At 74.6% G+C, this 109398-nt stretch carries 81 protein-coding genes and 2 pseudogenes; 51 read left to right on the top strand and 32 right to left on the bottom strand.

Features of this window, described 5'->3' with window-relative positions:
• From ACFY15_RS19370 to ACFY15_RS19360, 3 genes are all read left to right on the top strand, one after another.
• A partial coding sequence (locus ACFY15_RS19370; RefSeq protein WP_390825815.1) for a potassium-transporting ATPase subunit C occupies positions 1-333 on the top strand: 333 nt, incomplete at its 5' end.
• Positions 334-455: 122 nt separating this feature from the next.
• Complete coding sequence (locus ACFY15_RS19365; protein WP_390825814.1) at positions 456-1139, top strand: response regulator; 684 nt, start codon at positions 456-458, stop codon at positions 1137-1139.
• 7 nt (positions 1140-1146) lie between these two features.
• On the top strand, positions 1147-3690 hold the full coding sequence (locus ACFY15_RS19360; protein ID WP_390686392.1) for an ATP-binding protein: 2544 nt from the start codon (positions 1147-1149) through the stop codon (positions 3688-3690).
• A gap of 16 nt (positions 3691-3706) precedes the next feature.
• Here ACFY15_RS19360 and ACFY15_RS19355 read toward each other — a convergent pair whose 3' ends face one another.
• Together ACFY15_RS19355 and ACFY15_RS19350 are read right to left on the bottom strand one after the other, a co-directional pair.
• On the bottom strand, positions 3707-5614 hold the full coding sequence (locus ACFY15_RS19355) for an NAD-binding protein (protein ID WP_390686393.1): 1908 nt from the start codon (positions 5612-5614) through the stop codon (positions 3707-3709).
• Between the two features lie 107 nt (positions 5615-5721).
• Positions 5722-8220: an ATP-binding protein gene (locus ACFY15_RS19350; protein ID WP_390686394.1), complete on the bottom strand. Its 2499-nt coding sequence runs from the start codon at positions 8218-8220 to the stop codon at positions 5722-5724.
• 249 nt (positions 8221-8469) lie between these two features.
• Between ACFY15_RS19350 and ACFY15_RS19345 the strand changes: the two genes are divergently transcribed.
• On the top strand, positions 8470-10035 hold the full coding sequence (locus tag ACFY15_RS19345; protein WP_390825813.1) for a Na+/H+ antiporter: 1566 nt from the start codon (positions 8470-8472) through the stop codon (positions 10033-10035).
• 294 nt (positions 10036-10329) lie between these two features.
• Here ACFY15_RS19345 and ACFY15_RS19340 read toward each other — a convergent pair whose 3' ends face one another.
• Positions 10330-10737, bottom strand: a complete 408-nt coding sequence (locus tag ACFY15_RS19340) for a hypothetical protein (RefSeq protein ID WP_390825812.1) — start codon at positions 10735-10737, stop codon at positions 10330-10332.
• A gap of 116 nt (positions 10738-10853) precedes the next feature.
• On the bottom strand, positions 10854-11528 hold the full coding sequence (locus tag ACFY15_RS19335; protein ID WP_390825811.1) for a hypothetical protein: 675 nt from the start codon (positions 11526-11528) through the stop codon (positions 10854-10856).
• 584 nt (positions 11529-12112) lie between these two features.
• Between ACFY15_RS19335 and ACFY15_RS19330 the strand changes: the two genes are divergently transcribed.
• The 5 genes from ACFY15_RS19330 to ACFY15_RS19310 all read left to right on the top strand — a co-directional run bounded on the left by ACFY15_RS19330 (position 12113) and on the right by ACFY15_RS19310 (position 17932).
• Entirely contained in the window at positions 12113-13480 is a 1368-nt protein-coding gene (locus tag ACFY15_RS19330) for an MFS transporter (RefSeq protein ID WP_390686714.1), read from the top strand.
• Between the two features lie 13 nt (positions 13481-13493).
• Entirely contained in the window at positions 13494-15398 is a 1905-nt protein-coding gene (locus ACFY15_RS19325) for a helix-turn-helix domain-containing protein (RefSeq protein WP_390686399.1), read from the top strand.
• Between the two features lie 103 nt (positions 15399-15501).
• The gene (locus tag ACFY15_RS19320; RefSeq protein WP_390686400.1) at positions 15502-16446 is read left to right on the top strand and encodes an ABC transporter ATP-binding protein; all 945 of its coding nucleotides are present in this window, start codon (positions 15502-15504) and stop codon (positions 16444-16446) included.
• On the top strand, positions 16443-17432 hold the full coding sequence (locus tag ACFY15_RS19315) for an ABC transporter permease (protein WP_390825810.1): 990 nt from the start codon (positions 16443-16445) through the stop codon (positions 17430-17432). Before ACFY15_RS19320 ends, ACFY15_RS19315 begins: the two co-directional genes overlap by 4 nt.
• A 77-nt stretch (positions 17433-17509) precedes the next feature.
• Positions 17510-17932 (top strand): GntR family transcriptional regulator, encoded by a 423-nt coding sequence (locus tag ACFY15_RS19310; protein ID WP_390686402.1) that lies wholly within the window; start codon positions 17510-17512, stop codon positions 17930-17932.
• 77 nt (positions 17933-18009) lie between these two features.
• On the opposite strand, the gene ACFY15_RS19305 is transcribed toward ACFY15_RS19310, so the two are convergent.
• Positions 18010-18387 carry a hypothetical protein gene (locus ACFY15_RS19305; RefSeq protein ID WP_390686403.1) on the bottom strand — a complete coding sequence of 126 codons (378 nt, stop codon included), beginning with the start codon at positions 18385-18387 and terminating at the stop codon, positions 18010-18012.
• Positions 18388-18486: 99 nt separating this feature from the next.
• Entirely contained in the window at positions 18487-19692 is a 1206-nt protein-coding gene (locus tag ACFY15_RS19300) for an MFS transporter (RefSeq protein WP_390686404.1), read from the bottom strand.
• Between the two features lie 72 nt (positions 19693-19764).
• On the opposite strand from ACFY15_RS19300, the gene ACFY15_RS19295 reads away from it, so the two are divergent.
• Together ACFY15_RS19295 and ACFY15_RS19290 are read left to right on the top strand one after the other, a co-directional pair.
• Entirely contained in the window at positions 19765-20520 is a 756-nt protein-coding gene (locus tag ACFY15_RS19295; RefSeq protein ID WP_390686405.1) for a DeoR/GlpR family DNA-binding transcription regulator, read from the top strand.
• 4 nt (positions 20521-20524) lie between these two features.
• Positions 20525-21142: an HAD family hydrolase gene (locus ACFY15_RS19290; protein WP_390686406.1), complete on the top strand. Its 618-nt coding sequence runs from the start codon at positions 20525-20527 to the stop codon at positions 21140-21142.
• 23 nt (positions 21143-21165) lie between these two features.
• Here the strand turns inward: ACFY15_RS19290 and ACFY15_RS19285 are convergent, their stop codons facing one another.
• Positions 21166-21912 (bottom strand): SOS response-associated peptidase, encoded by a 747-nt coding sequence (locus ACFY15_RS19285; RefSeq protein ID WP_390686407.1) that lies wholly within the window; start codon positions 21910-21912, stop codon positions 21166-21168.
• Positions 21913-21964: 52 nt separating this feature from the next.
• Positions 21965-22597, bottom strand: a complete 633-nt coding sequence (locus ACFY15_RS19280; RefSeq protein WP_390686408.1) for a pyridoxamine 5'-phosphate oxidase family protein — start codon at positions 22595-22597, stop codon at positions 21965-21967.
• Between the two features lie 225 nt (positions 22598-22822).
• On the opposite strand from ACFY15_RS19280, the gene ACFY15_RS19275 reads away from it, so the two are divergent.
• The 3 genes from ACFY15_RS19275 to ACFY15_RS19265 all read left to right on the top strand — a co-directional run bounded on the left by ACFY15_RS19275 (position 22823) and on the right by ACFY15_RS19265 (position 25982).
• Complete coding sequence (locus ACFY15_RS19275) at positions 22823-23074, top strand: hypothetical protein (protein ID WP_390686409.1); 252 nt, start codon at positions 22823-22825, stop codon at positions 23072-23074.
• Positions 23075-23236: 162 nt separating this feature from the next.
• Positions 23237-23737, top strand: coding sequence for a hypothetical protein (locus ACFY15_RS19270; protein ID WP_390686410.1), 501 nt, complete (start codon positions 23237-23239; stop codon positions 23735-23737).
• 136 nt (positions 23738-23873) lie between these two features.
• Positions 23874-25982 carry a SpoIIE family protein phosphatase gene (locus ACFY15_RS19265; protein ID WP_390686411.1) on the top strand — a complete coding sequence of 703 codons (2109 nt, stop codon included), beginning with the start codon at positions 23874-23876 and terminating at the stop codon, positions 25980-25982.
• 6 nt (positions 25983-25988) lie between these two features.
• Here the strand turns inward: ACFY15_RS19265 and ACFY15_RS19260 are convergent, their stop codons facing one another.
• From ACFY15_RS19260 to ACFY15_RS19235, 6 genes and pseudogenes are all read right to left on the bottom strand, one after another.
• Positions 25989-27188: a PP2C family protein-serine/threonine phosphatase gene (locus ACFY15_RS19260; RefSeq protein ID WP_390686412.1), complete on the bottom strand. Its 1200-nt coding sequence runs from the start codon at positions 27186-27188 to the stop codon at positions 25989-25991.
• 100 nt (positions 27189-27288) lie between these two features.
• Complete coding sequence (locus ACFY15_RS19255; RefSeq protein WP_390686413.1) at positions 27289-29346, bottom strand: prolyl oligopeptidase family protein; 2058 nt, start codon at positions 29344-29346, stop codon at positions 27289-27291.
• Positions 29347-29408: 62 nt separating this feature from the next.
• Positions 29409-30323 carry an aldo/keto reductase gene (locus tag ACFY15_RS19250; protein ID WP_390686414.1) on the bottom strand — a complete coding sequence of 305 codons (915 nt, stop codon included), beginning with the start codon at positions 30321-30323 and terminating at the stop codon, positions 29409-29411.
• A gap of 179 nt (positions 30324-30502) precedes the next feature.
• Positions 30503-33412 carry a TIM-barrel domain-containing protein gene (locus ACFY15_RS19245; protein ID WP_390686415.1) on the bottom strand — a complete coding sequence of 970 codons (2910 nt, stop codon included), beginning with the start codon at positions 33410-33412 and terminating at the stop codon, positions 30503-30505.
• A 202-nt stretch (positions 33413-33614) separates the two neighbouring features.
• A pseudogene (locus ACFY15_RS19240) lies at positions 33615-33713 on the bottom strand (methyltransferase); the annotation flags it as partial.
• Positions 33686-34126 (bottom strand): GntR family transcriptional regulator, encoded by a 441-nt coding sequence (locus ACFY15_RS19235; protein WP_390686416.1) that lies wholly within the window; start codon positions 34124-34126, stop codon positions 33686-33688. The pseudogene ACFY15_RS19240 and the gene ACFY15_RS19235, both read right to left, overlap by 28 nt.
• Before the next feature lie 252 nt (positions 34127-34378).
• On the opposite strand from ACFY15_RS19235, the gene ACFY15_RS19230 reads away from it, so the two are divergent.
• The gene (locus tag ACFY15_RS19230; RefSeq protein WP_390825809.1) at positions 34379-37465 is read left to right on the top strand and encodes a serine hydrolase; all 3087 of its coding nucleotides are present in this window, start codon (positions 34379-34381) and stop codon (positions 37463-37465) included.
• Between the two features lie 688 nt (positions 37466-38153).
• The gene (locus ACFY15_RS19225; protein WP_390686418.1) at positions 38154-39740 is read left to right on the top strand and encodes a phospholipase; all 1587 of its coding nucleotides are present in this window, start codon (positions 38154-38156) and stop codon (positions 39738-39740) included.
• A 24-nt stretch (positions 39741-39764) separates the two neighbouring features.
• Here ACFY15_RS19225 and ACFY15_RS19220 read toward each other — a convergent pair whose 3' ends face one another.
• The 6 genes from ACFY15_RS19220 to ACFY15_RS19195 form a co-directional block, all read right to left on the bottom strand.
• On the bottom strand, positions 39765-40157 hold the full coding sequence (locus ACFY15_RS19220; RefSeq protein WP_042810124.1) for a hypothetical protein: 393 nt from the start codon (positions 40155-40157) through the stop codon (positions 39765-39767).
• A 325-nt stretch (positions 40158-40482) separates the two neighbouring features.
• Positions 40483-41406 (bottom strand): MurR/RpiR family transcriptional regulator, encoded by a 924-nt coding sequence (locus ACFY15_RS19215; protein WP_390686419.1) that lies wholly within the window; start codon positions 41404-41406, stop codon positions 40483-40485.
• Positions 41407-41536: 130 nt separating this feature from the next.
• Positions 41537-42337 (bottom strand): hypothetical protein, encoded by an 801-nt coding sequence (locus ACFY15_RS19210; RefSeq protein WP_390686420.1) that lies wholly within the window; start codon positions 42335-42337, stop codon positions 41537-41539.
• The gene (locus ACFY15_RS19205) at positions 42337-43602 is read right to left on the bottom strand and encodes a VWA domain-containing protein (RefSeq protein ID WP_390686421.1); all 1266 of its coding nucleotides are present in this window, start codon (positions 43600-43602) and stop codon (positions 42337-42339) included. The genes ACFY15_RS19210 and ACFY15_RS19205 overlap by 1 nt, the downstream gene beginning before the upstream one ends.
• A gap of 110 nt (positions 43603-43712) precedes the next feature.
• Positions 43713-44909: a cytochrome P450 gene (locus ACFY15_RS19200; RefSeq protein WP_390686422.1), complete on the bottom strand. Its 1197-nt coding sequence runs from the start codon at positions 44907-44909 to the stop codon at positions 43713-43715.
• A gap of 82 nt (positions 44910-44991) precedes the next feature.
• Positions 44992-47229 carry a HelD family protein gene (locus tag ACFY15_RS19195; RefSeq protein ID WP_390686715.1) on the bottom strand — a complete coding sequence of 746 codons (2238 nt, stop codon included), beginning with the start codon at positions 47227-47229 and terminating at the stop codon, positions 44992-44994.
• Between the two features lie 339 nt (positions 47230-47568).
• On the opposite strand from ACFY15_RS19195, the gene ACFY15_RS19190 reads away from it, so the two are divergent.
• Both ACFY15_RS19190 and ACFY15_RS19185 read left to right on the top strand, forming a co-directional pair.
• Positions 47569-49401 (top strand): galactose oxidase-like domain-containing protein, encoded by a 1833-nt coding sequence (locus tag ACFY15_RS19190; RefSeq protein ID WP_390686423.1) that lies wholly within the window; start codon positions 47569-47571, stop codon positions 49399-49401.
• A 177-nt stretch (positions 49402-49578) separates the two neighbouring features.
• Positions 49579-49803, top strand: a complete 225-nt coding sequence (locus ACFY15_RS19185) for an acyl-CoA carboxylase subunit epsilon (protein WP_390686716.1) — start codon at positions 49579-49581, stop codon at positions 49801-49803.
• A gap of 21 nt (positions 49804-49824) precedes the next feature.
• On the opposite strand, the gene ACFY15_RS19180 is transcribed toward ACFY15_RS19185, so the two are convergent.
• Positions 49825-51456, bottom strand: coding sequence for an FAD-dependent oxidoreductase (locus ACFY15_RS19180; protein ID WP_390686424.1), 1632 nt, complete (start codon positions 51454-51456; stop codon positions 49825-49827).
• 292 nt (positions 51457-51748) lie between these two features.
• Here ACFY15_RS19180 and ACFY15_RS19175 point away from each other — a divergent pair, with 292 nt between their 5' ends.
• From ACFY15_RS19175 to ACFY15_RS19130, 10 genes are all read left to right on the top strand, one after another.
• Positions 51749-52834, top strand: a complete 1086-nt coding sequence (locus tag ACFY15_RS19175) for a SchA/CurD-like domain-containing protein (RefSeq protein ID WP_390686425.1) — start codon at positions 51749-51751, stop codon at positions 52832-52834.
• A 112-nt stretch (positions 52835-52946) separates the two neighbouring features.
• The gene (locus ACFY15_RS19170) at positions 52947-53393 is read left to right on the top strand and encodes a cupin domain-containing protein (RefSeq protein ID WP_390686426.1); all 447 of its coding nucleotides are present in this window, start codon (positions 52947-52949) and stop codon (positions 53391-53393) included.
• The gene (locus ACFY15_RS19165; protein ID WP_390686427.1) at positions 53390-54661 is read left to right on the top strand and encodes a beta-ketoacyl-[acyl-carrier-protein] synthase family protein; all 1272 of its coding nucleotides are present in this window, start codon (positions 53390-53392) and stop codon (positions 54659-54661) included. The genes ACFY15_RS19170 and ACFY15_RS19165 overlap by 4 nt, the downstream gene beginning before the upstream one ends.
• Positions 54658-55908, top strand: a complete 1251-nt coding sequence (locus ACFY15_RS19160) for a beta-ketoacyl synthase N-terminal-like domain-containing protein (protein ID WP_390686428.1) — start codon at positions 54658-54660, stop codon at positions 55906-55908. Before ACFY15_RS19165 ends, ACFY15_RS19160 begins: the two co-directional genes overlap by 4 nt.
• A gap of 74 nt (positions 55909-55982) precedes the next feature.
• Complete coding sequence (locus tag ACFY15_RS19155; protein ID WP_390686429.1) at positions 55983-56237, top strand: acyl carrier protein; 255 nt, start codon at positions 55983-55985, stop codon at positions 56235-56237.
• Between the two features lies 1 nt (position 56238).
• Positions 56239-56718, top strand: a complete 480-nt coding sequence (locus ACFY15_RS19150; protein WP_390686430.1) for an SRPBCC family protein — start codon at positions 56239-56241, stop codon at positions 56716-56718.
• 40 nt (positions 56719-56758) lie between these two features.
• The gene (locus tag ACFY15_RS19145; RefSeq protein WP_390686431.1) at positions 56759-57091 is read left to right on the top strand and encodes a TcmI family type II polyketide cyclase; all 333 of its coding nucleotides are present in this window, start codon (positions 56759-56761) and stop codon (positions 57089-57091) included.
• Positions 57092-57442: 351 nt separating this feature from the next.
• Complete coding sequence (locus ACFY15_RS19140; RefSeq protein ID WP_390686432.1) at positions 57443-59503, top strand: RICIN domain-containing protein; 2061 nt, start codon at positions 57443-57445, stop codon at positions 59501-59503.
• 91 nt (positions 59504-59594) lie between these two features.
• Positions 59595-60260, top strand: a complete 666-nt coding sequence (locus ACFY15_RS19135) for a hypothetical protein (RefSeq protein WP_390686433.1) — start codon at positions 59595-59597, stop codon at positions 60258-60260.
• Between the two features lie 96 nt (positions 60261-60356).
• Entirely contained in the window at positions 60357-60866 is a 510-nt protein-coding gene (locus ACFY15_RS19130) for a DUF664 domain-containing protein (RefSeq protein WP_390825808.1), read from the top strand.
• A gap of 58 nt (positions 60867-60924) precedes the next feature.
• On the opposite strand, the gene ACFY15_RS19125 is transcribed toward ACFY15_RS19130, so the two are convergent.
• Genes ACFY15_RS19125 through ACFY15_RS19115 form a run of 3 tightly spaced genes read right to left on the bottom strand, consistent with a single transcriptional unit; the run spans position 60925 to position 63649 of the window.
• Positions 60925-61743: a hypothetical protein gene (locus tag ACFY15_RS19125; RefSeq protein WP_390686435.1), complete on the bottom strand. Its 819-nt coding sequence runs from the start codon at positions 61741-61743 to the stop codon at positions 60925-60927.
• Positions 61740-62393, bottom strand: a complete 654-nt coding sequence (locus ACFY15_RS19120) for a response regulator (RefSeq protein WP_390686436.1) — start codon at positions 62391-62393, stop codon at positions 61740-61742. Before ACFY15_RS19120 ends, ACFY15_RS19125 begins: the two co-directional genes overlap by 4 nt.
• A complete protein-coding gene (locus ACFY15_RS19115; protein WP_390686437.1) occupies positions 62381-63649 on the bottom strand; it encodes a histidine kinase in 1269 nt (422 codons plus the stop codon). The genes ACFY15_RS19120 and ACFY15_RS19115 overlap by 13 nt, the downstream gene beginning before the upstream one ends.
• A gap of 177 nt (positions 63650-63826) precedes the next feature.
• On the opposite strand from ACFY15_RS19115, the gene ACFY15_RS19110 reads away from it, so the two are divergent.
• Positions 63827-64282, top strand: coding sequence for a hypothetical protein (locus ACFY15_RS19110; protein ID WP_390686438.1), 456 nt, complete (start codon positions 63827-63829; stop codon positions 64280-64282).
• 19 nt (positions 64283-64301) lie between these two features.
• Here ACFY15_RS19110 and ACFY15_RS19105 read toward each other — a convergent pair whose 3' ends face one another.
• A complete protein-coding gene (locus ACFY15_RS19105; RefSeq protein WP_042815907.1) occupies positions 64302-64712 on the bottom strand; it encodes an organic hydroperoxide resistance protein in 411 nt (136 codons plus the stop codon).
• A gap of 119 nt (positions 64713-64831) precedes the next feature.
• Here ACFY15_RS19105 and ACFY15_RS19100 point away from each other — a divergent pair, with 119 nt between their 5' ends.
• Positions 64832-65314 carry a MarR family winged helix-turn-helix transcriptional regulator gene (locus tag ACFY15_RS19100; protein ID WP_390686439.1) on the top strand — a complete coding sequence of 161 codons (483 nt, stop codon included), beginning with the start codon at positions 64832-64834 and terminating at the stop codon, positions 65312-65314.
• 21 nt (positions 65315-65335) lie between these two features.
• Here the strand turns inward: ACFY15_RS19100 and ACFY15_RS19095 are convergent, their stop codons facing one another.
• On the bottom strand, positions 65336-65782 hold the full coding sequence (locus ACFY15_RS19095) for a MarR family winged helix-turn-helix transcriptional regulator (RefSeq protein WP_390686440.1): 447 nt from the start codon (positions 65780-65782) through the stop codon (positions 65336-65338).
• A 160-nt stretch (positions 65783-65942) separates the two neighbouring features.
• On the opposite strand from ACFY15_RS19095, the gene ACFY15_RS19090 reads away from it, so the two are divergent.
• The 7 genes and pseudogenes from ACFY15_RS19090 to ACFY15_RS19060 all read left to right on the top strand — a co-directional run.
• The gene (locus ACFY15_RS19090) at positions 65943-67445 is read left to right on the top strand and encodes an MFS transporter (protein ID WP_390686441.1); all 1503 of its coding nucleotides are present in this window, start codon (positions 65943-65945) and stop codon (positions 67443-67445) included.
• A 203-nt stretch (positions 67446-67648) separates the two neighbouring features.
• The gene (locus tag ACFY15_RS19085; RefSeq protein ID WP_390686442.1) at positions 67649-68506 is read left to right on the top strand and encodes a DUF4132 domain-containing protein; all 858 of its coding nucleotides are present in this window, start codon (positions 67649-67651) and stop codon (positions 68504-68506) included.
• Complete coding sequence (locus ACFY15_RS19080; RefSeq protein WP_390686443.1) at positions 68503-73479, top strand: DNA-binding protein; 4977 nt, start codon at positions 68503-68505, stop codon at positions 73477-73479. The genes ACFY15_RS19085 and ACFY15_RS19080 overlap by 4 nt, the downstream gene beginning before the upstream one ends.
• Positions 73480-73609: 130 nt before the next feature.
• Entirely contained in the window at positions 73610-74764 is a 1155-nt protein-coding gene (locus ACFY15_RS19075) for an AAA family ATPase (RefSeq protein WP_390686444.1), read from the top strand.
• Positions 74761-79029 carry a DUF5682 family protein gene (locus tag ACFY15_RS19070; RefSeq protein ID WP_390825807.1) on the top strand — a complete coding sequence of 1423 codons (4269 nt, stop codon included), beginning with the start codon at positions 74761-74763 and terminating at the stop codon, positions 79027-79029. The genes ACFY15_RS19075 and ACFY15_RS19070 overlap by 4 nt, the downstream gene beginning before the upstream one ends.
• Positions 79029-81068 (top strand): hypothetical protein, encoded by a 2040-nt coding sequence (locus ACFY15_RS19065; RefSeq protein WP_390686446.1) that lies wholly within the window; start codon positions 79029-79031, stop codon positions 81066-81068. The genes ACFY15_RS19070 and ACFY15_RS19065 overlap by 1 nt, the downstream gene beginning before the upstream one ends.
• Positions 81069-81210: 142 nt before the next feature.
• Positions 81211-82470 (top strand): annotated as a pseudogene (locus ACFY15_RS19060) (DUF6777 domain-containing protein); the annotation flags it as partial.
• Between the two features lie 344 nt (positions 82471-82814).
• Here ACFY15_RS19060 and ACFY15_RS19055 read toward each other — a convergent pair.
• The gene (locus tag ACFY15_RS19055; RefSeq protein ID WP_390686447.1) at positions 82815-84038 is read right to left on the bottom strand and encodes an erythromycin esterase family protein; all 1224 of its coding nucleotides are present in this window, start codon (positions 84036-84038) and stop codon (positions 82815-82817) included.
• 69 nt (positions 84039-84107) lie between these two features.
• On the opposite strand from ACFY15_RS19055, the gene ACFY15_RS19050 reads away from it, so the two are divergent.
• The 6 genes from ACFY15_RS19050 (at position 84108) to ACFY15_RS19025 (ending at position 95282) form a co-directional block, all read left to right on the top strand.
• On the top strand, positions 84108-84875 hold the full coding sequence (locus ACFY15_RS19050) for a MerR family DNA-binding transcriptional regulator (protein ID WP_390686448.1): 768 nt from the start codon (positions 84108-84110) through the stop codon (positions 84873-84875).
• A gap of 127 nt (positions 84876-85002) precedes the next feature.
• Positions 85003-87306, top strand: a complete 2304-nt coding sequence (locus ACFY15_RS19045; RefSeq protein WP_390686449.1) for an MMPL family transporter — start codon at positions 85003-85005, stop codon at positions 87304-87306.
• A gap of 31 nt (positions 87307-87337) precedes the next feature.
• Entirely contained in the window at positions 87338-92134 is a 4797-nt protein-coding gene (locus ACFY15_RS19040) for a type I polyketide synthase (protein ID WP_390825805.1), read from the top strand.
• Positions 92135-92147: 13 nt separating this feature from the next.
• Entirely contained in the window at positions 92148-92795 is a 648-nt protein-coding gene (locus ACFY15_RS19035; RefSeq protein WP_390686451.1) for a 4'-phosphopantetheinyl transferase family protein, read from the top strand.
• 97 nt (positions 92796-92892) lie between these two features.
• Positions 92893-94851 (top strand): SpoIIE family protein phosphatase, encoded by a 1959-nt coding sequence (locus ACFY15_RS19030; protein ID WP_390686452.1) that lies wholly within the window; start codon positions 92893-92895, stop codon positions 94849-94851.
• Positions 94852-95045: 194 nt separating this feature from the next.
• Complete coding sequence (locus ACFY15_RS19025) at positions 95046-95282, top strand: response regulator transcription factor (RefSeq protein ID WP_390686453.1); 237 nt, start codon at positions 95046-95048, stop codon at positions 95280-95282.
• A gap of 43 nt (positions 95283-95325) precedes the next feature.
• On the opposite strand, the gene ACFY15_RS19020 is transcribed toward ACFY15_RS19025, so the two are convergent.
• The 5 genes from ACFY15_RS19020 to ACFY15_RS19000 all read right to left on the bottom strand — a co-directional run bounded on the left by ACFY15_RS19020 (position 95326) and on the right by ACFY15_RS19000 (position 99811).
• Positions 95326-96387: a serine/threonine-protein kinase gene (locus ACFY15_RS19020; RefSeq protein ID WP_390686454.1), complete on the bottom strand. Its 1062-nt coding sequence runs from the start codon at positions 96385-96387 to the stop codon at positions 95326-95328.
• A gap of 183 nt (positions 96388-96570) precedes the next feature.
• The gene (locus ACFY15_RS19015) at positions 96571-97152 is read right to left on the bottom strand and encodes a hypothetical protein (protein ID WP_390686455.1); all 582 of its coding nucleotides are present in this window, start codon (positions 97150-97152) and stop codon (positions 96571-96573) included.
• A 139-nt stretch (positions 97153-97291) separates the two neighbouring features.
• Positions 97292-97759: a hypothetical protein gene (locus ACFY15_RS19010; protein WP_390686456.1), complete on the bottom strand. Its 468-nt coding sequence runs from the start codon at positions 97757-97759 to the stop codon at positions 97292-97294.
• A gap of 105 nt (positions 97760-97864) precedes the next feature.
• The gene (locus tag ACFY15_RS19005; protein WP_390686457.1) at positions 97865-98455 is read right to left on the bottom strand and encodes a hypothetical protein; all 591 of its coding nucleotides are present in this window, start codon (positions 98453-98455) and stop codon (positions 97865-97867) included.
• A gap of 222 nt (positions 98456-98677) precedes the next feature.
• The gene (locus ACFY15_RS19000) at positions 98678-99811 is read right to left on the bottom strand and encodes a PP2C family protein-serine/threonine phosphatase (protein ID WP_390686458.1); all 1134 of its coding nucleotides are present in this window, start codon (positions 99809-99811) and stop codon (positions 98678-98680) included.
• A gap of 139 nt (positions 99812-99950) precedes the next feature.
• On the opposite strand from ACFY15_RS19000, the gene ACFY15_RS18995 reads away from it, so the two are divergent.
• The 8 genes from ACFY15_RS18995 (at position 99951) to ACFY15_RS18960 (ending at position 109281) form a co-directional block, all read left to right on the top strand.
• The gene (locus tag ACFY15_RS18995; protein WP_390686459.1) at positions 99951-100886 is read left to right on the top strand and encodes a cyclase family protein; all 936 of its coding nucleotides are present in this window, start codon (positions 99951-99953) and stop codon (positions 100884-100886) included.
• Between the two features lie 141 nt (positions 100887-101027).
• Entirely contained in the window at positions 101028-103709 is a 2682-nt protein-coding gene (locus ACFY15_RS18990) for a SpoIIE family protein phosphatase (protein WP_390686460.1), read from the top strand.
• A gap of 92 nt (positions 103710-103801) precedes the next feature.
• A complete protein-coding gene (locus tag ACFY15_RS18985; protein WP_390686461.1) occupies positions 103802-105388 on the top strand; it encodes a sugar ABC transporter ATP-binding protein in 1587 nt (528 codons plus the stop codon).
• Positions 105385-106437 (top strand): ABC transporter permease, encoded by a 1053-nt coding sequence (locus tag ACFY15_RS18980; protein ID WP_390686462.1) that lies wholly within the window; start codon positions 105385-105387, stop codon positions 106435-106437. The genes ACFY15_RS18985 and ACFY15_RS18980 overlap by 4 nt, the downstream gene beginning before the upstream one ends.
• A gap of 11 nt (positions 106438-106448) precedes the next feature.
• Positions 106449-107594 (top strand): substrate-binding domain-containing protein, encoded by a 1146-nt coding sequence (locus ACFY15_RS18975; protein WP_390686463.1) that lies wholly within the window; start codon positions 106449-106451, stop codon positions 107592-107594.
• Positions 107595-107720: 126 nt separating this feature from the next.
• The gene (locus ACFY15_RS18970) at positions 107721-108473 is read left to right on the top strand and encodes an HNH endonuclease family protein (RefSeq protein ID WP_390686464.1); all 753 of its coding nucleotides are present in this window, start codon (positions 107721-107723) and stop codon (positions 108471-108473) included.
• A complete protein-coding gene (locus tag ACFY15_RS18965) occupies positions 108470-108751 on the top strand; it encodes a hypothetical protein (protein WP_366450608.1) in 282 nt (93 codons plus the stop codon). The genes ACFY15_RS18970 and ACFY15_RS18965 overlap by 4 nt, the downstream gene beginning before the upstream one ends.
• A 119-nt stretch (positions 108752-108870) precedes the next feature.
• Entirely contained in the window at positions 108871-109281 is a 411-nt protein-coding gene (locus ACFY15_RS18960) for a rodlin (RefSeq protein WP_390686465.1), read from the top strand.
• The last annotated feature ends 117 nt before the right edge of the window (positions 109282-109398 follow it).

Genomic DNA, 109398 nt, shown 5'->3' with positions numbered 1-109398 from the left:
AAGGCCTCCGAGGAAGGCAGCCTCTGCGCCCAGGTCATCGCCGCCAAGGAAGCCGTCGTCGTCGACAACTCCACCGCCACCTACAAGGTCAAGCCCCAGGACGTGCCCGCCGACGCGGTCACCTCCTCCGGTTCCGGCCTGGACCCGAACATCTCCCCCGCCTACGCCGAACTCCAGGTCCACCGCGTCGCGGAGAAGAACGGCCTGACCGTCAAGCAGGTCAAGAAGCTCGTCGAGGACCACACCACCGGCCGGACCCTCGGCTTCATGGGCGAGCCCCGCGTCAACGTCCTCGAACTCAACACCGCCCTCAAGGCACTGACCAAGGGCTGACGGCCCACACAGCAAAGCTGTGGAGCCGACGGGACGCGACGCTCCCCCAGCCACGACTGGGAGGCACCCCGCGTCCCGCCGGCTCCGACCCGTATCCACCGAAAGAGGAAGGCTCCACACCGATGATCAAGGTGCTGGTGGTGGAAGACGACCCCCAGCTCGTCCGCGCGCTCAGGATCAACCTGGAGGCGCGCACGTTCGAGGTGGAGACGGCTTCCGACGGAAAGGCTGCTCTGAGGCTCACGTTCGCCAGCAAGCCCGACGTCATCGTGCTGGATCTCGGCCTGCCGGACATCGACGGTGTTGACGTGATCAAAGAGGTACGGAAGACCAGTGGCGTGCCGATCCTGGTGCTCTCCGCCCGACATACGTCCGAGGAGAAGATCCAGGCCCTGGACGCCGGCGCCGACGACTACGTGACGAAACCGTTCAGCATGGACGAGCTCCTCGCCCGCCTGCGGGCAGCCGCCCGCCGTGGTGAGGCATCGGCGCCCTCTCCGGACATCTCCGTGGTCACGACCGAAGACTTCACCGTGGACCTGATCGCGAAGAAGGTCAGGCGCGGCAGCCGCAGCGTGCGGCTGACGCCGACCGAGTGGCACCTTCTGGAGATCCTCATCACCAACCCAGGCCGGCTCGTCAGCCAGCGCAAGCTGCTGCTCGAAGTCTGGGGGCCGACGTATTCCGAGCACACCAACTACCTCCGGGTCTACATGGCCCAGCTGCGCCGCAAACTGGAAGCGGACCCCTCGCACCCGAGGTATCTGATCACCGAGCCCGGCATGGGCTACCGCTTCGAGGGATGACGTGCACATGGGCCGCGGCAAGTTTCGTATCTATCTGGGCTCCGCCCCCGGCGTCGGCAAGACGTACGCGATGCTCTCGGAGGGCCACCGCCGGGTGGAGCGCGGTACGGACGTCGTCGTCGCGTTCGTCGAGCACCACAGTCGGCCACGTACCGAGGTGATGCTGCACGGGCTGGAGCAGGTCACGCGGCGCAACCTGGAGTACCGGGGGTCCACCTTCACCGAAATGGACGTCGACGCGATCCTTTCCCGGCGCCCGGCGGTGGCGCTGGTGGACGAGCTCGCGCACACCAACGTCCCGGGCTCGCGAAACGCCAAGCGCTGGCAGGACGTCGAGGAACTGCTCCAGGCGGGGATCGACGTGGTTTCCACGGTCAACATCCAGCACCTGGAGTCGCTCGGGGACGTCGTGGAAACGATCACCGGCGTGCGGCAGCGCGAGACCGTGCCCGACGAGGTCGTGCGGCGCGCCGACCAGATCGAGCTCGTCGACATGTCCCCGCAGGCCCTGCGCCGGCGCATGGCCCACGGGAACATCTACAAGCCGGACAAGGTCGACGCCGCCCTCTCGAACTACTTCCGTCCCGGCAACCTCACCGCGCTGCGCGAACTCGCCCTGCTCTGGGTCGCCGACCGGGTCGACGAATACCTCCGGGAGTACCGGGGCGACCACGACATCCGCACCACCTGGCAGGCCCGTGAACGCATCGTCGTGGGCATCACGGGCGGTCCGGAGGGACGCACCCTCATCCGGCGCGCCGCCCGTCTCGCCGAGAAGGGCTCGGGCGGCGAGGTCCTCGCCGTCTACATCGCCCGCAGCGACGGGCTGACCGCCGCCTCGCCCAAGGAGCTCGCCGTCCAGCGCACCCTGGTCGAGGACCTGGGCGGCACCTTCCACCACGTCATCGGCGACGACATCCCCGAGGCGTTGCTGGAGTTCGCACGAGGGGTCAACGCCACGCAGATCGTGCTCGGCGTCAGCCGCCGCCGCTCGTGGCAGTCAGTCTTCAGCCCCGGCGTCAGCGCCACCGTCGCCCGCGAGTCGGGACCGGACCTCGACGTCCACATCGTCACCCACGACGAGGCCGCCAAGGGGCGTGGCCTGCCCATCCCTCGGGGCGCACGGCTCAGCCGGGCTCGGGTCATCTGGGGCTGGCTCGCCGGTATGGCCGGCCCCGCGTTCCTCGCCGTCCTGCTGAACCAGGTCCTCCCGGGCCTCGGGCTCGCCAACGACATGCTACTCTTCCTCACCTTCACCGTGGCCGCGGCGCTGCTCGGCGGCCTGCTCCCCGCGCTCGCCTCGGCGGCGTTCGGATCCCTGCTGCTGAACTACTACTTCACGCCGCCACTGCACGAGTTCACGATCTCCGACCCGAAGAACATCGTCGCCATCGCGATCTTCGTCGGTGTCGCCGTATCGGTGGCCTCCGTGGTCGACCAGGCCGCCCGGCGCACCCACCAGGCCGCCCGCCTGCGGGCGGAGTCCGAGATCCTCTCCTTCCTCGCCGGCAGCGTCCTGCGCGGCGAGACCGCTCTCGACGCACTCCTGGAACGGGTCCGCGAAACCTTCTCCATGGACTCCGTCTCCCTGCTGGAACGTGGTGCCGACGTCGAGCCCTGGACCATGGCCGGCAGCACCGGCCGCAACCCGGCCACCCGCCCCGAGGACGCCGACGTCGACATGCCCATCGGCGAGAACATGGCCCTGGCCCTCACAGGCCGGGTCCTGCCGGCCGAGGACCGGCGCGTGCTCGGCGCCTTCGCCGCCCAGGCCGCCGTCGTACTCGACCGCCAGCGCCTGGTCGGTGAGGCCGAGGAGGCCCGCCGCCTGATCGAGGACAACCGGATCCGCACCGCCCTGCTGGCAGCCGTCAGCCACGACCTGCGCACCCCACTCGCCGGAATCAAGGCCTCCGTCACCTCACTGCGCTCCGACGACATCGAGTGGTCCGAGGAGGACCGGGCCTGCCTCCTGGAAGGCATCGAGGACGGCGCCGACCGCCTCGACCACCTGATCGGCAACCTCCTCGACATGTCCCGCCTCCAGACCGGCACCGTCCTCCCGATCATCCGCGTGACCGACCTCGACGAGGTCGTCCCGGTGGCCCTGGCCGGAGTCCCGGACGACAGCGTCGAACTCGACATCCCCGAGACCCTGCCCATGGTCGCCGTCGACCGCGGCCTCCTGGAACGGGCCGTCGCCAACATCGTCGAGAACGCCGTGAAGTACAGCCCCGACGGGAGGCCCGTGCACGTCTCCGCCAGCGCCCTCGCCGACCGCCTCGAACTGCGCGTCGTCGACCAGGGACCGGGCGTGCCCGACGAGGCCAAGGACCGCATATTCGAACCCTTCCAGCGACACGGGGACGCCCCCGCAGGCGCCGGCGTGGGTCTCGGGCTGGCGGTCGCCCGGGGATTCCTGGAAGCGATGGAGGGCACCCTCACCGCCGAGGACACCCCCGGTGGCGGCCTGACCATGGTCCTCACCCTGCCCATCGCCGGAGGCGCCCCCCCGGCCCCCGCGGAAATCCCGGCCGACGCCACGACATGACTCCCGCCGGCCCCGCTCAGCGGCCACCACGGTCCGTGGCGGACGGAGGTGCCGGAGCCCGGGGCTCCCGGTGGGGCTGGACTCCTGTCATCAGGACGTCCAGGCCCCGCCGGGTCGTGGCGAGCACCACCCGGTCACCGGCCCGTAGGACGCGGCCATGGGGTGCGCGCCAGTCGAAGCCCGTCGCGCGCGGAAGGTAGAGGCCGCCCAGGGTGTCCGAGGTGGCCTGGTACGCCGCCGAATCACCCGAGGAACCGACCGCGAGGACGCGCCACTCGTTCTGCTTGAACGCCTCGTGAATCGAGAAACCCTCCAGTGCCGGGTGCCCGGCCACATCGACCACCGTGAACAGCAGCACCCCTCGCTCGACCGGCATCACGCCGAGGACGTGGCGGCCCATCATCGCCGCCGCGAACGAGGGCGCCGCGAGGGCCGACACGCTGCGGCTGCGCGTCGCCGCGTGCGGGTAGGAGGCGCGGAGCGTGTGCGAGACGGTGGCCGCGAAGTCGTCGTCGTAGAGGCGCATGACCACCCTGATGTCCGGGTTGGCTTCCCGGGCGGCCATCACGATGTCCAGATTGGCGCTGTCGTCCCTGCTGAGCACGAGAAGCGATCTCGCCCGGCCTATCCTCGCCAGATCGAGGACCCGCGCGTCCGTGGCGTCGTCCAGGAGCAGCGGCACGCCCAATTCGCGGGCGGCGGCGACGCCGCGTGCGTGCGGGTCCTTTTCGATGACGACCACCTTGTGACGGGTGGTGCGCAGGCGGCCGAGAACCCGGGTGCCGACCTTGCCCAGGCCCACGAGCACGATGTGGTCCCCGAGGTCCTCGGTGGGTGGGTGTGTCCCCGAGGCCGTCCTGAACGCCTCGCTGGCGTTCAGGGTCGCGGCCACGACGAGCGGTAGTACCGCCAGCCCGACGAATCCCGCGATGAGCTGGAGCACCCGGCGCGCCGGCCCCTCGTCGGTCGCGGGGTCGCCCATCGTGAAGATGTCCAGCATCGGCAGGTAGACCGCTTTCCACAGCGGTATCGCGTCGACGAGCAGGAGCGTGGCGATCGACAGCAGCACCACGACCGCGGCCAGCAGTCCGAAGACGGACATGACCTCCCGCGAGACGAAGACCTTCCAGGGCAGGTGCGCGAGGCGGCCGCGGATCCAGCTTCCCGGTGTCCGCGCCTCGGCCGGCGTCTCGGGGGCCTGGGCTTGGGTGACCTCCTCCAGCATCAGCCGGCCGTGCGTGAACTGGCGGTGGTACGAGGTGACCGTGTCCGGGAGGAGCTGGGTGCCGTCGGCACCGGGGGTCTCCGCGCTGTCCTGGCTGCGCGGGTCGTCGCGGTCGGCTCCGGAGAGGACTGCCAGCGTGGCGAGGTCGGAGGCGTGCGGGGCCTCCCCCGCCGGGCGCACCGCTCCGCGGAACACCTTGCCGTCGACCTGGAGGGTATGGCCCTGGCCGAGGGCGGCGGCGGCCACCAGCTCGGGTACCGCCGTGTCCGCATCGGACAGCACGGTGGTGGAGGCGTCGAGGAAGCCTTCCTCCGCATCCGTGGAACGCGCGGCCACCGCCCGGTCCAGGAGCTGTTCGAGGTGGCGCCCCCGCTCGCGGTGAAACATCCGGACGACCAGCCGGATCGACGGGTTGATGCTCCGGGCGAGGAGCGCGGCCATCATGTTGGTCTGGTCGTCGCCGTATGTGAGGGCGAGCGCGGCGGCTCGTTCCACTCCCGCCGCCCGCAGGGTCTGGTCGTCGGGGCGGGCCGAAATGATCAGCTCGACGGGTGAGTCCGGGTTGTGGTGGAGTGCGTCGATCTCCCCGCCGTGCTCGTCGCGCCGGGACGGCAGTACGACCGTGACGGTCTCACCGCAGACCGCGTCGAGCTCGACCGCGAGCCGACGGGCGAGACCGTCGTCCCCGCAGATCACCATGTGCTGGGAGCGTGGAGCAACATGCGGCATAGGGGGGAGGGTTGAAGTCACATCCGATCAGACAGCGACCGAGGCGACACCGTTGCACCCGAACGGGAGTTCGCCCGTCAATATTGCGTAGGGAAAACGGGGCGGACCTCGGGAGCGGCCGGGAGCGACAGGGTCATGGTCAGGCCGCCGCCCGGAGTGTCCTCGGGGGTCAGGGTGCCGCCCATCGCCTCGGCGAGGCCCCGGGAGAGCGCAAGTCCGAGGCCGACGCCCGTGGTGTTGTCGGTGTCGCCGAGGCGCTGGAACGGCACGAAGGCGTTCTCCCGGTCCGCTTCCGGGATGCCCGGCCCCCGGTCGGCGACCCGGATCTCGACGCGGTCGTCGAGCGCGCTCGCCGTCAGCAGGACCTGCCGTCCGGGCGGGGTGTGCCGGACCGCGTTGTTGAGCAGGTTGGCCACCACGCGTTCGAGCAGCGGCGGATCCGCCAGGACGGCCGGGGCCCGCTCAAGGCTCCGGGTGTCGACGGCGGGGGCGTCGGCGGGGAGTCCGTCCAGCGCGGCGGGCACCACCTCCATCAGGTCGGTGGGCCGCAGCTCCAGTTTGAGGGCTCCGGCCTGGAGCCGGCTCATGTCCAGGAGGTTCTCGACGAGGCGGTTGAGCCGGGCCATCGACTCGTCCGCGGTGGCGAGGAGGGCATCGCGGTCCTCCTCGCTGAACTCCACGTCGCTGGCGCGCAGCGATTCGATGGCGGCCCAGCCGGCGGCGAGCGGGGTCCGCAGATCGTGGCTGACGGCGGCGAGCAGCGCGGTGCGCATCCGGTCGGCCGCCTTCACGGGTTCGATCTCGGCGGCCGCCTCGGCAAGCCGGGCCCGCTCGACCGCGACGGCGACGTGCGCGGCGAAGGCGGACAGGACCCGTCGGTCGGAGCTGGGCAGCGGACGCCCCCGCAGGACCAGATGTGTGTCCTGTCCCACCGGGACCCGTACGGCGGAGGCGTCGTCCGCGACCGCTTCGCCGGTGAGCTCGACCGCGTCCATCCCGAAGGTCTCCCTCGCGCGTTCGAGGAGCGCGGGTACGGCCTGGTCCCCCCGCACGATGGAGCCGGCGAGCGAGGAGAGCGTCTCCGCCTCGGCCGTGGCCCGGGCCGCCCTGCGCGACAGTCGCAGCGACCGGTCGACGGCCGCGGCGACGGTCCCCGCGACCACCGCGAACACCACCAGCGCGAGGATGTTGTTGGGTTCGGCGATGGTGAACTCGCCGACCGGCGGGATGAACCAGTAGTTCAGCAGGAGGGAGGCCGTCAGGGAAGCGACCAGAGCCGACAGCACACCGCCCACGCACGCCACCCCGACCACCGTCACCAGGAACAGGAGGGCCTCACTGGTGAGGTTGAGGCTGCCCCTGGTGTGGTCGAGGAGGAAGGTGAGCGCGATCGGTAGGACGAGCCCGAGGACCGGTCCGGCGATGCGCCGGGAGGTCGGCAGGGTCCGCCGTCTCGACGGCAACAGCCTGCCGCTGCCGGCCCGTTCGTGCGTGACCATGTGGACGTCGATGTCCTCGGACAGCCCGACGATCGTCTCGCCCGTACCCCGGCCGGTGAGGAAGCGCTCCACGCGCCCGCGCCGGCTGGTACCAAGGACCAGCTGGGTGGCGTTCTGCGAGCGGGCGAACTCGATGAGCGCGGTGGCCACGTCGTCACCGACGAGCGAGTGGTAGCTGCCGCCGAGGCTTTCGACGAGCGCCCGCTGACGGACGAGTGCGGCGGCCGAGGCTCCTGCCGCCAGGCCGTTGCTGCGCGCTATGTGCACGGCGAGGAGGTCACCTCCCGCCGAACGGGCGGCGATCCTGGCCGCCCGCCGGATGAGTGTCTCGCCCTCGGGACCGCCCGTGATCGCGACGACCACCCGTTCCCGGGTCTCCCACACTCCCCCTATGCCGTGCTCGGCACGGTACTTCTGGAGTGCCTCGTCCACCCGTCCGGCCAGCCACAGCAGGGCCAGCTCGCGCAGTGCGGTGAGGTTGCCCACCCGGAAGTAGTTGGACAGCGCCGCGTCGACCTTCTCCGGGGTGTAGATGTTCCCGTGGGCCATGCGCCGTCGCAGTGCTTCCGGCGGCAGGTCGACCAGCTCGATCTCATGGGCGCGGCGTACGACCTCGTCCGGCACGGTCTCGTGCTGCGGCACCCTGGTGATCTTCTCGACGACGTCGTTGAGGGATTCCAGGTGCTGGATGTTGACGGCGGTCACGACGTCGATCCCGGCCGCGAGGAGCGTCTCCACCTCCTGCCAGCGCTTGGCGGGGCTGCCGCCGGGGACGACGGAGTGGGCCAGTTCGTCGACGAGAGCCACCTCGGGCCGCCGCTCCAGGACCGCCGCCAGGTCCATTTCGGGGAACCGGCTCCCCCGGTAGGTGCGCTCGGTGCGCGGCAGGACCTCCAGGCCGGCCAGCTTCTCCTCGGTGTGGCGCCGGCCGTGGCACTCCACGAAGGCGACGACGACGTCGGTCCCCCGGTCGGCCCGGCGCCGCCCCTCGTCGAGCATCCGGTACGTCTTGCCCACACCGGGGGCCGACCCGAGAAAGACCTTCAGCCTTCCGGGCCTGGCAACCGCCTCCGCCACGACACGCGCCTCCTCACGCCGGCACCGCCCCGATCCGCGCAGAGGGCTTCCCTGGCCGGCAGAGGCACACAAGTGCTGCTGACGATCATCATCGGGGGGAAATCGACCGGATCAGGGCAGAGTACGAAGACATTGACGCAGCCCTGACACGGTCCATGCGCGATAAGGTGAAGGCGGTGTGCCGGGAAGTCTGGTCGGCGTGACGGGTCGCACGACCCCGATCTCGAATCCTGGGGTCCAAGGGGCGGCATGCGCAGCGTCGGTACGGTCTTGTTTCTCGTTGTCCTCGCGACGCTCGTGGCGACCGGGGCGCGCCGCTGGCGCATCCCCGCGCCCTCGCTGCTTGTCGTCGCGGGCCTCGCCGTCGCCCTGCTGCCCGGCGCCCCGCAGATCCACGTCACCCCCGAACTCATCGGGCTCGTCGTGCTGCCTCCCCTGCTGTACGCCAGCGCGGAGGAGATGTCCTGGCGCGAGCTGCGCGCCGTGTGGAAGCCGGTGTCGGTCCTCGCGGTGGGACTCGTCCTGGCCTCGGCCGCCGTGGTCGGGTACGTGGCCTCCGTGCTGACCCCGCTGTCCTGGCAGATGGCGCTGGTGCTCGGGGCAGTCCTCGCGAGCACCGACCCGGTAGCGGTCACCGCCCTCGGCCGGCGCCTCGCGCTGCCGCCCAGGGTCCAGGTGATGGTCCAGGCCGAGAGCCTGTTCAACGACGCCACCTCCCTCGTCCTGTTCCGAGTGGCCGTGGGCGTCGCGGTCGCCTCCTCCGCTGTCTCCTGGGGCGGCGCAGGCGGCGAGTTCGGCCTGCTCGCCGGGGGTGGAACCCTGATCGGGGGATCCGTGGCGGGCGTGGTGGTGCTGATCCGGCGCCGCACACAGGACCCGGTCCTGGAGACCGTGATCGCGCTGGTCACCCCGTACGCCGCCTACGTGCTGGCCGAGACGGCCCACACCTCCGGCGTCACTTCCGTGGTCGTGGCGGGCGTCGTCATGGGCGGCAGCGGGGACCGTCTCAGCAGTGCGCGCATACGCCTCCAACTGCACGCCGTCTACGGCACGGTGGTCTTCCTCCTCGAAAGCGTCGTGTTCAGCCTGATCGGGCTGTCCCTGCCCGGCCTGATTCGCGAGCTGGGCGCCGACAACCGGCTCTGGCCCCTCTACGCGCTCGCCCTGGCCTGCACGCTCGTCGCCGTCCGCGTGCTGTGGGTCTTCCCGCTGTCCGCCCTGCTCCAGCGGAAGGGAGGACGGGAGAAGACCGACTGGCGGGTGCCGGCCGTCCTGTCCTGGGCGGGCACGCGGGGCGTGATGCCGCTGGCCGCCGCCCTGTCCATACCCGTCGCCGCCGCCGACGGCACTCCCCTGGCGCAGCGCCCCCTGGTCCTGGTGCTGACCTCCTCCGTCGTGGTCCTCACGCTCGTCGTCCAGGGCTTCACCCTCGCCCCGGTCGTACGCCGCTCGGGGATCGCCCTCGAACCTGACCACACCGAGCGCGAGGAGACCGGCGCACGGCTCTGCCTCGCCGCAGCGGGGCTACGCCGCCTGGACGAGCTGTCCGGACTCGAAGCCGCGCCCGAGGCGGTGCTCGAACGCCTCCGGCGCGCCCTGCAGGCCCGCCGCGACCACGCCCAGGACCGGCTCGGCGAGGACGACGCACCGCACGAGTCCGCCGACCAGGTCTACCGCCAGCTGCGCCGCGACCTGATCGGCAGGGAGACCGTCGAACTCCAGCGCCTCTACGACGACCACCTCATCAGCGACACCACCCGCCGCCGTCTCCAGCGGTCGCTGGACCTGGAGGAAGCCCGGCTGTCCGACCTCTGACGGCCAGAACACCGCCTTCCGCATGGACGGCGCCTGCGACCGGAATTGCATGCGACCGACACCCAGGGACACACCCCCCCCCCGCCCGAATACCTCCGTCATCGGTGGCGGCGGACAGCGCCGAGGCTCAAGCGTCTCACCGCCCCCTGACAACCCGGCGCCGCACAGCACACGTCAGCACTGCTTCCAGCGAGCCGGCACCATGCTGACACTTCCCCTGGCACACCTGTCGGTTGTCCTCAAGCGGTGAAGCCAGGGTCTCGATCGACCCCGAATATCGGATTTCACATCAAATCAGGCACTTTTGGCGGGGCCGGCTTCGGGATTTTGAAGGTGAAAGTCAGCACGAGGCAGTCCTCGGAGCAGGTTAGTTGACCCATGACGGACATTTCCGCATCCCCGGCAATAGGCCGTGATGAATCCGGCCTTCCCCTTCGCCCCAGGTGCTTCGTACCTGCCGTCGTCCGTGGTCTTGGCGTAGCGGACCTTGACCACGAAGTCGGCCTGGCGGCCGTTCTTGATGGCCGATCCCCAGTACTCAAGGTTGCGCTGCTGATCGGACAGCTTGTCGGGCTTGCCCTTGAGAGCGGCGTTGATCAGCCTGCAGCTCGTGATGCCGTGCGACCGGGAGAAGTGCTGCCACCCGAGCTCGGAGTTTCCCGTCCGCGTGGGGACGCGACGGCTGTCCCAATCCGTCTGCACGCACCTCTCCGTCGTGTCCCAGGACTCGAGCGGGGCGCCGGCCGGAGCGGCTCACAGCAGCGCCACGACAGCCACCAGCACGGCCACCCCGTAGTGATGCGGCGGACACGTAGCCGTCAGGCCCAGTTGGTCAGGTCGTAGACGGCTTCGCAGAAGGGGTCGAGGGCGTCGTGGGTTCGGTGAGCGGCCAGGGTCGCGGGTTCCTCCGGGTGCAGGAGGGCGATGAGCTTGGTCGAGGCCCACCACTGGACCGGTGGCAGGGTTCCGTGATCCGTCAGGGGAAGGTCGACGCCGATGGTGCGGCCCTCATGGTCGAGGTAGACACGGACGACGCCGGGGTGGTGGTGGTCGAAGCCTGCCAGGACATACAGCTCGGGGGCCGCGGAGGGCGTCGCGCCGTGCCAGAGCGGGTCGCCGGCGAGGTCGGCGACGAGGTAGTCGATGCCGTCGTCCAGGGTAATCTCGGCCGCTTCGGGAACGACCGAGCCGACCAACTCGGCCACGTCGACGTACGGAATCCCCTGCCGTTCGGCGGCAACAGACACCGTTCCCCCGGCGAGTCCCCCCGCCGTACGGCGCAAAGCGCCGACATACCACCAACTACCGCGCTCCCGGCCGAAGCTCGTCGGCAGGTCCACAAGGACGTTCCGCCCGGCGGTGTCGGCGAGACGGACGCGGATGCGCTCCCCGTCCGGCCGCACCAGCGCGCGGATGCGCCAGTCGGTGGCCGGAACGGGGACGCCGACGAACCGGCGCAGTACCAGAAGGACCTCGGTGAAGTGGTCATCCACGGGTGCGCCCTCCGCGATCTCGTCCAGTGGCCAGTGCGGGTCGTCACAGGTCGTTGACCCAGTCTGGGCAGACGGTCTGACCCACGCAGTACGCGGTCACCGTCCCCAGCGGGCGCCCGTCAGGGGTCCTCTCACCTCCGGGCCCCCGATCGCCACGCTCAGCACCGTCACCATCGGGGAGCGGGATCCGTGCCGGGATGAGCCGCCGAGCGGCAGCGGGCTACGGTTCCGGCCCGGCTTCCCATTTGCGCCCCTCTGCCGCCACACGCGCCTCGCTCAACGCTGCGTAACCAGCACCGAACCAGCACGGGTGCGGAGATGAGGGGTGATGACGTGGGGTTTAAGGTCAGCACCGAACCAGCACGGGAGTCAGCACCGGCCCTCCAAGACGGGCGGAATTCTGCAAATCCGACGCGATACGGAGGGTCTGGTTCCGGCGGGAATCGGCCATCGAGGGTTACGTGGGGGCGGCGCACACAAGACGGCGGCCGATTATGATGGTCCGCCACATATGCCGCTGACCTGGGGACTTCTACGTTGTGGCGACACCCGACGTCCCCGCAGACCCCCTGGAAGTGGTGCACATGGTCTCCCCCGCAGCGAGCAGAACGAGTCCGTCCGGCATACGCAGGATCGTCGCCGCGAGTCTCATCGGGACCACCATCGAGTGGTACGACTTCTTCCTCTACGGATCCGCCGCCGCCCTCGTCTTCAACACCCTGTTCTTCCCCGCCAGCGACCCCCTCGTCGGAACCCTGCTGGCGTTCCTGACCTACGCCGTCGGGTTCGCCGCGCGGCCGCTGGGCGGGGTCGTGTTCGGGCACTTCGGGGACCGGATCGGGCGCAAGAGGCTGCTGGTGGTGAGCCTGCTCATGATGGGCGGGGCCACCTTCGCCATAGGGCTGCTGCCCACCCATGCGAGCGTCGGCGGGGCCGCGCCCGTGCTGCTGACCGTGCTGCGGCTGGTGCAGGGGTTCGCGCTGGGCGGGGAGTGGGGCGGGGCCGTGCTGCTCGTCGCCGAACACGGGGACGACCGCAGCCGCGGGTTCTGGGCCTCGTGGCCGCAGGCCGGGGCGCCCGGCGGGAACCTGCTGGCCACCGGGGTGCTGGCGCTGCTGGCCGCCGTGCAGTCGGACGAGGCGTTCCTCGCCTGGGGGTGGCGGGTTCCGTTCCTGCTGTCCGGGGTGCTGGTGGTGGTGGGGCTGTGGATCCGAGTCTCGGTGTCCGAGTCACCGGCGTTCCTGGAGGCGCGGGCCCGGGCCGAGGCCGAGGAGGCGGCGGGGCGGCGGCAGCGGACGCCGGTGGTCGAGGTGTTCCGGTCCCATGGGCGCGACGTGGTCACCGCCATCGGGGTCCGGCTGGGGGAGAACGTCTCCTACTACGTCCTCACCGCGTTCCTGCTCGTGTACGTCACCGTCCACCTGCACCTGCCCAAGTCGGACGCCCTCAACGCCGTGCTGATCGGCTCGGCCGTGCACTTCGTGACCATCCCGCTGTGGGGGGCGCTGTCGGACCGGATCGGGCGGCGGGCGGTGACCCTGGTGGGGTCGGCCGGGATGGCCGTGTGGGCGTTCGCCTTCTTCGCCCTGCTCGACTCGCGGTCCTTCGCCGTGATCGCCGTCGCCGTGACGGCCGGGCTGCTGCTGCACGGGGCGATGTACGGGCCGCAGGCGGCGTTCATCTCGGAGATGTTCGACACCCGAGTGCGGTACTCCGGCGCCTCGATGGGCTCCCAGCTCGCCTCGCTCCTCGGCGGGGCTCTGGCGCCGATCGTCGCCGTCGAGCTGCTCAAGTCGTACGGGTCGTCCGTCCCGGTCTCCGTGTACCTGTGCGCGGCGGCGCTGGTCACGACGATCGCCGCGGTCGCCGCCCGTGAGACGAGGGGCCGCAGCCTCACCGGGTCCCGCGCGGCCGTTGCGGCGGCCACGGCGGGCTCCTCCGTCGGGCGTTGAGCGGCGGGCCCGTATGCTCGGCGGCGTGAGCGAGGCGGGGCTGCGGGAGCTGCTCGGGCTGCTGGCCCAGGGCGCGCCGGCCGAGGAGTTCTCCCGGCCGGCGGCGTCCGCGCGCGCGGCGGGCGCCTCCGCCGCCGAGCTGGCCGCCCTGGAGGAGGCCACCGGGGTGGCCCTGGAGGTCCACCGGACGCTGGCCCAGCACCGGACGCGCGAGGCCGAGCTGACCGCGCTGTTCGACACGGCGGGCGACCTCGCGGCGCTGCGGGACCTGGACGCGGTGCTGCGGGCCATCACCCACCGGGCCAAGCAGCTGCTGCACACCGACGTCACCTACCTCTCCCTCAACGACGAGGCCGCCGGCGACACCTTCATGCGGGTCACCGACGGCTCGGTCTCGGCGGCGTTCCAGCAGCTGCGGCTCGGCATGGGCGAGGGGCTCGGCGGGCTGGTCGCGCAGACCGCCCGCCCGTACGCCACGGGCGACTACCAGCGCGACCCCCGGTTCCGGCACACCGGTCCCATCGACAGCGCGGTCGGCGAGGAGGACCTGCACGCCATCCTGGGCGTGCCGCTGCGCCTGGGCGCGAAGGTGATCGGGGTGCTGTTCGCCGCCGACCGCAGCCCGCGCGAGTTCAGCCCGCGGGAGGTGGCACTGCTGTCCTCACTCGCCGATCACGCCGCCATCGCCATCGACGGGGCCCGGCTGCTGGAGGAGACCCGCCGGGCACTGGCCGAACTGGGCGTCGCCTCCCGCACCATCCAGGAGAGCAGCGACGCGCTGCGCCGGGCGGAGGAGGCGCACGACCGGCTCACGGGCCTGGTCCTGCGCGGCGGTGACCTCGGCGAGGTGGCCGCGGCCATCGGCGCGCTCCTCGACGGGGGCACCCTCGTCCACGACGCCGACGGGACGGAGCTGGCCCGCTCGCGGACCCGTCCCGCGGCGCCGCCGGCCCGCGCCGTGACCGCCTCCCGGACCAGCGGGCGGGCGGTCGCGGAGGACGGTGCCTGGGTGTGCGCCGTGCTGGCCGGTCCCGAGCTCCTGGGCAGCGTCACGCTGACCGGCCGGCCCGGGCTGGACGAGGCCGGGCGGCGGCTGTTCGAACGGGCCGCGATGGTCACCGCCCTGCTGCTGCTCCTGCGGCGTTCGGTCGCGCAGACCGAGGACCGGATCCGCGGGGAGCTGCTCGGAGACCTCCTCGGCCCGTCCGGGGATCCGGCCGGGCTGGCCGAACGCGCCCGCCGGCTGGGGGTCGACCTGGCCCGCCCGCACGCCCTGTTCGTCCTGCACAGCGACACCGCCCCGCGCCCCCGGCTGCTCGCGGCCGCCGCGCACCAGGCGCGGGAGCGCCGGGGGCTGGCGGGGGTGCACCACGACCACGCCGTACTGCTGGCCCCCTCGCAGGCCCCGGGCGCGGACGCCGCCGGGCTGGCGGCGGCGCTGGGCCGGGCCGTGGGGGCACCGGTGACGGTGGGCGCGGCGCAGGCGGAGGACGGACCCGCCGCACTGCCCGCCGCCCACGCGGAGGCCCTGCGCTGCCTGACGACGCTGTGCGCACTGGGCCGGACCGGAGACGGCAGCACCCTCTCCGAGCTCGGGTTCCTCGGCGTGCTCCTGGGCGACCGGCCGGACCTGTCCGGGTATGTGCGGGCGGCGCTCGGGCCCGTGCTGGACTACGACGCCCGGCGCGGCAGCGACCTGCTCCACACGCTGCGGGTCTACTTCGCCTCGGGCATGAGCCAGGCCCGGGCCAAGGAGGCGCTGCACGTCCACGTGAACACCGTGGTGCAGCGCCTGGAGCGGATCGGCCGCCTCCTCGGCCCCGACTGGCAGTCGCCCGACCGCGCCCTGGAGCTCCAGCTCGCCCTGCGCCTGCACCAGGTGTCCGTCCCGCAGCCCCCGGGGCCCGCGTCCTCCTGAGCTCCCGCCACAACACGCGGCGGCCCGGCCGCTGTTTGACAGGGCCGCACCATGAGTCCATGATTCCATTAGTTCCCTAGTGGATTCACGGAAAGGGGGAGCCGTGTGCGATACGACCGCATCCGCCGCGGCAGGAACCCGCTGGGCCCTCGAGGCCCGCGGGCTGGGCCGGAGGTACCGGCGCGACTGGGCTCTGAAGGACTGTTCCTTCCGGATCCCGGCGGGCCGGGTCGCCGCCCTGGTGGGGCCCAACGGAGCCGGCAAGAGCACTCTGCTGGCCCTGGCGGCCGGCCTTCTGGAGCCCTCGGCCGGTGAGGTGCGGGTCTTCGGGGCCCCCGTCACCGAGCCGGCGACCATGGCCCGGTGGGCCTACCTCGGGCAGGACAAACCGCTGTTCAAGCGGTTCACCGTCGCGGAGCACCTGCGGATGGGCCAGGAGCTCAACCCGGGCTGGGACCAGGAGGCGGCCGAGCGGATCGTCCTCTCCGGGCAGGTTCCGCTCCGGGCCCGCGCCGGGGACCTTTCGGGCGGCCAGCGGACCCGGGTGGCGTTCGCGCTGGCCTTCGGGAAGCGGCCGGAACTGCTCCTGCTGGACGAGCCGATGGCCGACCTCGACCCGGTCGCCCGGGAGGACCTGGGCGCGCTGCTGCTGTCGGAGGCCGCCCGGCACGGGACGACCGTGCTGATGTCCTCCCACCTGCTGACCGAGATCGAGGACATGTGCGACTACGTCCTCGTGCTCGACGGCGGCCGCATGCGGATGGCGGGCGAGACCGACGAACTGGTGCCGATGCACACCCTGGTCAGCGGGGTGGCGGCGGACGACGGCCCGCCCGCCGCCCTGGACGCGCACACCGTCGTCGAAGTACGCACCTCCGGGCGCCACTTCTCCGCCCTCGTGCGGCGCGAGGGGCCACTGGACCCCGCGTGGCAGCTGTCGGAGCCGAGCACGGAGGAGGTCCTGCTCGCCTATCTCCGCTCCCCGGACGCACCCGCGCTCCTCTCCCCCACCGCCGTCCCCTGCCACCGGAAGGATGCCTCCGCATGACCACGTCCTCCCCCGCCCCGGCCGCGACCCGGCCGGCCGCCGCGCCCGGCCGCCCGCGCCGGCTGCGCGGCCTCGCCTGGCTCCTGGCCCGTCGGCACCGCACCGCGCTGGTCCTCTGCGCCGCCGCGACCGTCCTCGGCTCGGCCTGGATGCTCTACCAGCGGGCCGTCATGCTGGACGTCCTGCACGCCGCCCACTGGCCCGCCGTGCCGGGCGACAGCATCGACCCGCTCGTCCGCAACCGGGCGGCCGAGGAGCTGAACTCCTTCGGCAACGCCCTGGCGTACCTGCCGCTGCTCTTCGGCGTCTTCCTCGGCGCCCCGCTCATCGCCGCCGACCGCGAGGAGGGGACCGCCCGGCTCGTCACCACGCAGTCCGTCCCCCGGGGCCGCTGGCTGCGGTGGAAGCTGGGCTTCGCGCTGGCGCTGGCGGCGGTGACGACGGGGGTCCTCGGCCTGGTGTACGGCTGGTGGTGGCGGTCGGCCGGACCGCTCGCTGCCGCCGACTGGCTGAACGGCGGACTCTTCGCCTCCAGCGGTCCCGTCCTGGTGGCGACGGCCCTGTTCACCACCTCGCTGGGCATCGCCGTCGGGGCGCTGCTGCGCCGGGCCGTGCCCGCCATGGCCCTCACCTTCCTCCTCTCGGGCATGGCCCTCTTCGCGTGCGACGTCCTCAAGGACGGGCTCGCCACGCCGCGCCGGCTGGTCACCCCGATCGGCGGGCCGCCGCCGAGGACGTGGGACGTGGTGCAGGTGGACCAGTGGGTCGGAACCGCCTCCGGACGGCTCTACGGATGGAGCACCTGCGTCCACGACGCCTCGCCCGACAGCTGCCGGGCGTCACTCGGGATCGTCAACCAGGTGGCGGAGTACTTCGGCCAGGACCAGATGGCGGGCATGCAGTGGACCGCCGCCGGGATCCTGCTGGGGCTCGCCGCGGTCCTCGTGGGGGCGTTCCTGGGGTGGAGCCGCAAGGGCGCCCTGTGAGCCGGAGCGGGCACTGAACACCGCCCGGACACCCCCTAGGCTGGACCGGAATCCCCGATGATCAAGGAGGCGGCACCGTGGTCGTGTTTCGCATCGAACGCCGCAGCGGCCTGCCCGCCTACCTCCAGATCGTCCGGCAGGTGGAACAGGCGCTGCGCATGGGGGCGCTGGCCGAGGGGGACAAGCTGCCCACCGCGGCGCAGGTCGCCGCCACCACGAAGGTCAACCCCAACACCACCCTCAAGGCCTACCGGGAGCTGGAGCGCTCCGGCCTGGTCGAGGTGCGCCAGGGATCGGGCACGTTCATCACCCGCTCCCTCGCCAGCCCGCAGACCGCTCCGGAGTCGCCGCTGCGGACCCGGCTCGGGGAGTGGATACGGGAGGCGCGCGAACAGGGTCTGACCGCCCGCGACGTGAGCACCCTGTTCGACACGGTGCTCGGCGAGAACTACCCGTCCGCCGAGCCGCCCCCCGCAGCCGCCGCCCCGCCTCCGGGGTGACCCGGACCCCGGCGCCGAACGGCAGGGCGGCGCCCCCTCCTCGGACAGGGGACGCCGCCGGCCTTGAGGCCCCCGCGTCAGTAGGTGTAGCTCAGGCCCGACTTGTACGGGGTCAGGGTGCGCTGGGACACCACGCCGCGGTAGGTGTACCAGCCCCACTTCTTGCACATCGTCTGGTAGCTCAGGGTGTTGAACGCGCCCGAACCCACGCGCACGCGCGGGTAGATGACGTTGTCGCCCCAGTCCCCGCCGGCCGGCCCGCTCGAATAGGTGTCGACGGCCCAGTAGACGCCGACGACCGACCCGCCGGCCGGGCAGTTCCAGCTGCCGAAGTTGACCCAGACGTTCCCGCCCGACCAGGCGCTGGCCGGGGCGGCACCGAGGCCGACGACCCCCAGTGCCATGAGCGAGCCCGCCAGCACGGAACGGGACTTACGCAGCAGTGATCCAGGCATGTGACCTCCCCAGTGACGGCCGCGCTCGATGGTGCGCCGCCGCGTGCAGCACCCTCCCATACCGGCCACATGATTGTCCGACTTTCGTCGAAACGACTCTCAAGTCAAACTATTGCGTGACACACAGGCGTTCGAGCCTGGGGTCGGGCGGAGTGCGGGCGCGGCCAGGGCTGCGAAGGCACAGCAGGCCACGGGGAGCAGGAGGGCCGGGCCGAGCGGGACGAGGCGGGTGAGCGGGCCGATGACGGCCGGGCCCGCGAGCATGCCCAGGTAGCCGAGTCCCGCGACGCGCGAGACGTTGGCGCCGGCGGCGTCCGGATCGGCGTGGCCGGCGGCGCTGAACAGCTGCGGGACGCAGCCGGAGAGGCCGGCGCCGAAGAGGGTCCAGCCGGCGAGGGCGACGGGGACGGCGGGCGCGGCGACGGCCAGGGCCAGCCCGCTCCCGGCGAGTGCGGCGCCGCGCCGCAGGACGGCGACCGGGCCGATCCGGGCGGCGACGCGGTCGGCGAGGAGGCGGCCGGCGGTCATGGCGGTGGCGAAGGCGCCATAGGCGAGCGCGGCGGTGGGGGGAGCCGCATCGAAGGAGTCCCGCAGGTGGAGCACGCTCCAGTCGTTGGCGACGCCCTCGCAGAGCATCAGGACGAAGGCCAGCACGGCGAGCGTCCGGATGCGCGGCGGCGTACGGCGACGGGTCCGGGCGGACGTCGGCGCGGGCGTGGCCGCGGGCTCCTTCGGCAGGAGGGCGGGGGCGAGGAGGAGCGCGAGGAGGACTCCGGCGAGCGCGGTGGCGCCCAGGGTGACGGCGGTGGGCAGGCCGGCGCCGAGCGCGAGGGCTCCGGCCAGGGCGGCGAGCACGCCGCCGACGGAGAACACGGCGTGGAAGGCGGACATGACGGGCCGCCCGTATCCGCGTTCGACCTGGACGGCGTGGGTGTTCATGGCGACGTCCAGGCAGCCGTTGCCGAAGCCGAGCAGCAGCAGGGCCCCGCCCAGGGCCGGGGCGCCGGCGGCCAGGGCGGGCAGGACCACCGCGGCGCTGCACAGCCCCGCGCCGGCGGGGACGACCAGGCGGGCACCGAGGCGGTCGGCGAGCGGGCCCGCGAGCCGCATCCCGGCGAAGGCCCCGGCGCCGAGGAGCAGCAGGAGCCAGCCCAGCAGGGCGTGTCCGACGCCGGTGCGCCGTTCCACCGCGGGGATGTGGACGATCCACATCCCCATGACGAATCCGTTGAGGGCGAAGCAGGCGGTGGTGGCCCCCCGCGCCCTCCTAAGTGCGGCCGTCGGTGCGGCTTTCCCGATCTTCATGGTTTCGAACATAACAAACACCTTGCATGTTCGAAACTTGCTTTTCAAACACTCTGAATGTTCAATCGGGGTATGAGTGCAGACCGCCTGAGGCAGATCACCGACGCCGTGCGCGCCAGTGGCAGCCGTAGCGTCGCCGAGCTCGCGGAGCTCACCGGCGCCTCCGAGATGACGATTCGGCGCGACCTGGAGGCCCTGGCCGAACAGGGGGTGCTGGAGCGCTACCGGGGCGGAGCCCGCAGCCTTCTGCTGCGCGGCGAGGAGGTCCCCTTCCCGCTGCGCGCCCGCGACGGCCTGGAGGTGAAACGGCGCCTCGCCGCCGAGGTCGCCGCCCTGCTGGCGGACGGGGAGTCGGTCGTCCTGGACAGCGGGACCACCTGCCTGGAGGTGGCCCGTGCGCTGCACCCGCGCAGAATGACGGTCATGCCGCTGTCGCTGCACGCCGCCAACGCCCTGGCCGACGCGCCCCGGCTGACGCTGCTGCTGCCGGGCGGGGCGCCGCGGCGCGGCGAGCTGGCTCTGACCGGTCCGCTGACGGAGGCCTCCCTGGCGGCGCTGCGCTTCGACACGGCCGTCATCGGCTGCTGCGGTCTGACTGCGGCCGACGGGCTCACCGCCTACGACCTGGCCGACGCCGCCGTCAAGCGGGCGGCGATCGCCTCGGCCCGCCGGGTCGTCGCGGTCGCCGAGTCGCAGAAGCTCTCGCGCACCGCCCTCGCCCATGTCCTGCCGGCCTCCGCGCTGCACGCCGTCGTCACCGACGAGGCGGCCCCTCGGGACGCGACCGACTCGCTGGCGGCGGCCGGCGTGACCGTACGGAAGGTGTGACGGGATGAGCGAGACGGACGGGACCCCCGGGACCCTGCTCTTCGACCTGTTCGGCGTCATCGCCCGGGTGCAGTCCCCGGCGGGGAAGACCCGGCTCGTCGAGACGGCCGCCGTGCCCGAGGCGCCGTTCTGGGAGGCCTACTGGTCCCTGCGGCCGCCCTACGACGCCGGCCGGGTGACCGGCCCCGGCTACTGGGGCCTGGTCGCCCATGCGCTCGGCACCCGCTTCGACGTGGCCCGGACGGCCGCGCTCGTCGAGGCCGACGTCGCGAGCTGGAGCGCGGTGGACGAGGAGATGGTGGCGCTGATCGGGGAACTGGCCGCGTCCGGGCGCACGGTCGCCCTGCTGTCGAACATCCCGGAGGAGCTGGCCAGGCACTACGAGCGCCACCACCCCTGGCTCGCGCACTTCCGGGTGCGCGCCCTGTCCTGCCGCATCGGCCGGGCCAAGCCCGACCCGGCCGCCTACGAGTGGTGCCTGCGCGAGCTCGACGTCGCGGGCGACGCAGTCCTGTTCGTCGACGACCGCGAGGAGAACGTCCGCGCCGCCCGCGCCCTCGGCCTGCACGGCCACGTCTTCACCTCGGCGTCCGCCCTGCGCGAGGCACTCGGCCTCTCCTGAAACCCGCCGGGCGCCCGGAACGGCTACGCGCCCGGCGGGGCGGGGGCGTCGGTGAGGAGGTGGGGGCCGTTGTTGCGGACGCTGTTGACGGCCGTGGTGACCGCGCGGGCCTCCAGGAGTCCGTCGGCCGGGGTGGTGAGGAGGGCGCGGAGAGAGGCCGGGTCCTCGTGGGCGGGGTCCAGCCAGGCGTCGTAGCGGGCCGGGGAGAGGGCCAGGGGCATGCGGGGGTGGACGCGGCCCGCGGCGTCGGTGGCCTCGGTGGTGATGACGGTGCAGGTCGCCCACCAGGCGGCCGGGTCGTCCGGGTCGGCGACGGAGGGGTCGCGCCAGAACTCGTACAGGCCCGCCATGGCCATCACCGCGCCGTCCTGCGGGCTGATGAAGTACGGCTGCTTGTAGGCCTTCGCAGTCGCGGTGGCCGGGACTGCCTCCCACTCGTAGAAGCCGTCGGCGGGCAGCAGGCAGCGGCGCTTGGCGAAGGCCCGGCGGTAGGCGGGCTTCTCCCCCACCGTCTCGACCCGGGCGTTGATCATCCTGGCGCCGCCGTCCGCGGTCTTCGACCAGGAGGGCACCAGCCCCCAGCGCAGGGGCCGCAGCCGCCGCTCCAGGAGCCCGCTCTCGCGGTCGGCGCGCTCCAGCACGGCCCAGACCGTGTCGGTGGGGGCGACGTTCCAGCTCGGCGGGAGGACCAGGTCCGGGCCGGGCGGGAGGGCGCCGAAGAGGCCCGTCAGGTCTTCGGGGCTGCGGGTGGAGACGTAACGGCCGCACATGGCTCCAGCCTGCCACGCGGCCCCGCCCCCGGGCACGGGCGCGGGGGCGGTGTCAGGCGTACAGGTCGTTCTGGGCGTACCGGGGGCCGTAGTAGGCCTCCAGTTCCTCCAGCGGCCGGTCGGTCTTCTCCAGGCTCTTGGAGATCCTCGCGCGGGAGGGCGCCGCATCGGGGTCCCAGGTCTCCGTCCGCCACAGCCCGGAGCGCAGGAAGGCCCGGGAGCAGTGGAAGTAGATCTCCTCGGTCTCCACGAGGAGAGCGATCGAGGGCCGGTGGCCCTTGACTGTCATCGTGTCGAAGAACGGCGCGTCGCGCAGCAGCCGGGCGCGGCCGTTGACGCGGAGGGTGTCGCCCCGGCCGGGGACCAGGAAGAGCAGGCCGACCCGCGGGTTGGCCAGGATGTTGCGGTAGCTGTCGGCGCGGCGGTTGCCGGGGCGGTCCGGGATCACGAGGGTGGTGTCGTCGAGGACCTGGGCGAAGCCGGGCGGGTCGCCCTTCGGGGAGACGTCGCAGCTGCCGTCGGCGGCCGAGGTGGCGAGCAGGCAGAGCGGAGACCGGGCGATCCACTGCCGGTGGTGCTCGTGCAGGGACGGCCGCGCCTTCGCGGCGGCCACCGGCTCCACCGGGCCGAGCAGGTCCCTCAGTTCGGCCTCGGAGGTGATCTCCACGGCTCCCGTCGTCCCCACTGTCTGTCTCCCCCTGGTCGGACCGCACGGCCGGATCTCCGCGCCGGACGGCCGGCGCGGCACTCCGACTATCCCATGATCTTTCCTCGGGGCGTCACACCGGACGGCGTCCGGGGAGCGGCCGGGCCGCCGCCCGGGACGGGCGGGCAGGCGGAGGGGCCGGCGGGCAGTCAGACGGCGGCGCGTCCGGATGCGGTCGCCCCTGGCCGGATCCAGGGTGGAGGGATGGAGCACGCGCCGATCGTCGTCCACCGCGTCTCCCCGTCGGGCGGCCGCCGGGTGAGCCTGCGCGCCGGAGGCCGCGAGACGGTCCTGGGCGTCGCGCACTCGGACCCCGACGTCATCGAGTTCCTGCGCCGCGCCGAGGTGCCGGACCCCGACGAGGTGGTCCTCGGCGGCACCCCGGCCCTGATCGAGTGGCAGGGCGACGCGCCGCACGCCTACGAGGCCGAACCGGCGGACACGGACATTCCCTGACCCACTCCGCGGCCCCGCATCATGGACCGCCGCATTCCGGCCATGCTTGACACGGGCATGACATCGCTCATGACTTCTCGAGGACCCTGTGGGACGCTCCCTGGCGCACTCGGTACCGCCCTCGCACCACACCCCCACAAGGACGTGTCACGGAGGAGCGACATGATGCACCGCGCGAAACTCGCCGTAGCGGCCCTGGCCCTCGCGGCCACCGTCGGCAGTGTGACGAGCGCCGCCGCCCTGGGCCCCGCCGCCGGTCAGCTGCTTGACGGCGTCATCGTGGTCTCGGGCAACACCTGCACCTGGACCAACGCCCGTACCAGCGCCAATCCCCCCACCGCCCTCACCGTCGACCGCACCAGCATCAACAAGCCCGGAGGGAACCTCGCCTGCAACGGCGGGATCACCGCCACCCTCAACAACAACCCGGCCTTCACGTTCGACGACGCGGCCGCCACCGCCCGGACGGACCTGATCGACATCACCGGGCAGCAGAGCTTCGTCTCCTGCCGCTACAAGGCCTCGAACCTCGTGTGGGACCGCGACGGGACCACCGGGAAGTACGTCAACCGCGCCTTCACCGCCACCAAGGTCTCGGGCAGCTTCCTGTGCCCGGGCTCCGTCACCACGGCGGCCGGGGGCGCCTCCATGCTCTTCCACTGACCGGCCGGCCGGGACACCGCACGGCGCGGCGGTGCCCCGGCCCCTCACCGGCGGCCCCGATGGCCCCCGCCGGGTCGCCGGGCCGGATGCGGGGGCTCAGCATGGAAGGAGCACCGTCCGGGTGAGGAGGCCGGTGATGGCCGATGCGAAGCCCGCTCCGCCGGCCGAAGGCCCCGGGGAGCAGCCCCCTGCCCCCCGGCCCGCTCCGTCCCCGCCGGCCGGGACCCCCTCGGCGGGCGGCCTGCTGGACGTCCTCGGGGTGGCCGCGGTGGTTCTGGACTCGGAGGGCCGCATCCGCCTGTGGAGCCCGCAGGCCGCCGCCCTGTTCGGCTATCCGGCCGAGGAGGCGCTGGGCCGGTTCGCGGCGACGCTGCTGGTGGAGGAGGAAAACCGCGACGAGGTCCTCGGACTGTTCGCCCGGGTGATGGCGGGCGAGGGCGCCTGGGCGGGGTCCTTCCCGATGCGGCACCGCGACGGGCACACGGTCGTCGTCGAGTTCCGCAACATGCGGCTCCAGGCCGACCACGGCGGGACGTACGCGCTCGGGCTCGCCTCCGAGCAGGCCACCCTGCGCCGGGTCGAGCGCGACCTGGCGCTCTCCCTCCGGATGGTCGACCAGTCCCCCATCGGGCTGGCCGTGTTCGACGTCGACCTGCGCTACGTCCTGGTCAACCCGGCCCTGGAACGGCTCAACGGAGTGCCGTCCGAACGGCACCTCGGGCAGCGTATCGGCGACATACTGCCCTTCCTGGACGGGCCCGCGGTCGAGGCCCGGATGCACGAGGTCATGGAGACGGGCGTGCCGGTCCTGGACGACTTCACCACCGGCCGGGTCTCCGGGGACACGCGCGAGCGCGCCTGGCTGGTGTCGATCTACCGGCTGGAGGACCAGGCCTCCCGGGTGATCGGCGTCGCCGTGTCGGTCGTGGACGTCACCGAGCAGCACCGGGCCGCCGTCTCGGCCGCCCACGCCCGGCGCCGCCTGTCGCTGATCGCGGACGCCTCGGTGCGCATCGGCACCACCCTCGACCTGGACATCACCGCCCGGGAGCTGGCCGACGTCGCCGTGCCGGAGATCGCCGACATCGCCGCCGTCGACGTCCTCGACACCGTGCTGACCGGCGGCCGGCCGGGCGACGGACCGGACGAGCGGGCCGTACGCTTCCGGGCTCTGGCGGTGAAGGCCGGCTACCGCACCCCCGCCGAGGACGCCGCCGACCCCGTCGGGGACGTGTCGTTGTACCGCACCGACCGGCTGGTGACCCGCTGCGCCCAGACCGCCCGGCCCGTCCTCGTACCGCACGTCACGCCGGAGGACCTGCCGCGGATCGCCCGCGACGAGGAGGCCGCCCGGCTGCTGGGTGAGGCGGGGGTCCACTCGTACCTCGCGGTCCCGCTGATCGCCCGCAGCCAGGTGCTGGGCACCCTCGACCTCAAGCGCGCCCGCAACCCCGCGCCGTTCGGCCAGGACGACGTCCTGCTCGCCTCCGAACTGGCCGCCCACGCCGCGGTGTCCATCGACAACGCCCGCTGGTACCAGCGCCAGCGCCACGCCGCCCTCGCCCTCCAGCGCCACCTGCTGCCGCAGCACCCGCCGGACGCCCCCGGACTGGACATCGCCTACCGCTACCAGCCGGCCCGGGCGGCCGACGAGACCGGCGGCGACTGGTTCGATGTCATCCCGCTCACCGGCGACCGGACCGCGCTGGTCGTCGGCGACGTGATGGGCAGCGGCATCAACGCCGCCGCCACCATGGGACAGCTGCGCGCCACGGCCCGGGCGCTGGGCCGCCTCGGCCTCGATCCGGCGACGGTCCTCACCCACCTCGACGCCGCGACCGCCGACCTCGGCGAGGCCATGGCCACCTGCGTCTACGCCGTGTACGACCCGCACTCGCGGCTGTGCCACATCGCCACAGCCGGCCACCTGCCGCCCGTGCACCTGCGCAACGGACGCCATCCGAGGCTGCTCCAGCTGACGACGGCCGTACCCCTGGGCGTCGGCGGGATCCCCTTCCACACCACCGCCTTCACCCTGGAGCAGGGCGACGAGCTGGTCCTCTACACCGACGGGCTGGTCGAGACCCGCGACCAGGACATCGACACCCGGCTGCTGACCCTGACCGACCTGCTGGCGGGCCCGCACCGCCCGATCGAGGAGACCTGCGACCTGCTGCTGTCCGCCCTGCGCCGCCCCGACACGCACGACGACGTCGCCCTGCTCATCGCCCGCGCCCGCGCGTAGGCCGCCTCACGGGTGCGCCGGCCGGGCGCGGATGCGGGCCGCGAGGACCGCGACGTCGTCCTCGGCGTGGCGGGCGTCGAGGCCCGCCACGACCGCGTCCGCCGCCTCCGCCGCTCCGGCGCAGGCCGGCAGGCGCAGGGCCGTCAGCCGGGCCAGGGAGGCGTCGATGTCCTCGCCGCGCCGCTCGACGAGCCCGTCGGTGTAGAGGACCAGCGTCTCCGGCTCCGTGAAGGGGTGCGCCACGGACTCGTACCCGCCCAGGCCCGTGCCCAGCGGCGGGCCGACCGGTACGTCCAGCAGCCGGCCGGTGCCGTCGGCGGCGAACACCGCGGGCGGCAGGTGGCCGGCACTCGCGAAGAGGGCGGTGCCACGCGCCGGGTCGACGCGCACGAGCAGGCAGGTCGCGGGGCGGCGGGCCGCGTCGTCGGCGACGAGGGTGTCGAGCTGGCGCAGCACCCGGTGCGGGGCGAGCTCGGTGGCGGCCACCTCGCGCAGCGTGGAGCGGTAGGCGTTCATGTCCACGGCGGCGTCCAGGCCGTGGCCCATCACGTCGCCGACCACCAGCAGGGTCCGTCCGAAGTGCAGCCGGACCGTCTCGAACCAGTCCCCGCCGACCAGGGCGCTGGTGCCGACCGGCAGGTAGCGGCCGGCGATCAGCAGGTTCGGGTGGGGCCGGCCCGGGTCGGCGACGAGGGCCCGCTGGAGGTCGAGCGCGACGCGCTCGGTGGCGGCGAGCCGGCGGGCGTGGCGCAGGTGCACGGCCGCGACGCGCGCCGCGAAGTGCACGGCGGCGGCCTCGCGGTCGGTGAAGGCGGCGCCGGTGCGCACCGCGATCAGGGTCCCGTACGAGGTGCCGTGCCGGGCCAGCGCCGTGGAGAGGCCGTGCACCGGGGCGCCGTGCGGGCCGAGGGTCCAGCTGCGCAGGGGGTGGCCCTCGTCGACCGCGCGGACGGCGGGCCGTCCGGACGGCCCCCGTACGGGGGCGCGGAGCAGGCGGAGGTCTCCCGCCGCGGCGACGCGCTCGGTGCGGCCCTCGGTGTTGAGGTCGACGGCCGCCGCGTCGCACAGGGTGCCCAGGAGGAGCGCGGCCAGCTCCCGGCAGGTGGCCGCCTCGTCGTCGCCCGTGCCGATCGCCTCCAGGGTCTCGGCCGGCGACGGCGCCCGGTACGGGGCCCGGCCGGCCGGGTGGCCGTCGCGTTCCGACACGTGTCCTCCGCTTCCGCGCCCGGCCGGCGGCCCGGTGCGTGCCGTCGGCCGGTCCATTCCACCAGGCCGGGCGCGGCGGACGGGGCAGCGCGCCGGGCGGTCACCTCGGCGGGGTCAGGTGCTCCCGGAGGAAGGTGTGCACGAGTGCCTCGTTGAAGGCGGTCTGCTGGTGGTCGGTGGCTCCGGAGTGGCCGCCGCCGAGGTGTTCGTGGAAGAGGACGGGGTGCCCCGCCTCCCGCAGCCGGGCGGCCATCTTGCGGGCGTGTCCGGGATGGACGCGGTCGTCGCGGGTGGAGGTGAGCAGGAGCAGCGGCGGGTACGGGGGGCCGTCGGTGCGGATCCGGTGGTAGGGGGAGAGGGCTTCGAGGTGGGGCCGGTCCGCGGGGTCGTCGGGATCGCCGTACTCGGCGGTCCAGCTGGCTCCGGCGAGGAGCTTGTGGAAGCGGAGCATGTCGAGCAGGGGGACGTGGGCGACGACCGCGCCGAAGAGCTCGGGCTCGCGGGTGAGCATCGCGCCCATGAGGAGGCCGCCGTTGCTGCCGCCCTCGATGCCGAGCTGGGCGGGGGTGGTGATGCCCCGGGCGGTGAGGTCGCGGGCGACGGCGGCGAAGTCCTCGTAGGCCCGGACCCGGTTCGCGCCGAGGGCGGCCTGGTGCCAGGCGGGCCCGTACTCGCGTCCGCCCCGGATCCCGGCGACGACGTACGTGCCGCCGCGCGCGAGCCAGGCGCGGCCGGTGACGGCGCTGTAGTGGGGGACCATCGAGATCTCGAAGCCGCCGTACCCGTAGAGCAGGGCGGGGCCAGGGCCGGGGCGGTCCTCGGGCCCGATGACGAAGTAGGGCACGCGGGTGCCGTCGGGCGAGGTGGCGAAGTACCGGCTCACGGTGAGTCCGGCGGTGTCGAAGAGGGCGGCGGCCTGCTTGAGGATCTCGCTGCCGTCGGTCCCGGCCTCGCCGCGGTAGAGGGTGGAGGGCTGGAGGTAGCCGGTGACGTCGAGGAGGTACTCGTCGCTCTCGTCCGGGTCGGTGCAGGTCACGGTGGCCGTCGACAGGGGCGGTACGCCGCCCAGGGGCGCCCGGGTCCAGCCGCCGGGTCCGGGGGTGAGGAGTTCCAGGCGGGAGGAGACGTCGGCGCGGGTGCGCAGGATGAGGTGGTTGCGCGTCCAGCTGTGGCCGGCGAGGGCGGTGCGCTCGTCCGGGGTGAACAGGACCTGCGGGCTCCTGTCCCCCGCCCGGTAGGCGTCGAAGCCGAAGGCGAGGAGGCTGCCGGCGGGGTGTCCGAGCCAGGGCGAGCGGGGGTTGACCAGGAGCCACTCGCGGTGGACGTCGGTGACGGCGTCGTCCGGTACGTCGATCTTCTCCGGCGGGGCGGCGGGGTCCTCGGGGAGGAGGAACAGCTCCTGGTTCCAGAAGTCGATGCTGCGGACGGCGAAGTCCCGTTCGAAGCCCGGGGTGTGGTCGCGCCAGCCGGTGGCGGAGAGGTCCGTGGGGCGGCCCTCGTGGACGAGCTCGGCCTCGTGCAGGGGGGTGCCGCGGCGCCAGCGGCGGACCTGGAGGGGGTAACCGGAGGCGGACAGGGTGCCGGGGCCGAAATCGGTGCCGATCCAGAGGTGGTCGCGGTCGATCCACCCGACCCGGGTCTTGGCCTCCTCGACGGTGAAGCCGTCCTCGACGAACTCCAGCGTCTCCAGGTCGAACTCGCGCACCACACAGGCGTCGGCGCCGTCCCGCGAGAGCATGACGAGGGCGTGGCGGTGGCCGGGGGCCAGGACGCTGCTGCCGGCCCAGGCCCATTTCTCGCCCTCGGCCCCGGCGAGCGCGTCCAGGTCGAGGACGGTCTCCCAGTCCGGGTGGTCGGTGCGGTACTCCTCCAGGCCGGTGCGGCGCCAGACGCCGCGCAGGTGGTCCGCGTCCTGCCAGAAGTTGTAGAGGTGGGGGCCGCGCCGGACGACGTAGGGGATCCGTCCGTCGTCGTCGAGGACCTCGCGCACCTCGCGCTCCAGGACCTTGAACGCGGGGTCGGCGGTCAGTGCGGCGACCGTCTCGGCGTTGCGCTCCCGCACCCAGGAGAGGGCGGCCTCGCCGGTCACGTCCTCCAGCCAGAGATAGGGGTCGTCGGGGGATCCGGGCACGGGGTCGCGGGGGGCTTCATCGCTCATCCGCCGATTGTGCCGGACGCCGCCGGGAGGACGGGCCGTCGCCCGCCCGCCCCGGCGAGCGTTCAGGCCTCCGCGTGGTGGAGGGCGTCCAGGCGGGCCAGGTCGTCCTCGGTCAGACGCAGGGCGCCCGCGGCCACGTTGGCGTCGAGGTGGCGGGGGTTGCCGGTGCCGGGAATGGCCAGGACGTGGGGGCCGCGGTGCAGGGTCCAGGCAAGGCGGACCTGTGCGGTGCTCGCCCCGTGGGCCCGGGCGACGGCCGCCAGCTCCTCGCTCTCCGCGGCGCCGGCGCCGTGCTCGCGTCCGGCGGCGGCGATCGAGTAGAAGGGCACGAAGGCGATGCCCTGCTCGCCGCAGAAGCGGACGAACTCGTCCTGCTCGGGGCGTACGCCGATGCCGTACATGTTCTGCACGCAGACGACCGGGGCGATCGCCCGGGCCTGGGCGAGTTGCTCGGGGGTGACGTTGGAGACGCCGAGGTGGCGGATCAGCCCGGCGTCACGGAGTTCGGCGAGCGCGCCGAAGCGGTCGGCGACGGAGTCGGTGCCGAGGACGCGCAGGTTCACCAGGTCGAGGTGGTCGCGGCCGAGCTGGCGGAGGTTCTCCTCGACCTGGCCGCGCAGCTCGCGCGGGGTGCGGGCGTGCTCGGCCCATTCCCCGGAGGAGTCGCGGCGGGGGCCGACCTTGGTGGCGATGACCAGGTCGTCGGGGTAGCGGCCGCCCAGGGCGCTGTTGATCAGCTCGTTGGCGGAGCGCAGCGGGGAGAAGTAGAAGGCGGCGGTGTCGATGTGGTTCACGCCGAGTTCGACGGCGCGGCGCAGCACGGCCGTCGCCCGCGCGCGGTCGCCCGGCACGGAGTCGGCCTGGAGGGCGGGGCCGTCCTGGGGTATGCGCATCGCCCCGAAGCCGATGCGGTTGACCGTCATGTCCCCCAGGGTCCAGGTGCCCGAGGCGGCCGCGGTGATCGTTTCTGTGGTCATCCGGGGATGATCTCCCGCTCGGCGCTCCGCGCACCAGCGATTTCGCGGACCGGAAGCGGAGTGGCACCGTCTGCTCCCGGCTGGTGGACGGTGCCCGCGGAATCGTCTGTGGGCGGGTGGGGCGCGGCTCCGGGCGGTGGTGGCCCGGCCCGGCGTCGGGCCGGGCCGGGGCGGTGGGGTCAGGGGGTGGGGGCCGCGCGGGCGGGGAGGGGTGCGGGGCGGCCGGTCAGGGTGATTTCCGCGGCGCTGGTCCAGGGGCCGCGGCCGCCCGCCTCGGTCAGGGCTCGTAGTCGCAGGTAGCGCCCCGTGCGGGGGGTGAGGGGGACGGTTTTTGCGGCTGCGGTGTCGGGGAAGGTGCCGGTGGCGGCCGGGGTGCCCCAGTCGGCGGTGGTGTCGGAGACGTAGACCTCGTAGCCGCCGATCCGGCCGTTGACGCCGCCGTCCTGGCGGGGCAGGTAGCCGAGGCCGTCGACGGTGTAGCGGGCGCCGAGGTCGATCCGGATCTCGTGCGGCAGGGCGGCCGGCTTGTTCGAGGACCAGGCGGTGTGCCAGAGGGTGGCGGGGTCGCCGTCGAAGGCGTTGACGGCGGCGCCGTTCTCGGCGGCCGTCTCCTGGCTGTCGGCGGAGACCAGGGTCCAGGCGGACTGGGAGATGGGGGACGAGGTGGCCGGGATCGGGCCGGCGGTGGGGATCGTGGTGCCGGTGGCTGTGACGGTGAAGGCGGTCGTCTTCTGGCCGGTCTTGATCCAGAGGACGCCGCCCCGGTCGGCCGGGTCGAAGAACCAGCCGGTGGCGGCGGAGTCGTAGGCGCTCTTGCTCGCGAGGCGCGTCAGGGCCGTGCCGTCCGCGGTGAGGGCCGCGGGGGCGGCGGCCACGTGAAGGGTGAGCTCGTAGCCGCGGGCGGCCTGCTGTCCGGCATAGCTGCCGGTGGGGGCGCCGACGGAGACGGTGACCGTGCCGGAGCCGCTCTCCGGGGCGGTGACGTCGACGCGCTGGCGGGCGTAGGCCCCGGAGGCGTAGGCACGGGTGCGGCCGTCGTCCTCGTAGAGGCTGAAGGAGGACGTGCCGCGCGGGTGGATGTCGTAGGTGAGGGTGGAGAGGGGCTTCTCCCCCGTGTGGTTCATCTGCGGCCACATCGGCACGACGGCACCGCCCTTGACGAAGAGCGGCAGGGTGTCGAGGGGGGCCTGGTAGCCGTTCAGCCAGCCGGGCCCGGCGTACGTCCTGCCCGTCCAGTAGTCCGTCCAGGTGCCGGCGGGCAGGTAGATGCCGTCGCGGACGGAGGTGTCGGAGACGACGGGCGCGACGAGGAAGGAGTCCCCGGCCATGAACTGGCCGCTGGTGAGGTTGCCGCGGGCCACCGGGTCGTCGGGGTACTCGAGGACCATGGCGCGCGTGCTGGGGACGCCGGTGTCGTGGGCGACGCGGCTCATCGTGTACAGGTACGGCATCAGCCGCATCTTCAGCTGGAGGTACTTGCGGTTGACGGAGAGGTACGGCTCGGCGAAGCGCCAGGGCTGCTTGTCCTGGTAGCCGGCCGACGGGTTGACGGCGCCCCAGCCCGACATGGTCATGAAGGCGGGGGTGAAGGCCTTCCACTGGAGGTCGCGGGCGTATGTCCTGGGGCTGCCGCCGAAGATGCCGTCGACGTCCCCGGAGGCGTAGTTGAGGCCGGAGAGGCCGGCTCCTGCGATGGCCGGGACGTGCCAGCGCATGTCGTCCCAGGTGCCGTAGGTGTCCCCGGTCCAGACGACGGCGTTGCGCTGGGTGCCGGCCCAGCCGTCGACGGTCCAGACGTAGCGGCGGGCGTCGGAGTTCTTCTCGATGCCGTCGACGGCCTGCTGGACGCCCTGGAAGGCGGACTTGTAGCCGCCGCCGATCCAGGCCACGTCGGTCTTGACCCCGCGCGTGCCGGCCGTGCCCACCTCGTCGGCGATGGAGCCGAGGCCGGTGGAGGTCCACAGGCCGGTCTGGAAGCCCTTCGCCCTGAGGGCGTCGACCGTGGACTTCAGGGGCGCGGTGTAACCGCAGCCGTAGCCGTCGTTGGGCAGGAACCAGCCCGAGGGCATGTCGGCGGCGCGGGCGTCGGCGGCGTAGCCGACCACGTCCGGGGTGGTCTGGTGACGCAGGCGGTCGTGGTCGCCCTGGTAGGCGGGGTTGGAGGCGTTGAAGCAGTCGGCGTTGCCGAGTTCCATGCCCCACATCGGCGCCAGGAAGGGTTTGCCGCTGACGTCGGTGTACGCGTCGAGGACGGACTTGAGGGAGTCGCCCGTGAAGTACCAGGCGTCGAAGCGGTTCTCGTCGTGGGTGAGGGTGGTGGGGGCGTTGAAGGCGTACGAGCCGGGGGCCCAGGTGTTGCGCATGACGCCGTAGTCGTTGGTGGACATGTAGAAGGGGGCGGGGCTCGCGTTGTTGTTCTCCCGCCACTTGTTGTCGACGGCCACGGGCACGGTCTTCCCGCGCAGCGCCCATTCGCCCAGGCGCAGGCCGGTGCCGTAGAACTGCTCGTCGGCGCCGCGGGCCAGGGTCTGGACGGTCTTGCCTCCGCCCCATTTCGTGGGCTGGGTCTCCTGCCAGACGGGGGTGGAGTCGTCCGCGCGGTAGACGGAGAACATCAGGGGCGACTTGTTGACCCGGATGGAGAGCGAGCCGGTGGTGATCCGGTAGTACGTGCCCGCGTCCGTGTAGCGCGCGGCCACCGGGCCGAAGTCGGTGGTGGGGGCGAGGTCGGATCCGGCCGGGTCGTCGGTGAAGGAGCCGTCCGGGGAGAGCCAGAGCCGGAAGATGTCGGCGCGGGCGACCGTCACCCGGGCCTTGGCGCCGCTGGTGGTGCTCACCGTGAAGGTGCCGCCCGACTGGGACAGGGCGGTGGCCGAGCCGGCGGTCGTGGACGGGGCGGCCGGGGCGGTGGCCGCCCGGGCGGTGGCCGGGCCGGCGGCCGCGAGGCCCGCGACGGCGAGGGTTCCGGCGAGGAGGGCCGCGAGGCGGCTGCGGGCCGGGGTCGGGGGGTGCGGGGGGTGGTGCCGGGTGCGGGGGCGCTCGTGCCTCGTGGTCGGTCTCGTCGTGCTCGGCGGAGGCGTCTGACTCATGGGGCAGCTCCTCGTGCGGTCCGGAGGGCGGACAACCGCTGTGGCATGCACCCGGAAAGATAGCGACCCCGGCGGAGTTGGTGAAGGAACTTGCTCGAAATGATGCGTGCTCACGCAGCTTCGAGCATTTTCCGTACCACGGGCACCCTGTCCGGGAATCGGCGTTTGCCTCTCCCCCGGACAGGGCAGCGTTCCGGGCCGGTCAGCGGGCGGTGACGCGGATCTTGGACTGGCCGTGGCCGAGGGTCTCCCAGTCGTCCATGAACCGGGCCTTCAGCCCGTGCCGGGCCGCGAGGTCGACGTGTCCTCTCTTGACGGTCCGGGCCCGGGCCCGGAGGGGGTGAAGCTTTCGTCCACGACGGCCGCGATGAGCGCCGTGACGTCCTCGCGGCCCAGGCCGGCCTCGCGGGCCCGGACCATCCAGTCGGCGAGCGCGGTGCGCAGCGGCGAGTCCGCCGCCGTCTGGGGGTGGGAGAGCGAGCGCCGTACGAACGTGCCGGCGCCCGGGCGGGGTTCGACGAGGCCCTCACGCTCCAGTTCCCGGTACGCCTTGAGGACGGTGTTGGGGTTGATCGCGGTGGCCGCGACCACCTCACGGGCCGTCGGCAGGCGGTCGCCCGGCTCCAGCACGCCCAGGCGCAGGGCCTGTTCGACCTGGTTGACGAGTTGCAGATAGGTGGCGACGCCGCTGCGCCGGTCCACGCGGAACTCCATACTCCCCTTCCTGCACTATTCCACTAACATGTTAGTGGAATAGTGCAGCGAATGTGAGTGATCGTCAAACCCGTTGCGGGGGGGGGCGGCGGTGGCGGACGGATTGCGGAGTATGACCGAACGGTCACAGCCGTCCGGGCGCGGAACGCGGCGGCCGGGTTGGACATCTAGGTGATCAGCGGGCCGGAAGCGCCCGCGCCGACATGACGGCGAGACCGGCGGAGCCGGGTGCGAACAGCAAGGTGGGCGTGGATGAAGGCGGAATCGGTGGCGGACGGCGGCGGAACGGGCGACACCCTCGCCCTGACCGGGCGCGAACGGGCCGCCGCCCTGGCCGGGCGCGGGCGGAGCGACACCGACGGGCGGGAGCCGGCGGGAGCGGAGGCGGGGTCGCACACCGCTTCCGGGGGAGAGCGGGCGGCCGGCGGCGACCGGAAGGCCACGACGTCGACCGCCGGCCCGGCCGAGGACACCGCCGCGGCACGGGAGTCCCAGGACGACCCGGACCCGGACACCACCTCCGGCAAGGACCGCACCACACGGGACGAGCCCGGCTCGGTGCGCACCGACGCCCATGACGGGAACGGGGCCGTGACGGAGGGCTCCCGGTCCCCCCGGGCCGACATGTCCGCCCCCGGAACCGCTCCGGAAGCCGCCGCCACCGGGCCGGTCGAGACCCGGCCCCGGACGGAGGAGCCCCGGCCCGGCGTCGCGGACGGGGACGGGGACGGGAACGAGGACGCCGCGAAGGGCTCCCCGGCCGCCGGGGCCGACACCGCCGGGGCCGGAACCCCGGCCGAGCCGGAGCAGGACGACGCGGACGACTCCGAGGAGGCGGACACCGCCGCGGAGGCGGACACTCTCGACGGTGAAGCCCCCGACACGCCTGAACCCGCTGACGCGGAGGCCGCGGCCGGGGCGCCCTCCCCCGCACCGGGGGACTCCGCCCGGTCCGGCACCCCCGGCCGGAACGCGGCCGGCGGGCGCGCGTCCGCGCAGGACCGCCTGCGTCACACGCAGGACGGCACCACCGGCGAGGGAACCCCTGGCGACCCCGGGCCCGGGGCTGCGGAGCGGCGCACCTCCGCGGCGCCGGAACCCCGGGCCGCCCGGTCCGGCACCCCCGGCCGGGAGAGCCCGGCGCGCCCCGTGCCCGGGGCAGCCGCCGCAGGCGCGGACTCCGCCGCAGAGGACGAGTCCTCCACCGCGCGGCCCCGCACCCGCGACGGGGAGAACCCGGCCGAGGCCGGTCAGCAGGGCACGGACCCCGGCGACCGCGTCGGGCGCGCCGGCGTCCCGGGCCCGCAGCGAACCGGCGGGGCCGACGCGGCGCAGCCGGCTGCGCCGGCCTCCCCCGCCGCCGGCCCGGGCACCGCACCCGCACGCCGTCCCTCCTGGGCGAAGCGGGACGACCGTACGCAGGCGGACGAGGCCCCGGCGCGTGCCGCCGCCGACCCCCGCACCTCGGCCTGGGGACGGCCCACGGACGACGACGCTGCGCGGAAACGTTCCGGCGGCGGTGGGTCAACCGCGGCCACGGGCAAGGGGGGCACGGAGCCGGCGACCGCCGACGAGGACGCGGCCGAGCGGCGCCCCTCCTGGGCGAAAGGCGGCGACGAGCCACAGAAGGACGACGGAACCCCGGCCGCCGGGCAGGCCCCGGACGACGCCGGTCCGTCCGGTGTACCCACCTCCCGGGAGGAGCCCGAGGACGACGGGACGGACACGGGATCCGGGGACCGGCCGACGGCCGAGGTCGCCGCCCCGGCTCCCGAGGCCGGGGCGGACGCACCGAAGGCGGCAGGCCGGCCGGGGACCGGTGCCGGCGGCCGGAAGCCGGCCGCCGGCGCGGCTCCCGCCCGGCGGGACCCGAAGGGCGGCGCGGAGACCACCCGCGCGGCAGCGGCGCCGCCTCACGACCCCGAGCGCACCAGCGAGTTCGTCGCGCTCAAGGACCCCGACGCCGTCGGGCCGAAGCCCACGCCCACCCCAGCCCGCACTCCCGCACCGCCGGCCCTCGAACCCACCCGTGAGACCCCGCGTCCGCCCCTCGATCTGCTCGCCGAGCTCACCAACACCGCTCCCCCGCCGGAGACCCCGCGCCGCACCCTCACGCGGCGCGTCAAGGTGTGGACCCCGATCGTGCTGCTGCTCGGCGCCGCCGTCGCCGGGGGCCAGATGCTGCGCCCGCTGCCCGCCCCTCGGCTCGTCGCCGCGCAGGACTCGCTCACCCTGGACGGCACGACCTCCATCCCCTGGCCGGCCAAGGGCCAGGCGGCCGTCCGCGTCCCGGGTTCGGGCGACATCGGCACGTTCGGCGAGCAGAAGCCGGTGCCGACCGCCAGCGTGGGCAAGGTGATGACGGCGTACGTCATCCTGAAGAACCACCCGCTGCGCAAGAACGACCCGGGCCCCCGTATCGAGGTCGACGCGCAGGCTGCCGCCGAGGGCAACTCGGAGAACGAGTCGCGGATCAAGAGCCTCACCGTCGGGCAGAAGTTCAGCGAGCAGGACATGCTGAAGATGATGATGATCCCGTCCGCCAACAACATAGCCCGCCTGCTGGCCCGTTGGGACAGCGGGAGCGAGGCGGCCTTCGTCGCGAAGATGAACGCCGCCGCGAAGGAACTCGGGATGCGGGACACCGCCTACACGGACCCGAGCGGCCTGCACTCCGGCACCGTCAGCACCGCCGTCGACCAGCTCAGGCTGGCGGAGGCGGTGATGCAGGAGGAGGCGTTCCGGGCGATCGTGGCGACACCCGACACCAGGATCGAGGGGCTGCCCGACCCGATCATCAACAACAACACCCTGCTCTCGGCCCGCGGTCTGAGCAACAAGGGCATCAAGACGGGGTCCAGCACCCCCGCCGGCGGCACCCTGATGTGGGCCGCGTACAAGACGGTGGACGGTGAGACCCCGCTGATCCTCGGCACGATGATGGACCAGCACGCGGGGGGCCCGGACCCCGACGCGCGTGACAGCCTCGCCCTGGTGCTGGAGAACAGCCGCAAGGTCATCGAGGCGGTACGGACGGCCCTCGCCACCGCCCCCGCGATCCGCAAGGGGCAGACGGTCGGCTACGTCTCCGACGGTCTCGGCGGCCGGACCCCGCTCGTCGCGGCCAGGGACCTCCCGGTGATCGGCGTCCCCGGCCAGCGGCTGCGGCTCGCGCTCGGTACGGCCGGCGGGAAGCCCGTCCCGCACGAGGCCAAGGCAGGCACGGAGGTGGGCGTGCTGACCGTGGGCGACGGTCCGGGCGCGAAGACCGTCCCGGTGGCGGTGGGCACGAAGCTCAGGGAGCCGTCGTTCGGCACCCGGGTCACCCGTCTCTCCTGACGCCCCGGGCGATCCAGCCCCGGTGCCCGCGTCCGTGCGGGCACCGGGGCCGACCCGGCAGCACCACCCGCACGAACTGCCGGGCGGTACCGTCCTCGTGGTCGACGACGGGACGCATCGGAACACGGCCTCGGTGCCGTACTCGCGGGTGCAGGAGCTGGATCCGGCCACCGGCAAGGAGGTCTGGCCGTACGAGGACAACCCGCCGCAGAACTTCTACAGCCCGTACACGCCCAGCGCGCAGCGACTGCCCGACGGGAACACCTTCCTCCCGGAGGGCTCCTTCGGACGACTCTTCGACGTGACGCCGGAAGATGGCGTGGTCTGGGAGTTCGTCGTCCCGGAGTCGGTTTCTCCAGTGAGGGCACGGGCCCGGAGTCCTCGCGCGGCGCGCGGAACTCGGGGTTTCACTCCTACCACCACTCCGCCGCGCAGATCCCCCGGCCCTGACGGCCCCGCAGCGGACGAGCACATTCCACCGGCGGGATCCAGCCACCCGGGTCCCGCCGGCCGGCGGCGGGCCGCCCTGCGGGGAGCGGGCGGCGGCCGGGGGACGTGGCCGGAAGCCGACCAGCCTGGATGAACAGCACCTTACGGGCTGGTAACTTGCGCGAGTTGATCAAGGCCGGAGCACGGCTCCCTCCCGGTGCCGCCCGGCCCGAGCCACCCCCATCTGCAAGGAACCACATTGGCACGCACCGTCCGCACGACGGCCCTCTCGCTCACGCTCTCCTTCGCCCTGCTCCCCGCCGCCCCGGCCTTCGCCGACTCCCCCACCCCGCACCTGGACTCCGTCGAGCAGGCCGTGCGCCAGGTCTCCCCCGGGCTGGAGGGCTCGGTCTGGGAGCGCACCTCGGGCAACCGCCTCGGCGCCTCCGCGCCGGGCGGCTCCGACTGGCTGCTCCAGACGCCCGGCTGCTGGGGCGACCCCTCCTGCACGGACCGCCCGGGCTCGCGCCGGCTGCTCGACAAGATGCGCGAGGACATCTCGAAGGCCAGGCAGAGCGTGGACATATCCACGCTGGCGCCGTTCCCCAACGGGGCCTTCCAGGACGCGATCGTGGCCGGCCTGAAGGAGTCGGTGCGCCAGGGCAACCGCCTCCAGGTGCGCGTCCTGGTCGGCGCCGCGCCGATCTACCACGCCAACGTGATCCCGTCCTCCTACCGCGACGAGCTGGTCTCCAAGCTGGGCCCGGCCGCGGCGAACGTCACCCTCAACGTGGCCTCGATGACGACCTCGAAGACCGGCTTCTCCTGGAACCACTCCAAGCTGGTGGTCGTCGACGGCGGCACGGTGATCACCGGCGGCATCAACAGCTGGAAGGACGACTACCTCGACACCGCGCACCCGGTGAACGACGTCGACCTGGCGCTGTCGGGTCCGGCGGCGGGCTCCGCCGGCCGCTACCTCGACACCCTGTGGGACTGGACCTGCCGCAACAAGAGCAGCTGGGCCAGCGTCTGGTTCGCCTCCACCGACAACACCGGCTGCCTGCCGACCCTGCCCCGGCCCGCCGCCCCGGCCGGCGGCGGCGACGTCCCCGCCCTCGCGGTCGGCGGCCTCGGCGTCGGCATCCGCCAGAGCGACCCGGCCTCGGCGTTCAACCCGGTCCTGCCGACGGCGTCCGACACCAAGTGCGGCGTCGGGGTGCACGACTACACCAACGCCGACCGGGACTACGACACGGTCAACCCGGAGGAGAGCGCCCTGCGCGCGCTGGCCGCCAGCGCCAGGGACCACGTCGAGATCTCCCAGCAGGACGTCCACGCGACCTGCCCGCCGCTGCCCCGCTACGACGTCCGCCTCTACGACACCCTCGCCGCGAAGCTGGCGGCCGGGGTCAAGGTGCGCATCGTCGTGAGCGACCCGGCCAACCGCGGCGCGGTCGGCAGCGGCGGCTACTCGCAGATCAAGTCGCTGAACGAGGTGAGCGACGCGCTGCGCGGCCGCCTGACGGTGCTGACCGGCGACGAGCGCAAGTCGAAGACGGCGATGTGCCAGAACCTCCAGCTGGCGACCGCCCGCGCCGCCGACGCGCCGACGTGGGCCGACGGCAAGCCGTACGCCCAGCACCACAAGCTGGTCTCGGTGGACGACGCGGCCTTCTACATCGGTTCGAAGAACCTGTACCCGTCCTGGCTCCAGGACTTCGGCTACGTCATCGAGAGCCCGTCCGCCGCGCGCCAGCTGGCCGACTCGCTGCTGGCGCCGCAGTGGAAGTACTCGCAGGCGACCGCGACGTACGACTACGCGCGCGGCCTCTGCCAGGCCTGACGGCCCGTCCCCCGTCGCCTCGGGTCAGCGCCTGCGCTGGCCCGGGGCGGCGGCCGCCCCCAGGAGCGCCTCGGAGACCAGCCGCGCACCCCGCGCCAGCCGGCTGAGCTGTTCGAGCTCGATGGCGTACATCCTGATCGTGTTCTCGATCACCGTCTCGGCGACGCCCATCGTCGGCAGCTCGGCCCGGCTGGTCTGCAGGGCCACGCGGACCGCGCGCATCTCGTGCTGGAGCTGGAGCTGGACGTGCCGGGCGAGGAGGGCGTGGTGACGGGTCAGCGTCAGGTAGCTGCCGTAGCGGGCCGGGAGGAGGTCCCGCAGCCACCGCGTGGCGGTGCGTTCCCAGTCGTGCGTGCCGGGGGCCTTGACCTGGAGGGGCCAGTCCGGGCTGCGCGTGAGGGTGGCCGTCTGGAGCATTCTCGTCACTTCCGAGGGGTGTGGAACTCTGATCGAGAGACTTCTTGAAGGGGGGCGGCCTCGGTCCAGGGGTTGACCGAGGCCGCCGGGGCGCTCCTCCGGGGGATCCGTTGGCCCTGACCCGACACCCGGTCCCGCCGTGAGGAGGATCGGCGTACTGGGTGTCCGTTCGAGGTGGACGTGGGGAACGTCCGCCTTGGCGTCTGAGGGATCCGGAGCGCCTGCGTCAGTAAACATATATACCGTCGAGTAAGCAAGGGTATGAAAAATTTCATGCATACCCCGGGCGTGAATATCTCCGGTTCACGCCAGGTGAAATCCACCCCTACAGGAAGAAACCGTGCTGGTCGGCGGCCTGCTCGTACTGTTCGAGCCGCGCCTGGGTCCGCTCGGGGTCCGCGTCCGCCATCGCCTGGAGCAGGGCCGCGGAGAGCATGCCGGGGGCCGCGTAGGAGTCGAAGACCAGCCGTGATCCGGTGCCGGCGGTCAGCACCACGTCGGCCTCCTCCACCAGCGGGCCCACCGTGGGGTCCGTGATCAGGACCACACTCAGCCCGGTACTGCGGGCCGCCCGCAGCGCGGCCAGGGTCTCGTTGGCGTGCCGGGGCATCGCGAAGGCCAGCACCCAGCTGCCGCCCGCCGCCCGCGACTGGAGCAGGGCGTCGTAGGCCACGCTGCCGCCCCGCGTCACCAGGCGCACGTCGGGGTGGATGCGGCGGGCCGCGTACGCGAAGTACTCGGCGAGGGAGACGGAGATCCGCAGGCCCAGCACGGTCAGCGGGACCGAGCGGGCCAGCTCGCGGCCGATGCCGAGCACCTGGTTGGTGTCGGCGAGCAGGCGCCGCACGCTCTCCAGGTTCTCGATCTCTGCGTCGACGGCGGCCTGGAGCTCGTTGTGGCGGATCTGCTCCCGGGTGTCGGGGGTGCCGCGGGCCACGGCGCTCAGCGCCAGCGGCTGGAGCACCTCGCGCAGGGCCGGATAGCCGCTGAACCCGAGGGAGGCGGCGAACCGGGTCACCGAGGGCTGGCTCACCCCGACCCGCTCCGCGAGTTCGGTGATGGACAGGAACGCGGCCTCGGTGAGGTGGTCGACCAGGTACTGGGCGATCCGCCGCTGGCCCGGGGAGAGCCGGCGGCCGTCGAAGAGCGCCAGGAGCCGGTCGGCCGGCGGCCTCTCCTGCTCCTGCGGCGGACTCTGGCTCGGCGTGATCGCGGCCGCCTGCGCGCGTGCCTGCTGCCCCGATGACACCGGCGGCCTCCTTCTCACGTCACTCTGCCTCCAACATAGCCCACGCTCCGTGGCCGGCTGATCGTCCGGCGCGGTACGGGGTCCCGCGCGGGTGCGCCGCACCGGTACCGCGTACCGGTGCGGCGCACACTCAGCCCCGCGGTCGGGCCGGGCGGCCCGAACCCCTGGTCAGGGAGTACCCGTAGAGCCCCGCCAGGGCCGCGAGCACCCCGCCCGCGGCGGTCCACAGCCAGCGGTCGGACCACCAGCCGCCGGACCAGCCGCTCTCCGGCGCGCGCGCCTCGCGCTGCTGCTCCGAGGCGCCCTCGATGCCCGGGACCAGCGGCTCGGCCAGGGCCGCGTCGACCGCCTGCGCCCCGCCGGTCTCCTTCACGTCGGCCTCGACCTGCGCCTTGAAGGGCAGGCCGTGGTCGTCCTCGGGGACGCCGACGACGGTCAGACGGACGTAGTAGCTGCCCGGCAGCGGGTCGTTCGACCACGTCTCGGCGCCGGAGCGGACCGTCCGCAGCGTGCAGGAGAGTTCCACGGTGGGGGCTTCCCTGGCCACCGCCACGTGCTGGTTGCCGTACGTGCAGGGCTGCCGGCGGCGCAGGCCGTCGTACACGTCGAGCTGCCAGGTCTGCGCGCCGTGCCGGGCGGCGGACTCGGGGAGGGTGACCGCGGCGCGCACGGTGAGCCGCTGGCCGGTGTCGGCGGGCACCGCCCAGTACAGGTAGTCGCCGGTGGACGCCGAGGCGGTGGCCTTCTGGCCCGGCCGGAACAGGGCCGCGGTACGGAAGCCGGTGCCGGCCTCGGTGGGCGCGGCGCCGTCCTTGCCGGTGCCCCCGCCCGCGCTGGGGACCGGGCTCGGGGCCGCGACGGCGGCGGCCGCCGGGACGAGCAGGGCGGCGCCGGCGAGCAGGGCCGCGGCGAGGGTGCGTACGGTACGCATCAGTTGGTCCTCCAGACGGAGATGCGCCAGCGCGAGATCCAGCCCCAGACCAGCCCGGCCAGCAGGCCGGTCAGGACCAGCAGGCCGATCAGCCACCAGCCGCGGCCGAGGCCGAAGGAGGCCACGTCGGAGCCCTCGTCCGGGCCGTCGACCAGGTCGACGGTCAGCTCGACGGGCATACCGGGGGCGGTCTTGACGGCCGGGCCGGCGGAGAAGGAGTTGCCGACCTGGAGGCAGACGGTCTCCGGCTTCGCGTCCTCGTCCCCGTCCGCCTCCGCCTTCGGGTAGCGCAGGCCGGTGGAGATCACGTCGGTGCGGCCGTCCCCGGCCTCCGAGCCGCGGACGATCTCCCGCCCGTGCACGGTGGTCGCGCGCAGCAGGATCCCGTAGTCGTTGTTGACGGCCCGGTCGGCGCCGATGCTGACCGAGGCGCGCAGCTCCTGGCCGGGGCGGACGTCGACCTTGTACCAGCGGTGCTCGCCGAAGGTCTCGCGGTCGCTGTAGAGGCCGGACTTGAGGGCCGGGGCGGCCTCGCAGCTCTTGGCTCCCTCGGCGGCCACGGGGGTGGCGACCGGGTCGGCGGCCCGGTGGACGAGTTGTCTGACCCTGCCGGAGAGTTCGGCGGTGTGCGCCACGGAGGTGTAGGTGCCTCCGGTGGCCTCCGCGATGCAGGTCAGCTGGGCCCGGGTCTTGGCGTCGGGGACGAGTCCCAGCGTGTCCACGACGAGGTGGATACCCTTGGCGGCGATGTCGCGGGCCACTTCGCAGGGGTCGAGCGGGGCGCAGGTGTCCTCGCCATCGGTGATGAGCACGATCCGGCGGGTGGCGTTGCCCCCGTCGAGGTCCTGGGCGGCCGCCTGGAGGGCGGGGCCGATGGGCGTCCAGCCGGTGGGGGCGAGGGTGGCGACGGCGGTCTTGGCCTCGGTGCGGTTGACCGTGCCGACGGGGTAGAGCTGCTTGGTGTCCTTGCAGCCCAGTGCCCGGTCCTCGCCCGGGTAGGTGGCGCCCAGAGTCCTTATGCCCAGGCGGACTTCGTCGGGCACCGCGTCCAGGACCTCGTTGAAGGCCTGCTTGGCCGCGGCCATACGGGACTGGCCGTCGATGTCGTTGGCGCGCATGGAGCCGCTGACGTCGAGCACGAGCTCGACCTTGGGCGGTTCCTTCGCCGGGCCGTCGGCAGCGGCGGCGGTCTGCGGGAAGAGTCCCGCGGTCAAGGCGACGAACAGGCCGCAGGCCCCGGCCGCCAGCCGATTTCTTGTGATCATCGCCGGATCGTATTGAGGATCCGGTGGGCAGTCCAAACCGTGTTCGGTGACCGGGATCCGCCCCGGCCCGGCCGGTGCGGCCGGGCCGGGGCGTCTTCCCGGCGGAGGGACTACCAGCGGACGGGCAGGCGGCTCACCCCGTGCATCAGTGCTCCCGGGAGCCACTCCAGGGGGCCGCCGGCCGGATCCAGCGCCAGGTCCGGAAAGCGTTCCAGCAGGCCGCGGACGGCGATGCGGCCCTCCATCCGGGCGAGCGGGGCGCCGATGCAGAAGTGCAGGCCGTGCCCGAAGGCGAGGTGGCCGCCGGAGGGGCGGCGGATGTCGAACACGTCGGGCTCGGCGAAGCGTTCGGGGTCGCGGTCGGCTCCGGCCAGCGAGACCAGGACGGCCTGGCCGGCCGGAATGACCACCCCACCGATCTCCACGTCCTCGGCGGTGTAGCGGTAGGTGGAGTTCTGCACGGGGCCGTCGTAGCGGAGCATCTCCTCCACGGCCCCGCCCAGCAGCCCGTCGTAGTCGGCGCGCAGGTCGGCCAGCTGCTCGGGGTGCGCGAGGAGGGCCCGTACGCCGTTGGAGATGAGGTTGACGGTGGTCTCGTGCCCGGCGACCAGCAGCAGGAAGGCCATGCCGATCAGTTCGTCGGGGGAGAGCTGGTCGCCGTCCTCGGCGCGGGTGCGGATCAGCGCGCTGAGCAGGTCGTCCCCCGGGGTCTGGGCCTTGGCCGCGACGAGGTCCACGAGATAGGCGCTGAGCTGCCGGTGGGCGGTGTTGTCCAGGGCGCCGGGCTTGGGGGCGACGACGCCGTTGGACCACTCCCGGAAGCGCTCGCGGTCGAGGTCGGGCACGCCGAGCAGTTCGCAGATGACCGTCATCGGCAGCGGGAAGGCCAGGTCCCGGATCAGGTCGGCCGACCGTTCGGGGCGGGCGGCCATCGCGTCCAGCAGCTCGTCGGTGATCTGCTGGACGCGCGGCCGCATCGCCTCCACCCGACGGGCGGTGAACTCCCGGGCCACCAGCCGGCGCAGCCTGGTGTGGTGGGGCGGGTCGGATTCGAGCATGTTCGCGTTGGCGGCGGTGGGCTCGAACTCCGGGAACAAGTCCGTGGCGTGCCAGTCCTTGCGCAGGCCCGGGTGTGTCAGCGCGGCGCGGGCCTCCTCGTAGCCGACGACGAGCCAGTACGGCTCGGACAGGCGGGTGTTCGGGGCACTGACCAAATGGACCGGCCCCGCCGCACGCAGCTTCGCGAAGAAGGAGTGGGGGTCGGCGTCGAAGTCCGGGCTGAGGGGAACGATGTCGGATACGGGCATCTCGCCACACTACGACGGCCAACTCCCGCTCCGCCCACGCGAATCCGGCCACTCACCCGCGTGATTGGCCGGTCCTGACCGGTCAGCCCTCCCGGTCCACGAGCCCGGCCGGGAGACGGCCGGTGTGGACGACGCCCAGGTGCTGGGTGGCGCGGGTGAGGGCGACGTAGAGATCGCTCGGCGCGAACTGCGCGGGCTCGGCCACGATCACGGTGTCGAACTCCAGCCCCTTGGCCTGGCGCGGGTCCAGCAGGACGACGGGCCGGGTGAGGTCCGGCTGCTCTCCGGCCCGTACGCCGGGCAGCGCGGCGGCCAGCGCCGGGTGCAGGGGGCGCGGGGCGATGACGGCGAGCCGCCCCTCGGCGGGGGCGCCGGCGCGCACGCCCTCGGCGACGGCCGCCGCGAGGTTGCCGGCGGAGCGCACCCAGGGCCGGGCGCCGGTGGAGCGCACGGAGCGGGGCGGTTCGAAGCCGGGGTGGTGGGCGCGCAGCACGGCGGCGGCCACCTCCATGATCTCGGCGGGCGTGCGGTAGTTGACGCCGAGCCGTACGCGCTCGTAGCGGTCGCCCACGTAGGGGTCGAGGATCCGCTTCCAGGAGCCGCAGCCCGCCTCGTCGCCGGTCTGCGCCGGGTCGCCGACGAGGGTCATGGAGCGGGTGGGGCAGCGGCGCATCAGCAGCCGCCAGGCCATCTCGGACAGCTCCTGGGCCTCGTCGACGATGACGTGCCCGAAGGCCCAGGTCCGGTCGGCGGCGGCGCGTTCGGCCGTGGTGCGGTGGTCGTCCTCCTCGTGCCGCTCGGCCATCCGCTCGGCGTCGATGACGTCGTGGGCGGCGAGGTACTCCTTCTCCATGTCCTCGAACTCGTAGGACTCCGAGCCGAGGGAGAGGTCCAGAACGCCCTGCGCGTAGGCGACGCGCTCCAGCCGGTCGCGTTCGGCGGCGGCGCGTTCGGCGCTGTCGTCGACGCCGAGGAGCTCGGCGGCCTCGTCGAGCAGCGGGACGTCGGCGGGGGTCCAGCCGTCCGCGCCGGCGGCGGGGCGCCGGATCAGCGCGGCGTCCTCCTCGGAGAGGTGGGTGGGGTCGGCGAGGAACTCGGAGACCAGCTGCCGGGGGGTCAGGTGCGGCCAGAGGGTGTCGATGGCGGCGTGCACGTCGGCGCTGGTGGCGATCTCCTTGCCGAGCTGGGCGACGTCGTCGGGGCCGAGGAGGTTGGGGCCGCCGTAGGGGTCGGCGCCGAGCCGGTCGGCGAGCTGCTCGGTGAGGGCGTCGATGACGGAGAAGGCGAAGTAGGGGCGAGCCAGGTTGTGGGGCAGGCCGGTGGTGCGGGCCCGGTCGCGGGCGGCGTGGGCCATGGTGCGGTCCAGCAGCAGGGTCCCGTAGTCGTCGTGGTCGATCTCCAGGGCGGGCTCGGGGACCAGGTCGTTGTCCTCGCCGCTGCCGGCGGGGACGCCCTCGGGCAGGGTCTGCCGGTCGGCGACCACCCGGGCGAGCACCTCGGCCATGGCGGCGCGGCCCTTGACCTCGGCGGCTCCGGGGCGGTCGGTTCCGGTGGCACGGATCCCGGGGAACAGGTCGCCGGGCGCGGCCAGGAGCACCCCGGTCTCGCCGAGGGAGGGCAGCACCTCCCCGATGTAGCCGAGGAAGGCGGGGTTGGGGCCGACGATCAGCACGCCGCGTTTGCCGAGGAGCTCGCGCTGGGCGTAGAGGAGGTAGGCGGCGCGGTGCAGGGCGACCGCGGTCTTCCCGGTGCCGGGGCCGCCCTCGACGACCAGGACCCCCTGGTGGGGGGAGCGGATGACGCGGTCCTGCTCGGCCTGGATGGTGCGCACGATGTCGTGCATGCGGCCGGTGCGGGCGGCGTCGAGGGCGGCGAGCAGCACGGCGTCGGCGTCGGCGCCCTCGTGGCCGGTGCGCTCCGGGTCGGTGAGGTCGAGGATCTCGTCGTGCAGGGCGGTGACCTGGCGGCCCCGGGTGGTGATGTGGCGCCGGCGGCGCAGGCCCATCGGGACATGGCCGGTCGCGAGGTAGAAGGGCCGGGCGGCGTCGGCGCGCCAGTCGAGGACGAGCGGCGTGCGCTCGGCGTCGTCGCGCCTGATTCCGATGCGGCCGATGTGGTGGTCACGGCCGTCGGAGAACTCGAGGCGGCCGAAACAGAGGCCGTGCTCGGAGGCGTTCAGAGTGGAAAGCAGCCCGGACTGCTCGGCGACCATCACATCGCGTTCCAGCCGCGCCTGGAATCCGTTGCCGTTCTCGGCGAGGGCACCCTTGACGGCGCGTTCGGCCTTGTCCCGCAGGTCTTCGAGGCGCGCGTAGAGCATGTCGATGAATTGCTGCTCGCTCTGGAATTCCTTGTTTGACAATTTCGCTCCCTGCGCGATACGATGTCCCTGCAAAGCTTCGTCACGCCCTCTTTTCATTCTAGGCGTGAATCATCGAATATACGCAAATGCACGCCCCGGACGTCAATTCGTCCAGGGCGTTTTCCGTACGTCCGCAGGCAGGCCGCACGGGCCGTTCCTGGGGGCACCCGTATGAGGCAGTGCGTTCGCGTCATATGAGGCGATATGCGCGTGATCTTCTAACATGGCGACCCTCCCGACCCCTCCCGCCCGGCCGGCCCTCCCGCCCCGGCCGTCGCTCACCGAGGAGCGCGCCGCATGCCCCGAACAGCTCACCGGTCCGCCGCGTCCGCCGCCCTGACGGCCCTGCTGGCCGCCGCACTGGCCGCGAGCTCCCTCCTCTGCGCACCGGCCGCCCGAGCCCACGGCACCGACCAGGAGCACGAGCACGCCGACGCCGAGGCGGCCGCCATCGGCGCCGACCACGCCCGGGCCCACGCCGAGCGGCGCAGCGCCGCCGCGGGCGCCGCCGAGTACCCGCAGGCCACCCGCACCGCGAGCCTGGCCGCGCTGACGAAGTCCCAGGCCGCGGCCAACAAGGCGTTCACCGCCGCCCGCGACGGCCGGTTCGCGGAGTTCTTCCCCTCACCCGACTTCGGGGTCCACCTCGCCCAGCTGCCCACCGGCAAGGTGCTGCTGTTCTCCTTCGAACGCGTCGAGGTGAACCCCACCAAGGAGACCGGCCCCACCGACCGCATCGGCCGGACCAACGCGGGCCGGGCCTTCCTCTGGGATCCGGCCAGGGGCACGGCGGCGCGGGCCTTCAAGGAGGTCCGGCCGCCGACCGTGCTGATGCCGGACGGCACGTACGTCCCGCGCCCCGCGCCGTTCTTCTGTGCCGGGCACGCCTTCCTGCCCAACGGGATGCTGGCGGTCTTCGGCGGCAACGCCGGCGGCAGGGGCGGCAGCGGGGCGAAGCTGTCCTTCGTGTTCGACCCGTGGACCGAGACCTGGTTCCGCAACCGGGACATGTCCGTGGGGCGCTGGTACCCCTCCGTGGTCACCGGGGCCGACGGCCGTCAGACGATCATGTCCGGCCAGTCCGAGCGCGGTACGGGCACCCCCACCCCGGTGGTGGAGCGCTTCCCCGCGAAGGGGCTGCCCGTGCCGTGGCGGACGTTCGACATCCCGGCGGGCATGGCCGTGGATCGGTTCCGGGCGGACGCCCCGTTCCGCAACGACTACCCGCACCTCTTCTCACTGCGCGACGGCATGATCTACGGGCTGGGCCGCGACGCCGACCAGCAGTGGCTGTTCGACCCGGTGAAGGAGACCCGGACCGGCCTGCCCCGGCGCCCGGCGGACTTCCGGGGCTACGGATCGGCCGTGCCGCTCCCGGCGGGGCTGCGCGGACCGGACTCGGTCCTGGTCCTGGGCGGCGACCCGCACGACCCGAACACCTACCGGCTTTCGGGCCGGCGGTGGACCGCCGAGGAGCCCCGGGCCTTCGGCCGCACCCAGGACGACACCCTGATCCTGCCGGACGCCACCCTGCTCACCGTCAACGGCGCCCTGAGCACCCGCGACTACGGCCACGGCCCGTTCAACCCGCAGGCCGACCTCAAGTACCGGCAGACGGAGCTTCGCGACGCCCGCGGCCACTGGCGGCTCGGCCCGGCCCAGCGCCTGCCCCGCGGCTACCACTCCAACGCCCTGGTGATGCCGGACGGCCGGGTGATGGTGACCGGCGACGAACTCCAGCAGATCGCCAACGACCCCGACATCCGGGACGCGATGGACGGCAGCATCGAGATCTACGAGCCCGCCTACCTCCACCAGGGCGGCACCCGGCCCGCCCTGGACCGGGTACCGGCGGGCGAACTCGCCCACGACGCCCTCTTCGAGGTCCGCAGCCGGACCGCCTCCGCCGTCCGGCGGGCCGTCCTGCTGGCGCCGACGACGGTCACCCACGCGGTCAACACCAGCCAGCGGCACCTGGAACTCGCCATCACGGCCGTACGGGGCGACGCGCTCACCCTGCGCACCCCGCCGAGCGCGGCGGACGCCCCGCCCGGCTACTACATGCTGTTCCTCCTGGACGGGCGGGGAGTGCCCAGCACCGCCAAGTGGGTGAAGCTGGGGCACCGGTAGGGCGACCCCGCCCCCGGCGGCCCGGAGCGCCCCGGCCCCGTCACCCGGACGGCCGTGGACGACCGCTCCCCCGCGCGACACTCCCACGGACGGCCCCGTAGCGTCGTCAGCGTCGGGCCGACGGTCCGGCGGGCCCGGTCGGGCGAGGGGGAGACCTCCTGCTGAGAGGCCGTGACGATGCGAAGCGACGACGCGATATCCAGCCTGCTGCGGGTCCACCGGGGCACCGCCCGCCCCGAGGAACTGGCCGCGATCACGGTGGTGGTGGCCTGCCTCGCGGGCCGCACCGGCCGGCCGGCCGCCTCCCCCGGCCCCGCCCCGGGACATGCCCCGGCGCACCGCCGCCCACATCGTCGGCCCGGGGGCCACGGATGCTGGGCGGGGTGCTGGGCCTGCCGCTGAGCCGGAACCCGGCCTCAGCCGCTAGACGCGCCGCAGCAGCCGCGTCATCGCGTCCAGGAGCGCCCCGCGCGGGTCGGCCGTGCCGCCCTCGGAGCGCCAGGCGACGAACCCGTCCGGGCGTACGAGGACCGCTCCGCCGGCGGGCAGTTCGTGGAGCTCGGCCCAGTCCGCGCCGTCCGGCTGGACCAGGTCGGCGTCCGGGGCGGAGCCGACGGTGTAGGCGTCCAGGCGCGCCCCCAGCTCCCGCGCGACCTGCCCGGCGGCCTCCTTCCAGGGCGTGCCCGGGGAGCTGAGCAGCACGAAGGAGGTCTCGTACAGGTCCAGCAGGGAGATCCGCTGCCCGGCCCGCATCAGCCACATGTGCGGGGCGCGGGTGCCGACATCGCCCTTGAGCCTCATGGTCTCGGGGATGATCGGCCGGCCGGGATCGCCGCCGATGACGGCGCCCCGGGGGTAGCAGTAGCCCATGGCCGTGGTCAGGACGCCGCTGCCGGGGCCGCCGCCCATGGTGGGGGGCGGCACGTATCCGGGGTGGCTGTGTTCGGCCGAACGGGCGGAGGCGCGCTCGCTGGTGGCACGGGCCACGGGCAGCCGCTCGTCCTCGTAGGTGTGCAGCAGACCGGGTCCGGCGGAGCCGCCGAGCACGGCGGCGATCTTCCAGGCCAGGTTGTGCGCGTCCTGGATGCCGGTGTTCGAGCCGAATGCGCCGGTCGGGGACATCTCGTGGGCGGCGTCGCCGACGACGAAGACCCGGCCGACCGAGTACTGCTGTGCCACGCGCTCGGCGGCGTGCCAGGGGGCCTTGCCGCCGATCTCCACGTCCAGGTCGGGCACGCCGATGGCGTTGCGGATCTGGGCGGTGCAGCGCTCCTCGGTGAAGTCCTCCAGCGTCTCGCCCGTCTCCGGGTGCCAGGGGGCGTGGAAGACCCACTGGGTCTCGTTGTCCACCGGCAGCAGCGCCCCGTCGGCTCCCGGGCGCATCAAGTAGCAGACGATGAAGCGCAGGTCGCCCAGGAGCTCGGCGAGGCGTTCGGAGCGGAAGACGATGCTGACGTTGTGGAACAGCTCGCCGCTGCCGGCCTGGCGGATGCCCAGGGCCTCGCGGACGGGGCTGCGCGGTCCGTCGGCGGCGATCAGGTAGTCGGCGCGGACGGTGAGGTGCTCGCCGGTGTCCCGGTTCTTCACGAGGGCGCTGACGCCGTGGGCGTCCTGTTCGAAGCTCATCAGCTCCGTGGAGAAGCGCACGTCGGCGCCCTGGGCGCGGCTCTGCGCGGCCAGTACCGGCTCGATGTTGTTCTGGCTGCACAGGCACCAGCCGGTGGGGCTGAAGCGGGCCAGCGCCCCGGTGGGGTCGACGGCCTTGATGAGCCACTTGTGCTCGCCGCCGATGAGCGCCTGCGTCTGCAGGATGCCCTGGTTGGCCTCGAGGGCGGAGGCCTCCTTGCGGATGGCGGGTTCGACGCCCGCCGCCCGGAACAGCTCCATCGTGCGGGCGTTGATCCCCCGTCCGCGCGGGTGGACGGAGGTTCCGGCGTGCTTCTCGACCACCATGTGCCTGATGCCGTGGCGGCTCAGGAACAGCGAGGTGGAGAGGCCCACGAGGGAACCGCCCACGACGAGGACCGGTACGCGGACATCGGCATGCTCTTCCATCGGCTGCGGGCTCCTGTTTCGTGTGGGGGCTGTGCAGGGGCAGTGGACGGCTTATGCCCCCGATCAGCCTTCTTGTCCGGGCGAGTCGCGTCTTGTCACCCGCTTGATCCGGAGATGTCGCGATCCGCACCCGGGCGGATGACGATGAGCGACAGCGGCGGCCCCTCCCGACCGGACCGCCCGCGTCCGGTGACCGGGGGCCACGGGGCCCGCATGCCCGGGCCGTTGCCGCCGGACGACGCAGGGGAGCGCGTACGCGCCGGCGTCCGCGCCCTCACGAAGGAGTGAACAGATGACCACCACCCTGTCCGAACGGGTGTCGCAGTCCGCGTTCGACGGCTCCATGCTCCGGGTCGTCCTGCTGATGGACCTCCACGAGGGTGCCCAGCAGGAGTTCTTCGAGGCCTACGAGCGGCTGCGGCACGACATCGCCTCGGTGCCCGGGCACCTGGGCGACCAGCTCTGCCAGTCCTTCGAGAACCCCGCGCAGTGGCTGATCACGAGCGAGTGGGAGAGCGCGCCGCAGTACCTCGCCTGGGTCAACAGCGAGGCGCACGCCGAACAGGTCAAGCCGCTGGGCGCCTGCGCCCGCTCGATGCGCCCGCTGAAGTTCACGGTGCTGCGCGAGACCGGCCGGCGCTACGACGCGTCGCAGGGGCGGTTCGGTGCGCGGCTCCAGGAGGCGCCCCGGCTCGGTGAGGGGATCGTCCGGCACGCGCTGACCTTCACGGTCAAGCCGGGCAGCGAGGGGAAGGTCGCCGAGATCCTGTCCTCGTACGACTCCCCGGCCGCCCGCGTCGACGACCACACCCGGCTCCTGCGCACCTCCCTGTTCATGCACGGCAACCGGGTGGTGCGGGCCGTCGAGGTCCAGGGCGACCTGACGGCGGCCCTGCGGCACGTGTCCGAGCAGCCCGAGGTACGGGCCGTGGAGCACGCCATCAACCCCTACCTGGAACAGGACCGGGACCTGTCCGACCCGGAGTCCGCCCGGATGTTCTTCATGCGCGCGGGCCTCCCGGCGGTCCACCACGTCGAAGCGCACGGCCCGCAGCCGGACCGGGTGACCCGGCACGCGCTGTTCTACCCGGCCAAGCCGGGCTGCGGCCCGATGGTCGCCCGGTTCCTCGCCCAGCAGGACGAGGCGGCCGCGAAGATCCCCACCAGTCCCGTGCTGAGCAGCAGCATCTTCCAGCGCGACGACGTGGTGGTCCGCCTGCTCGACGTCACCGGGCCGGCCGACGGCCGCTTCGCGGGCGGCTTCGGCCTGGACGGCACGCGTCGGGCGGCGGTGCTGGACCGGCTGCTGGCCGGGGCCCCGCAGGCCCCGCACCCCATGGAACCGATCACCGACCGCCGGGCTCCGGAACAGCCCTGACCCGGACGGGAGCGGCACCCGCGAGGGTGCCCGCCCCCGGCCCGTACCACCCCACCCCCACTCCCACCGGCAGCCCATGAGAAGGCTCCCGTCCGCCAGGAGGAAGTCCGTCATGACCAGACATCACCCGCGCATCGTCGACCTCAGCGAGACCCAGCCCAACCGCAGGCGCGGAGGTGATCTGCGCGCGGTCCTCACCCCGACCTCGGTGGGCTCGACCAGCGGATTCATGGGCCTGGCGGTGATGGCTCCGGGCGAGTCGATCGCCGAGCACTACCACCCGTACTCCGAGGAGTTCGTGTACGTGGTCGCCGGCACGCTGGAGGTCGACCTCGACGGCGAAACCCATCCGCTGCGCACCGACCAGGGGCTGCTGGTCCCGCTGAACATGCGCCACCGGTTCCGCAACGTCGGTGACACCGAAGCCCGGATGGTCTTCCACCTCGGCCCGCTCGCCCCCCGCCCGGAACTGGGGCACGTGGACACCGAGGAGGCAGGGAACCCGGACGCCACCGCCTGGGCGGAGCGGCCGCCGGAGCGCACGGGGGCGGTCTCGTGACCGGCCGGCGGGTGGCCGTCACGGGGGTGGGGGTCGTGGCCCCCGGCGGTATCGGGGTCACCGCCTTCTGGGACCTGCTGTCCAACGGCCGTACGGCGACCAGGGGCATCACCCTCTTCGACCCGGACGGGTTCCGCTCCCGGATAGCCGCCGAGGTCGACTTCGACCCCTCCGAGCACGGCTTCACCGAGGACGAGGCGGCGCGGGCGGACCGGTACATCCAGTTCGCCCTCGTGGCCGCCCGCGAGGCGGTGGCCGACGCCGGCCTGGAGCTCGACGGCGAGAGCGCCTGGCGCACCGGCGTCTCCCTGGGCACGGCGGTCGGCGGCACCACCCGGCTGGAACACGACTACGTGGACGTCAGCCAGCGGGGCACGTGGTGGGACGTGGACCACCGCCTCTCCTCCCCCTTCCTGCACCGGGCCTTCACCCCCGCCACCCTCGCCTCGGCTGTGGCGGAGCAGACGGGGGCGCGCGGTCCCGTACAGACCGTGTCCACCGGCTGCACCTCCGGGCTCGACGCCGTCGGGTACGCGGTGCACTCCATCCAGGAGGGCCGGATGGACGTCTGCATCGCGGGCGCCTCCGACTCCCCGGTCTCCCCCATCACCGTGGCCTGCTTCGACGCCATCAAGGCGACCTCGGCGAACAACGAGGACCCGGCGCACGCCTCCCGGCCCTTCGACGCCGACCGGGACGGGTTCGTCCTCGGCGAGGGCGGCGCCGTCCTGGTCCTGGAGGAGCTGGAGCGGGCGCGGGCCCGCGGCGCGCGGATCTACTGCGAGATCGGCGGCTACGCCACCTTCGGCAACGCCCACCACATGACCGGGCTGACCGCCGAGGGCCTGGAGATGGCGCGGGCGATCGAGACCGCGCTGGCCCAGGCCCGGGTCGACGCCCGGGAGATCGACTACGTCAACGCGCACGGCTCCGGCACCAAGCAGAACGACCGCCATGAGACGGCGGCCGTCAAGCGGGTCCTCGGTGACCACGCCTACAGGACGCCGATGACCTCCATCAAGTCCATGGTGGGGCACTCGCTCGGCGCCATCGGGGCGATCGAGCTCGCGGCCTGCGTCCTGGCGATGACCCACCAGGTGGTCCCGCCGACCGCGAACTACGAGACCCCCGACCCGGAATGCGACCTGGACTACGTGCCGCGCACCGCCCGCGGGCACACCCTGCGCAACGTGCTGTCGGTCGGGAGCGGCTTCGGCGGCTTCCAGTCCGCCGTGGTCCTGACCCAGCCCAAGGAGGTACGCGCGTGAAGAGACCCACTGCCGGCCCCGTGGCGGCCGTCACCGGTATCGGTGTCGTCGCGCCGAACGGGATCGGCGCGGAGGCCTTCTGGAAGGCGACCCAGGCCGGCGACAGCGTCCTGGACCGGGTGACCCGGCAGGGCTGCGAGCACCTTCCCGTGCGGGTGGCGGGCGAGGTGCGGGGCTTCGACCCGGGCACTCTGGTCGAGGACCGGTTCCTCGTCCAGACGGACCGCTTCAGCCACTACGCGCTGGCCGCGGCCGACCTGGCGCTGGAGCACGCCCGGCTGGGCCGCGCCGACTACGCGGACGACCCGTACGCGGTGGGCGTGGTGACGGCGGCCGGCTCGGGCGGCGGCGAGTTCGGGCAGCGCGAGCTCCAGCGGTTGTGGGGGCAGGGCCCCCGCTACGTCGGCCCGTACCAGTCGATCGCCTGGTTCTACGCGGCGAGCACCGGCCAGATCTCCATCCGGCGCGGGTTCAAGGGCCCGTGCGGTGTGGTGGCGAGCGACGAGGCGGGCGGGCTGGACGCCTTCGCGCACGCCGCCCGCGCGATCCGGCAGGGCAGCCGGGCCATGCTCGTCGGCGCGACGGAGGCCCCGCTCGCACCGTACTCGGTGGTCTGCCAGGTGGGGTACGAGGGGCTGAGCACCGGGGACGACCCGGAGCGCGCCTACCGCCCCTTCACCGCGAAGGCCTGCGGGTTCGTCCCGGCGGAGGGCGGCGCCATGTTCACCGTCGAGGACGCTGCCGGGGCCGCGCGGCGGGGCGCGCCCGTCCGGGCCCTGCTGGCCGGGCACAGCGCCACCTTCACGCCGCCGGGGCGGCCGCGGGACTCCGAGGGGCTGGCGCACGCCATCCGCGGGGCCCTGCGGGAGGCCGGCTGCGCGCCGGAGGAGGTGGACGTGGTCTTCGCCGACGCCCTGGGCACGCCCGAGGCGGACGCGGCCGAGGCGGCGGCGCTGCGGGAGGCGCTCGGCGCGTACGGGTCGAAGGTGCCGGTGACGGCGCCCAAGTCCGGTACAGGGCGGGCGTACTGCGCTGCCGGCGCCCTCGACGCGGCCGCCGCCGTACTGGCGCTGGAGCACGGTGTCCTGCCGCCCACGCCGAACGTCTTCGACGTCTGCCACGACCTCGAGGTGGTCACCGGCAGCGCCCGCGTCGCCCCCCTGCGGACCGCGCTCGTCCTGAGCCGCGGCCGGATGGGGTCGAACGCGGCACTCGTCCTGCGCAAGGGACCCGAGTCCGGCGCGTAGGGATCCGACCCCCGTCCGTCAGGGCCGTGCGGGAGACCGGCCGGCCCCCGGAAGCAGGAGAGAGAGAAGGCACCATGTCCGAACGACTGACCATGGAAGAGCTGGCGACGCTCATGAAGAGCGCCGGCATCACCGTCGACCCCGCCGAGCTGACGAGCCGTCCGGACGCGCGGTTCGACGACTACGGCCTCGACTCGCTGGGCCTGCTCGGGATCGTGGGAGAGCTGGAGAACCGGCGCGGCCGGTCGCTGCCCACGGACGCCGACCGCTGCAAGAGCCCGCGCGAGTTCGTCGACCTCGTCAACAACAGCCTCATGACAGGAGCCTGAGATGGCCGGCCACACCGACAACGAGATCACCGTCAAGGCGCCCGTGGACGTCGTCTGGGACGTCACGAACGACCTGCCGAACTGGCCCGAGCTGTTCAGCGAGTACGCGTCGATCGAGATCCTGGAGCAGGCCGGGAACACCACCCGGTTCCGCCTGGCCATGCACCCCGACGAGAACGGGGTGGTGTGGAGCTGGGTCTCGGAGCGGACCGTGGACCGCGCGGGCCTCACGGTGAAGGCGCGGCGGGTGGAGACCGGCCCGTTCGCGCACATGGACATCCACTGGGAGTACGGCGAGGTTCCGGGCGGCACCCGGATGCGGTGGGTGCAGGACTTCGCGATGAAGCCGGACGCCCCGATCGACGACGCGGGGATGACCGACCGCATCAACCACAACTCCAGGATCCAGATGGAGCTGATCCGGGACAAGATCGAGCGCGCGCACCGGGCGAAGGCCAAGTCCCCGGCGGGCCGGCGCTGACCCCCTCCCCTCCCCCGCCCCACCCGAAAGGCGACTCCCGATGCACCAAGCCCTCATCGTGGCCCGGATGGCACCCGGTTCCGCGCCCGACATCGCCGGCCTGTTCGCCGCTTCGGACGCCGGCGAACTGCCGCGCCTGGTCGGGGTCCGGCGCCGCAGCCTCTTCCAGTTCGGGGAGGTGTACATGCACCTGGTCGAGTGCGACACGGACCCGGGACCGGCCATCGCCAAGGTCGTCGGGCACCCGGAGTTCCGCGAGCTGAGCGACCGGCTCCAGGCGTACGTCAGCCCGCACGACCCGGAGACCTGGCGCAGCCCCAAGGACGCGATGGCCCAGCGGTTCTACGTCTGGGAGCGGGACGCCGCCCGGTAGTCCGTACGGGTGCCCAAGCCTGCGCCGCACCGCCGGACGGCCTGGGCACCCACGGCCAGTGACGGAAGGAATTCGGCAGGTAGTTTTTGAATGAATACCTGACTGAATTCCCGTCAACAAGGTTCCGCCTCTTATCTCGATTTGATAACGACCTCCCTTTAAAGGCCTGGACCTTTGTCGTGCGACGCGCGTAACTCCCTTGATTTCGCGGTAAATTGACAGTTCATCAAATCATGGCCGAAGGTAACGGATAGATTTCCCGCGCCCGGCTCCCGTTTGTCCGAATTCTCCACGGCGCTCATCTGGCACGCTTCTGCGCACCCACTCCCCTGACCAGGACTTGAGGTGCGCATGACAGCACGACCCATGGGCCGGCGCCGCCGGACCGACCAGCGACGCACACCGCGGAAACTGATACTCCTGACCGCCGCGGCGGCGTCGGCGGCGCTGCTCGCGGGCGGATTCGCCTACTCCCGCCTCGGTCCCGACGCCGCGGCGGGAACGCCCGCACTGGCCGGGGCACCGGCCGCCGCCGCCGAACCGGCCGCCGCGCCGGCCCGGGACGAGGAGCCGGCCCCGCTCGCGAAGAAGCCCTCGAACGAGGACGCCAAGGGCATGGTCTACGACGGCCTCGACACGGCCCCCAAGGGCGACCGCTGCGCCGGCGTCTACCGCACGCAGGCCGGACTCTGCACCCACGGCCCCGACGCCCCGCCCAAGGACATCGACATCAAGGCCGACGTCCAGCCCGTGGTGAAGACCAAGGCCGCGGCGGCCGACCCCGCCGCCCCCGCCTCCGCCGACCCGGCCGCCACGGAAGGCGGCGGGCGCCCTCAGGACGCGCCCGCCGCCGACGCCCGCAGCGTCGCCGCGAGCGCGAAGGCCCCGGCCCCACCCTCCGGCGGCCAGGCCGTCGCCACAGGCCCGGCCGGACAGACCGTCCAGTGCGACGGCGACGGCAGCACCGGCAACCGCGTCCAGGTCGTGTACGTGCACGGCCCGGGCCGCGACCGCTACGCCGAGTACGCGGCCTCGTTCCGCAAGTGGGCCGTCGACGCCGACATGATCTACGCGGCCAGCGCCAAGGAGACCGGCGGCATCCGCCACATCCGCTACGTGACGGCCGCCGACTGCACCCCCTCGGTGCTCAACGTCGAGCTCCCCGACTCCGCGCTCTCCGAGTTCAGCGCCACCAACAACGCGCTGGCGGGCAAGGGGCTCAACCGCCGCGACCGCAAGTACATGATCTTCGCGGACGCCCAGGTCTACTGCGGCATCGGCACCTTCAACGGCGACGAGCGCCACGGCCAGGACAACCTGAGCAACTTCGGTCCCTCCTACGGGCGCACCGACTCCGGCTGCTGGGGCGGCCACACCGCCGCGCACGAACTCGGCCACAACCTGGGCGCGGTCAACAACAGCGCGCCCAACACCAGCCGGGGCGCGCACTGCACGGACGAGTACGACGTCATGTGCTACTCGGACACGCCGTACTACCCGCAGATGCGCTACGTCTGCAACAACCAGGCGAAGGAGAACATCCTCGACTGCAACCACGACGACTACTTCCACACCAACCCCCAGGCCGGCAGCTACCTGGCCACGCACTGGAACATCGCGGACAACCAGTTCCTGATGCGCACGGAGGGCGGCGGCGGAACCGACCCGAACCCGAACCCCTCCCCGAAGCCGACGCCCTCGCCCACCAAGAAGCCCTCGGGGGCCCCGGCGGTGACGGCCGGCCAGATCCAGTCGGACTCGGTGGTGCTCAGCTGGCCCAAGGTCGAGGGCGCCGCCTGGTACCAGGTGCTGCTCAACGACAAGCACCTGACCTGGGTCCAGTCCACCTCCCTGCGCGTCTACAACCTCCGTCCCGGCACGGCCTACACGGCGGCCGTCTCGGTCCGCGACACCTCCGGCCGCGACAGCGGTCCCGGCACGGCCGCGTCCTTCCGCACGGCCGGCTCCGGCGGCGGCGCCACGACCACCCCGGGCACCCGCTACGTGCTCGGCAACGGCAGCAGCGGCATGGCCGCCGAGCTGTGGGGCGGCCGCACGGCCGACGGGACCGTCCTCGTCGCCGGCCGCTCCAACGGCTACGCGCAGCAGCAGTGGTACTTCGACGACGCGGGCAACGGCCTCGTGCGGATCCGCTCGGCGGTCTCCGGCAAGTGCCTCCAGCCCGGCGGCGCCCCGGCCGCGGGCATGTGGATCGCGCAGCAGCCCTGCGGCGGCTCGGCCGCCCAGCAGTGGAAGGTGTCCTCACGCGACGGCGCGGTGACCGTCTCCGACCCGAGCGGCGGGTTCGCCCTCGCGGTGAGCAGCCGGCCCTACTACGGCGACTGGCTGCTCGAACTCCAGCGCGCGGACGGCCGTCCGGCGCAGGTCTGGACGGCCCGCAAGGCCGCCTGACCCCTGGTGACCGGCGGGCGGCCCCACTCCCCTGGGGCCGCCCGCCCTCCTTTCGCCCCTCCCTCCCGCACTCCACCTCATCTGGAGCACCGTGAGCACTCCGAGCACCGCGCCGGCCCGCATCCGAGGCGCCGCCCTGCCTCCCCTGACCGCGCTGGCCCTCACCGTGATGGGCGTCGCCCTCGCCGGCCCCGCCCACGCCCATGGCGACAACCTGAACGTGGTGATCACCGGCCAGCGGGCCGGGCATGTCACCGCCGACGTCACCTGGGAGAACGACGGCGACGCCGTCGACGAGGCCGTGGCCGCCACCGTGAACGCCGTCAGCGCCGACGGCACCCGCACGGAGGGCCCCTGGAAGCTGGTGCGCGACCCCGGCCGGGCCGCGGGCTGGACCACCGCCGAGACGCTCCCGGCCGGAACCTGGACGGTGACCGTGGAGGCGGGCTTCCCCTCGCTCGGGCACGCCCGCAAGGAGGTCGGCGTACCCGTGGCTGACCCGGCCGACCCGGCCGCCTCCCCCGCTCCGGCTTCCCCGCCGCCGGCCTCCCCCGCTCCGGCCTCCCCAGCCGCTCCGGCCCCGGTCGGCGCGACGGCCCCTCCCGCCTCTTCCGTACCCCCCTCCTCCACCGCCTCGGCGGACCCGGCCGGGGGGAGCAGCGGCACCGGCTGGTGGACGACCGCCGGCGTGGCGGGTATCGCCCTGCTGGGCGCGGCCGCCGGCATCCTCCTGCGCCGGGTCCGCCGCCACCGCTGACGGAGTGTCGCCCCGCCCGGCGGGGCGGGGCCCTGCATGGTGGTTCCGGGCGGCGGAACACCTCGCACCGCCACGGACTACGGCTGGGGACGGCTCATGAAGGCAACGGAGGTACTCGCGGACGGCTTCGGGCGGATCCGGGAGGCGGTCCACGAGGCGGTCGGCGGGCTCTCCGCCGAACAACTCAACGCCCGGCCCGACCCGGAGGCCAACTCGATCTCCTGGCTGGTGTGGCACCTGACCCGGATCCAGGACGACCACGTGGCCGACGTCGCCGGACAGGAGCAGGTCTGGCGGTCCGCCGGCTGGGCCGACCGCTTCGCTCTGCCGCTGCCCGCCGCCGACCACGGCTACGGGCACACGGCCGAGCAGGCCGGAAGCGTCCGCGTCGACTCGGCCGACCTCCTGCTCGGGTACCACGACGCCGTGCACGAACAGTCCCTGCGCTTCGTCCGCGGCCTGGCGGCGGCCGACCTGGAGCGGATCGTCGACGAACGCTGGGACCCCCCGGTCACCCTGGGGGTCCGACTGGTCAGTGTCCTCGCCGACGACCTCCAGCACGCGGGCCAGGCGGCCTACGTCCGGGGGCTGCTGGAACGGCGCTAGCGCCACGGGGAGGTGCTCGCGGCCGGCGGCGGGTGGCCCGTCGTCCTGGCCGCCCGGGTCAGGGGCCGGGGGCCCGGAAGCCGGCGCCGGCCCGGCCCGCGCCCGCCTCCAGGTCCAGGGTGCGGGTGGCCGCAGGGTCGCGCAGGGCGTCCTCCGTGTCGCAACGGCCCGCGCCCGCCCGGCAGGTGACGCGGTAGCGGGTGGCCGTGGGGAGGGTGATCTCCAGGCGGCCTGCGCCGACGCGGCCGGTGACCCGGTCCGGCGGGGCGGCGAAGGCGACGTCCGCACTCCCGGCGTCGGCCCGGACGTCGGCCTGCGGGGCGGTGAGGCCGGTGGCGCGCAGGGTGCCGGATCCGACGCGCGCCCGCAGGGGGCCGCGCAGATCGGCCAGGACCAGGCCGCCCGATCCCATGTCGGCGTCCACGGCCCCGTCCAGACCGCTGACGGTGACCCGGCCGGAGCCGCCGGAGACCTTGACGGGGATCCCCGCGGGGACGGTCACCTGGAGGCTGACGGAGCACCCGATGCCACCGGTGATCCCGATCTCGGTGCCGGGGCAGCGCGGGGCCAGCCTGAGGGTATCGCCGAGCCAGCTCTCCTCGATGTCCGGCTTCCGCAAGGACCAGGTCAGATCGGCCCGGTAGCCGACCGTCCGGTCCCCGCCCGGGGTGATGGTCACGTCCGCCTCGCCGCCGTCGACCTCCAGCGCGGTCACGGACCGGCCGGCGCTGTCGCGGACCACCGTGGAGGTCTGCGCCCCGGTGTTCACCCCCACCTGCCAGCCGGCCGCCGCCACGACGAGGACGGCGCTCAGCACCGCGGCCGTGTACCAGGCGAGCCGCGGGGCGCGTCCGGCCGGTGCGGCCGAACCGCTCACGAGGCGCCGTCCAGGAACCGCAGGACCGCTAGGACGCGCCGGTGGGCCTCGGCGGCCGGGGGCAGGTCGAGCTTGGTGAAGATGTTGTTGATGTGCTTGGCCACGGCGCTCTCGCTCACGACGAGTCCGTCCGCGATGCCCGCGTTGGAGCGGCCCTCGGCCATCAGGGCCAGGACCTCACGCTCGCGCGGGGTGAGCCGCTCCAGGGGGTCGGGGCCGCCGCGGCGCAGCAGCAACTGGGCGACGACCTGGGGGTCGAGGGCGGTACCGCCGGCAGCGACGCGGCGCAGGGCGTCGATGAACTCCTCGACGTCGGCGACGCGCTGCTTGAGCAGGTAGCCGATGCCGGCGCCGCTCTGGGAGGACAGCAGGTCGGCCGCGTAGCGCTCCTCGACGTACTGGGAGAGCAGCAGCACGGCCGTCTGCGGGCTCTGGCTGCGGATCATCAGGGCGGCCCGGACACCCTCATCGGTGAATCCGGGCGGCATCCGGACGTCGACCAGGGCCAGGTCGGGCCGGTGCTCCTCGACGGCGGCGAGCAGCCCCTCGGCGTCGCCGGTCTCGGCGGCCACCTCGAATCCGGCCATTTCCAGGACTTTGACAAGACCTATGCGCAGGAGGACGGAGTCCTCCGCGATCACAGCCCGCACGGCAGCTCCACGGTGACGACGGTCGGGCCCCCGAGAGGGCTGTTGATCAGGATGGTTCCGTCGACCGACCCTACGCGTTTGCGCAGGCCGGTCAGGCCGGTGCCGCCGGCCGGATCGGCGCCGCCGGCCCCGTCGTCGGTGACGACGACGCGCAGCACCTCGCCGCGGGGGCCGCCCGGGACCCGGGCGACGGTGACCGAACAGCGGCGGGCGCGGGCGTGTTTGGCGACGTTGGCGAGGGCCTCGGAGACGACGAAGTAGGCGACGGCCTCGACGGTGGGGCCGGGCCGTTCGGCGAGGTCCACGGTGAGTTCGACGGGCAGCGGGGCGCGGGCGGCGATCCCGGAGAGGGCGGCGTCGAGGCCGCGGTCCTCCAGGACGGCCGGGTGCAGGCCCCGTACGAGGTTGCTGAGTTCCTCGATGGCCTCCTTCGCCTCGCGGTGGGCCTCGTCGATGACGGCCTTGGCCTCGGGCGGGAGGCCGGTGAGGGTGGCGCGGGCGATGCCGAGGTTCATGGCGAGGGAGACGAGGCGCTGCTGGGCGCCGTCGTGCAGGTCGCGTTCGATGCGGCGGCGTTCGATGTCGGCCGCGTCCAGGACGCCGGCGCGGCTCTCGGCGAGGTCCTCGACGCGGCGTTGGAGTTCGCTGGCCCGGTTGGGGCCGAGGAGGGAGGCGGCGGCGTGGGCGTCGAGCCGGGTCAGGGCGGCGGCCAGCCAGGGCGCGGCGAGCAGCATGAGGACGCCGCCGACGGTGAGGAGGTCGTACTGGCCGGTCCAGCCGGGGTCGGGGATTCCGTCGTCGGAGGGGAGCAGCCAGACCCAGCCGTAGGCGCAGGCGCCGACGAGGCCGCCGGTCCAGGTGAGGACCAGGAGGACGGCTCCGAGGGCGGCGAGCGGGCTGACGGCGAGGTGGTAGGCGTACTGCCGCCGGGTGGCCTCGGAGCGCAGCCGTTCGGCCAGGCCGCGTGCGGTCCGCCAGGGGTGGGCGTGGGCGACGGGCGGCAGGTCGAGGCCGAGCAGCGTCCGGAAGCGGCTGCGCTGGAGCTTCGTCAGGAGCGGGGCGAGCAGCGGGAAGAGCAGCAGCGGCAGGCTGCTGCGGCCGGGGGTCGCGGTGAGCAGGAGGAAGCCGGTGGCCAGCGGCAGCGCGGGCGGGATCGCCGCAGTGCTGAAGGCCGTGTTGCGCCAGGCCCAGGCCGACCACGGGGTGTGCGCCGCGGTCCAGGTGTACGAGCGCTTCAGCGCGCCCCAAGTTGCCATACCCGTACGGTAATCGGACAGGTCAGGGGGGCCGCCACCACCCTGGTGCCCGGTGGGGGGTGCACCTGGCACCACCCCCGGTTCGGTCGGTGGGGTTACTGATCCCGGCCGCGCGGGCGGACAGAGTGGTGATGTGCCCGGCGGACGGACCGCCGGCCCGGAAGGAGACCCTCAGCCATGGCCCTCGCCGCCCCGCAGTTCCAGGCCCGCCGTGACACCGCCGCCGTGCGCACGGCGGCCGGTCGGCCGGGGTCCCTGCGGGCGGGTCTGCGCCTCCCCCGGCTCGCGACGGTGCTCACCGGGTGCGGGCTGGCGCTGCTGCCGTGGATGGCCGTGCTGGCGGGGACGATGCCGCAAACGGCCGAGGTGTCCCACTGGGCCGCCGCCTGGACAGGCCTCGACGCGGCGCTGGCCGCCGGGCTCGCGGGGACGGGGCTGCTGCTGCGCAAGGGCGATCCGCGGGTGGCTCCGGTGGCGGCGGCGACGGCGGCGCTGCTCGCGATGGACGCCTGGTTCGACGTGACCACCTCGACGGGCACGGGCGGGCAGGGTCTGGCGCTGCTGCTGGCGGCCTGTGCGGAGCTGCCGCTGGCGGTGGCCTGCGCGGTGGTGGCCGCGCGGCGCACCGCCTGAGCGGCGGGGCCCTGCCGGACTACTCGATGACGAGCTCGACGGGGATGTTGCCCCGGGTGGCCTTGGAGTACGGGCACACCTCGTGCGCCTGCTTGACGAGCAGGGCGCCGGTCTCCCCCTCCAGGGACTCGGGCAGCTCGATGCGCAGGGTCACGGCGAGGCCGAAGCCGCTCGCGTCCTGGCCGATGGAGGTCTCGGCGGTGACGGAGATGTCGCCGGTGTCGACCTTGGCCTGGCGGCCGACCAGGCCGAGGGCGCTGGCGAAGCAGGCGGCGTAGCCGGCGGCGAAGAGCTGCTCGGGGTTGGTGCCCTGGCCGTTGCCGCCGAGCGCCGGGGGCATGGCCAGCGCGAGGTCGATCTGACCGTCGGAGCTGACGGCGCGGCCCTCGCGGCCGTTGGCGGTGGCGACGGCGGTGTACAGCGCGTCCATCGGAAGGTCCTTTCGGAGGGGCGGGGCGGCCGGTGGCCGACCCTCGACATAAATAGAGCACACAATTCAGTTGTGCACAACTCAATGGCTTGCAAGTCGGTTCGGGTAGACTGACCCCCATGACCGAGCTGCCCGGCGATACCCCCCGCGACCAGGACTTCCTCCGCCTCGACGGGCAGATCTGCTTCGCGCTGGGCGCCGCGAACCGCGCCTTCGGCGGGCTCTACCGGGTCGTCCTCAAGGACCTGGGGCTGACCTACCCCCAGTACCTGGTGATGCTGGTCCTCTGGGAGCACGGGACGATGCCGGTCAAGCAGCTCGGGCAGCACCTGCGGCTCGACTCGGGCACCCTCTCGCCCCTGCTCAAGCGGCTGGAGGCGGGCGGCCTGATCCGCCGCGAGCGCAGCACCGAGGACGAACGGTCCGTGCACGCGGCACTCACGGAAGAGGGCGCCGCACTGCGGGAGCGCGCGGTGGAGGTGCCGCGGCGGATCGCACGCGCCACCGGCTTCGAGCTGGCCGAGATCCGCGAGCTCCAGGAGCGCCTGGGCCGCCTGACCGCCGCCCTCGACGCGGCGGTCGACTCCGTCGGGCGGGACTGACCCGGAACCCGGTTCCGGACCTCAGACCTCCGGCCGGCGCTCCATCGCCGGGCGCAGGCGCTCCAGCAGGGCGTGGAGCGTCGCACCCTCGGCCTCGTCCAGGGTGTCCAGCGCGCCGTGCGTGGCCTGCATCTCCTCGCGCACCCGCCGCATGGTCTCGCGGCCCTCGGCGGTCGCCACGACGTTCTTGACCCGGCGGTCCCTCGGCTCCGGCTCACGCCGCACCAGCCCGCGCGCCTCCAGCCGGTCCACGATCCCGGTCACGTTGGAGGCGTCGCAGGCCAGCAGGGAGGCCAGGCCGCGCATCGGAACCGGGCCCCCGAGCTGGGCCAGGACCTTGGCCTGGGTGGAGGTCAGCCCGTACCGGGCGGCCGCGGCGGCGAAGTCCCGCCACTGGGCGGTGCCGATGGCGGCGAGCAGTTCCAGCAGTTCCAGCTTGGTGGGGCGGTGCGGCGCGGCGGTGCTCATGCCTCGGACCCTACTCGAGAATCGTTGACATTATCAACCTTTTACTTGACCACTTTAAGTATCTCCGACTACCTTCGGAAAGTACTTGATGACATAAAACATCTGCGTCCTCAAGCACTCCGACGCAGGACTCCGAAGCACTGAGAAGGTCCCTCCACCCATGAGCTCCGCCGCATCCGTCCCCGCAGAAGGCAGGAAGGGGAACGAGACGGTCATCGTCTTCGCCCTGAGCCTCGCCGCCATGGTCGTGTCGATGATGCAGACCCTGCCCGTACCGATCCTGGGCCTGATCCGCAACGACCTCGGCACCTCCACCGCCAACGTGAGCTGGGTGACCACCGCCACCCTGCTGTCCGCCGCCGTCTTCACCCCGCTGCTCGGCCGCTTCGGCGACCAGCACGGCAAGAAGCCCACCCTGGTGGCCGTCCTCGGTGTGATGGTCGCGGGATCCGTGGTCGCGGCGCTCGCAAGCTCGCTGCCGCTGCTCATCCTGGGCCGGGTGCTCCAGGGCTCCGCCACGGCGATCTTCCCGCTGGCCCTGTCGGTGCTGCGCGAGGAGGTCCGCCCGCAGAAGCTCCCCGGCGCGATGGCGCTGGTCAGCGGCACGCTCGCCTTCGGCAGCGGGCTGGCGCTGGTCGCCACCGGCCTCCTGACCTCCGGTGAGGGCGCCGACTACCGCAACGCCTTCTGGATGGCCACCGGCTTCGCCACGCTGGCCCTGCTCGCCGTGCTCTTCCTGGTCCCGGCGACCCGTCACAAGACCGGCGGCCGCACCGACTTCCTCGGCGCGCTGACCCTGGGCATCGCCCTGCTGCTGCTCCTGCTGCCCATCTCCCAGGGTCACGAGTGGGGCTGGTCCTCCGCCCGCACCCTCGGCAGCTTCGCCGGCGCCGCCGTCATGACGGCCGTCTGGGTGCTGGTCGAGCGCAAGGTCGCCGAACCGCTCGTCGACATGAAGATGTTCGTGCACCGCCCGGTCCTGATGGCCAACCTGGCCGGCATCCTCGTCGGGTTCGGCATGTTCGCGAACTTCCTCGGCGTCTCCTACCTGGTCCAGATGCCGGAGAAGCTCACCGGCTACGGCTTCGACGCCTCCATCCTGCGCGCCTCCGTCCAGTTCCTGCTGCCCGGCGCCATCGTCTCCCTGCTCGCCTCCCCCGTCGGCGGCCAGCTGGTGCGCCACCGCGGCCCGCGGCTGGCCCTCGCCGTCGCTGCCGCGCTCGGCGCCGCCGGCTTCGGCTGGCTGGCGCTCGACCACGGCCACACCGCCTCGGTCATCGGCGCGGGCGTCGTCGTCGGCGCGGCCGTCAGCTTCGGCTACGCGGCCATGCCCGCCGTGATCATGTCCAGCGTCCCGCACCACCAGAGCGGCATCGCCAACGGCATCAACTCGATCTCCCGCTCCACCGGCAGCGCGATCGGCAGCGCCATCGTCACCACGATCCTGGCGTCCAGGACGATCGAACACCTCCCCCCGGGCGTGCCGCCCCTGCCCGCCGAGTCCGGATTCACCCTCACCTTCTGGATCGGCGCCGGCGCGTTCGCCCTGGTCGCCCTCATCAGCTGGCTCGGACTGCGTTCCGGCCACGGCCCGCGCGTCGTCCAGGCGGCCGCCCCGAGCGCCGCGCCGGAGAAGGCCGCGGACACCGCCGCCGCCCGCTGATCCCCGTACGCGCCCGTACGTTCCCCCTGCCGCCCCCGGTCCCACGGACCGGGGGCGGCGGTGTTTCCCGGCCCCGGACGGCCCCGCACCCGGCGTTGTCAGTGGGGCTCGCTAGTCTCCCGACATACCGCAGCCCAGCAGGTGTTGAAGCCTTCCTTCGGGCTGCGCAAGACGGTTTTCGGACAGGCGGAGGGGCACTGCTGATGGCGTGGCTGGCGTTGGACGAGGGGTACGAGGTCTCCCTCGTGGAGGGGCGGGTCGCGGTACGGCGGCCCGCGGGACGGCAGTTGAAGACGGTCCCGAAGGCGCTGCGCGACCATCCCGAGGTCGACCGGCTGCGCCGGCTCGCCGAGTGGCTCGACCGGCACGAGGCGGCCTGCGTGGCCCAGGTGGACGCCTGGATGGTCTCCTCGCTGCCGGTCCCCACCGCGCTCCTCGCCCGGGTCTGGCGCGACGAGGCCTGGCAGACCGCCCTGCGCGACCTGGCCGTCGTGGGCGACGGCGACCCCGACGAGGTGGGCTTCCTGCGCGACGCAACCGACGCGGGCGAGCTCAAGGTGGTCAACCTCGACGGCGAGACCGTACGCCTCTCCCCCCGCACCGTGACCCTGCCGCACCCCGTGCTGCTGCCCGACCTGGACGACGTACGGGAGTTCGCGGCCGAGCTGGACATCACCCAGCGCGTGGAGCAGATCCACCGGGCGACCTGGACCAGGCCCGAGGACGTCAAGGCCGCCGCCACCGAGGTACGGGACTACGCGGGCGGGAAGTTCCCCTCCCGCTTCAGCCTCGCGGCCCGCGCCACCGGCCTCGGCTACCGGGTCTCCGGCGGCTACGCCACCTCCCGGGTCCGCGACGGCGGCCGGACGGTGGAGGCGGCCGTGTGGATCGGCGAGCCCTACTGGGAGGACGAGTCGGAGACCGGCGCCCTGAGCTGGCACGACGAGGAGGGCCGGGCCGTACGGCTCGGCGAGGTCGGACCGGTGGCCTGGTCCGAGGGAATGCGGATGGCCGCGGCGCTGTACGCCGGGCGCAAGATCGAGGAGGGCGGGAACGCATGAGCACCGGAACCACCACGGCCCGGGCCGGTACGGACACCGACGGCGGCACCGCCGCTCGGACGGCGAACGCGGAACTGCTCTCCGCCGGCGCGGTCCTGCCCGCCGGCACCGCCGACGCCGGCCCCGGGGCCGTCCCGCTGACCGCGCGGACGTACCGTCACCCGGCCCTCGGGGACGGGCGGGTCGTCGTCCGGCTCGCCGCGGCCGAACTGGGGGCCGCCGAGGACCTCGCGGCCGGCTTCCTGGGCCTGGTGCCGGACGCCGAGCCCGCCGTCGTCGGCCTCGGCCGCCGCCAGGCCCTCGGCTTCCCCGAGTGGGTGCTCGTGCACCACCCCGAGGACGGCCACCACGCCCTCGCCCTGGTCCCGGAGCTGGACCGGCTGGCCCGGCAGGCGAAGACCAAGCCCAAGGCCGCCCTCGACGCCTGCACGGAGCTGGCCGAGCGGCTCGCCGCCTCCCTCCCGCACTTCCTGCCCGTCTTCCTCGAACAGGCCGCCCGGGTCTTCCTCGCCGTCGAGAACACCACCTACGCCGCCCAGCTGTTCGGCCGGGCCCGCGCCGCCGAGGCCCGCTACGGCCTCGCCGTCGACGAGGACCGCCTCGACGCCGTCTTCCTGGAGTTCGCCCTGGCCGGCGCCCTGCCGGTGAAGGTGCTCACCGGCTACGGCAGGGAACTCGCCCAGCGCGTCTCCCCCGCCGAGGCCTTCACCCGCTTCCGCCGCCTGTGCGTGCGCCGCACCGCGGGCGGACTCCCGCCGTCCGCGCAGGCCACGACCGAGCTGCGCCGCCTGGCCCGCGCGGCCGGGCTGGGCGGCGGCCTGCCCGAGCAGGAGTACCTGGCCGAACTGCTGCCGCTGCCCGCCACCCTGCGGGCGGCGGCCGGCTGGTGGAAGTCCCACCGCGCCGCGCTCATCGCCCTCGCCCGGCGGGTCCCGTCCGTACGGGGCACCCTGCTCGGCATGGTGCCCGGCGGCACCGGCGCGGCCGGCGAACTGGCCGGACTGTGGCTGGAGGTCCTGGAGGAGTCCGGCGCCACCGCCGGACTGGCCGACGGCGGCCTGCCCGAGACCGAACGCTCCCCCGACGGCACCGCCGGCTGGCTGGAGCGGTTCCACACCGCCCGGTACGCCGGCTGGGGCACCCCGCCCGCCGCGCCGGCCCTGCTCGCGCTCGTCGCCCGCTGCGCCGACCGGCTGCGCGCCGAACTCGCCCTGCCGGGCCGCGAACAGGGGCTCCGCCTGGGCCTCCAGGACGTGAACCTGCTCGACCTGCTGCTCTCCCTGGACCTGCCGGTGGCCGCCCCCGGGAAGGAGAGCAACACCGTCCTGGGCCTGGAGGAGTGGAGCCGCTGCGAGGAGCCGCGCGACCTGCGGGCCCTGTGCGCGGACGAGCGGCTGCGCCCGGCCTTCCTGCGCACCCTGGACCGGTTCAACAGCCACATGTCGGGGAGCCGGGAGGCCGTACGGCGGCTCGCCGTCACCACCGGCAGCAGCCCCCTGGTCGCCGACTGGGTCCGCACGGTGGCCGCCGAGTCCACGGCCTCGGCCCTGCCCGACCTGCCCGAGGCGATCCGCAGGCTGACCTGGCTCCCCTCCGAGGCCCTGGCACTGGCGCCCGAGGAGGTGGCGCGGGCGGCCGCCGCCGATCTGAACGAGGTCCTCGCCCGCACCCTGCGCGGCGGCCTGTTCGAGGAACTGGTCTGGCCCGCCTGGGAGAGCGCCGTCCGCGAACTGACGCCCGGCCGGGGCCGCGGCCACCTGACCGTGATGGACGCCTGGCCGTACATCATCGTCGCCAACTCCACGCAGGTACGGGTCATCGACGCCGACTCCACCGTGCTCACACACGACCTGCGGACCCCCGCCGGCCACAACCGGCAGATCGGCTTCCACTACACCGACGGGGACCTGCTCGTCTTCTGGGCCACCTACAACGGCCCCGTCGAGGGCTACTGGCTGAGCGCCCCCGACGACGTCCTCACCCTGGACTCCTCGGCCACCTACTGGTCGATCCGCTCCGGGCACGCCTCCCTGCCGCTGCCCGGCGGCGGCCGCACCACCGGACACGGCGTTCTGCGCCGCGGCGACAGCCTGGTCCCGGCCGAGCGGGCCGTCATCTGCGACGGGACCTCCTACTGGGCGTGGGACACCGACGCCGGCTCCGGCGGCCCGGGCTGGGCCGAGTACGACCCGGCGACCGGGGCGACGGGACGGCGTTCGATGCCCGGCTTCCTCGCCGACGCCCTGCACGGCCACCCGGACGGCAGCACCCTGCCCGACAACGTGGGCCAGAACTGGCTGCGGCCCGCGCCCACCGTCGAGGGCTCGGTGCTGGGCGCCCCCGCGGACGGGCTGCTGGGCTGGCGCGCCGTGCGCGTGCCGGGCCGGGGCTGGTACGGCTCCGACACCTCCGGCGCCCGGGTCACCGTCCCCGAGGGCGGCGCCCAGCCGCGCGCGGCGGTCCGCCTGCCCGGCGACGAGCGGCCCCGCGCCCTGACCAGCGACTGGCGGACGCTCTCCCTCAGCGACCCCGAGGGGGCCGTCACCGCCCGGACCACCTCCCACCACCACGGTGGCCCGCACGCGGCCGGCGACGCGGAACTCCCGCCCCTCGCCTACTGGTACTGCCTGCGCCCCCGCGACCCCGAGGGCTCGGCGGCCCTGCGCGCACTGGACGCCGAGACCGCCGGAACGCTCCTGAAGGCGGCCGCCGAGGCGCAGAAGCGCGAGGAGCTGCCCGCGCTGGTCCGCGCGGCCCTGCCCGCGGTCGGTGCGCCCGTGCTGATCGCCGGGGTCGTCGACACGGTCCGCGCCGCGCTGGTCCAGCGCAAGGCCCTGGCCCGGGTGGCCGAGTCCCTGACCGCCCGCCGGACGGCCCGGCCCGAGCAGGCCGTGGACCGGGGGCCCTCCGACCAGCTGCTGGCCGGCGCCCTGCACGGGCTGACGGGCGCCCCCTCCTACCACTCCTACGGCGGTGAGGCCGACGCCACCTTCGCCTTCCTGCGGCGCCTCGGGGCGGCCGTCGCCGACACCTCCGCCGAAGCGGTGCCCGGACGCCTGCACGTGGACGTGCCGAAGCTGGCCCAGTCCTCGTTCCCCTGGGCGGCGCTGTTCCTGGAGACGCCCGCCTCGGTCGCCTACCGCGCGGTCGTCACCGGCACCACCGAGGAACAACGGGCCGTCCTGTGCCGGGCGCTGTCCGAGGTGGACGCCCTGGGCCTGGCTTCGGCCGAGACCTCCGCCGCCCGCTGGCGGCGCCTGTCGGTACGGATCGACACGGGCCGTCTGCTGGGCGCCGACGGCCGGGAGCGGGGCCGCGGCGGCCGCCACCGCGCGGTGGTGCCACTCGGCGGCGGGGCGGTGCTCGCGCTGAACGAGCAGGTCCGGGAGTACGAGCGGGGCCGGGAGTTCGACGCGCTGCTCCACGACCCGTCGGGTGCCTTCGCGGTGCCCGCCCCGTACACCGGCGCCCGGGAGGCGGTGACCGTCGGCGACCGCGGGCGCGGGGCCGGCTGGCTGGCGGCGTTCCTGAAGGAGGCCGCCGAGCGCGGCCCGGCGCCCTGGTTCCCGGAGGCGGCCGAGGAGTTCGGCCGGCTGACCGGGGTGTCGGCGGCCGTGGCCCGCCTGGTGCTGGCGGGTCTGCCGCACCTGGAGTCGCACGAGAGCGGGTTCCTGCCCGCAGACCTGCGCCAGGTCCTCGGCGTCAAGGCCACCGAGGCCGCGCACGCCCGCAACGACCTGCGGGACCTCTCACCGGAGGTGCGGCGCGAGCTGGTCGCGGCGCTGCTGCCGGCCGACCCGGCGCGGCTGTGGACGGACGGCCCGGACGCGGAGGCCGCCGCGCGGGTGTGGAACCTGCGCGCGGGCCGCCGTACGCCGGTGCCCGAGTGGCTGCTCGCCGACGCCGCCAAGGAGGTCCGCGGGGCCTGGGGGGCGCACCGTGCGCTGCCCGCGCTGCTGGACGCGGCGGCCTCCCCGGTGCTGTCCCACGACACAGCCTGGGCGGTCAAGGGGGACCGCGCGGAGCCGGTGGTCCCGGGCGGGCGGCCGTTCGACACCGCCGTGCTCACGGGGGCGGTGGGCTTCGCGGCCTGGCTCGCGCACCGGCTGCCCGCCGGGCACCCCGTACGGTCCTGCCTGCCCCCGGCGCTGACCGCCGTACGGCAGCGGCTGGCCTCGCCGGAACTGCTGCTCGGCATCGGGCACTACGTCGACCGGGCCGCCTTCCGGAAGGCCGCCGGCACCCCGACCGAGACCGCCGAGGGGTACGAGCGGTACGGCGCGGTGGTGCTGGCCACGCACGACGGCCGCCCCCTCCCCGCGCTGCGCACCGCACTGCTGGACTCGACCGGGTCCGACCCGTACCTGCCGCTGCTGCGCGGCACCGAGCAGCGGCCCTCCGCGGCCGAGACGGCGCTGCGCCTGGCCCACGACCCGGTGTTCGCCGCGCTGCTCGCCGACCCGGGGGCCCCGGTGGCGGGCGAGGTGGACGAGGAGGGCACCTGGTGGCCGCAGGACCCGGGTCGCAGTGTGCCGGAGCTGGTGGCGGAGGTGTCCGCGGAGTACGGGCTCGGCCCGGACGCGGCCGTCCTGTACCTGGCGCTGCTCGCCATGCCCGACCCGACCGACCGCAACACGGCCCGCTGGACGGGCTGGAAGCCGGCCCGGCTGAAGGCCGCCCGGGCGGAGCTGGCCGCCACCGACCTGGTGGTGTCGGCCACCCGCACCCGGGCCGGACGCTCCCTGTTCCTGCCCGGCCCCTGGGCCGAGCCGGGGTCGCCCGCGCTGCCCGTCGAGCAGTGGAAGCTGCCGATGTACGCCCTGGCGCCGGGCGGCGGCCCTGTGCTGGGCGTGCTGGTGCCCGGCGAACCGGCGGCAGACCTGTACCGCCGTGCGTGGGCGCGGGTCCGCGAGGGCGACGTACCGCGCTTCGAGGAGCTCAAGGTCAAGCGCACCGCGGGCCGGCGGCGCTGAGCCGCCCGCCGTGACCCGGCCCGGCGGGGGCGCGTGCCGCGAGGCCGCGCCCGCCGCCGTCCGCCCCCCTTCTTCTTTCCGTACGGCTCTCTTCCTTCCGTACGGCTCTCCGGAACACGAGGACTTCCCGATGACCGTCACCGAACCGTCCGCCCCCGCACGGCAGGTCGTGCCCGCCGAGGAGCGGTACGCCGCCGAACTGGCCTTCCTCGCCGCCCAGGACACCGGTCCCCGCCCGCCGGGGTGGGTGCTCACCCCGCGCGCGGTGGTGACCTTCGTGTGCGGCAGCGGCGGCGAGGAGCTGGCCCTGCCCAAGCGGCGCGCCGGACTGCCGTCCAAGCTGGTGATCGCGCCGAAGTTCGTCGGCGAACGCGCCCTGGTGGAGCGCTGCGTGGTGACCCTGGCCGGGGAACGCGGGCTGCTGCTCACGGGCGAGCCGGGCACCGCCAAGTCGATGCTGTCCGAGCTGCTGTCCGCCGCCGTGTGCGGCACCGGCGCGCTCACCGTGCAGGGCACGGCGGGCACCACGGAGGACGCCTTCCGGTACGGCTGGAACTACGCGCTGCTCCTGGCCCAGGGCCCGACCCGGCAGGCCCTGGTCGACTCCCCCGTGCTCGCGGCGATGCGCACCGGGCGGGTGGTGCGGGTCGAGGAGATCACGCGCTGCCTGCCCGAGGTGCAGGACGCGCTGGTGTCGATCCTGTCCGACCGGCGGGTGAGCGTGCCGGAGCTGACGGCGACCGAGGACTCGGTGGTCTCGGCGGCCCCCGGTTTCACGGTGATCGCCACCGCCAACCTGCGCGACCGGGGCGTCTCGGAGATGTCGGCGGCGCTCAAGCGGCGCTTCAACTTCGAGACCGTCGGTCCGATCGCGGACCCGGACGCGGAGGCCGCGCTGATCCGCCGGCAGGCCGTCGCCGCCGTGGAGCGGGCCGGGGCGGCCTTCGGGGTGGACGACAGCGTGCTCGACGCGCTCGTCACCGTCTTCCGCGACCTGCGCTCAGGGCGCAGCGCGGAGGGCTGGGACGTGGAGCGGCCCGGTACGGTCATGTCCACGGCGGAGGCCGTGCAGGTGGCGGCCTCGCTGGGGGTCGCGGCCGCGTACCTGCCGGGCGGTGACGTGCTGGACCTGCTGCCGGGCCATCTGCTGGGCGTGGTCCGCAAGGACGACCCGGCCGACCACGGGCGGCTGCTGGGCTACTGGGACGGCCCGGTGCGCCGCCGGGCCGAGGACGGCTCGGCGATGTGGCGCCGGCTCTGGGACCTGCGCGGGAGCCTGCGTTGACGCCCGCCGCCGGCCCGCGGGAGGCCGTGGAGGCCCTGGCCGCCTCGCGCACGCCGTACCTGCTGGGCGTACGGCACCACAGTCCCGCGCTGGCCGCGGTGGTGCCGGCGCTGCTGGACGCCGCGGACCCGGAGGTGGTCTGCGTGGAGCTGCCGGCCGACTTCCAGCCGTGGCTGACCCACCTGGCCGACCCGGAGACGGTCGCCCCGGTGGCCCTGGCGGGGCTGGGGCACGAGGGCCGGCTGGCCTTCTACCCGTTCGCTGACTTCTCCCCGGAACTCGCGGCGCTCCGCTGGGCGCGCGAGCGCGGTGTGGAGGTGCGCTGCTGCGACCTCCCGCTCACGGACACGGGCTGGTCCCGCACCGGCCCGTCCGGGACCGGCCCTGACGGCACCGACGGGACGGCTGCGGCTGCGGCGTGGCCCGGGGCAGAGCCTGCCGACCGGCTGGGCGAAGCCGCCGGACCCGCTGCGGACCACACCGCCGGGGCCGCTGGAGCCGCTGGAGCCGCTGGAGCCGCTGGAGCCGCTGGAGCCGCTGGAGCCGCTGGAGCCGCTGCGGACCGTACCGGCGGACCCGCCGACGCCGCCGACGCCGCCGGAACCGCTCCGGACCACACCCGCGAACCCGCCGAGGCGGCCTCCGGGCTCGGGGCGGAACCTGGCGATGGGCCGGGCTCCGACGTCTCCGGAGCCGCCGACACGCCCCGGCCGGGGCACGCCCCGGCGGACGCGCCGGCCGGCCGGGACGGTGCCGCGCCCGGGCACGCCGTCGGGCGGCGGTCCTATGCGGACGCGCTCGCCGCGTCCGGCACCGGGCGGGACGGGGACGACCTGTGGGACCGGGCCGTGGAGGTCCTGGCTCCGGGCTGCTCCCCGGAGGCCGTCCGCCGCGCCGCCCTGGGCGTCGGCTGGGCCCTGCGCACGGACGTCGGCACCGTCCCGGCGACGGACCTGGCGCGGGAGGCCCACATGCGCCGCGTCCTCACGGCGGCGGCCGAGGGCGGCCGCCGGGTGGCGGCCGTGATCGGCGCCTTCCACGCGCCGGCCCTCCTCACGGGCACCCGGGTTCCGGGGCCTGGCGGGGGTGCCGTGGCCGGCGCCGAAGCCGAAGCCGGGGCCGGCACCGCCCCCGGCGACGGCGGGCCCGGGGGCAGGAACGGCACCCAGGACGCTGCCACCTCCGAAGCCGAAGCCGGGACCCGGACCACCGCCGTCGCCGACGGGTCCGAGGGCCGGACCGGCACCCAGGACGCTGCCACCTCCGAAGCCGAGGCCGAGGCCGGGGCCGGGACCGCCGCTGTCGCCGGCGGGTCCGGGGGGCGGACCGGGGCCGGATCACCGGCCTGCGGCGGGCCCCCGGCCCGGGCCGTCGGCGAGGAAGCCGGGGAGGGGGTCGTGACCTCGTTCGTCGCGTACTCCCACGATCTGCTCGACTCCCGCTCCGGGTATCCCGCCGGGATCCGGGATCCGCTGTGGCAGCAGGCCGTCTTCGAGGCGGGCGGGGATCCGGAGCGGCTGCGGGAGGCGGCCTCGGCCGCCGTCACGCGGCTGTGCCGGGAGCTGCGCCGGGACGGGCACACCGCCGGGACCGGCGAGGCCGCCGAGACCCTGCGGCTCGCCTGCGACCTGGCCGCGCTGCGCGGGCTGCCCGCACCCGGCCGGGGAGAGCTGCTGGAGGCCGTCACCACGGTGCTCGGGCAGGGCGAACCCCTGGGCCGGGGGCGGGCGCTGGCCCGCGCCCTGGAGGCCGTGTTCGTCGGCGCGGCCCGCGGCCGGACCACCCCGCACGCCCCGCGTTCCGGGCTCGGTCCGTCCGTGGAGGCGGAGCTGGCGTCGCTGCGGCTTCCGTCCCCGCAGGACCCGGCCCCGCGCGAGGTACGCCTCGACCCGCTGCGCTCCGAGCTCGACGGGCGCCGCGAGGTGCTGCTCCGGCGCCTGCTGGTGTGCGGGGCCTCGTACGGTGAGCCCGTGGACGTGGCCGGTACCGGCGACGGCACCGCCCTGGGGAGCAAGTGGCGGCTGTCCTGGACCCCTTCGGTCCCGGCCCGCCTGGACCTGGCGGGGGTCCGCGGCGTCACCGCCGCCCAGGCGGCCGCGGGAACGCTGCGCGACCTCGCACGCCGCCAGGCCGCCGAGGGCGGCCCGACGGCGGCGCAGGTTCTGGCCGGGCTCGCCGCCGCCGCGCGCTGCGACCTGCCCGAACTGGTCGACGTACGACTGGAGGAGGCGGCCGCCGTACTGCCGCAGACCGCCGGGGTGGCGGAACTCCTGGAGGCCGTCGACCTGTTGGAGGGGCTGCGGCGCGGCCACCTGCCCGGTACCTCCGCCGCCTCACGGGCGGTCGCCGAGGCCCTGGGCGGTGATCTGCTGGACACAGCGGTCCGTTCGCTGCCCGGCCTCGCCGGGAGCGACGACCCCGCCGACGCGGCCGCCCTGGTGGCCCTCGCCGACCGGGCCGCCGCCCGTCGGCTGGGGCTGCGGATGGACACCGCCCTGGCGGAACTGGCCGCGGACGGGAGCCCGTTGATGCGCGGTGCGGCCCTGGCCGTACGGGTGCTGCTGGACCTCGACGAGGCGGCCGGGATCGGTGCCCGCGCGGCCGCCTGGGTGGACGGGGCCGCCACGGCCGACGGCCGGCGGGCGCTGGCCCGCCGCCTCACCGGGCTGCTCACCGCCGCCGGACCGCTGCTGGAGACCTCTCCCGCCGCGCTGACCCCGCTGCTGGACCGGGTGGACGGCCTGCCCGACGCGGCGTTCCTGGAGCGGCTGCCGGCACTGCGCGCCGGGCTCGAGGCGCTCTCCCCGGCGGCGCGGGACCGGCTGCTGGACACGGTGACCGAGCGGCTCGGCGACCGGCTCGACCTCACGCTCGACGCCCCGCCCGCCCTGCTCGCCCTCTGGGCCGCCGCCGACGCGGCCGGCCTGGGCGCGCTCAAGGAACTCCCGTTGCCCGCGCGCACGACGGAGCCGGCCGCCGACGCGGCGGCGTCCGCCGGCCGGGTGCGGCAGACGCCGTCGGCGGCCGGAGCCGGCCCGTCCACGGACCCGCCGCACCAGCTCACGGGCGCGGCCGCCGGAGCCACGGTGCCCGCGCAACCGCAGCGGCAGGCCGCCGTCGAGGCGGTGCGGGCCGAGCCGGACGACGCGCCGCGTCTGGCCGCCGCCGACCGGTGGCGGCTGCTGCTGGGCCGCCGGCGCGACCGGCTGCCGGCCGGGGCGCTCCGCTACGCCCGCGCCCTCGACGAGCTGTACGGCGCGGGGCGCGGCGAGGGCTCGGGCGACGTGGGCCGGTCCGGTTCCGGCGGCGGCGACGGGGCGTCCTTCCCGACGGCCCGGGAGTGGTCGCAGGAGCTGGAGTCGCTGTTCGGCTCCGACGTCCGGGAGGAGGTGCTCGCGGACGCTGCGGGGGCGGGCCGTACCGACGTACTGGCCCAGCTCGACCCGGCGTCCGTGCGGCCCTCCGTGGACCTGCTGAGCTCCGTGCTCTCGCTGGCCGGCGGCATGCCCGAGCAGCAGCTCGCCCGGCTGCGGCCGCTGGTCAAACGGCTGGTCGACGAACTGACGGCGCAGCTGGCCAACCGGATGCGCCCGGCCCTGTCCGGCCTGTCCACCCCGCGCCCGACCCGCCGCCCCGGCGGCCGGCTCGACCTGGCGCGCACCCTGCGGGCCAACCTGGCGCACACCCGCCGCCACAGCGACGGGCGGGTGGTGGTGGTCCCGGAGCGCCCGGTGTTCCGCACCCGCGCGTCCCGCGAGGCGGACTGGCGGCTGATCCTCGTGGTGGACGTCTCCGGCTCCATGGAGGCGTCGGTGATCTGGTCCGCGCTGACGGCGGCCGTGCTGGGCGGGGTGCCGACCCTGTCCACGCACTTCCTGGCCTTCTCCACCCAGGTCGTGGACCTCACCGGCCGCGTCGCCGACCCGCTCTCGCTGCTGCTGGAGGTCCGGGTCGGCGGCGGTACGCACATCGCGGCGGGCCTCGCGCACGCCCGGACCCTGATCACGGTGCCGAGCCGCACCCTGGTCGTCGTGGTCAGCGACTTCGAGGAGGGCGGCCCGGTCGGCGGCCTGCTCGGGGAGGTCCGCGCACTGGCCTCGTCCGGCGCCCACCTGCTGGGCTGCGCCGCGCTCGACGATTCCGGCGCGCCCCGGTACTCCGTCCCGGTGGCGCGGCAGCTCGTCGCGGCCGGGATGCCGGTGGCCGCGCTCAGCCCTCTCGCCCTCGCCCACTGGGTGGGCGACCGACTCCGTGGGGAGACCTGATGACCGGCCCGCTGTTGCCGCCCGTCGCCGCCGAGGTGACGGCGGAGGCCGTCGAGACCCTGACCGCCCGGCTGCGCAAGAAGCTCGACACCGCCGTGGAGGGCTGCGGGGAGCGCGCGCAGGCCGGTGCGGACGGGAGCGTCACCGTCCGGTTCGGCGAGGACGCGGTGGTGACGCTGCGGCCGGGTGCCTCGGGGGCGGTCGCGGAAGCCGCCCAGGCCGCCTGCACCTGCCTGCTGTCCCCGCGCTGCCTGCACCGCGCGGCGGTCCTGACGGCGGCCCCGGTGGCGGACCCGCTGCCCTGGCCCGGTGCGGGCGAGGGCGAGGGGGACGGAGAAGAGCCGGGCCGGGCCGCCGGTACCGGTCCGCACGCCCCGTCGGGTGCCGGGCCGGAGGACGCCTCACCGGCAGACCCCGCCGAGCAGCCCGGCACGCCGGCCTCCGGGCGGGGTCCCGGGCGGGGAACCGCGCCCGGAGCGGGTCCCGGCCGGGGCGGTGTGACCGGCGGGCCGGGAGCGCCGGTCACCGCCGAGGGGACCGCCGCGGCCGGATCCGGTGGCCCGGCCGGATCCGGTGGCGGTGTCGCGGGGCCCGCCGGCGGCGCGGCCGGGGGCTCCGTGGCACCCACGGCCGCCCAGGTACGGGCCGGGGCCGCGCTGTGGGCCGTCGGGGCCGAGGCACTGGCCGCCGGAGTCGCCGCCGGGGGTGCCGTGGTGCAGGCCGAGCTGCTGCGGGCCGCGCACACCGCACGGGTCGCCGGGCTGCCCGCCGCCGAGGCCGGTGCCCTGCGGGTGGTGCGGGGGCTGCGGGCCGCGCGCGAGCGCGCGGCCGGGCAGCGGCTGGCCGACCTGGCCGCGGCCTTCGAGACGCTGCTGCGCACCGCCGCCCTGCTGGCGGCTGGTAGGGGCGGCCCCGGGGTGACGGGGAGCGGCCGCCGCGGCTACGCGTCGGGGGGCTCCCTGAGGGTCCACGGCCTGTGCCGGGAGCCCGTGCTGACCGCGACCGGCTACGGGGGCGTGGTCACCCACCTCCTCGGCGCGGACGGCCTCCCCTACACGCTGTCGGACGTCCGCCCCGGCGGGCTCGCCCGCGCCAAGGGGGCGGGGTCCGCCTCCGTGGCCCTGGGCGGGGGCGCCCTCGACCATGCCGGGCTCGCGCGCGGGGGCCTGCGCATCGCCGGGGCGACGGTCTCCGCCGACGGGCGGCTCGGTTCCGGACGCGGGGTCCGGGCCACACCGGTCCCGGGTGCCTCCTGGGACGGCGAGCCGCTCGCCGCGCTGTTCTCCCGTCCGGCGGCCGAGGCCGTGGCCGCACTGCTCGCACGGGACGCCGAACCGGGCCTGCTGGGCTGCGCCGTGCAGGTCGCGGGCGCGGCCGGCGACCACCTCCTGGTACGGGAGCTGTCGCCCGACGGCACGGTACGGGCGGGCGCACCGCTGCTGCGGCTGCGCCCGGCGCACCCGCACCCGGAGCTGGCGCACACCGCCAACCTGCGCCGCCTGGCCGACCGGCCGGGGCTGGCCCTGCGGGTCGTGGGCCGTCCGGACCCGGACCGGACGGCCACGCTGCTGCCGCTCGCCGTGGGGCCGGTCCCGGGGGCGGCGTACACACTGCGGCTGCCGTCCGAGTGGCGGGACCGGGCCGACCTCGGCTACGACCGCCTCCAGGGCGGCCACGTCACCGACGCCCCCGCACCCGTGGTCGGCTCCGTCGAGCCGGGTCCCGACCTACTCGCCGACTCGCCCCTGTGGCGGGTGGGGCGGCTGCTGGAGGCGGGGGTCGCGGGCGGGCGCCGAGCAGTGGCGGAGTCGGCGCGGTCACCCGAGTCGGCGGGCGCGTACGCACCGCTGCGCCGGGCCGGGTTCACGGCGGCGGCCGATCTGGCCGCCGACCTGGTGGCCGAGGCGCAGCGGCGGCCCCGGGACGCCTTCGGCCGGCTCACCGACCCCTCGGCCGACGGGTACGCCTGGGCCTGGCTGGCGGCCTCGACGCACCTGACGGCGGCGCGGCGGTCCCTGGTGGCCGGGTCCTGGGTGTAGGCCGTTCGGCTTGCGGACTCCACGGGACCGAAGGGCACAATGGGCGCTAACGGTGTGAAAACCGGATGAAATTGCATAAACCATGCAGATCATTCGGGTTTCACCTTTCCTGATTCCTGCACCCGCCCGGTGGGAGGGGAATGTGAGTTCCGAACCGCTGTCAGAGCGTCCCACCGGTCCGCCTTCCGGCCCCCTGTCCGGCCGTCAATCCGGCGACCAGGCGGGCCCCCAGCCGCCCCCGCCCACGACCGGCGGGGAGATTCCGTCCGGCCCGGAGGGTCCCCCGTCCGGCTCCGGCGGGGGCGGGGGCGGGGGCGGCGGCCCGACTCCCTCCTCCGGCGGGGGCGGCCACGGCCCCTGGTGGCGTTCCGTGCCGCGGATCGCGGCGATCACCGCCGCCGTGGTCGTCGCCGTGGTCCTGGCCGTCGTCCTGGGCCGCCCGGGCGGCCAGCCGGCGAGCGCCGGCGAGGTCATCCTCCAGCCCACGGACGACGCGGGTGTGGACCCGTACACCCCGTCCACGGCGAACACGACCGCGTCCATGCCGGCGGCGGCGCCCAGTACGGCTCCCGCCAGGAAGGACGCCATCGCGAGCGTGGCGGGTTCGGAGCCCGGACTCTACGGCGGCACCCGCAACACGGCGGCCTGTGACGTGGAGAAGCAGATCCGCTACCTGTCGGCCGACCCGGCCAAGAACCGCAGCTTCGCCTCCGTCGTGGGGGTGCAGGAGTCCGCGGTACCGAGCTACCTGCGGTCGCTGACTCCCGTGCAGCTGCGTTCGGACACCCGGGTCACCAACCACGGCTACCGCGACGGCGTCGCCACCAGCTACCAGGCCGTGCTCCAGGCCGGGACGGCCGTGCTGGTGGACAAGTACGGGGAGCCGAAGGTGCGGTGCGCCTGCGGGAACCCGCTGAGCCGGGTCGTTCCGCAGCCGGGCACACCGCGGCAGACGGGGCACCGCTGGGCGGGGTACCAGCCGCAGAACGTCGTGGTCGTCAACCGCGCGCCCCGGCCGGTCAACGTCTTCGTCCTCTACGACCAGAAGCAGAAGCAGTGGGTCCACCGGTACACGGGTGACCAGGTCCACCACGACAAGCCGGCGCCTCCCCCGCCCCGGCACTGGCCGACGACCCCGCCGCCCCCGCCGACGACGTACCCGCCCGGAACGCGGACGCCGGGAACGCAGACGCCCGGAACCCAGTCCCCGGGAACCAGGCCGCCGACCACGCAGTCCCCCGGCACGCAGTCCCCCGGCACGAAGCCGCCGTCGACCAAGCCGCCGACCACCGAGCCCCCGTCGACGCAGACGCCCGGCGTGAAGCCGCCGACGGCCACGCCGACGCCCACGGGCCCCTCGCCGGCGACCGAGACCCCGGCCACTCCCACCCCGACCACCGGGACCAAGGAGACGCCGGCCCCGACGCCGACCCCGGCGACCGAGACCCCGGCCCTGAAGCCGACCCCGACCGCCCCCGCCCCGGTGCCCTCGGCCACCGAGCCGCCCACCACCCAGCCTCCGGCCACCCGGCCGCCGGCGACGGAACAGCCCACGACGCAGGCACCGGCGCCGACCCAGGCACCCCCCACTCCTCCGCCCGCCACGGAAGCCCCGCAGACCCAGGCCCCGGCGCCTGCGACCCAGCCGCCCGCCCCTGACCAGAACCAGAACGAGCAGCACGACCAGAACCAGAACAACCGGCAGAACCAGAACAACCAGAACCAGAACGGCTACTAGCCCGGCCTTCAGCCCTCCCGCCGCGGCCCCGCCTCCGGCGGGAGGTCCCTGACGAACGCGAGCCCGTCGATCCCGGCCAGACGGGCCGGGTCCAGCGGGGCGTAGCCGAACCAGGGCGAGACGCGCGGTGCGACCGGCGTACCGTCGAGGGCGGCGGCCAGCCGGCGGGCGTCCACCAGGCAGCGGTCCCCGGGGAGCGCGTAGAGGAGACCCTCGACGGTGTCCGGCGCCGGAACGTCCACCCCGTGCCCGCGGATCGTGCCGACGGCCGTGGCCACGAAGGCGTACTCCCCGCCGAGACGGGCACTCACCAGCGCGCCGGCGCTCCACCACTCCAGCGGCGCGCCGCCCATCCTCATCGTGCTCTTCTCCCGCTGGAGGTGGGCGTTGTGCGCGAAGGCCAGGACCGGGCCCCGGTCGGCGAGTGCCAGGAGGTTGCCGGCCATCATCCGGCCGCGCGCGCCCAGCAGCCGGGTCATCCGGGCCGGCGACCCGTCGGCCATGGCGTGGTGGTAGCGCAGGAGGCCGGTGGCGGTGCGCCCGTGCAGCCGGGCCCGCTCCCAGTCGTCCCGCGAGGTGGCCGCGATCAGGTGCGGGGTCTGTTCGTCGAGCAGCTCCACCAGGTCGTCGGCGAGCAGCCGCAGCTCCCGGGCCTCGGACGACCGCCCCACGGACAGCGCCGGGTCCCCCATCACGCCCTCGTCGGTCCAGCGGTCGTCGGACCCGAGCAGGCGGTCGAGCGCACCGGCCGTACAGGGGAGCAGCGAGGGGTCCACCGAGGCCGCGAGGAAGCCGTGAAGCGCGGTGAGGGCCTCCCGCGGGCTCGCGGCGCCGGTGATCTCCAGCGGGCCGTCGAACCCGGCGAAGCGGACCTGGTCGCGGGCGCGGCGGCCCTCGTTGTACTCCCGCATCCGGCGCACGAGCTCGCGGTTGGCGGCGGAGGCCCCGAACCCGTGGCTGAAGCCGCGTTCCATGACCTCGTCGAGGGTGCCGGTGCCCCCGGTGACGTACGCGTCGACGGCCAGGCCCTTCAGGCAGTCGCTCTCGATCGCGACCGTCCGGTAGCCCTCCTCTTCGACGAGCTGCCGGAAGAGGTCGTTGCGCAGGTCGAGGAGGGCGTCCTCGCCGTGGGTGGGCTCGCCCAGGGCGAGCAGCCGGGGTCGGGTGCCGAGCCGCCGCAGGAGGGCGGCGGCCCCGACGGGGTACGTCGTGTCCTTGATGCCGTTTGCCATGCCTTCAACGCTATCGTTGAAGCTTCGGTGGAGACTTTTTCCGCTCGTGGCCGCGCTATTTTCGATGGTGTGGAAGAAAACCTTCAAACGGGCAGGAAGCTCAGGCCGGTCGATCTGGCGCGGGCGCACGGTCTGTCCACCCAGGCCGTCAGGAACTACGAGGAGGCCGGGGTCCTCCCGTCCGCCGCCCGCACCCCCGCCGGCTACCGCGCCTACACCCCGGTGCACGCCCTGGCCCTGTCCGCGTTCCTGGCGCTGGTCCCCGGCCACGGCCACGCGACGGCGTCGGCGGTGATGCGGGCGGTGAACCGGCAGGCGGTCGACGAGGCGTTGCGCCTCATCGACCAGAGCCACGCCCGGCTGCTGGAGGACCGCAGCACCCTCGAGACCGTGGAGCGGGCCGTACGCGATCTGGCGTCCGCACCGGGCGCGGCGGCGGACACGGCGGGCGGCACCACGGCGGACGGGGCGGGTGGGGCGGACGCGGCGGGCGGCCGGTTCATCGGGCCGCTGGCCCGGGAGCTCGGGATCCGGCCCGCGACGCTACGCGCGTGGGAGGCCGCGGGGCTGGTGCGCCCCGGCCGCGACCCGCTGACCGGGTACCGCGTCTACGACGGGGCCGCCGTGCGGGACGCCCGGCTCGCGCGCCAGCTCCGGCGGGGCGGCTACCCGCTGGAGCAGATCGCGCCGCTGGTCGAACGGGTGCGGGGGGCCGGCGGACTGGAGCCGCTGGAGGCCGCGCTGGGCGACTGGCGCGCCCGGCTGTCGGCGCGCGGACGGGCCCTGCTGGCGGGGGCCGCGGCGCTGGAGACCTACCTCCGCGGGCCTGTCAAGTAACGAACAGCCGGGGCTACGGCCCCGTTCCTCCCCCGGGCACGGTGGAAATCCACCGCCCCGAGCACCCGCGGGTGCCGGAGCGACCGTCCGGACCGGAGGCATCATGTTCCGTCGTGCTGGGGACCGCGTGACCCGCCGTCCCCGACTCGTCCTCCTCGCCGCGCTGGTCTTCCTCGTCCTGTCCGCCGTGTTCGGCGCGGGAGCGGCCGTCGGGCTCAAGAGCCAGGGGTACGACGACCCGCACTCCGAGTCCAGCCGTGCCGCCCGGGTGGCGGCCGGGCACGCGGGAGCCGCCCCGAACCTGGTCCTCGTCGCGCGGGCCGCCTCCGGCTCCGTCGACGACGCCGCGGCCCGCAGCGCCGGCGAGGCGCTGACGGCGCGGCTCGCAGCCGAGCCCCATGTGAGCGGCGTGTCCTCGTACTGGTCCCGGTCCGCGGGGGCGCCGGAGCTGCGCGGCCGGGACGGCCGGGCGGCCATGCTGGTGGCGCACCTGGACGGTGAGGGGGAGCGGCTCGGGGAGCGCGCCCGGAGGCTGGCCGGGGAGCTGGGCACCCGCCCCGGCGGGGCCAAATCACCCCTGACGGTCCGTGTCGGCGGTGCGGCCCTCGTGGACGCCGAGCTCCAGGACGTCTCGGAGTCCGACCTGAAGCGGGCCGAGGCCGTCGTCCTGCCGGGAACGCTGGTCCTGCTGGTGCTGGTGTTCGGCAGTGTGGTGGCCGCGGCCCTGCCCCTGCTGATCGGGGTACTGGCGATCGCGGGGACGCTGCTCGTACTGGGCCTGCTGGGGGCGGTCACCGACGTGTCCGTGTTCGCGCTGAACCTCACCACGGCGCTCGGCCTGGGGCTGGGCATCGACTACGGGCTGCTGGTCGTCTCCCGGTTCCGCGAGGAGCTGGCCGCCGGACACGCCCCGCGCGAGGCGGCCGTGCGGACGGTGCGGACGGCCGGGCACACCATCGGCTTCAGTGCGGCGACGGTCGCGGCCGCGCTCGCGACCCTGCTGGTCTTCCCGCCGTACTTCCTGCGCTCCTTCGCGTACGCGGGCATAGCCGTGGTGGCGATCGCGGCCGTCAGTGCCGTGACGGTGCTGCCGGCGCTGCTCACGCTGCTCGGCGGGCGGGTCAACGCCTGGCCCGTGCCCTGGCGCCGCCGGGTGCGCTCCGGCTCGCGCTCGCGCCTGTGGGAGGGGCTGGCGCGGGTCGTCGTACGCCGGCCGCTGCTGGCGGCGCTGCCGGTGATCGGCCTGCTGCTGGTGCTCGCCGCGCCCTTCGCGCACGCGGGCTTCGCCACTCCGGACGACCGGGCGCTGCCGGCGGGCTCGCCGGCCCGGCAGACCGGCGACCTGGTGCGCGACGGGTTCGACCCGCAGGGCGCGAGCGCGCTGACGGTGGTGCTGACGGGCGCGGTGTCCCCGTCGGAGCGTGCCGACTACGCGCTGAGGCTGTCGCGGCTGCCGCAGGCGGCCCGGGTGGTGGGGCCCTGGGGCGGGTTCCGGCAGGGCCTGCCGGAACCGGCTCCCGGGGGCGCCTCCGGGCCCGTTCCCGGGCCGGCGTCCCGGTCGGCCTCCGGGTCCGGCGGGGCCGTCGCCGTCGGCGGGGGCCCGGAGCGGCTCTCCGTGGTGCCGCTGTCCGACCCCCGCTCGAGCGCCGCCCAGCGGCTCGTGCACGACGTCCGCGCCACTCCGGCCCCGGCGGGCGCCTCCGTCCTCGTGGGCGGGCCGAGCGCGGTCCTGGTCGACGCCAAGGCCACGGTGGAGGCCCGACTCCCGCTCGCGCTCTACCTGATCTCGCTCACCACCTTCGCCCTGCTGCTCGGCTTCACGCGCAGCCTGCTCCTGCCGCTGAAGGCGATCGCACTGAACGCCCTGAGCCTCGCGGCCGTCCTCGGCGCGATGGTGTGGGTCTTCCAGTCGGGCCATCTGCGGAGCCTGCTCGGCTTCACCCCCGGTCCGCTCAGCACCACGATGCCGGTGCTGCTGTTCTGCATCGTCTTCGGACTCTCGGTGGACTACGAGGTGTTCGTCCTCGCGCGCATCAAGGAGGCGCACGAGGCCGGGGAGGGGAACTCCGCCTCGATCGTCTCGGGCATCGCCCGCACCGGCGGCATCGTCACCACCGCCGGCGCCCTGCTCGCCTTCACCCTGCTCGGCTTCGGCACCTCGCGGGTCTCCCTCCTCCAGTTCTTCGGGATCGGCGCCGGCCTCGGCGTCCTCCTCGACGCCACCCTCGTGCGGGGCGTCCTCGTACCGGCCCTGATGCGGCTGGCGGGCACCTGGAACTGGTGGGCGCCCTGGCCCGTCACCGCGGCGCGGCCGGCGTCCCGTCCCCCACCGCGGCCGCCACCGACGGCCCGCCGGTGCCCCACCCGGGCGCTCCTGGCCGCGCCCCTGCGGCCCACCCTGACCCCGCCCCCCGCACACCCCGCCCCGTGACCACGACACGGAAGACCGAAGGAAGACCGTCATGACCGACATCGCCATCACCGGACTCGGCTGCCGATTCCCGGGCGCCCGGGACGCCCGCGCCTACTGGAAGCTCCTGATCAGCGGCGAACGCCAGTTCTCCACCGTCCCCGCGGAACGCTGGGACCACCGGGACTTCCACGAGCCCGGCGACCGCTCCGCCCCCCACGCCGCGTACACCGACCAGGTCGCCTTCCTGGACGGGGTGGACCGCTTCGACGCCCTCCACTACGGGGTGCCCCCCGCACGCGCCCGGGCCATGGACCCGCAGCACCGGCTGATGCTCGACGTCACCCGCGAGGCCCTCGACGACGCGGGGATGGGGCGCGGCGACTTCGACCGGGAGAACACCGGGGTTTTCTTCGGCATCTCGGTCTCCGACTACAAGGACCTGATGGCCGCGCCCCTGAGGGCCGCCTCCCCGGCCGGGGAGGGGCGGGTGCGGCGGTCCGGCGCGGTGCAGCCCTTCAGCCTCCCCGGGAGCCTGCTCAACATGGCGTCCGGGACGGTGAGCCGGCAGTTCGACCTGGGCGGGCCCAGTCTCGCCGTCGACGCGGCCTGCTCCGGCTCGCTGGTCGCCCTCGACCAGGCGATCGCCCAGCTGCACCGGGGCACCTGCCGGATCGCCGTCGTCGGCGGCGTGTACCTCAACCTCACGCCCGACAGCCTGGTCGGCTTCTCCCGGCTGCGGGCGCTGTCCGCCTCCGGGGTGTGCCGCCCGTTCGACGCGGAGGCCGACGGCTTCGTCCTCGGCGAGGGCGCCGGGACGGTCGTCGTGCGGCCTCTCGCCGACGCGCTCGCCGCCGGGGACCGGGTCTACGCCGTGATCAGGGGCATCGGCTCCGCCAACGACGGGGCCTCCCCCGGGCCGCTCGTCCCCACCGCCGAGGGCCAGCTGCGCGCCATGCGCCGGGCCTACGAGGACGCGGGGCTCCCCCCGTCCGCGGTGGGCTTCCTGGAGGCGCACGGCACCGGCACCGCCGCCGGGGACCGGGCGGAGATCGAGGCTCTGCGGCGGCTGCGCACCGAGTGGCCGGACGACGACCCCGGCCTGTGCTACCTCGGTTCGGGCAAGGCCCTCATCGGGCACTCCCTGTCGGCGGCGGGCATCGCGGGCCTGATCAAGACGGCCCTCGTCGTCCACCACCGCACCATCGTCCCGCAGCCGCGCACCGCAGCGCACCCGGACCTGGGGGTCGCCGCGACCGGGCTGCGCTTCGCGGGAACCGCCCTGCCGTGGGCGGACGGGGAGGTCCCGCGCCGGGCCGCTGTCAGCTCGTTCGGCTTCGGCGGCACCAACGTCCACGTGGTGCTGGAGGAGCGGCCCGGGCCGGCTCCGGTCCGCCCGTCCGTGCGGGCCGCGGACCCGGCGCCCCAGCTCGTCCTGCTGTCGGCCGGCAGCCTGCGGCTGCTGGACCGGCACATCGGCGACGTGCTCGACACCCTGGAGGCGCTCGATCCTGCGGACCGGCCCCCGCTCGGGGCGCTGGCCCACACCCTGGGCGCGCGGGAGCCGCTCAGGGCCCGGCTCGCGATCGTGGCCGCCGACACGGAGGAGTTCACGGAGCGCCTGCGCCGGGCCCGCCGGCAGCTGGAGGACGGCGCGCTCGGCGACCTCGGCGACGACGCCTTCGCCGCCGGGGCCCCGCTGCCGGCGGCCCGGCGCCGGATCGCCCTCCTCTACCCGGGCCAGGGCAGCCAGCGGCCCGGCATGATGCGGGGCCTCTACGAGGGGTACGCCGGGTTCCGCGCGGCCGTCGACGCCCTGGGCACCGTGGCCGGACCCGACGCGGCCGCCCTGCTGTACGGGCCAGCCGGCGCCCGCGGCGGGGCCGGGGAGGCCGCGCGGCGGCTCACCGCCACCGACGTCTGCCAGCCGGTGCTGGGCACCGTCCAGCTCGCCGCCACCCGCCTCCTCGCCGACTGCGGCGTGACCCCCGACCTCACCCTGGGACACAGCGCCGGGGAGTTCGCGGCGGCCGCCGCGGCCGGGGCCCTGACCGGCGAGGACACCGTACGGCTGCTGGCGGCCCGGGGCGCGGCCCTGCGGCGGGCCGCGCAGAGCGGTCCGCCGGGCGGGATGATCGCCGTGCAGACGGACGAGGAGACCTGCCGGCGGCTGGCCGACGGCATCGACGGCGTGTGGCTCGCCTGCTTCAACGAGCAGCGGCAGACCGTGGTCAGCGGCACCGCGGAGGGCCTGACCTCCCTGCGGTGGGCCTGCGCCGGGGCCGGAGTGGTCACGGCGGCACTGGAGGTGGCGGGGGCCTTCCACTCCCCGCTGGTGGCCCCGGCCGAGGAGGAGGTGCGCACGGCCCTCGCCGGGCTGCGGGTCGGCGCTCCCGCCCTGACGTTCGTGTCGACGGTGGACGGGGAGCCCTGCACGGACCCCGCCGTTCTGCGCGGGCTGTGGGCCCGGCACGCCTCGGCGCCGGTCCGCTTCACCGACGCCGTCCGCACCGCCTACGACCGGGGCGCCCGCGTCTTCCTCCAGGTGAACGGCGGCGGCTCGCTGCTCACCCCGGTCCGCCGCACGCTCTACCACCACGACGACGTCCACGTCCTCGCCGCCGATGAGGCGGCGGCGGGGGGCGACGGGCGCGGCTTCGTGCGCACCCTGGCCCGGCTCGCGGTCCTGGGCGTCCCGGTCGACCCGCGGGGCCTGGTCCCCGCCGAGGACCGCCGTCTGCTGGACCTGCCCCCGGCCGGTCTGGACACCCGGTCCTACTGGGTGCCCGGAGCACCCGTCGAGGACGGCCGCGCCGGGGCCTCCGTCCCGCCGCCGCGGCCCGCTCCCGCCGGGGGGAGGCCGGCGGACGACACCCCGTACGAGCTCCTCGGGCTGATCCGGCAGCAGGTCGCCCTCCTGACCCATCTCACCGGCGCCCTCCCCGCCCCGGAGCCCCGGGCCGCGACCGGCCCCGCCCCGGCTCCGGCCGACCCCGCACCGGCCCCCGGGGCTCCGTCGGGGCGGGCGGCGGCCACCCCTGCGGCGACACCCTCGCCGGCCCCCGCGCCGGACACCCCGGCCCCGACCCGGGACGCCCCGGCGCCGGACGCCCCGGCCGCGGCCGGTCCCGCACCAGCGGCCCCCTCCGACCCGCCCGCGGCCCCCGCCCCGGAACCGGTCCGGGCGGAGCCCGTACCTGCCCCGGCGCGGCCCGTCGACCCGTCCGAAACGTCCGCACCGGCCGGCGGGGTCGACGCGGCCACCGCGTCCGTGCTCGCGCACGTGGCCCGGATCAGCGCCTTCCCCGTCGAGCACCTGCGCGGGGACCAGCTGCTGGTCGACGACCTCGGCTTCGACTCGCTGATGCTGACCGACCTGTTCACCGCCCTCGCCGGGGAGTGGCCGCAGTGGGCGTTCGACGAGACGGCCGCGGACCGGCCGACCGTCGCCGGCCTCGCCGCGCTGGTCGCGGACGCCTCCCCGGTCCCCGTACCCGAGGCGGACACGGTCCCCGTACCGGCACCCGCCCCCGTACGCCCGGCCGCCGAGGCGGCCCCGGCCCCGGACCCCGGCCCGGTGCCCGAGGAGCACACGCGGATCGAGTGCTTCCCGGAGGTCGTCGGCCACAACGAGCGCTTCGCCCTGCTCGCCCGGACGGGGCTGGCCAACCCGTACTCCCTCGTCCACGAGGGCGGCATGACCGACACCACCGTGGTCGGGGGCCGGGAGCTCCTCTCCTTCTCCGGCTACAACTACCTCGGCATGGCAACGGACCCGCGGGTCACGGCGGCCGCCCGGGAGGCCGTGGAGCGCTTCGGCACCTCCGTGTCCGCCAGCCGGCTGCTCTCCGGCAGCCGCCCCCTCCACCTGGAACTGGAGGCGGAACTGGCCGGCCTGCTCGGCTGCGCGGCCTCCCTCACCCTGGCCAACGGTCACGCCACGAACGTCACGACCATCGGGCACCTCGTCGGCCCCGGGGACCTCGTGGTCCACGACGCCCTCGCCCACGACAGCATCCTCCAGGGCTGCCGCCTCTCCGGCGCCACGCGGCGGCCGTTCCCGCACGACGACGCGGCCGCCCTGGACGCCTTCCTCGGGCAGGTCCGCCACCGGTACCGGCGGGTGCTCGTGGTCGTCGAGGGCGTCTACAGCATGGATGGCGACATCGCCGACCTGCCCGCCCTCATCGCGGTCAAGCGGCGGCACGGTGCCCTGCTGATGGTCGACGAGGCCCACAGCGTCGGCACGATCGGCCCGGCGGGCGGCGGCATCGGCGAGTACCACGGCGTCGACCGCGAGGACGTCGACCTCTGGGCGGGCACCCTGTCCAAGGCGCTGGGCAGCTGCGGCGGCTACGTGGCGGGGAGCCGGCGGGTGGTCGACTACCTGCGCTACACCGTTCCGGGGTTCGTCTACAGCGCCGGCATGACCCCGGCGGACACCGCCGCCGCCCTGGCCGCGCTGCGCCTGCTGCGGGCCGAGCCGCAGCGCGTGGCCCGGCTCGCGGCGAACGCCTCCCTCTTCGCCCGCCTTGCGCGCGACGCGGGCGTCGACATCGGGGAGAGCCACGACACGCCCGTCGTCCCGTGCATCGTCGGGGACTCGTTGAAGACCCTGCGCCTGGCGCAGGCCCTGTTCCGGCGGGGCATCAGCGTCAACCCCATCCTCCATCCGGCCGTTCCGGAGGAGCTGGCCCGGCTGCGGTTCTTCGTCACCCGCGACCACACGCCCGACCAGATCCACCGGGCGGTGACCGCGCTGGCGCAGGAGCTGCGCCGGCCGGACACGGCCGGCGCCGGCGCACCGGACGCCCCCGACGCCCCCGACGCGGCTCCGGCCGCCGCCTGACCGGGGGCCCGCCATGGACACCGTCTTCCGTCCGCTCGTACCGGGCAGCGTCCACCACTGGGGCGGCGCCGGGCTCCTCGTGGCCCGCCGCCCCGACCTCACCCACCTGCCGCTGTGCCTCTCGGCCGCCGAACAGCGGGTGGCCCACGCCCTCCCGGCCTGGCGGCGGTCCGAGTGGATGGCCGGCCGGCTGCTCGCCAAGCGCCTGGCCGGGGAGCTCGTCGGGGCGCCGGCGCGGGAGGTGGAGGTTCTCCCCCGGGAGGACGGCAGCCCGCACCTGCTGGTCGGCGGGCTTCCGCTGCCCTCCCTGCACGTCTCCATCAGCCACACCCCCGGCCACGCCGCCGCGGCGCTGGCACCGGAGCCGGTGGGCGTGGACCTGTGCGAGACGGCCTCCGCGGACACCGTGCGCCGGGTCGCCGGCCACGCCTTCTCCCTGGGGGAGCTCTCCCTCATCGGCACGGACCACGACGAGGCCCTGGCCGGGGCCTGGGCGCTGAAGGAGGCCGCCGTCAAGGCCGACCGCAGCGGGGTCTTCGGCGAAGCCCCGCGCCGGATCCCGCTCCTGGGGCTGCGGCCCCCCGCACTCGGCGGACCGCGCCGGGCGATGGCCTGGCGGGCCGGGGACGCGGTCGTGGCCCTCGTCCTCGCGCACCCGTGACGCGGCGGGCGGCACTGCGTTGGTGCTCCCCGCCCGGCCGGATCATGCTTGTCAGTGGAGCACCCTGGCCGGACTAGCGAGGGCGAGATGAGCGGCGATGGCGCAACTTCCCACCTTTCCCGGTGAGGGGCCGCAGGAGACGAGCGCCCCGGGCGGGGCGGCGTACACCGCCACGGCCACGATCGGTGACGACGGCGTCGTGACCGACTGGGGCGAGGGCGCCGCCCGGCTCCTCGGCTACGCGCCCTCGGAGGTCGTGGGACGGCCCGCCGCCCGGCTGCTGGCCGAGGGGGGCGGGGCCGGGCAGGGGATCGGGCCGGGGCAGGACCGGTGGAGCGGCACGGTGGCGCTGCGGCACCGGGACGGCCGGCGCGTCGAGGTACCGCTGCTGGCGCACCGCTGGACGTCCACGCGCGGGACCGTGAAGTGGAGCGTGGTGTCCGCCGTGGCGGGTCCGGCCGACGCGCCCTGGGACGCTCCGCTGGACGAGTGGGCCTTCGCCCAGTCGCCCTGTTTCCTGGCCGTCTTCGACGCGGACCTGCGGCTGCTGCGGGCGAACGCCGGCATGCAGCGCACGCTGTCCTTCACGGAGGACCAGATGCGCGGGCTGCGCCTGCCGGAAATCGCCCCGGACCCCGTGAGCGACGAGACGGAGCGCAGGATGCGGCTCGTGGTGGAGACCGGCGAGCCCCAGAGGCTGACCGCGTTCGTCCCCCCGGCGGGCGAGGACCGGGAGCAGGCCTGGGAGACCTCGCTGGCCCCGCTGCGCGACCGGGACGGCAGGTTGCGGGCCGTGTGCCTGGCCGCGCACGACCGCGGCGGGGCCGAGGGCGCCCCGCACCCGGAGCACCTGCGGCTGGCCCAGGAGCTCACGGCCGGGCCCGCGCAGGACGCCGCGGAGGCGCAGCCGCACGGCCGGGAGCAGCGCGAGCACACCACCACCATGACACTGCAACGGAGCCTGCTCCCGCACACGCTGCCCGAGCAGGGGGCGCTGGAGATCGCCTCCCGCTACCTGCCCGCCGGCGGCGAGGCGGGCGTGGGCGGCGACTGGTTCGACGTGATCCCGCTGTCCGGGGCGCGGGTGGCGCTGGTGGTGGGCGACGTCGTCGGGCACGGCATCCGCGCCTCGGCGACCATGGGCCGGCTGCGCACCGCCGTACGCACCCTGGCGGACGTCGACCTGCCGCCCGACGAGCTGCTCACCCACCTCGACGACCTGATCATCCATCTGTCGGCCGACGAGGCCGACCCGGAGGTGCCCGAGGAGTCCGCCGGGGGCATCGGCACGACCTGCCTGTACGTGGTCTACGACCCGGTCACCCGCCGCTGCACGGTGGCGCGGGCGGGGCATCCACCGCCGGCGGTGGTGTCGCCGGAGGGCTCGGTGTACCTGCTCGACGTGCCGGCGGGCCCGCCGCTGGGCCTGGGGGGCCTGCCGTTCGAGACGGTGGAGGCGGAACTGCCCGAGGGCAGCCTCCTGGCCCTGTACACCGACGGTCTGCTCCAGGCCCGCGAGCACGACCTGGACGAGGCCCTGGACACGCTGTTCGGTGCCCTGACCCGGCCCGCCTCGACCCTGGACACGGTCTGCGACCGGGTGCTGACGGCCCTGCTGACCCACCGTCCCGACGACGACGTGGCGCTGCTGATCGCCCGGACACGGGCCCTGCACGCGGACAAGGTGGTGGTCTGGGACCTGCCGTCCGACCCCTCGGTCGTCGCCGACGCCCGCCGGTACACCACGGAGCAGCTGACGGCGTGGGAGCTGGACGACGCCTCGTTCGTCGCGGAGCTGGTGGTCAGCGAACTGGTCACGAACGCCATCCGCTACGGCCGGCCGCCCATCCAGCTGCGGCTGATCCACGAGAACAACACGCTGATCTGCGAGGTCTCCGACGCCAGCAGCACCGCCCCGCACATGCGGCGCGCCCGGACCTTCGACGAGGGCGGGCGGGGCCTGCTGCTGGTGGCGCAGCTGGCGCAGCGCTGGGGCACCCGGCACGCCCCCACCGGCAAGACCATCTGGGCCGAGCAGTCCCTCGTGGGGTTCTGAGGCCCGGGGCGCGGGCGCCGGGTTCCCCCGTCCGGCCCCCTGTGACGCGCCTGTGACAGTCGACGGACAACTCCATGAAGTGGCACCTTCAGGCTCTTTATCAGGGACATACAGCGACATTCCGATACATGTCCCCCTGCTTCCAAGGGTGTGAGCAGCAGCGATGACCGAGCCGACACGGCGGAGGAAATCCCATGAGCCTCACCCTCGTCATGGAGCACGTCGAAGCCCCCTCGACCACCGCCTCTCTGGCCCCGCGCGAGCAGGAGGCACTGCGCCACATCGCCGCCGGCTGCACCTACCTCCAGGCCGCCCGCAACATGGGCCTCTCCAAGCACACGGTCGACGCCTACCTGCGCCGCATCCGCGCCAAGTTCGGTGTCAACAGCACGGCGGAGCTGACCCGCCTCGCCATCTCGATGGGCCTCTGACACGGAGGCCCCGGCCCCGGGACCCGAACCCCGCGACCCGGCCCTACGGCCCGTACGGCATCCCGCCGTACGGGCCGTCCTGCCGTGTCCGGAAGACGGGCAGGGCCCATGCGGGGGGCGCCTGGGGCGGCTCGGGGATCGCCGAGACCTCGGTGGCCGGGTGGTCGCCCCCGGTCCGCGGGCGGCCGTCCCCGGGTTCCGGGTCCACGCGCCGGCCGGGCGTCCCGGTCGCGGCGCGCAGGGCGGCGACGAACTCCAGGCAGGTGGCGTACCGGTCCTCGGGCACCTTGGCCAGGCCCTTGGCCAGCACCTCGGAGACGGCCGGGGCGATGTCCGGCCGCTTCCCGGTGAGGGGGGGCGGACGGTCGTACTGGTGCGCCCACAGCAGGGCGGTCGGATCGGCGTCGCGCCCGAAGGGCGGCCCGCCCGCGAGGGTCTCGTAGACCACGCAGGCGAGGCTGTAGAGGTCGCACCTGCCGTCCACCGGGCGGCCGGAGATCTGCTCGGGCGCCATGTAGTCGACCGTGCCGACGAACTCCCCGGCGGTGGTGAACCCGGTGGGGGCCAGCCTCTTCTTCGTGAGCCCGAAGTCGGTGAGGTAGATGTGCTCGGGGTGGTCGCTGTCGGTGCCCGCGGCGACCAGGATGTTGCCGGGCTTGACGTCCCGGTGGACGAGGTCGTGGTCGTGGGCCGCGTCCAGCGCGGAGGCCACCTGGCCGGCGATGCGCAGGGCAGTGGTGACGGGGAGCGGGCCCTCCCGGTCCAGCAGGGCCCGCAGGTCCAGGCCGGAGACGTAGCGCATGGCGATGTAGAGGACCCCGTCGGTCTCCCCCGCTTCGAACACCGGCACGATGTGGGGGTGGTCGATGGAGGCGGCCACCCGTGATTCGTGGGTGAAGCGGCGCCGGAAGGTCTCGTCGCGGGCTCGTTCGGGGGCGATCAGCTTGAGCGCGACCGCACGGTCCAGCCGCAGGTCCCTGGCCTGGTAGACGACGGCCATGCCGCCGCGGCCGATCATGCGCTCGACCAGGTATCCCGCGATCTGCCGGCCGATGAGCCCGGAGGCCCGGCCCGCGTACAGGTGCAGATTGGATGCCGTGCCCATCAGGCGCCGCCCTCACCCGGCCGCCGCGGACGCACAGGGGGTGCGGCGGGCCGCTCTTCGCTCATCGAAAGTCTATCCAGTGATCGATACGGATGCCGCTTGTCGGCGACGGCGGTCCGGACACGCGCGGCGCCCTCCGGGGCGGGGTGCTCCGGAGGGCGTCCGAGGGGTGGCCGGCGGGGGTCAGTCGGAGCCGCCGTCGCCACCGCGTCCGCCGCCTCCGCCGGTCTCGCAGCCGACGCCGACGCAGATGCCGCCGTCGCCGCCCCGGCCTCCGTCGCCGCCGTCGCCCCCGGCCGGCGCGGCCCCGCCGTTGCCGCCGTTGCCGCCGTTGGCGCTGCCGCTGCAGACGCCGGCGCAGACACCGCCCTTGCCGCCGTTGCTGCCGTTGCCGCCGCGCGTGCCGTCGGTGCCGTTGCCGCCGTTGGCGCTGCCGTTGCAGAGGCCGGCGCAGACACCGCCGTTGCCGCCGTTGGTGCCGTTGACCGTTCCGTTGCAGCGGCCGGCGCAGACGCTGTCGCCGACGCGGACGCTTCCGTTGCCGATGTTCACTCCGCCGGTGCTGAGGCCGGATCCGCTGCCGAGGAGTTTTCCGATCCGGCTGCCGGAGCCGGAACCGGAGCCGTGATGTCCGGTGAGGACCTGTGCCGCGTGGCCGGCCGGGGCGGCCGGGGCGGCGGAGGCGACGGGCGCGAGGGCGCCCGCACCGAGCAGGGTGGTCGAGACGACGAGACCGAGACGCAGCTTCCGAGAACGTACACGCATGGCATTTCTTCCTTGCTGGGGAATGGTTTCCGGTACGGGCGGGAAATCCTTTTCCGGTCGGATGTGCGGGGGCGCCCCGGCCTCTTTTCGGGCCGGGGCGCCCGGGAGCCTTTCCGTCTCCGCTCGCCGCCTCGCCGGATCAGGAGACGGAGTCGTTCATCAGGCCGAACCAGTCGCCGTCCATGTACTGCTTCTTCCAGGTGTCGATCTGCTCGGGGGTGATCTTGTACTTGTCGGCGATCTTGTCCTTCAGCTCCTTCGAGTCGTCGGCGATCACCGTGAGCGCGATGCGCACCCTGTCCACCACCGTCAGCTCCGACTTGGGCTTGTCGGGCAGATCCGCGAAGCCGAGGCAGGCCGTTCCGCCGGGCTTCCCGGGCTCGCCCGGCTGACCGGGCTGACCGCCCTTGCCGCCCTCGCCGCCCTTGCCGCCTTCGCCACCCGCGCCGCCCGCCGCGCAGTTCGTGGCCTGGAGGCCCGGGACCGAGGCGCTGGTGGCCGCCGGGGCGTGGGACACCGCGGCCTGCGCGGCGCAGGCGGTACCGGTGACGAGGGCCAGGGAGGCCGCGGCCAGGATGAGCGGACGTTGGAAGGGGATCGTGAACATGGGGGTTTCTCCGTTTCAGAGAACGTTCGTTTCGAAGGTGTGGATGCGGTTGAGGGGGGTGGGGCGGAGGCCCGGAGGCCTCCGCCCCGTCACGTCGGACCGCGGTCAGAAGATGCTGCCGCCGCCCTCGCCGCCGCCACCGCCGGAGCCGCCGAAGATGCCGAGGCCGCCGATGCCGCCCTTGCCTCCGTCGCCGCCCTGGAAGACGCCGAACCCGCCGCCGCCGCCCTTGCCGCCGTTGCCGCCCTTGAGGATGCCGTCGCCGCCGCCACCGCCGCCGCCACCGGTCCCGCCGAAGAGGCCCGAGCCGCCCTTGCCGCCGCCGCCGCCGTTGCCGCCGATGACGCCGTCACCGCCGCCACCGCCGCCACCGCCGCCGCCACCCGAGAGGACGCCGTTGCCGCCGTTGCCGCCCTTGCCACCGTCTCCACCGACGCCGAAGACGCTGCCGCCGCCGGAGCCGCCGGAGCCACCGCCGCCGCCGACGAGACCGCCGCCGCCCGCACCGCCGTCTCCGCCCTTGCCGCCGCCGTCCGGGAGGGCGGTGACCACGTGGGCCGGAGCGGGGGCCGCCATGGCCGCCGAGGCCGGGAGGACGACGCCTCCGGTGACGATGGCCGCCGCGGCGGCGAGAGTCGCGAGGCGGAAGCCCCGGCGCTGCGGACGAATGGCGGTGGTGTCAAACTTGCGGTTCATGACTTTCTCCTGACTGTGCATGGGATTTATCGAGGTGCCCCGGAATTTCGGGACGGTGCGGTGAGGGGGATCGAGCGGGAATTCCTCGGTGAGGATTTCCTTCTCTTTCCTGTTTCCTCGTTTCCTTTCCGCACCTCAAGTAAGCCCCAGCGGGCATGGAGGGGTCACGTTCCGGAAAGTCGGGACTTGACAGCACCTCGGACGGCGGATAAAAGCCGGCTCTCAGCCGACCCGGTCGACGAGGACGACCGCCACGTCGTCGGCCAGACGGCCCCGCGCATGGCGCAGCAGGGCCTGGCGCAGGCCCTCCAGGAAGGACTGCCCGGTGCGGTCGCGCAGGGTCTCGGCGGCCGCGGCGAGGTCGAAGAAGGCGTTGTCTTCGTCGCGGGCCTCGATGACCCCGTCGGTGTGCAGCAGCAGCCGGTCCCCCGGCGCGAACGGATAGCTGTCCGTCCTCCCCGGCGGGCCGCTGATGAACTCCTCCAGGCCGAGCGGGGGCAGCGGGACCGTGGGCATCAGGGGCCCGACACAGCCGCGGTGCAGCAGCAGCGGGGGCGGGTGGCCCCGGTTGACGACCTGGACGTCGAGGCTGTCGGGGATCTGTGCCACGAGCGCGGTCACGAACCCCTCCAGGAGCACGTCGTCGCCGTCGGCCAGGCCCGCGCTCGCGGTGGCCGCGTCCCGCCGCAGGGCCGCTCCGCAGTGGTCGATGACCTCCACCAGGTCGCGCTCGTAGTGCACGGACTCCCGGAAGGCGCCCAGGACGACGGCGGCGGCCCGCACGGCGGGCAGCCCCTTGCCGCGGACGTCCCCGACGATGAGCCGCACCCCGTACCGGGTCTGGACCGCGTCGTACAGGTCCCCGCCGATCTGCGCTCCCGTCTCGGCCGCCAGGTACATGCTGGCCGCCCGTACGGGGCCCAGGCGGGCCGGGACGGGCCGCAGCAGCACCTCCTGGGCGGCCTCGGCGATCCGGCGGACCTGGCCCAGCTCGATGTCCCGGCGGGTGCGGACGGCGCGGCTGGTCATGAGGCTCGCGGCGGACACCAGGAAGAGGGCCAGGAAGTTCGTGTAGACCTGCTGGCTGCCCCAGGCGTGGTTGTAGGTGGCGGTGGCGATGCTGACGCACAGGGCCAGTCCGGCCGCCGCGAGCGTGCCCGCGGGGCCCATGGTCACGGCCGCCAGGGCGGGCGTGGCGACCAGCAGCGGGCCGGTGTAGATGACGTGCGCGGGGCTGAACTCGACGAGGAGCACCACGAGGGCGATCGCGAAGGGCAGGGCCTCCGCGAGGACGAAGAGGACCTGGTGGCGGCCGCCGTCTCCCGCTCCCGGGGGCGAGCGCAAGAGCGCTCTCATGAGTACAGCCTGCCTCGCCCGGGTGTACGGCCGCCACTTCGTCCGGCGCGTCGCCCCCGGCCGCCGCCCGGGGACCGGACGGACCGGGTAGGGATGCGGGAGCGGCCCGTCGGCCGGCCCCGCGACCCTGGAGCGCCCCATGAGCACCGACCCCGCGGACGTCCCCCGGGTCTCCCGCCGGGAGTTCGACGCCCTCTTCACCGCGGTCCGCACCTGGGGCCGCTGGGACCCGGCCGACCGGGGGGCCTGGAACCGGGTCACCGCCCGCCACGTGCGCCGGGCGGCCGCCCTGGTCCGCGACGGCCGGCCAGTCGCCCTCGGCCGGCCGTGGGACACCCGGCCCGGCCCCGACAACCCCCGGCCCGCCCTGCACCACATGACCGACCTGGGCGACGTGGAGCCCCCCGAGCCCTCCGCGCACAAGGACTTCCTCGGCGCCGACTACCACGGCAAGGCCGTCAGCCACCTCGACGCGCTGTCGCACCTCGCCTACCGGGGGGAGCTCTACGGGGGTGTGCCGGCCCGCGACGCCGTCGGGGCGGGCGGCGTCCGCTTCGGCTCGGTGGCCGCCCTGGGCCCGCTCGTCACCCGGGGGGTGCTCCTGGACCTGCCGGCCGTCCTCGGGACGGGCTGGCTGGAGCCCGGGCGGGCGGTGCGGGCCGGTGACGTCCTGGCCGCGGAGCGGGAGCTGGGCGCCCGCATCGACGAGGGCTGCGCCGTCCTGCTGCGCACCGGCCGGTTCCGGCGCCGCCGGGAGCTGGGCCCCTGGGACCTCGACACCGCGAGCGCGGGCTTCCACGTGGACGCGGTGCCCCTGCTGGCCGAGCGGGGGATCGCCCTGCTCGGCTCCGACGGGGACGGCGACCTGCGCCCCTCGCCGGTCGAGGGCCTGCACTCCCCCGTCCACGCCCTGGCCATCACGGCCATGGGGGTGCCCCTGCTGGACAACCTGGACCTGGAGGGACTGTCCGCGGCGTGCGCCGCGGCCGGACGCCACGAGTTCCTGCTCGTCGTGACGCCCCTCGACGTCCCCGGCGGGACGGGGTCTCCGGTCAATCCGGTCGCCGTCCTGTGAAGCTGCAAAACACCCGGAATATACTCAAAAAAGCACCTATTCAACTTTCACGGCGCAGCCAGGGGCCACGGGCCACGGGCCACGGGCCACGGCGATCATCCCGACGGAGCCGGTCCACACCGGCAAGGGGAAGTGATGCAGATGGGGCTCACGGGAGACGAGACCGGCCCCGCACGCTCCCGTGAGCGCTTCCTCGAGGGCGGCCCGGTCGAAACGGGGGTGCGCGGGCCCATCCTGAACTCCTGGCTGCGCTGCCGCCTGCTGGGCCTCTCCCCCGACCAGGCCGAGCTGCCCTACCGGGACGACTTCGACCCCGACAGCCGGCTCGTACGGGCCGCCGGACCGGTCCTCGACCAGCTGCGGAACCGGTTCTCCGGCAGCCGGATGAACATCTCGGTCGCCGACGCGGACGGGATGGTACTGCAACGCCGCTTCGGCGACCCCGCCCTGGCCCGCAGCCTCGCCCCCATCCAGACCGTGCCCGGCTTCGTCTTCGCCGAGCGGTACGGCGGGACCAACGGCATCGGTCTCGCGCTGGCCGAGCGGCGCCCCGTCCGGGTCTACCGCGCCGAGCACTTCGCCGAGCGGGCCCAGTCGAACGCCTGCTGCGCCGCCCCCATCCGCGACCAGCTCAGCGGGCACATCGTCGGCGTGCTCTGCTTCGGGTACCCGTACGCCTACGAGCACCCGGACCTGGCCGGCGTGCTCGGCCGCGCGGTCGGGACGATAGAGCGGCGGCTGATGGCCCAGAGCTCGGCGCGCGAGCGCGGGCTGCTGCACGCCTATCTCGACGCCGAACGGCGCGCCCACCCGGCCGCGGCCGGGCCCGACGGGACGCCGCAGCCCGACGGGACGGACGTGCCGGACGGGCTCCTCGGTCCGGCCGGCCCCGGACTGGACCCGCACGACCGGGCGGTCCTCAGGGAGCGGGCCACGGAGCTGATCTCCTCGGGCCGCCCCGGCGCCTTCGGCGTGTCCCTCCCCCGCGGCGGCGAGGCCACCCTGCTCAGCCGCCCCCTCACCAGCGGCACCGGGGTGGACGGCATGGTCGTCGAGGCCGTGATCGGCGGCGACGGCCCGCCGCCGGAACGGCCCGCCGGCTCGGTCCGGGGCCTGGTGCTGGTCGGCGAGCCCGAGGTGGGCCGGTACGCCGTCGAGGCCCGGCGGCGACTGGAGCTGCTGGCCGAGGCCAGCACCCTCATCGGCACCACCCTGGACGTCGGCCGTACCGCCCGGGAGCTCGCCGAGACGGCGGTCCCGCGCCTGGCCGACTACGTCACCGTCGACCTGCCCGAATCGGTGCTGCGCGGCGACGAGTCCGCCGCCCCCGGAGCCGAACTGCACCGCACTGTGGTCCACGGGGTCCGCGACGACTGCCCCTTCTACCCGGCCGGACAGAACGTGGAGCTGCTCGCCGGTACCCCCCACATGCGCTGCCTGACCAGCGGGCACGCCGTCCTGGAGCCCGAACTGGCCTCCGCGGCGGGCTGGATCGCGCAGAACCCCGGACGGGCCCGCAACCTGCTCGACCACGGCGTGCACTCCCTGATCGTCGTCCCGCTGCTCGCGCGCGGCGTACTCCTGGGCATCGCGAGCTTCTACCGCTCCCAGGACCCCGCCCCCTTCGGCGACGACGACATCCGGCTGGCCCGGGAGCTCGCCGCCCGCGCCGCGCTGTCCATCGACAACGCCCGCCGCTACACCCGGGAGCACAACCTGGCCCTGGCCCTCCAGCGCAGCCTGCTGCCGCGCGGACTGCCCGAACAGGGCGCCGTCGAGGTCGCCCACCGCTACCTGCCCGCCGAGTCCGGGGTCGGCGGCGACTGGTTCGACGTCATCCCCCTGTCCGGCACCCGCGTCGCCCTCCTCGTCGGCGACGTCGTGGGCCACGGGCTGCACGCCGCCGCCACCATGGGCCGGCTGCGGACCGCCGCGCGCAACTTCGCCGAACTGGAACTCGCCCCCGACGAGCTCCTCACCCACCTCGACAACCTCATGGTCCGCCTCGACCGGGAGGAGGGCGGCGACGAGGCCCCGGGCAGCACCGGCATCGTCGGCGCCACCTGCCTGTACGCGGTCTACGACCCCACCACCCGGCAGTGCACCATGGCCCGGGCCGGCCACCTTCCGCCCGCCCTGGTCCACCCCGACGGCCGCGTCACCTTCCCCGAGCTGCCCGCCGGACCCCCATTGGGACTGGGCGGCCTGCCCTTCGAGACGGCCGAGATCGAGCTGCCGGAGAACAGCACGCTGGTCCTCTACACCGACGGGCTCGTCGAGGACCGCCACCGCGACATCGACATCGCCTTCGACCGGCTGCGCGGCGTCCTGGCCCACCCGGACCGGGGCCCCGAGGAGACCTGCGAGGCCGTGATGGACGCCATGGCCCCCGAGCACCCCGACGACGACATCGCCCTCCTGGTCGCCCGCGCCCACACCCTGCCCCCGGACCGGATCGCCGCGTGGGACCTGCCGGCCGACCCCTCGAAGGTCGGCGACATCCGCGCCGCCGCCACCCGGCGGCTGGCCGACTGGGGGCTGGAGGAGCTCGCGTTCGCCGCCGAGCTGCTGCTGAGCGAGCTGGTCACCAACGCCATCCGCTACGGGGGCGAGCCCATACAGGTCCGCCTCATCCACGACCGCGCCCTGATCTGCGAGGTCTCGGACGGCAGCAGCACCGCCCCCCACCTGCGGCGGGCGGCCAGCACGGACGAGGGGGGCCGCGGCCTGTTCCTCGTCGCGCAGCTCGCCCAGGCCTGGGGCACCCGCTACACCCCGCGGGGCAAGGTGATCTGGGCCGAATGCGCCCTGAACGCGGCATAACAGCCGTCTTGTCCGGACACGGGCTCCGACGGCCGGTAACATCCCCCTGTCCCGCCCTCCCGCGGGATCCGAGGCCGGCCCCGGAGACGTCCGTGCACGACGCCCATGACGAGAACGACGCCCCACCGGGCCGCCCGCCCCGCACTGCGGGCGCGGAGCCGCTCGTGCGGATCCGGGGTCTCGGCAAGCGGTTCGGCGGCACCGTCGCCCTGGACGGGGTGGACCTCGACCTGCACGGCGGCAGCGTCCTCGCCCTCCTCGGCCCCAACGGCGCCGGCAAGTCCACGCTCATCAAGGTGCTCGCCGGGGTCCACCGGGCCGACACGGGCGAGGTCACCGTGGCCGGGCACCCGCTCGGCTCCGAGGCCGCCTCCGCGGCGATGTCCTTCATCCACCAGGACCCGGGCCTCGTCGACTGGATGACCGTCGCCGAGAACATCGCCCTGGGCACCGGCTACCCGCGCCGCCACGGCCTGATCTCCTGGCGGCGCACCCGGGAGCGGTGCTCCGAGGCCCTGGCCGCCGTCGCCGGCCACCTCGACGCCGACGCCCGCCTCGCCGACCTCGCACCCGCCGAGCGCTCCCTGGTGGCCGTCGCCCGCGGCCTCGCCCGGCACACCCGGCTCCTCGTCCTCGACGAGCCCACCGCCACCCTCCCCGCCGCCGACTGCGCCCGGCTCTTCGACGTCCTGCACGCGCTGCGCGACCGGGGTCACGCCATCCTCTACGTCAGCCACCGACTCGACGAGGTGTACCGGGTCGCCGACGCCTTCGCCGTGCTGCGCGACGGCCGCCTGGTCACCGAGGGCGCCCTCCCCGGCTACGACCCCGGCCGGCTCGTCCGGGACATCACGGGCGGCGAACCGGCGGGGCGCGGGCCGACGGGGCGCGGGCCGACGGCCGGCGGAGGGCCGGCGCCCGGGCGGCCCCCCGTCCTGCGCCTCGACGCCGTGACGACCGACCGCAGCGGGCCCGTCAGCCTGGAGCTGGCGCCCGGGGAGATCCTGGGCATGGTCGGGCTGACCGGCGCCGGCCACGCGCACCTGGGGCGCGCCCTCGCCGGTGTACTGCCGCTGCGCGGCGGGCGGGTGCTGCTCGACGGCCGGCCGTACCGGCCGCGCGGCGCGGCCGCAGCCGTGGGCCGCGGCGTCGGGTTCGTGGCCGCCGACCGCCAGGAGGAGGGGTGCGCCCCCGATCTGACGGTCCGGGAGAACCTCCTGGCCAACCCGCGGGCCGCCGGGGTTCCGGCATGGCGCTGGCTCGGGCCCCGGCGCGAGCGGCGCGAGGCGGCCGCCCTCCTCGACCGGTTCGCGGTGCGGCCCCGGGACACCGAGGCGCCCGTCGCGACCCTGTCGGGCGGCAACCAGCAGAAGGTGGTCCTGGGCCGGTGGCTGCGCGGGCGCCCACGGCTGCTGGTCCTGGAGGAGCCGACCGCGAGCGTGGACGTCGGCGCCAAGGCGGCGGTCCACCGGATGCTCGACGGGGCGGCAGCCGAGGGAACGGGGATCCTGCTGGTGTCCACCGACTTCGAGGAGGTCGCGGACCTGTGCCACCGCGCGCTGGTCTTCGTCCGCGGAGCGGTGGCGGCGGAGCTGTCGGGGGCCCGCCTGACCCCGGCCGAACTCACCCGCACCGCCTCGGCCATGCCCCCGATCACCGGCAGCACGGGGGCTCCGTGACCCACCGGCCCCCGCACGGGCACCTCGTCGGAAGCTACGGCCTGCCGGCCCTGGCCGTGCTGCTCTTCGCGGCGTTCTCCCTCGCCCTGCCGGACACCTTCCCCACCCGCGACAACGTGTCCGCGATCCTGTCCGACCAGTCCATCCCCGCCCTGCTCGCGCTCGGGGCGACGGTGCCCATCGCCGCCGGCAAGTTCGACCTGTCGCTCGGCTACGGCCTGGGCCTGGCCCACGTCCTGGTGATCCACCTGATCGTGAACGGGGGGACGCCCTGGCCGCTCGCCTGCCTCGCCGTGGTCGTGGGCGGGGGCCTGGCCGGCGCTGTGAACGGGATCGTGGTCGAGTTCGCCCGCATCGACTCCTTCATCGCCACGCTCGGCACCGGCAGCATCATGTACGCCCTCACCGGCTGGCTCACCGAGGGCAGCCGGATCGTGCCGGGGCCGGAGGGGCTGCCGTCCTCCTTCACCGCCCTGTACGACGCCGTGTTCCTGGGCCTGCCGCTGCCGGCCTTCTACGTCCTCGCGGTCGCCCTGGTCCTGTGGGTGGTGCTGGAGCGGCTGCCCCTCGGCCGCTGCCTGTACGTCGCCGGCTCCAGCCCCCGCGCCGCCGCCGTCCTCGGCATCCCCACCCGCCGGCACTCGGTCTACGCCTTCGCCATGTCAGGCCTGGTCACCGGTGTCGCCGGGGTGCTGCTGGCCGCGCAGCAGCAGATCGGGAACCCCAGCGTCGGCCTGGAGTACCTGCTGCCCGCGTTCGTCGGGGCGCTGCTGGGCTCCACCACCGTCACACCGGGACGGGCCAACGCCCCCGGGACCCTGGTGGCCGTCGGCGTGCTCGCCGTCGGGCTCGCCGGGATCGGCCAGCTCGGCGCTGCGTTCTGGGCCACCCCGCTGTTCAACGGCTGCACGCTGCTGGTGGCCGTCGGCCTGGCCGGCTACGCGGCGCGGCGGCGGCTGCGCCCTCGGGCCGCGGAGGACGGGCCGCCCTCCCCCACCGGCGGCGCCCCGCCCCGGCCACCCGCGCACCAGCCGCCCGCGCACCCCTGATCAGGAGCACCGTGTACCCGACCCGCAAGCGCCTCCTCGCGGCCGCCGCCCTGTGGGTGACCGCCTCCGCCCTCGCCCCGGGCTGCGGGGCCGGCCACTCCGCGCCCACCCCGGCCCCGCCCTCGGCGACCGGCTGCGCGGCCGCGCTCGCGAAGGCCCGGGCGGCCGTGGCGCGGGCCGGGCGGACCGACGCCGCCTGGAAGGGCCCCACCACCGGCCCGGCCGCGGTCCCCGGCAAGACCCTGGTCTACGTCGCCCAGACGATGACCAACCCCGGGGTCGCCAAGGTCGCCGAGGGGGTGCGGGAGGCCGCGGCGGACATCGGCTGGAACGTCCGGGTGATCGACGGGGAGGGCACCCCGGCCGGGATCCAGGCCGCGCTGGGCCAGGCGGTCACCCTCAGGCCCGACGGCATCGTCATCGGCGGGTTCGACCCGCGGCTGACGGAGCGGGAGACGGCGCGCGCGCAGGCCGAGGGCATCCCCCTGATCGGCTGGCACGCCGTCGGCTCCCCCGGCCCGAGCACGGACCCCCGGCTCTTCACCAACATCACCACGAGGCTGGAGGAGGTGGCGGGGATCAGCGCGGACTGGGTCGTCGCCCGCTCCGGCGGGTCCGGCGGGGCGGTGGTCTTCACCGACGACTCCATCCCGTTCGCCCGCACCAAGGCGGAGCTGATCCGGCGGCGCCTCGCCGAATGCCCCGGCGTCGCCCTGCTCGCCAGCGAGAACATCCCCATCCCGGACGCCGGTCAGCGCACCCCCCAGGAGGTCTCCTCGCTCCTCGCCCGCTTCGGGGACCGCTGGACCGACTCCGTCGCCATCAACGACCTCTACTTCGCCGACGCGGCCCCGGCCCTGCGCGCCGCCGGGCGGCCCGGCGGCGGCCCGCCCTTCAACATCGGTGCGGGCGACGGGGACCCGTCCGCCTTCCAGCGCGTCAACAGCCGCGGCTTCCAGGCGGCCACGGTCCCCGAGCCGCTGAACCAGCAGGGCTGGCAGATCGTCGACGAGTTCAACCGCGCCTTCGCCGGGCGGCCCGCCAGCGGCTACGTGGCCCCCGTGCACGTGGTGACGGCCGAGAACAGCGGCGGGGCCACCTCCTGGGACCCGCAGGGCTACCGGGAGGCGTACCGGAGGATCTGGCACGGATCATGACGTCCTGAAAGGCGCGCCGCGCGGACGCGGAGCCCCGCCGAGGGCCGGTGCGGGGTTACTTGTCCGGTTATGGGTAGTCTTCCCGGGTCGGTGTGCCGAGTTCCGTCAGGACGGGGTGGGGTTGTCGTGGGTCGTCGGACAGGGACACGTGCCGGGGCGGTGGCCGCGGCGCTGCTGCTCGGGTTGAGCGGATGCGGCGGCTCCGGAAAGTCCGGGGACGGGAAGCCCCCGGGCGGTCCGGCCGCGAGCGCGAGCCGCGCGCCCTCCGCACCGGCGCCCGCCGCCGCGTCCCCGGGCGGCGACGCGAAGCCGGCCTCCGGGGACGTGCTGCCGGGCATGGTCGGCGCGGCCGCGGCGCGCGCGCAGCTGGCGGCGCTGACGACCGGCAGGCCCGGCACGATGGCCGGGTACAGCCGCGACAAGTTCACGCACTGGGCCGAGCAGGGCGCCAAGTGCGACACCCGCGAGGTGGTCCTCAGGCGCGACGGCAAGGACGTCGCCCAGGACTCCGAGTGCCGGGCCGTGTCGGGCAGCTGGAAGAGCCTGTACGACGGGGCCGTCGTCAACGAGGCCTCGAAGCTGGACATCGACCACATGGTCCCGCTCGCCGAGGCCTGGCGCTCCGGTGCCTCCGGATGGGACGCCGCGAAGCGGAAGGCCTTCGCCAACGACCTGGTGCGGCCGCAGCTGCTGGCGGTCTCCGCCGCGTCCAACCGCTCCAAGGGCGACCAGAGCCCCGACCTGTGGCAGCCGCCGGACAAGTCGAGCTGGTGCCAGTACGGGCGCGCCTGGACCACCGTCAAGTCCCACTACGGACTGACCGTCACCGAAGCCGAGAGGGCCATGCTCACCACCATGATCGACACCTGCGCCGCATGACCGGGCCCCGGCGGTACCAGTGGCAGGACGAGGTCCTGGCCGGCCCCGGCGGGGCCATGACCGACGAGGTCGGCGTCATCACCGGCCCGCTGACGCTGCGCACCACCGGCGGGCCGGACGGGAGGGTCCGCTTCGAGGTGCAGTACACCGACGCGGACGAGTGGTACACCCTCACCGGCAGCCCGGCGGCGCACGGGGACCCGCAGGCGCTCCACTCCGCGGCCCTGCGGGCGATCCGCTCCGGAGGCGGGGCCGAGGCCCCCTCCCCACCCGCCTGAGCGGCCGCCGCGGACGGATCGTTGAGCCGCCCGGGTGACGGGCGATAACCCCTGCTGCCGGGCGCAGTTGATCCAGACGTCCCGCCGGGGACAGCTCATGCGACAGAAGGATCTCCACGATGCTCAAGAAGTTCATGGCCACCGCCGCGGTCACCGCCTCCATCCTGGGCACGGGCGCCCTCGCGGCCTCCCCGGCGATGGCGATCGGCAACGACAACGGCGTCAACACCGTCAACGGCAACGGCGCGCAGCAGATCTACGGCAACCAGGAGACCGCGGGTGCGATGAGCCCGCAGCTCAGCGCGGTCCAGGGCTCGCTGAACAAGCTCTGCGTCGGCCTGCCGGCCAAGGTCAACGTCCAGTCGGTCCTGGCCCTCGTCAACGTCGGCGTCCAGGACATCCCGATCGCGTCCAACCCGCAGAACCAGCAGTGCGCCGAGAACTCCACGCAGGCCAAGGGCGACGAGACCCTCTCGCACATCGCCTCCAACATCCCGGTCCTGTCCGGGAACCTGTCGTCCGGCAGCTGAACCGCGGTCCCGGAGCGGGGGGGGGGGGCCCCGGGGGGGGGCCCCCCCCCGGGGGGGGGGGCCCGGGGGGGGGGGGGGGGGGGGGGGGGGGGGGGGGGGGGGCGGGGGGGGGGGGTC

Origin of the sequence: Streptomyces sp. NPDC001373 (genome assembly GCF_042895815.1) — a bacterium.
Taxonomy (GTDB): Bacteria; Actinomycetota; Actinomycetes; order Streptomycetales; family Streptomycetaceae; genus Streptomyces.
Note: the sequence above shows the minus strand (reverse complement) of the source record. Positions and strands in the feature narration are given on the sequence as shown.

Coding starts and splice junctions, on each gene's coding strand:
- ACFY15_RS19365 (WP_390825814.1), top strand. CDS start 456: ATGATCAAGGTGCTGGTGGTGGAAGACGACCCCCAGCTCGTCCGCGCG.
- ACFY15_RS19360 (WP_390686392.1), top strand. CDS start 1,147: ATGGGCCGCGGCAAGTTTCGTATCTATCTGGGCTCCGCCCCCGGCGTC.
- ACFY15_RS19355 (WP_390686393.1), bottom strand. CDS start 5,614: ATGGTGATCTGCGGGGACGACGGTCTCGCCCGTCGGCTCGCGGTCGAG.
- ACFY15_RS19345 (WP_390825813.1), top strand. CDS start 8,470: ATGCGCAGCGTCGGTACGGTCTTGTTTCTCGTTGTCCTCGCGACGCTC.
- ACFY15_RS19330 (WP_390686714.1), top strand. CDS start 12,113: ATGGTCTCCCCCGCAGCGAGCAGAACGAGTCCGTCCGGCATACGCAGG.
- ACFY15_RS19325 (WP_390686399.1), top strand. CDS start 13,494: ATGCTCGGCGGCGTGAGCGAGGCGGGGCTGCGGGAGCTGCTCGGGCTG.
- ACFY15_RS19315 (WP_390825810.1), top strand. CDS start 16,443: ATGACCACGTCCTCCCCCGCCCCGGCCGCGACCCGGCCGGCCGCCGCG.
- ACFY15_RS19305 (WP_390686403.1), bottom strand. CDS start 18,387: ATGCCTGGATCACTGCTGCGTAAGTCCCGTTCCGTGCTGGCGGGCTCG.
- ACFY15_RS19300 (WP_390686404.1), bottom strand. CDS start 19,692: ATGAAGATCGGGAAAGCCGCACCGACGGCCGCACTTAGGAGGGCGCGG.
- ACFY15_RS19295 (WP_390686405.1), top strand. CDS start 19,765: ATGAGTGCAGACCGCCTGAGGCAGATCACCGACGCCGTGCGCGCCAGT.
- ACFY15_RS19290 (WP_390686406.1), top strand. CDS start 20,525: ATGAGCGAGACGGACGGGACCCCCGGGACCCTGCTCTTCGACCTGTTC.
- ACFY15_RS19285 (WP_390686407.1), bottom strand. CDS start 21,912: ATGTGCGGCCGTTACGTCTCCACCCGCAGCCCCGAAGACCTGACGGGC.
- ACFY15_RS19275 (WP_390686409.1), top strand. CDS start 22,823: ATGGAGCACGCGCCGATCGTCGTCCACCGCGTCTCCCCGTCGGGCGGC.
- ACFY15_RS19270 (WP_390686410.1), top strand. CDS start 23,237: ATGATGCACCGCGCGAAACTCGCCGTAGCGGCCCTGGCCCTCGCGGCC.
- ACFY15_RS19265 (WP_390686411.1), top strand. CDS start 23,874: ATGGCCGATGCGAAGCCCGCTCCGCCGGCCGAAGGCCCCGGGGAGCAG.
- ACFY15_RS19255 (WP_390686413.1), bottom strand. CDS start 29,346: ATGAGCGATGAAGCCCCCCGCGACCCCGTGCCCGGATCCCCCGACGAC.
- ACFY15_RS19250 (WP_390686414.1), bottom strand. CDS start 30,323: ATGACCACAGAAACGATCACCGCGGCCGCCTCGGGCACCTGGACCCTG.
- ACFY15_RS19245 (WP_390686415.1), bottom strand. CDS start 33,412: ATGAGTCAGACGCCTCCGCCGAGCACGACGAGACCGACCACGAGGCAC.
- ACFY15_RS19235 (WP_390686416.1), bottom strand. CDS start 34,126: ATGGAGTTCCGCGTGGACCGGCGCAGCGGCGTCGCCACCTATCTGCAA.
- ACFY15_RS19230 (WP_390825809.1), top strand. CDS start 34,379: ATGAAGGCGGAATCGGTGGCGGACGGCGGCGGAACGGGCGACACCCTC.
- ACFY15_RS19220 (WP_042810124.1), bottom strand. CDS start 40,157: ATGCTCCAGACGGCCACCCTCACGCGCAGCCCGGACTGGCCCCTCCAG.
- ACFY15_RS19210 (WP_390686420.1), bottom strand. CDS start 42,337: ATGCGTACCGTACGCACCCTCGCCGCGGCCCTGCTCGCCGGCGCCGCC.
- ACFY15_RS19205 (WP_390686421.1), bottom strand. CDS start 43,602: ATGATCACAAGAAATCGGCTGGCGGCCGGGGCCTGCGGCCTGTTCGTC.
- ACFY15_RS19200 (WP_390686422.1), bottom strand. CDS start 44,909: ATGCCCGTATCCGACATCGTTCCCCTCAGCCCGGACTTCGACGCCGAC.
- ACFY15_RS19195 (WP_390686715.1), bottom strand. CDS start 47,229: ATGCTCTACGCGCGCCTCGAAGACCTGCGGGACAAGGCCGAACGCGCC.
- ACFY15_RS19190 (WP_390686423.1), top strand. CDS start 47,569: ATGCCCCGAACAGCTCACCGGTCCGCCGCGTCCGCCGCCCTGACGGCC.
- ACFY15_RS19185 (WP_390686716.1), top strand. CDS start 49,579: ATGCGAAGCGACGACGCGATATCCAGCCTGCTGCGGGTCCACCGGGGC.
- ACFY15_RS19180 (WP_390686424.1), bottom strand. CDS start 51,456: ATGGAAGAGCATGCCGATGTCCGCGTACCGGTCCTCGTCGTGGGCGGT.
- ACFY15_RS19175 (WP_390686425.1), top strand. CDS start 51,749: ATGACCACCACCCTGTCCGAACGGGTGTCGCAGTCCGCGTTCGACGGC.
- ACFY15_RS19170 (WP_390686426.1), top strand. CDS start 52,947: ATGACCAGACATCACCCGCGCATCGTCGACCTCAGCGAGACCCAGCCC.
- ACFY15_RS19155 (WP_390686429.1), top strand. CDS start 55,983: ATGTCCGAACGACTGACCATGGAAGAGCTGGCGACGCTCATGAAGAGC.
- ACFY15_RS19150 (WP_390686430.1), top strand. CDS start 56,239: ATGGCCGGCCACACCGACAACGAGATCACCGTCAAGGCGCCCGTGGAC.
- ACFY15_RS19145 (WP_390686431.1), top strand. CDS start 56,759: ATGCACCAAGCCCTCATCGTGGCCCGGATGGCACCCGGTTCCGCGCCC.
- ACFY15_RS19140 (WP_390686432.1), top strand. CDS start 57,443: ATGACAGCACGACCCATGGGCCGGCGCCGCCGGACCGACCAGCGACGC.
- ACFY15_RS19130 (WP_390825808.1), top strand. CDS start 60,357: ATGAAGGCAACGGAGGTACTCGCGGACGGCTTCGGGCGGATCCGGGAG.
- ACFY15_RS19115 (WP_390686437.1), bottom strand. CDS start 63,649: ATGGCAACTTGGGGCGCGCTGAAGCGCTCGTACACCTGGACCGCGGCG.
- ACFY15_RS19110 (WP_390686438.1), top strand. CDS start 63,827: ATGGCCCTCGCCGCCCCGCAGTTCCAGGCCCGCCGTGACACCGCCGCC.
- ACFY15_RS19105 (WP_042815907.1), bottom strand. CDS start 64,712: ATGGACGCGCTGTACACCGCCGTCGCCACCGCCAACGGCCGCGAGGGC.
- ACFY15_RS19100 (WP_390686439.1), top strand. CDS start 64,832: ATGACCGAGCTGCCCGGCGATACCCCCCGCGACCAGGACTTCCTCCGC.
- ACFY15_RS19095 (WP_390686440.1), bottom strand. CDS start 65,782: ATGAGCACCGCCGCGCCGCACCGCCCCACCAAGCTGGAACTGCTGGAA.
- ACFY15_RS19090 (WP_390686441.1), top strand. CDS start 65,943: ATGAGCTCCGCCGCATCCGTCCCCGCAGAAGGCAGGAAGGGGAACGAG.
- ACFY15_RS19085 (WP_390686442.1), top strand. CDS start 67,649: ATGGCGTGGCTGGCGTTGGACGAGGGGTACGAGGTCTCCCTCGTGGAG.
- ACFY15_RS19080 (WP_390686443.1), top strand. CDS start 68,503: ATGAGCACCGGAACCACCACGGCCCGGGCCGGTACGGACACCGACGGC.
- ACFY15_RS19075 (WP_390686444.1), top strand. CDS start 73,610: ATGACCGTCACCGAACCGTCCGCCCCCGCACGGCAGGTCGTGCCCGCC.
- ACFY15_RS19065 (WP_390686446.1), top strand. CDS start 79,029: ATGACCGGCCCGCTGTTGCCGCCCGTCGCCGCCGAGGTGACGGCGGAG.
- ACFY15_RS19055 (WP_390686447.1), bottom strand. CDS start 84,038: ATGGCAAACGGCATCAAGGACACGACGTACCCCGTCGGGGCCGCCGCC.
- ACFY15_RS19040 (WP_390825805.1), top strand. CDS start 87,338: ATGACCGACATCGCCATCACCGGACTCGGCTGCCGATTCCCGGGCGCC.
- ACFY15_RS19035 (WP_390686451.1), top strand. CDS start 92,148: ATGGACACCGTCTTCCGTCCGCTCGTACCGGGCAGCGTCCACCACTGG.
- ACFY15_RS19030 (WP_390686452.1), top strand. CDS start 92,893: ATGGCGCAACTTCCCACCTTTCCCGGTGAGGGGCCGCAGGAGACGAGC.
- ACFY15_RS19025 (WP_390686453.1), top strand. CDS start 95,046: ATGAGCCTCACCCTCGTCATGGAGCACGTCGAAGCCCCCTCGACCACC.
- ACFY15_RS19020 (WP_390686454.1), bottom strand. CDS start 96,387: ATGGGCACGGCATCCAATCTGCACCTGTACGCGGGCCGGGCCTCCGGG.
- ACFY15_RS19015 (WP_390686455.1), bottom strand. CDS start 97,152: ATGCGTGTACGTTCTCGGAAGCTGCGTCTCGGTCTCGTCGTCTCGACC.
- ACFY15_RS19010 (WP_390686456.1), bottom strand. CDS start 97,759: ATGTTCACGATCCCCTTCCAACGTCCGCTCATCCTGGCCGCGGCCTCC.
- ACFY15_RS19005 (WP_390686457.1), bottom strand. CDS start 98,455: ATGAACCGCAAGTTTGACACCACCGCCATTCGTCCGCAGCGCCGGGGC.
- ACFY15_RS19000 (WP_390686458.1), bottom strand. CDS start 99,811: ATGAGAGCGCTCTTGCGCTCGCCCCCGGGAGCGGGAGACGGCGGCCGC.
- ACFY15_RS18995 (WP_390686459.1), top strand. CDS start 99,951: ATGAGCACCGACCCCGCGGACGTCCCCCGGGTCTCCCGCCGGGAGTTC.
- ACFY15_RS18990 (WP_390686460.1), top strand. CDS start 101,028: ATGGGGCTCACGGGAGACGAGACCGGCCCCGCACGCTCCCGTGAGCGC.
- ACFY15_RS18965 (WP_366450608.1), top strand. CDS start 108,470: ATGACCGGGCCCCGGCGGTACCAGTGGCAGGACGAGGTCCTGGCCGGC.
- ACFY15_RS18960 (WP_390686465.1), top strand. CDS start 108,871: ATGCTCAAGAAGTTCATGGCCACCGCCGCGGTCACCGCCTCCATCCTG.